Raw genomic sequence first — 115343 nt, forward strand, 5'->3', positions numbered from 1 at the left:
GGGCGGTGGAGAACGACCGCCCGGACGCGGCGATCCAGGTGCACGCCGCGAAGGCGGCGGCGGGCCGGGCGGGGGTCTTCGCCGCCGAACGCTGCATCCAGGTGCACGGCGGGATGGGCATCACCATGGAGGCCGACCCGCACCTGTTCCTGCGCCGGGCCCTCGTGCTGGACGCCCGGTTCGCCGCCGGCTCCTGGCACCGGCGGCGTACCGGTGAACTGCGGATCCGGGATCGCCGGGCGGCATAGGGCCTGACCTGCGGAACTCTTGCAGGCCCGGCAGCAAACCAGTAACATACCGGCTGGTCGGAATAAACAAGGAGAAGCCGTGAAGTTCGGAATCATGAACCTGTTCCCGGTGGCCGACGGCGCATCCGACCACCAGGTGCTGCGGGACACCCTCGACGAGATCCAACTGGCCGACGAACTCGGCTTCGACTCGATCTGGCTGGCCGAGCACCACTTCTCGAAGTACGGCATCCTCGGCAGCCCACTGAACTTCGGCATGGCCGTGGCCGAGCGGACCACCCGGATCACCATCGGCACCGCCGTGCTCGTGCTGCCGCTGCACGACCCGCTGCGCCTGGCCGAGGACATCGCCGCGCTCGACGTGCTCAGCGGCGGCCGGGTCTCCATCGGCGTCGGCCGGGGCTACCAGCCCGCCGAGTTCGCCGGCTTCGGCATCCCGTTGGCCGAGTCCAAGCAGCGCTACCAGGAGACCCTGGAGATCCTGCGGTTGGCGCTGACCCAGGAGAGCTTCTCCTACCACGGCGAGATCTTCCACTACGACGACGTCACCACCTACCCCCGGCCGTTCACCCCCGGTGGCCCGCCGATCCTGCAGGGCACCGTCTCGCCGGACAGCTTCCGGGAACGCGGCGCCCGCGGCGAGTCGATCATCACCTCACCCAACTTCACACCGTTGGGCATCATGCAGAAGAACTTCAGCCTCTACCGGCAGGCCATGCGGGACAACGGCTTCGACCTCTCCGGCTACGACGTGCCGTTCATGCAGCAGGTCTGGTGCGGCGACGGCGAGGAGGGCCTACGGACCGCGGCCCAGGCGGCGATGAACTACTACAAGTCGGTCGGCAAGGTCATCCCCGGCTCGGAGGACGCCATCGCCCAGGAGAAGGCCTACTACGCGGCGGTGGCCAAGAACATCGAACTGCTGACCCTGGAGCAGACGCTCACCCACGGCGGGAACTTCGGCTCGCCGCAGCGGGTCATCGAGACCATCGAGATGCTGCGCGAGCAACTCGGCATCAACCACTACATCGGCTGGCTGCGGATCCCGTCGCTGGACCGCAGGGCCGCCCTGCGGTCGATGGAGGAGTTCGCCGACAAGGTCATCCCGCACTTCCGGGCCCAGGACACCGCCGCCACCGACGCCGGCCGCACCGACGTTCCGGCGGTCGCCACCGAGGCGGTCGTCGGGTGAAGATCAGCTGCTTCCTGAGCGCCCAGTTCGACCCGTCGGCCTCCGCCGTCGAGGGCGTCGACGGGGTCCTGGCCCAGGCCGCCGCCGCCGAGGCCGCCGGCTTCCACGCCGTCTACCTCGGACACCACTTCCTGGCCCGCTCGGCGTTCGTCCAACCGATCCCGCTGGCCGGCTATCTGGCCCGGGCCACCAGCCGGGTCCGCATCGGCTTCGGGGTCCTGCTGGCGCCGCTGCTCAACCCGGTCGCCCTCGCCGAGGATCTGGCCAGCCTCGACGTGCTCTCCGGCGGCCGGCTCACCGTCGGCATCGGCGCCGGCTACCGCCGCCGCGAGACCACCGCCTTCGGCGTGGCCTGGGAGGACCGGCTGCGGCGGCTGCGCGAGTACGTGCCGATGCTGCGGGCGCTGTTCGCCGGCGAGACCATCGACATCGCCGGCAGCTGGGGCGAGGTCCCCGGCGCGTCGCTGGCCCTGCGCCCGGTGCAGCCCGACGGCCCACCGATCTGGATCGGCGCGTTCGCCGAGCCGGCCATCCGCCGCGCCGCCCGCCTGGACGCCCCCTGGCTGATCGGCCCCAAGGGCGACGACACCGAACTCGCCCGGCTGCTCGGCATCTACCGCGCCGACCTGGCCGAGCGCGGCTTCGACCTGACGCGGGAGTACCCGATGAGCCGCGAGGCCTACCTCGGCGACAGCTACCGCGCCGCCGTCGCCGACGTCCGCCCCCACCTGCAACGCCAGTACGCCGGCTACAAGTCGTGGGACGACGCCCAGGGCATCGACCTCGACCGGTACCTGGCGCGGGACTGCCTGGTCGGGTCGGCCGACGAGATCGTCGAGAAGCTCCGGCGCTGGGAGAACGACCTCGGCATCACCGAGGTCTCGCTGCGCCACCAGTTCGTCGGCGTCGGCCAGGCCGAGGCGATGGACCAGCTCGCCCGCTTCGGCGCGGAGGTCATCCCCCGCGTCAGCACCCCGACCACCGCCGGTGAGGTGACCCGGTGAGCGCCGGCAACCTGGCCCGGATCCTGCAGGGCCGGGCGCTGGACCGCCGCGACGTGCCGGGCCTGCACGGCGAGGACGGCCGGTCGTGGACCTTCGAGCAGATCGACCTGCTCGCCGGCGGGGTCGCCGCGGCGCTGCGCGCCGAGGGCGTCGGCCCCGGTGACCGGGTCGCCTACTACCTGACCAACGGCCCCGAGACGGTCTTCTTCCTCTTCGGCGCCTGGAAGATCGGCGCCGTGCCGGTGACCGTCAGCAGCCTCTACAACGCCGCCGAACTCGCCGAGTCGGTGGCCAAGACCGACCCCCGGCTGCTGCTGGTCGACGACCGTCGCCCGGAGGTGGTCGCCGAGGTGCTCGCCGGGGCCCGGATCCCGCTGCGCAGCGTCGGGGAACCGCTGGCCGGCGTACCGTCGCTGCCCTGGCGGCAGGAGGTCGTGGTGCCGCCGGTCGAGGTCGACCCGGCGGCCGAGGCCTGCATCCTGTTCACCGGCGGCACGACCGGGCGGCCGAAGGCCGTCAGCGTCACCCACGGCGGCACCCGGGAGTCGCTGATGCGCCTGGCCCGGGTCAGCACCGGCAGCGACTCCGAGGGCACCGCCGCGCCCGGGGCCAGGCCGAACCTCATCGCGTTGCCGCTGTTCCACAGCGGCGGCCAGCACTCGCTGCTCTTCGCGTTCTTCGTCGGCCGGCCGGCGGTGGTCTGGGAACGCTTCGGCGTGGACCGGCTCGCCGACCTGATGGAGCGGTTCGCCTTCGACAACTTCTTCTTCCTGCCCACCATGGTCTTCGACATCGTGCACGCCGAACGGGACCTGCCCTTCGCCGGGGTGAAGTCGGTCCTGGTGGCCGGCCAGGCCATCTCCTGGCCGGTCCGCCGCGCCTTCGAGCAGCGCTACCGGGTACCCATCCTGGTCAACTACGGCTCCACCGAGGCCGGGCACATCGCCGGCTGGACCGGCCGGGACATGAAGGAGGGCCGGTGGAAGCCCGGCTCGGCCGGTCGGGTCTACCCGGGGGTGGAGCTGGAGATCCGCGACGAGGCCGGCGCCGCCCTACCTACCGACGCCGAGGGCGAGGTGGTGGTGCGCTCCGCGCTGACCCGGGGGTACGTCGACGACGCCGAGGCCTCCCGGGACCTGGTCCGCGACGGCTGGGTGCACACCGGCGACATGGGCTACGTCGACGCCGACGGGGTGCTCTTCCTGGTCGGCCGGAAACGGGACATGATCAAGTGCGGTGGGTTCCAGGTCTGGCCCGAGGAGATCGAGGACGAGTTGCGCGGGCATCCGCTGGTGCGCGACGTACGGGTGCTCGGTCGACCCGACGACCGGCTGGGGGAGATCCCGGTGGCGCTGGTGGTCCGCGCGTCCGACGACACCGTCACCGACGCCGACCTCACCGCACGCCTGGTCGCCTTCGCCCGGGACCGGCTGGCCCACTTCAAGACCCCCCGGCGGATCGAGTTCGTACCCGAACTGGAACGCAGCAGCACCGGTAAGACCAGCCGCGCAGCGGCCCCCCTGCCGGAGGCCGTTGAGCCCAGCCGCGCAGCGGCTGTGTCGGCGGAGACGGGGGGTGGGCGATGAGGTTCGGCATCATGGCCTCGCACCAGTACCCGCACGGTGACGACCTCGGCCGGCACCTGGACGACCTGTTCGGCACCGTCGAACTCGCCGCCGAGCTGGGCTACGACTCGGTGTGGACGATCAACCACTTCCAGTCCAACCTGGCCACCCCGCAGCCGATCTCGATGCTGGCCAGCCTGATCCCCCGCTCCGGCGACATGATGCTGGGCACCGGCATCCTGCTGCTGCCGATGTTCCATCCGGTGCACATCGCCGAGGAGTTCGCCACCCTGGACCACCTCTCCGGAGGTCGGGTCGTCCTCGGCGTCGGCGCGGGCTACCGGGAGAACGAGTTCGCCGCCCTCGGCGTCGACCCGGAGAGCCGGTTCCGGCGTTTCGACGAGAGCCTGCGGCTGATCCGGGCGCTCTGGAGCGGCGAACGGGTCGACCACGACGGCGAGTTCTACCCGCAGACCGACGCCACGATCGGCATCCGGCCGCTGACCCCGGGCGGTCCGCCGATCTGGATCGGCGCCGGCGGCAAGAAGGCGGTCCGCCGGGCGGCCCGGCTCGGTGACGCCTGGTACGCCCCGGGCAACTCGCCGAGCCGCCGGTTCCTCCCCGAGCACCTGGCCGTCTACAACGACGCGCTTGCCGAGTACGGCCGGGACCCGGCATCCGTGCAGCGGCCGGTCGGGGTGGAGCTGTACTGCGCCCCGAGCACCGAGCAGGCAGTCGCCGAGGCGCTGCCGCACGCCCGGGTCGAGTACTCGACCTACGCCGAGTACCCGGCGCTGCGCTGGCAACGGGACCGCTTCGACGACCTGGTCCGCAACACCCTGCTGCTGGGCTCGCCGGAGTTCCTCGTGGAACGGATCTCCGCCCTGCGGGACCTGGGCTTCGACCATCTCATCTTCCGTCCCGGGTGGCTGGGCATGCCCACCGAGAAGCTCCGCGCCTCGCTGCGGCTCTTCGCCACCGAAGTGATCCCCGCCTTCCGTACCCCCTGACCTAAGGAACCGCCGTGAAGAAGACCGAAGCCGAGCTGCTGGAGAACCAGTGGGACGTCGAGAACATGGAGGTCGACCCCGAGGTCCTGGCGAGGTACGTCCGGTACGACGTCGACGAGCAGCGGGCCGTCGCGACCATCACCTTCGACCGCCCCGAGCGGCTCAACGCCATCCCGGTGGCCGCCTTCGAGCGCGTCGGTGACCTGGTGAAGGAGGCCGAGACCGACGACCGGGTCAAGGTCATCGTCTTCAAGGGCGAGGGTGAGCACTTCGGCACCGGCGCGGACGCCGCCGAGTTGGGCCACTACATCGGCTACAAGACCGGCACCGACAAGGCCTCGCGCCGCCGGCCGGCGCAGCGCCAGCGGATCCTGCCCGACCGCAACGTGCTCAGCTCCGGCTTCACCCGCCCGATCATCGAGTCGCTGAAGGCGACCATCTGCCAGGTGCAGGGCTACTGCTACGGCGGCCACTTCCAGATCGCGCTCTCCGCCGACATCGTGATCGCCTCCCCGGACGCCCGCTTCACCCACCCGGCGTTCCGGTACCTGGGCCCCGCGCCGCAGGACATGTACCACTGGATCGAGAAGGTCGGCCTGACCACGATGAAGGACGTCATGCTGACCATGCGGGCCATCGGCGCCGAGGAGGGCGAACGCAAGGGCCTGGTCACCAAGGTCGTCGAGCGCGACGAACTGCAGCGCTGGGTCGACGACTACGCCGACGCGATCGCGGTGATGCCGCTGGACTCGCTGATGATGGGCAAGTCGATGATGCAGGTGGTGATGGAGGCCCGGGGCAAGGGCCTGGGCGCGATGACCGGCTGGGTCGGGCACGGCTGGGCCACCAACGTCAGTTTCGAAGACGGCGACTGGAACTTCCTCAAGGAGCGCCGGGAGAAGGGCATCGGCCAGGCGCTGGCCGACCGGGACCGGCTGGTCGCCCCGTACTTCCGGCTCAGCGACACCCGGTCGCGGGAAGAGTAGGCCCGGCGTGAGGTTCGGCATCCTGCTCGACCACCAGTACGCCCCCGGCGACGACCTGCGGCGACGCCTCGACGAGACCGTCGAGTACGTCCAGCACGTCCGCGACCTGGGCTACGACTCGGTGTTCGGCATCCACCACTACCTGTCCTCGCTGAGTACCCCGCAGCCGTTGCCGCTGCTGAGCCGCCTCGTCGACCACTCCGGGACCATGCAGCTGGGCACCGGCATCCTCATCCTGCCGCTGGGCCACCCGGTGCACTGGGCCGAGGAGATCGCCACCATCGACCAGATGTCCGGCGGCCGGTTCGTGCTCGGCATCGGCTCGGGCTACCGCGACGTCGAGTTCTCGGCCTTCGGCATCGAACGGCGGACCCGGGTCTCCCGGATGACCGAGGCGCTGGAGGTGATGCAGCAGCTGTGGACCGGCGAGCCGGTGCACCACGAGGGCAAGCACTTCACCCTCGACGGGGTGCGGTGCAGCGTGCTGCCGGTGCAGCGACCGCACCCACCGGTCTGGGTGGGCGCGAACGGCCCGACCGGCATCGCCCGCATCGCCCGGCAGGGACTGCCCTGGCTGGCCCCGTCCAACGTCCGCCGCAACTGGGCGGTGGGTAACCTGACCGACTACCGCGAGCAGCGGCGGGCGGCCGGTTTCGACGAGCGGGACGCGGTCTTCCCGATCCACCGGGACCTCTGTGTGGCCGACTCCGCCGACGCCGCGTTCGCCGTCGCCGGTGACGCGGTGAAACGCTCCTACGGCGAGTACGTCCAGTACGGCATGGACTTCTTCGAGTCGCAGTGGGACGCCATCAAGGCCAAGGCGCTCTTCTTCGGCTCACCCGACGACATCGCCGCGAAGATCCAGGACTTCGCCGACGCCGGCTTCAACCACTTCGTGTTCCGCGCCCAGTGGCTCGGCCTGCCGATCGAGCGCTCCGTCGAGATCGTGGAACGGTTCGCCCGCGAGGTCATGCCGAGGTTCCGGCCATGAGGATCGGACACGTGATCGTCCCCGCCGCCGACCTGGACGCCCAGCTCGCCTGCTACACCGCCCTCGGGCTGACCGTGAAGTTCCGCGACGGTGACCGGTACGCCGCGCTCACCGACGGCACCGTCACCATCGGCCTCGCCGACGCCTCCCAGCAACCCGTGGCCGGCCGTACCCTGCTCGGGGTGGCGGTGGACGACCTGGACGCCACCCTCGCGCAGCTGGTGGCGGCCGGCGCCACCGCCGCCGAACCCGTGGTCGGGCCGCACGAGCGGCGCGCCGTGGTGACCGACCCGGGCGGCAACCCGTTCGTGGTCTACCAACGCCTGCCCTGATCCTCCGGCCGGTACGAGAGAAGGAACCCCATGACCATCAGTGACGCGCTGCGCGGCCGGACCGTCGCCGTGCTCGGCGGCACCGGCCCGCAGGGCCGGGGGCTCGCCCGCCGGTTCGCCGCCGCCGGACTCGACGTCGTCCTCGGCTCCCGGGACGCCGACCGGGCGGCGCAGACCGCCGCGGCCCTGCCCGGCCGGGTCCGGGGGGCGGACAACGCCGACGCCGCCGCGGCCGGCGACATCGTCGTGGTGGCCGTCCCCTTCGACGGCCACGCCGACCTGCTCACCGCGCTCGCCCCGACGCTGGCCGGCAAGATCGTGGTCGACTGCGTCAACCCGCTGGGCTTCGACAAGCAGGGCGCCTACCCGTTGACCGTCGCCGAGGGCTCCGCCGCCCAGCAGGCCGCGGCCATCCTCACCGACTCGACGGTGGTCGGGGCGTTCCACCACGTCTCGGCGGTGATCCTGGAGGACCCCGACCTCGACCAGGTCGACACCGACGTCCTCGTGCTCGGTGACGACCGGGCGGCCACCGACCTGGTCCAGGACCTGGCCGCGGTCATCCCCGGCGTGCGGGGCGTCTACGGCGGGCGGCTGCGCAACGCCCACCAGGTCGAGGCGTTCACCGCCAACCTCATCGCGGTCAACCGGCGGTACCGGGCCCACGCGGGCCTGCGCGTCACCAACGTCTGATCTGCCCCCGCAGCAGAAGGAGCACCCCCGATGGACCTCGCCCGTACCGTCGCCATCGTCACCGGCGCCGCCTCCGGCCTCGGCGCGGCCACCGCCGCGGCCCTGGCCGCCCGGGGCGCCACCGTCCACGGCTTCGACCTCGGACCCGCCGTCGCCGCCGCCGAGGCCCCACCCGGCGTGCGGTACGTCGAGGTCGACGTCACCGACGCGGCGGCGGTCCGGGCGGCGGTCGCCGACGCGGCAGCCGGCGACGACCCGCTGCGGACCGTGGTCAACTGCGCCGGGATCGCGCCGTCGCAGCGGATCCTCGGCAAGCGCGGCAGCCACGACCTCGACCTGTACGCCACCGTGGTGCGGGTCAACCTGATCGGCACCTTCACCGTGCTGACCCTGGCGGCCGAGGCGATCGCCCGGACCGCGCCGGACCGGCACGGTCAGCGGGGGGTCATCGTCAACACCGCCTCGGTAGCCGGCTACGAGGGTCAGATCGGCCAGGCCGCGTACGCCTCGTCCAAGGGCGGGGTGCTCGCGCTGACCCTGCCGGCCGCCCGGGACCTCGCCCCGCACGGCATCCGGGTGATGACCGTCGCGCCGGGCATCATGCAGACCCCGATGATGGAGACCGTGTCACAGGAGTACCGGGACGGCCTCGCCGCCGGCGTACCGTTCCCCAGCCGCTTCGGCACCACCGGGGAGTACGCCGACCTGGTGTTGGCCATCATCGGCAACGACTACCTCAACGGCGAGGTCATCCGTCTCGACGGCGCGCTCCGGATGGCACCACGCTGACCGGCCGCCAGGGGTGCACCGGCACCCCCGGCACCTCCACGTCCACCACGAAGAGCGCACCGGCCGCCGGGTCGCCGCCCGGTTCCCGGCCCAACGCGCTGGTGGTGACGAAGAGGGTCCGCCGGTCCGGTCCGCCGAGCGCGACACTTGTCGGCCGGCGTACCGGCAGGGCGATCTCGTCGGTCAGCTCGCCGTCGCGGGACCACCGACGCACCATCGCGCCGTCGAAGAGCGCGACCCAGACGCCGCCGTCGGCGTCCACGCACATCCCGTCGGGGCTGCCCGGCGCGCAGGCGGCCACCTCCCGGGGTGCGGTCCAGCGATCGTCGGCCCCCCGGCGGTACTCGCGCAGCAGCCCGGTGGGGGAGTCGACGAAGAGCACCCGCCGGTCGTCGAGGAACTGCTGGCCGTTGCTGACCGTGGTGCCGGCCAACGCCACCTCGATGCGGCCGTCCGCGCGCAGGACGAACACGTCGCCCCGCCCCGGCGCGGTGTCGTAGGCCATCGTCCCGACGAAGAGGGTGCCGTCCGGGGCACACCCGCCGTCGTTGCTGCGTACCCCGTCGGCCAGCGGCAGCTCCCCGACCCGCTCGGGGTGCCCCGCCCCGACCGTGCCGGTCCCGGTCCCGACCGTGCCGGTCCCGACCGGCCCGGTCCGGTCCGGGTCGGCGCCGGCGGTCAGGTCCACCCGCCAGAGGGTGCGCTCACCGACCACCAGGTGGTCGGCCGCGCCGGCGATCGGCCGGACGAACGCGGCCACCGGATCGGGGACCTCGACCGCGGTGGTCCGGCCGGTCAGGTCGGTGAGCAGCACCCGCCCGGCGAGCATGTCGACCCAGACGAGTCGGTCCAGCCGGTCGTCCCAGATCGGGCCCTCGCCATGGTGCGCCACCGGCTCGGTGAGCATCCGTACGGATCCGGTCACGCTGTCTGGCTCCTTCGTCGGTGGTCGAGCCGGGCCGGGGCGGATGCCCCCTCGGCGGTGAGTAGTTTTCCACTCCACCGTGCGCCGGCTGATCCCGACACCTCCCCGGAGGGGAACCCGCGTGGGCCTGTGGCGGCCCGCACGGGTTCCCGGTCGTCCGGTCAGCGGTAGCTGAGGTCGGCGGAGGAGTAGAGGCAGTTGGTGCCGTCGGCGCCGGTGCCGACCTGGGTGGGCTCGTTGCCGCTGTTGTTGCCGTTGTACTTGCGGCAGATCACCATCGACCGGCTGGCGTCGTTGACGATGGTGATCTGGGAGAACCGGGCGGTGTCGCCGTAGTTCACGTTGATGCCGGCCACGGTGTTGCCCGGGCGGGTCAACGTGATGTTGCGCAGGACGACGTTGCGCCGGTGCTGGGTGGAGCAGTTGCCGCAGGAGCGGTAGAAGGTGCCGAAGTTGGTGGCCTGGAAGTTCTGGACGGTCAACGTACCCGGGCCGTTGTGTTGGAAGACCTTGTCGCTGGCGCTGCGGGCGCCGCCGCCGTCGACCAGGAAGGTGGGTGAGCCGCTGCCCCGGAAGGTGGCGGCGTCCTCGCCCACGTCCTCCCACCACACGTTGCGCAGCGTGCACGGCCCGGCGCAGTGCACGCCGTCACCGGCGGGCGCGCCGATGATGACGTTCTGCAGGGTGGCCCCGGCGGCGAGCCGGAACATCGGGTCCTGGCTCTCCTCCTGACTGCCGTCGCCGATGCAGCAGTAGCGGCGCAGCCCGCCGTCGAGCGTGCCGGAGACCTCGATCGTGCCGTTGACGTTCACCTGACCGGTGGGGGTGGGCCAGGCACCGGTCGACGGCGGGTTGGTCGGCGGTGGGGTGAAGGGCGGAGTGGTCGGTGGCGTGGTGGGCGGTGCGGTCGGGTTGGTGCCGCCGGTGCAGGTCACGCCGTTGACCGCGAAGCTGGTCGGTGCCGGGTTGCTGGTGTTGTTCCAGCTGCCGTTGAAGCCGAACGAGGTCGAGGCGTTGGTGGCGAGGTTGCCGTTGTAGCTCTCGCTGGCGGCCCGGACCGTGCTGCCGCTCTGGGTGACGGTGGCGTTCCAGGCCTGCACGACCGTCTGGCCGGCGGTGAACGACCAGGTGACCGTCCACGAGGTGAGCGGGTCGCCGACGTTGGTGAGGGTGACGTTGGCACCGAAGCCGCCGGACCACTGCGAGGCGACCGTGTAGGTGACCCGGCAGCCGACGGCTGCCTGGGCGGTGCCCGCCGTGGCCACCACGCCGGCGGCGGCCAGGGTGGCTGTTGTCGTGGTGAGGATGAGCAGCGCCCGGTGGCGCCGGCTGTGTCGCATGTTGTTCTCCTGCTGCTGGGAGGGGCCCACGGGCCGTCCCGGCATCCGCTGCCCGACGGACACCGACGCGGCGGGACCTGGACCGTGCCCGGACGCCCGTCGGAGACGGGACCTGCGCCGCCGGCCCGGACAAGCGCTTTCCCAGCGAACAACATATCGATGATCGTTGCAATGGCCCGTCGCGGGATCAGCCGTCGATGCGGGTGATGTTGCGGATCTTGTTCGCCGCGTCCAGGGCCGCCACCTTGTACGCCTCGGCCAGGGTCGGGTAGTTGAAGACCGCGTCGACCAGGTAGTCGATGGTGCCGCCGCAGCCCATCACCGCCTGTCCGATGTGCACGATCTCGGTGGCGCCGGTGCCGAAGACGTGTACGCCGAGCAGCCGGCCGTCGCTGGGCGAGACGAGCAGCTTCAGCAGCCCGTACGAGTCACCGACGATCTGGCCCCGGGCCAGCTCCCGGTAGCGGGCGATGCCCACCTCGAACGGCGTCGAGCTCTCCGTCAGCTGCTCCTCGGTCCGGCCGACGAAGCTGATCTCGGGGATGGTGTAGATGCCGATCGGCTGCAGCTCGTGCATCTCGCGGACCGGCTCGCCGCAGGCGTGCTGGGCGGCCAGCCGGCCCTGCTCCATCGAGGTGGAGGCCAGTGCGGGAAAGCCGATCACGTCGCCGACGGCGTAGATGTTCGCCACACTGGTGCGGTAGTTGGCGTCCACCGTGATCCGGCCGCGCCGGTCGGCCTCCAGGCCGGCCGACTCCAGGGCCAGGTCGTCGGTCTGTCCCTGGCGGCCGGCGGAGTACATCACGGTGTCCGCGACGATCTTCTTGCCGCTCTTGAGCACGCACAGGGCCGCCGTCTGGTGCTTCTCGACCGAGGCGACCTCCTCGCCGAAGCGGAACGTCACGGAGAGGTCGCGCAGGTGGTACTTGAGGGACTCGACGACCTCCTCGTCGCAGAAGTCGAGCATCTTGTCCCGCCGCTCCACCACGGTGACCTTGGTGCCGAGGGCGGCGAACATGGAGGCGTACTCCATCCCGATCACCCCGGCGCCCACCACGACCATGCTGCGCGGCACGGCCTGCAGGTTGATCACGCCGTCGGAGTCGACGATGGTCCGGTCGTCGAAGTCGACGCTGTCCGGGCGGGCCGGGCGGGTGCCGGCGGCGATGATCGCCTTGTCGAAGGTCACCCGGGACTCGCGGCCGGAGTCGCCGTCGACCAGGATGGTGTGGTCGTCGGCGAACCGGCCGGTACCGGTGATCATCGAGACCCGGTTGCGGGCCAACTGGTTCCGGATGACGTCGGTCTGCCGGCTGATCACGTGCTGGGTCCGGGCGGCCAGGTCACCGACGGTGATCTCGTCCTTCACCCGGTAGCTGCTGCCGTACAGGTCGCGTTGGCTCAGGCCGGTCAGGTAGAGCACGGCCTCGCGCAGCGTCTTGGAGGGCACGGTGCCGGTGTTGATGCACACCCCACCGAGCATGTCGCGGCGGTCGACGATGCCGACCCGCCGGCCGAGCTTGGCGGCGGCGATCGCCGCCTTCTGACCACTGGGTCCGGAGCCCAGCACCAACAGGTCGTAGTCATACACGCCCGACAGCCTCGCAAGATGCGGCCACTCGCGCCAGTGGAGCGGTCGGCGTCACACCACGGCACCGGCGGGACAACCACGACATAGGTCGGACAACCAGTCTGTTTCGCTCGCGTTGACCAGGGTAGCGGGTGGGGCAGTGGCCGTAGCCACCAGCAGTGCCCGGCAGCGATCGCATGGAGGTACCCGTCCAGATGGATTCCCGTAAGCCCGCCAAGGTGGTCAAGGACGCCGTGGAGAAGGTCGTCGACGTGCTGACCCCGGACATTCCCGGTGCTCCGGGCAGTGCGCCTCCGACGCTTGAGGAGCCGACGACGCCCCGCGAGCCGTTGCCCCCGAAGAAGGAGCAGGGGTCCCCCGGGACCGTCACCCCGACCGGCGCGCCCACCGGGGTCCCGGCGGTCGCCAAGGGCCAGCAGGGCGCGTACCTCACCACCGCGCAGGGGGCGCGGCTGCGCGACACCGACCACTCGCTGAAGGCCGGGCCACGCGGACCGACGCTGCTCCAGGACCACCACTTCCGCGAGAAGATCACCCACTTCGACCACGAGCGCATCCCGGAGCGGGTCGTGCACGCCCGCGGCGCGGGGGCACACGGCGTGTTCAAGGCGTACGGCACCGCCACGGCGGTCACCCGGGCCGGCTTCCTGGCCAAGGACCACGAGACCGACGTCTTCGTCCGGTTCTCCACCGTCCTGGGCTCGCGAGGCTCGGCCGACACGGTGCGCGACACCCGGGGCTTCGCCACCAAGTTCTACACCGAGGAGGGAACCTTCGACCTGGTCGGCAACAACATGCCGGTCTTCTTCATCCAGGACGCCATCAAGTTCCCCGACATCATCCACGCCGGCAAGCCACACCCGGACCGGGAGATCCCGCAGGCGCAGAGCGCGCACGACACCTTCTGGGACTTCGTCTCCCTGCACACCGAGGCGCAGCACCACACCATGTGGAACATGTCCGACCGGGGCATCCCGCGGTCGTACCGGACGATGGAGGGCTTCGGGGTCCACACCTTCCGCCTGATCAACGCCGCCGGTGAGACGGTGCTTGCCAAGTTCCACTGGAAGCCCCGCCTCGGCGTGCACTCCCTGGACTGGGAGGAGGCGCAGCTGATCAACGGCATCGACCCGGACTTCCACCGGCGGGACCTCTACGACGCCATCGAGGCCGGCGCGTACCCGGAGTGGGAGCTGGGCATCCAGGTCTTCCCGGACACCGAGGAGGAGACCTTCGCCGGCATCGACCTGCTCGACCCGACGAAGATCGTGCCGGAGGAGCTGGCCCCGGTGCAGCCGGTCGGCCGGCTGGTGCTGAACCGTACGCCGACGAACTTCTTCGCCGAGACCGAGCAGGTGGCGTTCCACCTGGGGCACCTGCCGCCGGGCATCGACGTCACCAACGACCCGCTGCTGCAGGGCCGACTCTTCTCCTACGTCGACACGCAGCTGACCCGCCTCGGCGGGCCGAACTTCTCGCAGATCCCGATCAACCGCCCGCACGCGGCGGTCAACGACATGCTGCGCGACGGTTTCCACCAGCACGCCGTGCACGCCGGGGTCGCGCCGTACCGGCCGAACTCGCTCGACGGGGGCAACCCCTTCCCGGCCGGCGACGCCGAACACGCGTTCCTCGACGTGCCGGTGACGGTGGCCCAGGCCCCCAAGGTACGGGCGAACCCGGCCTCCTTCGACGACCACTTCAGCCAGGCCCGCCTGTTCTGGCTGAGCATGTCGCCGGTGGAGCAGGAGCACATCGTCCGCGCCTACACCTTCGAGCTGGCCAAGTGCTACCACCAGGCGATCAAGGAGCGCCAGCTGCAGTGCCTGGCCAACATCGACCCGGTGCTCTGCGCCCAGGTCGCCGCCGGGCTGGGCCTGCCCGCGCCGCAGCCCACCGAGCCGCTGGCCGACGTCGCGCCAAGCCCGGCGTTGTCGCAGGTCGGCCGGGAGTGGCCGGCCGACGGTCGGCTGGTCGGGATCGTCGTCGACGGCGACAGCGACCTCGACGGGGTCAGCGAGGTCCGGCGGGCGGTCTTCGCCGCCGACATGGTGCCGCTGCTGATCGCCCCGCACGGCGGGAAGCTGGGGGAGCTGCCGGTGCAGCGGACCTTCGCCACCGCCCGGTCGGTCGAGTTCGACGTGGTCCTGGTGGCGGCGGCACCGCCACCGGCGCCGGACGCGTTGGCCGCCCGGGACGCCAAGGCGGGCGCGGCCAGCTCGGTCACCGTGGATCCCCGGGTCCTGCTACTGGTCCAGGAGGCCTGGCGGCACGCCAAGGCGATCGGCGCATGGGGGACCGGTGCCGCCGTGCTGGAGCAGGCGGGGCTGACCGGCACGCCCGGCGTCGTCACGGGCGACTCCGCTCCGGAGGTGCTCGCCGAGGTGCAGCAGCTGCTCGCCGCGCACCGGGTGTGGCAGCGGTTCCCCACCTCGCTCGGCTGAGTTCCACCCACCGGGGCCGCCCTCGCGCACCGTCGCGCGGGCGGCCCCGGTGGGGGCGGGCCGCCGACGGGCGCGGGACGGGTCAGGCGAAGCGGCTCGGGTCGCCAGCGCCGACCCGGACGATCTCGGGCTCGCCGTCGGAGAAGTCGATCACCGTGGTCGGCTCGGTGCCACAGTCACCGGAGTCGACCACCGCGTCGACCACATGGTCGAGGCGTTCCTTGATCTCCCAGCCCTGGGTCATCGGCTCGGGGTCGCCGGGCAGCAGCAGGGTGCTCGACAGCAGCGGCTCGCCCAGCTCGGCCAGCAACGCCTGGGCGACGGTGTGCGCGGGGATGCGGACGCCGACGGTCTTCTTCCGCGGGTGCAGCAGCCGACGCGGCACCTCCCGGGTCGCCGGGAGGATGAAGGTGTAGCTGCCCGGGGTGGCCGCCTTCACGGCCCGGAACACCGCGTTGCCCAGGTGCACGAACTGGCCCAGTTGCGCGAAGTCGCGGCACACCAGGGTGAAGTGGTGGCCGCTGTCGAGGTGGCGGATCTCCCGGATCCGGTCCATGCCGTCCTTGTTGCCCACCTGGCAGCCCAGCGCGAAGCACGAGTCGGTCGGGTAGGTGATCAGGCCGTCCCGGCGGATCAGGTCGACCGCCTGACCGATCAGCCGGGGCTGCGGGTTGTCCGGGTGCACGTCGAGGTACTTCGCCATGGTCGGAAGCTTAGGCCGACCCGCGCGGTGTCAACTTCCCGACAGTGCCCGCCCGACGGTGCGGGTAGAAGCCCATCGTTGTCCGCATGGTCGTACGCATCAACCGCCGCTCCGACCCGGGCCTGCTCCAGCATCCCCCGATGCCCGGCACCGTACAGGCCACCGTGCTGATCTTCGCGCTGCTGGCCCTGCTGTTCGCACTCGCGACGGTGCACCGGCTGGTGGCCGAGGACGGCTCACTCGGTGCCGCCGGGTTCTTCGCCGCGATGGCCGGGGCCAGCACACTGGTGACGGTCGCCCTGGCCGGCCGGCGACGATGGGCGGCGTACCCGACGTACGTGGTGACGATCCTGCTGGCGACCGCCTCGCTCGGGCTGTTCGGCGCGATCACGATCGTCGGCCTGGGCCTGCTGGCCTGGGTGGTCTTCGCGCTGAGCACCCGGGCGGCCCGGGACTGGCTCAGCGGTCGCCGCCGCCTGCGCTGACGGTGGCCAGCGGTGCCGCCGGTCGGCGTCGCCCGCACCGGCCGGTGGCCGCCGAGCGAGGGGGTCGCGGCGACCCGGGGCCGTCGGGGTGCCCGCCGCACCGCCGAGGTCGCCGCACGCGGTCCGCGCCGCCCTACTCCGCGCCGGAGTTCTCCGCCGCCGGCTCCGCCTCGGCCGCCCGGGGAGCGGTCACCTCGGCGGTGGGGCCGGTCGCCTCGACGGTGGCCGGGTCGGCGGTCTTCGGGCGTGCCCAGGAGAACTCGATCTCGACCGAGAACTCGTCCTCGTCCTCCTGCTCGATCTCCAGCTCGCAGTGCACCTCGTCGGCCACGGCGATCGTGCCGGCAGCGCCGTAGAAGATCTGACCGGTGCTCTCCAACTGGCTCGCCACCTGACGCAGCCAGGCGGCCAGATCCGCCCGGGACACGGTCCGGGCGTCCTCGTAGATATCCATTCCGGAATGCTCTCATCCCGAGATCATCGGGCCGGTCCCGGGCTGCCGTCGGCACTCACCACCGCGACGTCGCCGCCGTCGGGATTCACCACCGCGACGTCGCCGCCGTCGGGATTCACCGTCGCGCCGGCCACCCCGCCAGGACGGCAGATAACCCCACCCGGTCCCGGGCGGGATCCGGCGCCGGCCGGGGCGTCGCCGTCGGGGTCCGGTCGAACCGGGGCGCCGGGGCGGGCTGGCGGACGCCGCCGACCTCGACGAAGGTGTGTCGGGCGGCGTTGTGCGGGTGCCGGTGCGCCTCGGTGGGCGTGAGCACCGGCGCGACGCAGGCGTCCGAATCGGCGAAGACCCCGGTCCACTCGTCCCGGGTACGCGCGGCGAAGCGCTCGGCGAACCGGCGGCGCAACTCCGGCCAGCCGGCGCGGTCGTACTGGTCGGGCAGGTCGGCGGCGTCGGCCAGGCCGAGCCCGGTGAGCAACGCGGCGTAGAAGGCCGGCTCCAGCGCGCCCACCGCCACGAACCGGTCGTCGGCGGTGCGGTACGTGTCGTAGAAGGGCGCGCCCCCGTCGAGCAGGTTGTGCCCGCGTGGCGCCGACCACTGGCCCGCGTCGACCAGCCCGTGCAGGAACGTGGTGAGCAGCGCCGAACCGTCGACCATCGCGACGTCGACCACCTGCCCCACCCCGGAGCGTTCCCGCTCCAGCAGCGCGGCCAGCACCCCGGTGACCAGCAGCATTCCGCCGCCGGCGAAGTCACCGAGCAGGTTCGCCGGGGCGTACGGGCGGTCGCCGGCCCGCCCCAACGGCTCCAGCGCGCCGGCCACCGCGATGTAGTCGATGTCGTGACCGGCCCGGGTCGCCAGCGGCCCGTCCTGGCCCCAGCCGGTCATCCGGGCGTACACCAGCCGGGGGTTGCGGTCCCGGCAGACCCGCGGGCCGAGGCCGAGCCGTTCGGCGACCCCCGGCCGGTACGCCTCGACCAGCACGTCGGCGCGCTCCACCAGGCGCAGCAGGTCCGCCACGCCGGCCGGGGACTTCAGGTCGAGCACGACGGCACGTCGACCGCGCTGCACCGGTCCGGTGGCCCCGGGGGTCAACCGGCCCACAACCGGGCCACCGGGACGGTCGACCCGGACCACGTCGGCGCCGAGGTCGGCCAGGACCATGCAGCCGAACGGCGCCGGTGCCAGGCTGGCCAACTCCACCACCCGTACCCCGGCCAGCGGGCCGGTCGCCCCCGGACGGGGTGGGGAGCAGTCCCGGTCGTGGCGGTCCGTGGTGCGGTGGTGCCCGGCGTCCGGCGACATGACTCCAGCTTCACCGGCCGCTGCCGGGCTGTCACCTCGGCGCAGTGACCAGGCTCCGCACGGGTGACGACTTTGGTGGGTTTCCTGCCGGACTTCCGCCATCTGACAACACCGGCTGGCCGTAGTGGTATCAGATGGCGTCGATGTATCTCCGTAAGGGTGTCCATCCGCACCGCCACCACCAGCGGAGGCTGCGGACGCCCGACCTCGGGAGGAAAATGTGTCCACACGTCTGACGCGCCGAGCACGTCGCTCCGTGTTCGTCATGCTCACCGGCGCGGCGTTGGCGACGCTGCTGTCGGTCACCTCGGCCGGTGCGGTGCCGGCGCTGCGCCCGGCCGCCGACCGGCCCGGCACCCTCGCCGCCGCCGACCGGCCCGGCACCCTCGCCACCGCCGACGTCTACCTGAAGGACACCCCGGCCGACGTCGGCCTCCAGCCGCACGCCCTGAACCCGTTGTGGGAGAGCGCCGACATCAAGGTCTGCCACACCGCGGTCGAGTGCGCGACCAGCCAGAACCCGATCGTGGGCGTAACGAACTACATCTTCGTCAAACTGCGCAACCCCGGCCCGTACGGCTCGGGTCAGACGGAGGAGGGCACCATCCACGTCTACCGGACCACCCCGGGTGGGGGCGGGGCCTGGCCGGGCGACTGGACGGAGATCGTCTGGACGGCTGTCTCGGTCCCCGCCGGGGTCACCACGGTCGTCCTGCCGTGGGACGACGTGCCGGGGCCGGGCCACTTCTGCCTGGTGGCGCGCTGGGTCTCCGACAACGACCCGATGGTCGCCGAGGGCCCGGACATCGGCGTCAACACCCGCAACAACAACAACGTCACCTGGCGCAACGTCAACTCGGTGGCGCTGGGCGCGGGTGGCACGGCGCAGGTGCGGCCCTTCGCGATCGGCAACACGCTGCCCCGGGCGACCCGCAACAGCCTGGTCTTCAGCGAGGTCGGCGCACCGCTGCGGGTCGCCGGTGGCCGACTGGTGGCCGACCTCGGGCCGACGCTCTTCGAGCGCTGGGTCAAGGGTGGCCGGGCCGGCAAGGGCATCCGTGAGGTGGGACGTAACCAGGTGGAGATCGTCGAACCGGGCCAGGCCAGCCTGGACAACCTGACGCTGGAGCCGAAGGAGCGGATCGCCTTCTCGCTCAGCTTCAGCGCCACCACGGTGACCAAGGAGAAGATCGCCCTACGGGTGACCCAGATCGGTCCGGACACCAGCGGCGCCGAACGGGCCGACCTGGGCGGCGTGCGTTACGACATCACGGTGGGCCAGCGGGCCGGCTAGTCCACGAGGGGGAGGGACGGAGGTCGCGGCCGGGATCCCGCGACCTCCGTCTCCTGCTGTCTCAGCGCAGGCTGACCCAGGAGGTGACCACCGTGTGTCCGCCGGTACGGGCCCGGAACTGCACCGGCCCGGCGGGTAGCGAATCCATCGAGAAGTACCCCATCGAGTCGGTCGGTACGTTCTCGTACCGGCCGGCGGTGGTGCGGGCACTGACCCGGCCCAGACCGATCGGGCTGAGCTGACCGACGATGCCGGTGGCGGTCACCTCGATCTCGATGACCACCTCGCCGCTGCGGAAGGTCAACGTCCGGTCGGTGCCGCCGGAGCGCAACAGACCAGCCGACTCCCGGTCGCAGGCCGAGTCGAAGATGAGCTCGGCCAGCGCCAGCTCGGCGTCGACCGCACGCCAGCTGAACGCCGCCAACGCGGTGTTGAGGAACTCCTCCGAGACCGGCCCGGAGTCCAGCAGCGCCGCACCCAACTCGGCAAGCAGGGCGTCGTCAGCGGCGGGCGGCCACTGCTCCATCGCGTTCACCTCCGGTCGCAGGAGCCCGGCCCGCCACGGCTCGGACGTACTGGGCCAGTGCCGGGCAGTTGCGCAACTTGGCCAGGCACCGGGCCTGGGTGGGCCCGACACTGCCGACCGGCATGTCGAGGCGCTCGCCGATCTCCCGGTAGCTGGCCGGCGGGTCGGCGGCGAGCAGGGCGAGCAGTTCCCGGCACCGGGTAGGCAGTTGGTCGAAGGCGTCCCGGAGCGCCTGCTGCCGTTCGGCGCGCAGCAGGTCCTCGTCCGGGCTGCTCGCGTCGGCCAGCAGGAAGGCGCCGGCCGGGCCCTGCGCCGAGTCGTCGTACGGGTCGAAGGGTTGACTGCGCCGGCCGATCCGGACCTGCCGGTGACACTCCCGGCGGGTGGTGGTCACCAGCCAGGCCGGTAACGCGGCCGGCTCGCGCAGCCGGTCGAGCTGCTCCACCAGGCGCAACCAGACGGTCTGGTTGACGTCGGCGGCATCGGCCCGGTCGAGCCCGTGCGCCCGGATCACCGACAGCACCAGCGGCGTGTACCGGCGTACCAGCTCCGCCCAGGCGCTCTCGTCGCCGGCGGCGGCGGCGGTGACCAGCTCGACGGGCTCACGCACGGGTGGCACCCGGCCGTCGTCGACGGCCCTCAACCGACCAGCACCCCGTAGTCGGGATGCCAGCGCGCTCCGGCGACGAGGGCGGCCCGAGCCGCCTCGGCATCCAGTCCGGTGCTGGTCATCAGGGCGGCGAGCCGGCCGGAGACGTGGGCGGTGGCGAACGACGTACCGGCCCACGCGGCGAAGCCGGCGAACAGCAGGCCCGGCTGACCGGGCAACCGCAGCTCCCCGTCGACGTAGGTGCTGACCCGGTCGCCCACCGCGCAGGCGTCCACCCAGGGGCCGTGGCCGCTGTAGTCGGCGGGCAGCAACCCGTCGGGGCCCTCGGCCACCGCCGCCACGGCCAGCACCCGGGGCGACGCGGCGGGCCAGGCCGGGCGGGCACTGCCGGCGTTGCCCGCCGCCGCCACCACGGCGACCCGGCGGGGCAGCCCGGCGAGGAGGTTGACAAGCGGCAACGGTGGCTGGTCGTCCTGGGTGAAGTAGCCCAGCGACAGGTTGACCACACTCACCTGCGGGTCGAGCCGACCGACGGCGGCCACCAGGCTCTCCTCGTCGCCGACGCCGGTGGCATTTAGCGCGGCCTCCGGGTCGAAGCGGACACCGGGGGCGGCCTGCCGGACCAGGCCGGCCACGAAGGTGCCGTGGCCACCCTGCAACGCCAGCAGTCCGGCGCTGACGTACAGCGGGTCGATGTCGTCGGGTTCCGGCAGGTAGCTGCCGCCCAACCACTGCGGGTGGGCGGTGCCGGCGGAGGCCCAGATGCCGGTGTCGCAGACGCCCACCGTCACCCCGGCGCCCTCACCGAGGCGGGCCGGGTCCGGCGCCGGTAGGGCGGCGGCGGCCCGTGGCGGGGCTCCCGGGTTGCCCATGATGTTGCCGAACCCGACCAGCACGTGGTGCGGCTGCACCTGGGGGACCGGCTGACCGGGCCACTGTTTCGGGTCGCGCAGCTGGCTCACCACCGACGGGATCTCGGTCTCCCGGGCGAAGAGCAACCGGCCGACCCCGGCGAACCCGCTGCCCTCGGTCACCTGGTGTCCCAGGGCGCGCAGCCGGGCCGTCACCCGGGCGAGGTCCTGGCGGGCGACCAGCAGCTGCCGGGGCCGGTAGAGGAACTCCCGCCCGGCCACGGTGTGCCGGCGGACCGTCTTGTCCGCCGCGACGGCCTCGGCGAAGGCCCGCTGGTAGCTCTCCGGCGTCTGGTCGGCGGCGTGCGCCGGGCGCGGCCGGGCGGCCATCCCGAGGGGCAGCGCGGCGGCGGCCAGCGCGGACCACCTGACTACCTGGCGTCGGGAGAGTCGACCCGGCGGATGCGGCACGCCGGAACAGTCAGGCGACACAAGCCCTCCAGGTGGTGGAAGATGCGCGGCCGACGACAGCGGGGGAAGCCACGTTTGCGCTCTCCGCGCAGGGAGGCTATCTCCCGGCGTGACCCTCGGTCAATTGTCGGTCATCAATCGTCATCGGAGTGTCGGGTCACCGACGGATTGACCGGTGGTACGGGGTCGGGGATTCTGCATGGCATGGCCGACCGCAACCGATCCGGCATCGGCCCGGCGCAGTCCGCCCTGGACGCCGTCCAGCGGTACCCCCACGAGGCGCTCACCATCGCCCGCGCGGTGCTCGGGGCCACGTCGGACACCCACGAGCGGTCGACCGCCGAACGCGCCATCGGGCTGGCCCTGCGGGAACTCAACGACCTTCCCGGCGCGCTGCGCCACCTGCGCCGCGCGGTCCGGGCCACCGACGACCCGCGGCTGCGGGCGTTGGCCCGGATGAGCCTGGGGTACGTGCTGGCCAACGCCGGCCGCACCGTCGCCGCCCTGCGCGCGGTCACCCTGGCCCTGCCCATGTTGACCGGCGCCGACGCCGGGCGGGCCCGGATGCAGCGCGGCGTGGTGCTGCACTACCGGGGACACTTCGACGAGGCGCTGCGGGACTACGACGTCGCGGTGGACATCGCCCAGCGCGAGGGCGACCTGCTGCTGGAGGCCCGCGCCCGCAACAACCGTGGCCTGCTCAACGCCCACCGTGGTCCGGGCCGCAGCATCGACGACCTGCACCGGGCCGCCACCGTCTTCGGGCGGCTCGGGTTGGATCTGGCCGCCGCTGACGCCCGGTGGAACAGCGGCATCGCCGCCGGACAACGCGGCGACGTGGCGGGCGCGCTGCGCTGCTTCGCCACCGTCGACGCCGAGTACCGCCGGCTCGCCGTGCCCCGGCCGGCGTTGCTGCTGGACCGCTTCGAGCTGCTGCTGTCGGTGCCGCTGATCGACGAGGCGGTCGAGGTGGCCACCACCGCCGTGGCCGAGCTGCGCCGTCGTGGCATGGCCTCCGATCTCGCCGAGGCGCTGCTGGCCCGGGCCCGCGCGGCGCTGCTGGCCGGGGACCTGGCGACCGCCACCGACGCCGCGGTGGCCGCCCGCACCCGGTTCCGCCGGCAGGGGCGCCGCACCTGGGCGACCTTCGCCCGACACGTCGAACTCCGGGCCGGGTACGCCCAGGGGGTCCGCACGCCGGCGTTGTTCGCCGCGATGGTGCGTACCGCCGGTCTGCTCGACGCGACCGGCTGGCCGGGACCGGCGCTCACCACCCGCATCGAGGCCGCCCGCCTCGCCGCCACGTTGGGCCGGGACCGGCGCGCGGCACACCTGCTGACCGTGGCCGCCACCGCCCGTCGCCGGGGCACTGCGCCGCACCGGGCCCAGGGGTGGTACGCCCTGGCGCTGCGTCGCCGGCTCGACGGCGACGAGCCGGGCGCGGCGCGGGCCCTGCGCCGGGGACTGGCGGTGCTGGACGGGCACCGTGCCTCGCTCGGTGCGACCGAGCTGCGCACCCACAGCGGCGCGTACGGCCGGGAGTTGGCCGCCGAGGGGTTGGACATCGCGGTGCGCAGCGCCGCCCCGGCGCGGGTGCTGGCCTGGGCCGAACGCTGGCGCGCCAACGCCCTGCGGATGCGGCCGGTCTCCCCACCGTCGGATCCGGCGCTGGCCAGCGCCCTGGCCGAGCTGCGGATGGTCAGCACCGCGCTGGAGGACGCGCTGCTCACCGGCCACCCGGTGCAGGCGCTGCGCCGCCGGCAGGCCCGGCTGGAGCAGCGCATCCGGGAACTTGCCCGGAGCGCGGCCGGTGGTGGGCCGCTGGTGACACCACCGGGGGTGCGCGCCCTCGCCACCGCCCTCGGCGACGCCGTCCTGCTGGAGCTGGTCGCGCACGGGCCCCGGCTGCGCGCGGTGCTGGTCCGCGACGGGCGGGCGACGCTGCACGATCTCGGCCCCCTGGCCGAGGCGGTACGGCTGGCCCGGCTGCACCGGTTCGGCCTCCGCCGGCTGGTCACCACCGGGGACCACGCCGACGCCCGGGCCCGGGTCGACCATCTCGCCACCGCCCTGGACCGGCAGCTCTTCGACCCGGTGCGCTCCCGGCTCGCCGACCGTCCGCTGGTGATCGTGCCGATCGGCGACCTGCACGCCGTACCGTGGTCGGGTTTGCCGACCTGCGCGGGCCGGCCGGTGACCGTGGCGCCCTCGGCGACGGCCTGGCTGCGCGCCGCCGGCCGGGTCGCCCCCGCCGGGCCGCCGGTGCTGGTCGCCGGGCCACGCCTGCCCGCCGCCGAGACCGAGGTACGCCAGCTCGGCGCGGTCCTGCCCGGCTCCCGGGCGTTGACCGGCGCGGCGGCCGCGGCGGACGTGGTGACCGACGCGCTGAACGGCGTGGGGCTGGCCCACATCGCCGCGCACGGCCGGTTCCGGGCGGACAACCCGCTCTTCTCCACCCTGGAGGTGGCCGACGGGCCGCTGACCGCCTACGAGCTGGAGCGGCTGACCAGCCCACCCGGCTGCGTGGTGCTCTCGGCGTGTGACTCGGGCCTCGCCGGGGTCCGCCCCGGCGACGAGGTGATGGGGTTCAGCGCGGTGCTGCTGGCCCTGGGCACCCGGAGCCTGATCGCCACCGTCCTGCCGGTGCCGGCCGACCTGACCACCGCGCTGATGCTGGACCTGCACCGCCGGATGCGGGCCGGTGCCGGGCCGGCCCTGGCGCTCGCCGAGGCGCAACGCGCCTTCGACGGGCCGCGCCTGGAGGCCGGGTCGGGTGGGGGAGCGGCGCACGCCACCGCCGCCGCCTTCGTCTGTTTCGGCGCGGGCTGAGAGTAACTCGATCGGCACTCCTCGATGAAATGTGTTAACGTTCACAGGCTGACCCGGGTGGGGTGCCGCCTGGTCGGGCCACTCGGACCCCGGTCTACCACCCTCGCGTACCAGCACCGGGAGGATCCATGTCACGAGCAGGCAGCCGCTGGAGTGTTGCCGCGACCGTCGCGACGGTCGTCGCCGCCGCCCTGGCGTTCGCGATCGGCCCGGCGAACGCCGAGGCGGACACCGGCGTCCGGGTGATGCCCCTTGGCGATTCGATCACCGACGGCTTCAATGTGCCCGGCGGTTACCGGATCGAGCTGTGGCGTCGGCTGGTGGCCGGCGGCCACCAGGTCGACTTCGTCGGCTCGCTCGTCAACGGGCCGAGCAGCCTGGGTGACCGCAACCACGAGGGACACTCGGGGTGGACCATCGCCCAGATCGACGCCAACGTGGTGAACTGGCTGCGCACGACGACCCCCCGCACGGTGCTGCTGCACATCGGCACCAACGACATGTACGGCGACACCTCGGGTGCCCCGGCCCGGCTCTCCGCCCTGATCGACAAGATCACCGCGACCGCGCCCGCCGCCGACGTGTTCGTCGCGACGATCGTCCCCCGCTCCGGCGCGGACAACCAGGTACGGGCGTTCAACGCGGCGATCCCCGGCATCGTGCAGAGCAAGGTCAACGCCGGCCGCAAGGTGCACCTGGTCGACATGTACAACGCGTTGACGCTCGCCGACCTGGCCGACGGCGTGCACCCCAACCTGGGCGGCTACGACAAGATGGCAGCCGTCTGGCACAACGCCCTGCGCGTGGTGCCGGGCAGCATCGGCGGCACCACCCCGCCGACCACCCCACCGCCCACGCCACCCAAGTCCACGCCGCCGCCGACCACGCCGCCGTCGGCCGGTGCCTGCCGGGTCGGGTACACGGTCAACGCCTGGAACAGCGGCCTGACCGCCGAGGTGACCGTCACCAACACCGGCGCCACCGCGGTCAACGGCTGGGCCCTGGCCTTCACCCTGCCGGCCGGGCAGAGCGTCAGCAGCGGCTGGAACGCCACCATCGCCCCGACCAGCGGCGCGGTGACCGCCCGCAACGTGTCCTACAACGCCGCGCTCGCCCCGGGGGCCTCGGTCAGCTTCGGCTTCCAGGCCACCCACACCGGCAACACCGCCCGACCGTCGGCCTTCGCCCTCAACGGCAGCACCTGCACCACCTCCTGAACCCACGCCACCCGAGCGCGCCGCCGGACGACGCACCCGTCCGGCGGCGCGGCCGTCGGCGGGCGTGGGCGTCCGTGGTCGGCGGCGGGCGTCCGTGGTCGTCGGCGGCCTCGATGGCCGCGCGACCGGCCGACCGAAAACCCGAAACCCGCCAGGCGCGCCGCGCGGATCGGCGATGGTGGGTGCGCACCGGTCGGAAAACCGGGAGACCAGGTACGCGGCGAGGAGTGGGCGGTGTCGACGAAGGAGGTCGTGCAGGCGATCGGGGGCCTGCTCGACCTCGCCGGGGTCCTCGTCATCGCCGTCGGCGTGGCCCTGGCCACGGTGGTCTTCGTGGTCGGCTACTGGCGTACCCGGACGTTGACCGAGGTCTACCGCCAGTACCGGCAGGGGGTGGGTCGGGCGATCCTGCTCGGGCTGGAGCTTCTCGTCGGCGGTGACATCATCCGGACCGTGGCCGTCTCGCCGTCCTTTCGCAGCGTGGGAGTGCTGGCCCTGATCGTGCTGGTCCGGACGTTCCTCAGCTTCTCCCTGGAGGTCGAGTTGGAGGGGCGCTGGCCGTGGCAGCCGAGGCGCACCGGGGCAACCGTGTCGGCCAGCTCAGTCCCCGCCGAACCGCCCGGTGGTGGGTGAGCCGCAGTGTGGATCGGGATGTGCCGCTGGGCCAGCGCCGCCTCGGGAGCCCGCCGCCCCCGTGCGATGGGCACCGCCCCGCGTGGGGGTGTGAGTGGGGTGCCCCTCTCGACCGTAATCGTTAAGAAGGGGCCCCTCCTTTCAGACGATCATGCCGGCGGCGATGGTGCGGTTGGTGGACTCGTCGATGATGATGAAGCCGCCGGTGGTGCGGTTGCGGCGGTACTCGTCGGCCAGCAGGGGGACGGTGGTGCGTAGGTGGACCCGGCCGATGTCGTTGAGGCGTAGTTCGGTGGCGGTTTCGTCGCGGTGCAGGGTGTTGATGTCCAGGCGGTAGTTCAACGCCCGGATGATGGTGCGGGCGGTGCGGGTGGTGTGTTTGATGGCGTACTTCCCGCCGACGCGCAGGGGCTGGCTCTCGTCCATCCAGCAGAGCATCGCGTCGATGTCCTGGGTGGGGGTGGGGGCGTTGTGCGGCCGGCAGATCAGGTCGCCGCGGGAGATGTCGATCTCGTTGGCCAGGCGGACGGTGACCGACATGGGTGGGTAGGCCTCCTCGACCGGTCCGTCGGCGGTTTCCACCGCGCTGATGGTGGAGGTGAACCCGGACGGGAGGACCATGACCTCGTCGCCGGGCTTGAGCACCCCGGAGGCCACCTGCCCGGCGTAGCCCCGGTAGTCGGTGACGGTGGTCGACTGCGGCCGGATGACGTACTGCACCGGGAAGCGGACGTCGACGAGGTTGCGGTCGGAGGCGATGTGCACGTGTTCCAGGTGGTGCAGCAGCGCCGGGCCCTCGTACCAGGGCATGTTGGTCGAGCGGGTGGCGATGTTGTCACCGGCCAGGGCGGAGACCGGAACGATCGTCAGGTCGGTGATGTCGAGTTTCGCGGCGAACGCGGTGAACTCGTCGGCGATCGTGTCGAACACGGCCTGGTCGTAGTCGACCAGGTCCATCTTGTTCACACACAACACCAGGTGCGGCACCCGCAGCAGCGAGCAGAGGAACGCGTGCCGCCGCGACTGCTCGACCAGGCCCTTGCGGGCGTCCACCAGGATCAACGCGAGGTCGGCGGTGGACGCGCCGGTGACCATGTTGCGGGTGTACTGGATGTGCCCCGGGGTGTCGGCGATGATGAACTTCCGCCGCGGCGTGGCGAAGTACCGGTACGCCACGTCGATCGTGATGCCCTGCTCCCGCTCGGCCCGCAGCCCGTCGGTCAGCAACGCGAGGTTGGTGTACTCGTCACCCCGCGCCGCCGACACCGCCTCGACCGCTTCCAACTGGTCGGTGAACAGGCTCTTGGTGTCGTACAACAGCCGGCCGATCAACGTCGACTTACCGTCGTCGACACTACCCGCGGTGGCGAACCGCAACAGGTCCATCGGCCGACCGGCCGTCGTCGCCTCGGACGTGGCCACCCCGGCGCCCACAGTGTCGGTGCTCATCAGAAGTAGCCCTCCCGCTTACGGTCCTCCATCGCGGCCTCACTCACCCGGTCATCACCCCGGGTCGCCCCCCGCTCCGTGATCCGCGTCGCCGCCACCTCGGCGACCACCGCCGCCACATCAGCGGCATCAGAGCGCACCGCCGCCGTGCACGAGGCGTCCCCCACCGTCCGATAGCGGACCCGCTCCACGAACGGGACCTCACCGGCACGCGGGCGGATGAACTCGTTCACCGCGTACAACATGCCATCCCGCTCGATGACCTCACGGTCGTGCGCGAAGTAGATCGACGGCAACGGGATCTCCTCCCGACCGATGTAGTGCCACACATCCAACTCGGTCCAGTTCGACAACGGAAACACCCGAATCGACTCACCCGGATGATGCCGACCGTTGTACAACGACCACAACTCCGGCCGCTGGTTCTTCGGATCCCACTGCCCGAACTCGTCCCGGAACGAGAACACCCGCTCCTTCGCCCGCGCCTTCTCCTCATCCCGACGCGCCCCACCAAACAGGGCGTCGAACCGGTGCTTCTCCACCGCCTCCAACAACACAGGCGTCTGCAACCGGTTCCGCATCCCGTCCGCGGACTCCCGCACCAGACCACTGGCCAGGGCCTCCGGCACCGACGCCACCACCAGATGCAGCCCCAACCCCGCCACCCGCGCGTCCCGGTACTCCAGCACCTCGACGAAGTTGTGCCCGGTATCCACGTGCATCACCGGAAACGGCACCGACCCCGGCGCGAACGCCTTCTGCGCCAACCGCAACATCACGATCGAGTCCTTACCACCGGAGAACAACAACACCGGCCGCGCCATCTCCGCCACCACCTCCCGCATCACGAAGATGCTCTCCGCCTCCAGGGCATCGAGATGGGAGACCTGGTACACCGCCGATCCGCTGCTCAACGGAGCTCCTTCCGGGACGAGGGGACGACAGACGCGGCCGTGGCCACCGTGCCGGACAGGTGCCGGCGGTTGGCCACCGTGCCGGACAGGTGCCGGTGGAGGGCCGCCAGCAGCGGCCCGGCGAGATCCGTGCGGCAGACCAGCAGGTCGGGCAGGCGTGGATCGGCCTCGTTGTATTTCAGCGCAGATCCGTCGATCCGGGAAGCGTGCAGCCCGGTGGCCGTCGCCACAGCCACCGGCGCGGCCGAGTCCCACTCGTACTGGCCACCCGCATGGATGTACGCGTCCACCTCACCGGTCACCACCGCCGCGATCTTCGCCCCCGCCGACCCCATCGGCACCAACTCCGCACCCACCTCCGCCGCCAGCTCCGTCAGGAAGGCCGGCGGCCGACTCCGACTGGCCGCCAACCGGACGCGCCGGTCGGAGCGGTCCGGTCGGGCCGGTCGGTCCTGGGTGGTCAGCACCCGCAGCTGCGCGGGCAGCCCCACGGCGGCGGCGACCAGACGGTGCGAGGTCGGGGCGTCGCGCGCCCAGAGCGCCACGTGCACCGCCCAGTCCGACCGGCCCGCCTCGGAGAACTCCCGGGTACCGTCCAACGGATCGATGATCCACACCCGGTCGGCGGTCAACCGGCCGCCCGCTTCGGTGGCCACCGTCCGGGAGTTCACGTCCTCCTCGGACAGGACCGCGTCGGCCGGGCGGCACCTGGCCAGCTCGGTGCGGAGGAAGTCGTGGGCGGCGCGGTCACCGGCGGCCTTCAGCGTCGCCGGATCGTCGTGGCCGTGTGCGGCGCGTACCCAGAGCAGCAGTTCGCCGGCGCGGGCGGCGAGCCGGCGGGCCAGCGCCGGGTCGGATTCGGTGGGGTTCACGGGCTCCTCGGCTTCGGCGACGGGACGGGGGCGGGGGCGGGCGGTCGTCACTGGACCGCCCGACGGATGAAGCAGCGGACGCTGACCCAGGTCAGCGCCACCGCGGTGCCGGTCAGCACGGTCAGGCAGAGCCAGCCCGGCAGGTGCGGCACGTCCGGCAGGAGCGCACCGCGCACCCCCTCCGAGACGTACGTCATGGGGTTGAGGGCGGTGAGGGTCTGGTACCAGGGCACCGACGACAGTCGTGGCCACGGGTAGTGGATGCAGCCGGTCCAGATGATCGGGGTGAGGATCACCGAGAAGGTGACGTTGATCCGCTGCACCGGCAGCGTGGTGGCCAGGCTCATTCCGATCGCCGCGCCGATCCAGGCCCCGAGCAGCGCCGTCAGCAGGGCGGTCGGCAGGCCGGCCGGTCGCCACGGGGCCGAGCCGACCACCAGGGCGCCGAGCGGGTACACCAGGACGGCCGCGAGCAGCCCCCGGATGGTGGCGATCACCAGCTTGCCGATCGCGACCAGGCCGGTGGGCAGCGGGGCCATCAGCCGGTCCTCGATCTCCATGGTGAAGCCGAACTCCTTCACCAGGGGCAGGGCCACGCTCTGCAGCGCGGTGGTGAGGGCGGCCAGGGCGATGATGCCGGGCAGGAAGAGGTCGGCGAAGCCGGGCCCGACGATGCCCTGGGCGCCCAGGATGGTGTCGAAGACGAAGAGCATGAACAGCGGGGTCAGCCCGACCTGCAGCAGGATCACCCAGAGTTCCCGGCCGGTGATCATCAGATCGCGACGGAGCAGGGCGGCGAGGACCCGTGCCGGGTGTGGCCGGGGTCGGGGCTGCCACGCGGTGCGCAGCGGGGTCGGGGTGTCGACAGCGGTCACCGTGGCGCCCTTCCGGTCAGTTCGATGAAGACGTCCTCCAGGCTGGGTTCGCCGACGTCGATGGCGGCGAGCGCCGCCGACCGTCCGGTCAGCACGGTCACCGCCGCACCCAGCAGCGCCGCCGGATCGCCGGCCAGGTGCAGGCGGATGCGGATCCGGCCCCGCCCGTCCGGTGCCGACCGGGCCCCGTTCGCCAGCGCCGCCAGCGGCCCGGCACCGGCCCGGCCCGCCATGCCGCCGCCCCCGCCGGTCGCGGCCAGGCCCCCGCCGGTCGCGGCCAGGCCCGCCTTGCCCCCGCCGGCTGCGGCGCGGGCGGCGAGGGCCGCCCGCACCCCGGGTGGCAGGTTTCCCGGCCGTACGCCCGGTGGCAGGTTCGCGCCGGGCCGGCCGCCGCCCCCGCCGGTGGGCAACGCCAACCGCTCCGACTTGCGTACCCCGTCCAGCGCGGCGAGGGCGGCCTGCAACGAGTCCGGGTCGTCGGCGGCGGCCGGGGTGACGGTGAGGTCGAGGATCGCGTCGCCGGCCAGGCCCCGGACCAGGTTCTGCGGGGTGTCCAGGGTGAGCAGCCGGCCGTGGTCGACGATGCCGACCCGGTCGACCAGCCGGGCCGCCTCGTTCATCGCGTGGGTGGTCAGCACGATCGCCACCCCCCGCTCCCGCAGCTGCCGGATCTGACCCCAGATCAACAGCCGGGTCTGCGGGTCCAGGGCGTTCGTCGGCTCGTCCAGGAAGAGCACCGCCGGCTCGTGGGTGAGCGCGCGGGCGATCATCAACCGCTGCGCCAACCCCCCGGAGTACGCCTCCAGCCGCCGGTCGGCCCGCTCGGTGAGCCCGAAACGTTCCAGCAGCTCCCCGGCGCGGGCCTGGGCCTGCCGGCGGGGGACCCCGTGGTACGTGGCGTGGTGCACCAGGTTCTGCCGGGGGGTCAGCGCCCGGTCCAGGTTGTTGTGCTGGGGCACCACGGCCAGCTGGGCGCGGGCGGTGGCCGGATCCCGGTCGACGTCGACCCCGCCGACGACCACCCGGCCACCGGTGGGCCGCAGCCGGGTGGTCAGGACACCCACGGTGGTGGACTTGCCGGCCCCGTTCGGCCCGAACAACCCGAAGATCTCACCCGGCGCGACGTGGAAGGACAACCCGTCGACGGCGTTGGTGTCACTGCGGGGGTAGCGCTTGACGAGGTCGTCGACCTCGACCACGGCCGGGCCGTCTCTGCTGGGCATCGTGTCTCCTTCGCTGCCGGGGTCTCAGCCGCCCCGACGGTGCCGACGGTCACCCGCCGGCGGGTTTGGGATGGTCGTGGAAGAACCGCCAGATGGTTTCGGTGGCGTTCAGCGCGGTCGAGGGGGGATCGAGGTTGAGCAGCTGCTCCGCCCGGGGCGGGTTCGGCCGGCCGCCGGGCCACTGGTGACCGGCGTCGGCGATGGTGACCAGTTCGACGGCCCGCCCGTCGGGGCAGGTCGCGGTGGTGCGGGTGACCGGCCCGTCGGTGGTGGTCGTCGGCTTCGCGCACCTGTCGACGCCACGCCAGCGGGCTGCCAGCTCCGGGGTGGGTGGCCCGTCGATGCGTACCGGGTTGCGGCCGGTGCCGCCGTTGTCCCGGCGGCCGGGGCCACCGCCGTACGGCATGGTCTTGTCCTGCTGGCCGTGGATGTGCAGCACCGACACCGGTGCCGGGTCCGGGCACTGGCCGGTCAGCGTGGTCGCCACCGCGCCGACCGCGGCGAAGATGCTGGTGTCGCAGGCCAGCCGGTACGCCAGCAGGCCACCGTTGGAGATCCCGGTGACGTAGGTGCGGGCCGGGTCGACCGGCAGTTGGGTGCCGATCCGGTCGACCAGTTCGGTGACGAACCGGACGTCGTCCACGCCCTCGCGGGCCGGTGCGCCGCAGCACCCCGGTCCGGCCGCCCAGGCCCGCTGCACCCCGTCGGGGAAGGCGACCACGAAGCCGTCCCGGTCGGCCTGCCCGGTCCAGCCGTACGCCTGCTCGGCCTGCTCGCCGGTGCCGGCCGCGCCGTGCAGCATCACCACCAGCGGGACCGGGGCGCCCAGGTCGGCCGAGCCGGGCCGGTACAGCCGGTAGGTGCGTTGCCGCTGGTCCACCTCGATGGTGTGCGCCGACGAGCCGACGGGCACCGCCGAGGCGTCCGGGGCCGCCCCGGAGGGTGCCGCCGGTCCGGCGGACCCGGCGCCGGTCGACGAGCCGGCGGCCTCGGGGGCGTCGTCGCGACCCGGGGTGCAGCCGCCGACGGCGGCCAACCCGACCAGCAGAGTGAGCGTCGCGGCGACCCCGGCCGTCCGCGGCCGGCGGGACCGGTGGGCGGCCGACGTGACCGCGCCGGAGGAAAGGACAGTAAAGGGCATCATATGGGCACTTTCCCAGGGCTTTGTTCGAGCCAGGTCAGGACCACGCCAGGGTCGGGCAAGGACCGCCGGCCCGGTGGGTCACGCCACCGGGCCGGCGGGCCCGGTCACCAGAGGGTGCGCAGCCGGATCAGCTCCCAACCCCCCTCGGGTACGTCGTCGTCCGGGTCGGTGCGCAGGTTCATCGGGTTCGCCATGCCCAGGTAGAGGGTGGTGCCGTCGACGACCATGTTGCGCACGCCGTAGTTCAGGTAGTTGCCCACCCCGGCGTCGCTGACCGTGGTGGCCGGCTTGCCGGGCGCCGGGAAGGCGTACAGGTCACCGCCGTACACCGCCGGGGGCACCTGCGGGTCGGTCGAGGTGGCGGCCACCATCGGCGCGGTGGCCATCGCCGCGCCGACCGACGGGGAGAGCCCCTGCTCCTCGGCCGTGGCCTGGCCCAGCTCCTTGGCCAGGTAGCTCCAGTCCATGGTGCCCACGAAGAGCTTGCCGCCGGCCACCGCCATCTTCCAGGTGTAGTTGTTGTACGGGTTGCCGAAGCCGGCCGGCCCGTACTTCGGGGTCAACCCGTTGGACACCACCGACCACGCCCCCGCTCCGCCGTTCGCGGCCGGGTCGTACGCCGGCAGCTCCGAGGCCCCGTAGAGCAGCTCGACCTGCTGCGTCCGGGTGCCGAAGCCCTTGCCCCGGTGGATGCTGATCGCCCGTTGGGTGTTCTGCACGGTGGCCCGGATGCCCGCCTCGTCGGTCGGCGGGTAGATGCTCAGGTGCAGGGTGCTGGCCTTCAGCGGCACGTGCATGCTGCCCCAGTACAGGTAGCCGCCGTAGGAGGCCAGCCCGCCCAGGCCGTAGCTGCGGGCCACCACCGCGTCCGGTTCGTAGCTGGTGACGTTCCAGACCTGCTGCCAGGCGTCGGCGTCCTCCGGGTTCAGCCCCGGCGCGCCGGTGGAGAGCTTCGGGCTCATCCAGACCGAGGCGATGCTCGCCGGCACCGGCGTCGAGGGCGTCGCCGCGGCCAGCTCCTCGGTGCCGCCCGGCCAGGTGGTGACGAAGATCCGCCCCTGGTGGACGGTCAGGTCGGCGGCCTGCGCCGGCAGGGTCGCCACCTCGGCGAAGGCGAACGGGTCGGTCTTGCTGCCCAGCCAGCGCAGCACGTGACCCCGGTTGCCGCCGTTCGCACCCACGCCCACCCCGGCGTAGAGCGCGCCGTCGGCCACGGTGAAGTGCCGGATGTTGCCGTACGCGGGGAAGTTGCGCGATCCCAGGTACGCCCCGGTGTCGGTGTCGAAGGCGAACAGGTTGATGCTCTCGCCCAGCGCCGGGCCGCCGAGCAGGGCCACCCCGCCGTAGTTGCCGGCCGCCCGGATACCGACCGTGGTCTGCAACCGGCTCAGGTCGTCGGAGGAGGCGTTGCGTACCAGGTCGGTCTTCTCGGTGAGCCGGTTCGTCCGGATGTCGTAGCTGAACAGCCGGGGCATCCGGTGGTCACCGAGGGTGATCGGCAGCTGCGGGTTGCGCTTGGCGATCTGGCTCTCGCCGTACTCGCAGACCCAGTCGGCGTTGATCGCCGGCGTGGTGTTGCGCAGGGTCCGTCCGCTGGTGAGGCAGTTGACGTTGGCCCCGGTGCCGAAGAACAGGTTCCGTCCGGCGCGGGTCATCCCCCACAGGTACGCCTGGTTGACCTTGGCCTGTCCGGTGGCGCACGGCGGGCCGGCCGGGTACGGCTGCCCGATGCCGGCGAAACACTCGTCCGGCGCCGCCTTGGCCAGCACCTGCGGGGTGCTCGGTTGGCCGTTGACCGGACCGGCCGAAGCCGGCGCCGCCGGGGGAGCCGCCAGGACGACCCCGAGCACGAGTACGGCGGCCGACAGCCGCCGGGATCGGATCCGAAGTGGAAACACCTATTGCCTTTCGTTCGCAGGAGACAGGTTGCCGCCGGCGGTGGTCCGGAGTCCCGGCACACCGACTGGCGGGTCACACGACGCGGGCGGGTCAGACGGTGACGGGCTGCGCGCGGTCGGCCGGGGCGACGACCCGCCCGGCGACCCGCTGCGCCCACCGGGTCGGCTCGCCGAGTTCCAGGTACGCCCCGAGCCGGGTCAGCTCGCCGACCGGATCGGCGACCAGGTCCTCGTAGCTCATCCGCAGCAGGTGCTCCGGTGGCACGTCGGCCAGCGCCTGCTCGGCCTGGCTGGACATGAAGGCGCAGAGCCCGAGGTAGCGGCGCAGGTTCGCACCCCGTTCGCGCAACGCCTCGGCGGTCAGCCGGTCCGGCAGGTACGCCTCTAGGTCCGCCGGCACCGTCTGGTCGGCAGGCATCGAGAACGGGTCCAGGCCGCAGCGGCCGAGGAACTCCACCCGCAGCTGGATCAGCTGGAACGACGAGTGCCGGCTCATCGACTTCGCGGTGTCCGCCCAGTTGCGGGTCAGGTAGACGATCCGGTAGCCGGGGTAGCTCTTCAGCAGGTGCGGGGCCAGGTGGCTGGAGCCGCCGGAGCGTTCCACCCAGTGCCGCCGCCCGGTCAGGGTGGTGAGCAGGTCGAGGAAGTCGCTGTGGTGCCGGGCCACCGACTGGGTGGGGAAGTCGGGCACCCGCTCGGCGAGCTGGTCGAAGAGCGCGTCCGGGTCGGCGGTGAGCTTCGACAGGGTGATCGCCATGATCCGGGGCAGCTCCGTCATCCGCCCCGCCCACCGGCCGGTGGTCGGATACCGGACCTCCTTCGGCGGCAACCCGATCCGGAACAGGGTGGCCAGCTCCGCCTTCGGGCTGGCCAGCAGCGACCAGTACGCGGCGCCGGTGAGCAGCTCGGCGCTGCGCGCCCAGGGCGTCACCGACATGAAGAACTCCTGGGCCGAGAGGGTCTCGGCGTCCTCGGCGAGAAGGTCGGAGAGCAGCGTCGACCCGCAGCGACCGTTGCTGATGATGATCGACCGACCGATGTTCGGGTTGCCCATCGAGGGACCTCCTGGGTGTCGCGCTGTCATGGGGTGGCGGGGGTGGTGGTGACGAGTCCGCACTGCTCGGTCAGCCAGTCGAAGACGTGCCGGCGGACCGTCTGCGGCACGTCGATCAGGACCGAGTGCTTCTCGTCGGGCAGCACCACGACCCGGGTCTGCGGCAGCAGCTCCCGGACCGGGCCGGCCAACTCGCCCACCGCGGAGCGGCCGCCGTACAGGCAGAGCACCGGACAGTCGATCGCGGCCAGCGCGCCGGTGCTGGGCAGCCGGCTCGCCGGCAGCTCCCGGGCGAGGCTGGTGTCGGCCAGCATCCGGCCGGTGTCGGCGGCCCGCCGGGCGGCGATGGGACCGCGGCGGGCACCGATCTCGGCCAGCGCCGGCTCCTGTGCCAGCCGGGTGGCCACCCGGTCGAACCGTACCGCCACCCGACGCATCCACTCAGGGATCGGCGGGGCGGACTCCACGGCGACGATGCCGACGACCCGCTCCCGGTGGCGGGCGGCGTAGGCGAAGGCGATGGTGCCGCCGAAGGAGTTGCCGAAGAGCAGCAGCGGGCCGGTGACCGCCAGCTCGGCCAGCAGCGCCGCCAGGTCGTCCACCAGGTCGTCCAGGGTGTAGCCGGTGGCCGGGCGGGTGCTGCGGCCGTGCCCGCGCAGGTCGTACAGCACGGTCGGGAAACCGGCCCGGACCAGGGGCTCGGCCATGGTGAAGTACCAGCTGGCCATGGTGTCCGAGGCCATGCCGTGGATCAGCACCACGGTCGGCCTCGGCCCGGCCCGGTCGTCGTCGGGCCCATCGACGGGATCCAGCCGCTGCACGTGCAGCGTGATCCCGTTCGCCGCGACCATGGTCACCGGCTGCCCGCCCCGACCTCGTCGCCGGTCCCGTTGGCCTCGGCCTCGGCCAGTGAGCCGGCGATGTGCTCGACGAGCTGGCCGACCCGCAGCTCGCCCACGGTCTCCAGGTCCAGCTTGGCCACGAAGTGGGCGAAGTTGACCCGGTCGCCGTAGCGGGTCTGCAACCGGCCGGCGAGCGAGACGACGTCGATGCTCTCCATGCCCAGGTCGTCGCGGAAGGTGGTGTCCATCGTGACCGCCTGGTCGGTGGCGAAGTCGCCGAGGACGGCGTTGATCATCTCGGTGAGGTCGGCGAGGATGGTGGCCTGGGCCGCGGGCATGGTGGACGCTCCTTCTGCTGATCCGGTGGACTGACCTGGAGTGCCGCTGGCGCGGCCGGTGACACACGGCGGACCGGTCATGCCCGGGCCACCCCGGGCGGTGTGGCGGGGTCCGGCTCCGGGCCCCAGGTCCAGGCCACCACGTAGCGCCGGGCCGGCAGCTCCGGCGGGTTGGCGACCTCCCGGTGCCCTACCTGGTACGTCCGGCCGTCGACCTCGACGGCCAGGGCGGCCTCGGTGGCCGCGCGTACCTCGAACCGGCGTGGCCGACCGTCCAGGCCGGTGCCCTCGGCCTTGCCGACGGCCTCCTTCGCCGCCCAGAACCGGGTGAACCAGCGCTGTCGCGCCTCGGTGTCGGCATCGGCGAGGGTGGCCAGCAACGCCGCCTCCGCGCCGGTGAGCGCGAACGGGTACGTGCTGTCCGGATGCTCGGTGATCTCGGCGACGTCGATGCCGACGCCGGGTGCGCCGCCGGCCGCGTCGGAGGTCCGCAACCGGGCGATCGCCACCCCCACCTCCGCGCAGTGCGCGATCGAGACGTCGCAGTCGCCCAGGCCCCGGCCGGGTCGACCGCGCACCCACGGCCGGCCGTCCGGGTCGTTGCCGACGGTCAGCTCGATCGGATAGATGTCGGTGTGGCCGTCCTCCCACAACCGGGACCGGACCGCGTCCTTGGCCGCGATCCGGCCGAGCAGCCACTGCTTACGGGCCTTGGCCGGCTGCCGCTCGTACTCGGCGTAACCGGCGCCGCCGAGGATGCCCCGGGCCGCCATGCCCTGGGTGACCAGGTCGGTCCAGCAGTCGAAGGCCATCGTCCAGCCCTGCGGCTGCAGGTGCGACATCGGGTACCGCTCGGGGAAGCGCTCGGCGACCCGGGCCTGCGGGTGGCTGTCGAAACGGCGGTCGACCGCGCCGTCGATCTGCGCCCAGACCCGGCCGGCGAAGCTGAGCTGGGTGTCGGCCACGAGCGTGCCGTCGTCGATGGACCGGACCCGGGCCACGCACTCGAAGGCCCGGCCGGCCGGTGGGGGCGGGCCGAAGAACCGCACGTGGCCGAGCCCCACCGGCAGCGCCACCGTCCGGAACGGCTGGGTGGTGATCAGCCAGTTGCCGATCAGCTGCAGCGCGTTGTCCAGCAGGGCGCCGGGCGGTACCGGGGCGGTGACCACGCCGCGCACGTGCCGGTCGCCGAGCGCGTGCACCTCGGTCACGCCCTGGAACTGCGGGCCGTGGAACATCAGCCGCTCGGCGTACATCTCGGCGGCGCCGAGCGTCGGCGGGCGTTCGGTGGCCGGGTCGTGCGTCCAGACCGCCGGCGGGGCCGGGTACGCCGCGCCTACCTCGATGGTGGCCCGGGCGTACCCGGCGAAGGTGACCGTGTACCGGTTCGCGCCGGCCTCCCGTACCACGATCTCGACGTCGGTCGCCGGCTCGGCGATCAGCCACCGGTTGAACTTGGCGTCGTGCACCGCCACCACCCGGGCGCCGGGCACCACCTGCTCCACCGCGTCCATCATGTGCGCGACCAGGGCGGTCGCCGGCACCACCGGCCACCGGTCCTCCGGGTCCGGCCAGTCGTCGGGTTGCACGAAGAAACAGTGGTCCAGCAGGTACGGCATGGTCTGCAGGGAGACCCGCAGGGTGAGCCGGCCGACCTCCGGTCCGGCCGTGGCGGGCCGGACCGGGCCCGCGCCCGCCCGGGCCGGTGCCACCGGCCGTGCCGAGGCCGGCGGTGGCGCGCTGCGGGCCGGTGCCGGTGCCGCCGGCGGTGCGGCGCCGGCCTGAGCGGGGCGGGCCTGGTGTACGGGGCCGGGTGGTGTCGCCTGGCGGGACGCCGGTGCGGGGCCGGCCGGGCGTGGTGCCGGGCGGGTGGTGCCCGGGTTGCCGTTGGCGGCGGCGAGCACGTCGACCGCGCCCTGCGCGGTGTCGCGCAGCAGCGCCGCGAGTTCGGCGGCGGCGCTGGACTCCCCGGCGAGCTGGTGCAACGCGTTCAGGGCGGCGGCCGGATCACCGGCCGGCGCCGCGCGCCCCGGTGTCCCGGTCCCGCCGGCTGCCGCCGGCACCGCCGTGGTGGCACCGGGTGCCGATCGGTCTGCCGTGGTGGCACCGGGCGTGGCGCGGCCCGCCGCGGTGGCACCCGACACCTGTCGGTCCGCCGCCGCGCCCGGTGCCCGGCGCGGGCCGGACCCGACGGCCGGTGCCGCCGGTGTGCCGACGCCCGGGTCCGGGTCCCTGGTGGCGGCGGTGGTCAGGCCGAGCAGGCCGGCCGCCTCCGGGCCGAGCCGCACCAGCGGGCCACCGAGGTCGAGCCGCATCCGGGGTCCGCGCCGGGTGGTCGCGCCGGTCTTCGTGGTCGGCGCACGGCCGTCACCGGTCGCCCCGGACCCCACCGCCGGGGCCGCGTGCGAAGCCTGCCGGGGCGGGTCCAGGGCCCCGAGGTCGGGGGCGGCACCCTCGACCCAGAGGGCGGTGGCGACCCGACGCAGCTGGTTCAGCCCGCCGCGCAGCGCCGTGTTCACCGGCATCGCCAGGTGGTCCCGGCCCCGCAGGTTGTCGCCGACCAGGGAGGCGAGCTGTCCCGCGCCCACCTGGAGGAAGACCCGGAAGCCGGCGTCGTACATCGCCTCGACGGTCTGCCGGAACCAGACCGGTTCCATCATGTGCCGGACGAAGACCCGGTTGACCTCGTCCTCGTCGGTCGGGAACGGTGCCCGCAGGGTCGCAGACCACACCGGCATCCGGGTCGGGTGCACCTGCCACCGGCCCAACGCCGCGCCGATCGAGGTCAGCCCCTCGGCGAAGGCCGGGGTGTGGAACGCCGACCGGAAGGGCAGCTTCTGGCACAGCACGTTGCGCCCCCGCAGCACCTCGACCAGGCGCTCCACCTGCGGCTCCGGGCCGTTGACCACCGACTGCGCCGGGGCGTTGTCGTGGGAGAGCACCACGCCGGGAAAGTCGGCGAGCAACGGCGTGACCTGGTCCGCGCCCGCGCCGACGGCGGCGAAGACGTACCCGGAGACCTCCACCGAGTCGGCGTTGAACAGCTCCAGGAACTCGTCCATCGCGGCGGTGCTCACCTGGCCGCTGACCGCGGCGGCGGTCCACTCACCGATGCTGTGCCCGGCGACGGCGTCGGGCCGGACGTCGATGCGGGTCAGCGCCTCGTGCAGCAGCTTGCCCACCTCGATCAGGCCGGCACCGTGCCGGCCCAGGTCGGCGGCGGACCACTGCCGGTCGGGCAACCCGAAGTGGGCGGCCAGGTCGGCGGTGCGCGGGGTGAACTCCGCCTCCAGGCCGGGGAAGACGAAGGCGAGCTTGCCCGCGCCGTCGGCGAGCAGCGGTCGGGGGGAGAACCAGATGTCCCGCCCGCCCCGCCACGCCTGCCCCCGGGCGACCGTCTTGCGGGCCACCGCCAGTAGCTTCTCCGTCGGGTTCACGATGCCCAGCCGGGCCCGCCCCGACGCGTCCCGACCGGAGCGGGCGGCCACCTCCGCGCCGAGTCGGCGTACCTCGTGGTCGTCGCGGGCCAGCAGCCCGGCGAGGCCGGCCGGATCCGGCGCGGCCAGCCAGAGCACCTGGTCCGGTTCGTCCACGGTGACCGCCCCGGCGGCCGGCGCGGTCGCCGCCACCTGCGGCGCACCCACCGAGCGGGGGTCCTGCTCGATGATCAGGTGGGCGTTGATCCCACCGAAGCCGAAGGCGTTGATCCCGGCCCGGCGGGGCCCGTCGCCCTCCCACGGCCGGGCGGTGGCGATCGGCGCGAAGCGGGTCGCCGCCATCTCGGCCCGGGGCGACTCGCAGTGCAGGGTGGGCGGCAGGACCCCCCGGTGCACCGCGAGCGCGGCCTTGATCAGACCGGCGATACCGGCCGCCGGCATGGTGTGCCCGATCATCGACTTGACCGAGCCGATCACCGGCCGGGTCCCACCGGTGTACGGCCCGAAGACCTCGGCCACCGAGGTCAGCTCGGCGGCGTCACCGGTCGGGGTGCCGGTGCCGTGCGCCTCCAGCAGCCCCAACGCGTCGGGTGCCCGAGGGTCCAGTCCGGCCGACTCCCAGGCCCGCCGGATCGCCAGCACCTGACCGGAGACCGCCGGGTTGAACATGCTCGCCGAACGGCCGTCGCTGGACACCCCGCTGCCGCGGATGACGGCGTACACCCGGTCGCCGTCGCGCTGGGCGTCGGCGTAGCGCTTCAGCACCACCACGCCGGTGCCCTCGCCGATCAGCAGCCCGTCGGCGGCGGCGTCGAACGGCCGGATCTCGCCCTGCCGGGACATCGCCCGGAGCTGGTTGAACACCGACCAGAAGCTGATGTCGTGCACGTGGTGCACGCCGCCGGCGAGCACCGCGTCCAGCCGGCCGTTGCGCAGTTCGGTGATGCCCTGGTCCACCGCGATCAACGACGAGGCGCAGGCCGCGTCGATGGTGTACGCCGGGCCGCGCAGGTTGAGCCGGTTGGCCACCCGGCTGGCGGCCAGGTTCGGCACCAGGCCGATCGTCCCCTCCGGCTGGTACGGGCCGAGCCGCTCGTCGAACTTCTTACGCAGCAGCTCCAGCCGGGCCGGGTCGACGTCCGGCACCAGCTCCCGCAGGATGCTGATGACCTGACTGGACATCCGTACCCGCTGGGCGTACCGGGCCTGGGCGGGGCTGAGGATGCCGCCCCGGCCGAGGATCACCCCGACCCGTTCGCCCTCGGGCAGCCGGTCCGGTCCACCGGCGTCCTCGATCGCCTGCGCGGCGACCTCCAGGGTGATCAGCTGGTCCGGCTCGATCTCGGCCACCGAGGCGGGCATCACGCCGAACCGCAGCGGCTCGAAGGTGGCGTGCTCGTCGACGAACCCACCGCGCCGGCAGTACATCCGGTCCGCCCGGTGCGCCTGCTCCGGGTCGTAGAACTCCTCGTCCCACCGGTGCGGCGGGACCTCGGTGATCGCGTCCACCCCGTCGACCAGGTTGCGCCAGTAGCTCTCCAGGTCACCGGCGGAGGGCATCAGGGCGGCCATCCCGACGATGGCGATCGGGTCGGTGCTGCTGCTCAAGTCGGTGCCGTTGCTCGGCTCGGTGGTGCCGTTGCTCATCGGTGCCTCCGGCGGACGGTCTGCTCAGGTGCGGTGCGGGACATCGGCGGGCTCACCAGCCGGAGGCGGTGTAGACGACCGAGGTGACCGCCGCGTCGGCCCAGGCCAGCTCGCGCAGCAGGGCGAGAGCACCCTCCTCCGGGTCGATCAGGCCGATGCCGCGTCGGGCGTACTCCCGGCTCAACTCGGCGGTGACCATGCCGCCGTGGCCGGCCCCGGGGGCCCACGGGCCCCAGTGCACGGTCAGGCAGCGCACCCCGGTCCCAGCGGCGTACCGGCCGCCGATCGTGTCGAGGGCGTCGTTGGCCGCGGCGTAGTCGGCCTGTCCCCGGTTGCCGTAGGCCGCGGCGATGCTGCCGAAGAAGACCACGAAACGCGGCGTGCCGGACAACTCGTCGAGCGCGGCCAGCACCGCCCGCGCCCCGTCGACCTTGGTGTCGAAGACCCGGGTGAACGAGGCCGGATCCTTCTCGGCGATGAGCTTGTCCTCGATGATCCCGGCGGCGTAGACCACCCCGTCGATCCGGCCGTGTTCGGCGTGGATGCCGGCCAGCAGCGCCCGGGTGGCCGTCGCGTCCCGGACGTCCAGGGCGTGGTAGCGCACCTCGGCGCCGAGTTCGGTCAGCTCGGCGATGGTCGCGGCCACCTCCCGGGCGGCCAGGATCCGCTGTGCCCGCCGGTCGATCTCGGCCGGCGACCGTAGGCCCTGCCGGGCCAGGGCGGTGACCAGGGCGGCCTTGTCACCGGCGGCGTCCAGAGCGGCCTTCTCCGCTGCCGAGACCGCGCCCGCGTCGGCCGGGTCCTCGGCCAGCGGGGTACGGCCGATCAGCTCGATCCGGCACCGGCTGGCCGAGGCCAGCGCCCGGGCGAACCACGGGGTGATGCCCCGGGCCCCGCCGAAGAGCACCACCACCGAGTCCGAGGTCAGACCGATCGCGGCGGCCTCGGCCACCCCGTCCCCGGCCGGGCCGGCCCCACCGGCGGCCAGTGCCCCCAGCTCCACCGGCACCAGGTCGGCGACGTACCGGCCGTCGCCGCGGTGGGCGACCACCGGTGCGTCGCTGGTGGTGAGCAACTCGTCGAGCAGTTGACGGGCCAGGGCCTCCGGGGCCGTCGCCGGGTCCACCTCGACGAACCTGGCGGTGAGCTGCGGGTACTCCCGGGCGATGGTGCGGAACAGGCCGGGCATGCCGTCGGCGGCGCCGGTGGCACCGCGGGCGCCGGCGGCCAGCAGCCAGCGTGGACCGGCCGCGAGTGCCCGCTGCAGCAGCGGGAAGACGTCCGGCAGCAGCGGCTCGTCGAGGTTGGTGAGCCCGTCGAGGACCAGGACGCCGTCGAAGCCGGCGTCGGCCTGCGCGGTGTCGAGCACCCCGAGCTGTCCGGCGGCGCCGTGCTCACCGAGCAGCTCCGACAGGTACGCCCCGATCGGGCCGCCGCCGGTGATCAGGAACCGGGTACCGGCCAGCACGTCGGCCGGGTCGGCCAGCGCCTCGACCCGGACGCTCTCCTGGGCGACCAGCCGTTTCGGCGCGACACCCACCCCCGCCGGGGCAGGACCCACCCCTTCGGTCACGGCCGGGGCGGGACCCACCCCCTCGGTCACGGCCGGGGCAGGACCCGCAGCCGCGTCCTCCGTCGGGGCGACGCCCGCCTCGAGGGCCGGTGCCGGGGCGGTCAGGGTGCTGGTCGCGGTGAGGGTGGCCGTCGCGGTGACGGTGCCGTTCATCTTGTCGTTGAGCCAGCTGACCATGGCGCGTACGGTGCGGGCCTTGACGAGGTCTTCGAGTTCGGATTCGTCGCCTTCGACGGTGAGCTGGAGGCGGTGGGCGACCTCGCCGGCGACTTCGGCGCGTTTGATGCTGTCGATGCTGAGGTCGGCTTCGAGGTCGAGGTCGGCTTCGATGAGGTCGACGGGGTAGCCGGTGCGTTCGCTGATCACGGTCAGGATGGCGTGCTGGAAGTCGGCCAGGGCCGGCCCGGCGGTGCCGGTGGGCGCGGCGGCGAGCGCCACCGGTGCGGCGGCTACCGGTCCGGTGGTGGAGACCGACACCTCGATGGTCCCGCTCATCCTGTCGTTGAGCCAGCTGACCATGGCGCGTACGGTGCGGGCCTTGACGAGGTCTTCGAGTTCGGATTCGTCGCCTTCGACGGTGAGCTGGAGGCGGTGGGCGACCTCGCCGGCGACTTCGGCGCGTTTGATGCTGTCGATGCTGAGGTCGGCTTCGAGGTCGAGGTCCTCCTCGATGAGGTCGACGGGGTAGCCGGTGCGTTCGCTGATCACGGTCAGGATCGCGTGCTGGAAGTCGGCCAGGCTCGGGCCGGTCACCGGGGCGACGGTGCCCACCGCGGGCGAGACCGGCACGAGCGCCGGCACCTCGGCGGGCGCGACGGTCGCCACCAACGTCGCAGCACCGTTGGTGACCAGCGCCGCACCGCCGTCACTCACCAACCCGGCACTGCCGTTGCCGACCAGCGTGGCGCTGCCGTTGCCGACCAATGCGGCACTGCCGTTGCCGGCCAGCGCCACGCCACCGACCGGGCCGCCGTTGCCGGTCACCGTCGTCGCCGCTGCCGGGGCGGGGTGCCCGTCGGCCGGCCCGGACGTCGCCGCCGGTGGCAGGGCCGTGTACCCGTCGGTGCGGTACGCCTCGGTGGGCTGCCAGACCAGCCGCCCGCCGCCGCCCGATCCGTCGGTCAGGAAGGCGAGCAGTACGTCGCGCTGGGTGGCGATCAGGTCGCGGGTGGTGCGCAGGTACTCGCTGAGCAGTTCGCCCCGCACGTCCCGGGCACCGACGCCCGGATCGGTACCGGTTGGCGCGCCGTTCGTTGGGGTCATCGACAGCTCCTTGATCCGTCGGGGAGGGGTCATGCCACCGGGAAGACAGTTGCCGTGCTGGTCCCGGACGAGCTGCCCGTCGACCGTCCAGACCGGACGACGGGCCGGTGCCGTACCGGCCGGGTCCGGGGTGACCCGGCCGTGGAAGAGCCAGTCGGGGCGGACCGGCGCGCCGGCGCAGGCGATCTCCCCGACCGAGATCAGGAAGCCGCGCAGCCCCTCGGCCGGACCGCGGTCGGTGGCGACCACCCGGTGCGGGCGGTCACCGAGCACCGCCTGCACCAGCCGGGTGAGCACCTGACCGGGGCCGACCTCGACGAAGAGGCGGGCACCGGCGGCGTACATCGCCTCGACCTGTTCGACGAAGCGCACCGGCGCGCCGATCTGCTCGGCGAGGTGGTGCCGCACCCCGTCGGCGTCACCGGAGTACGGTGCGGCGGTCAGGTTGGACCAGACCGGGATGCCTGGCGCGGCGATCCGGTCGGTGGCCAGCACCTCGGCGAAGGTCTCCACCGCGCCGGCGACCACCGGGCTGTGGAAGGCACACGCCACCGGGATGGCCTTGGCCGACAGCCCGGCCTCCTTGAACGCGACCACCGCCGCCTGCACCTTGGCGGTCGGGCCGGAAACCACCTGCTGTTTCGGGGCGTTGCGGTTGGCCAGCACGACCTCGCTGGTCAGTCCGGCGGCGGCGAGGGTCTGGGTCACCTGGTCGACGGTGGCGTTGACCGCCGCCATGGTGCCCGGGTCCGCGCCGCTGGCCTCGAGGATGGCCGCCGCCCGCTGCCGGCTCAGCCGCAACAGGGTGGCCGCGTCGAAGGCGCCGGCGACACAGAGCCCGACCAGCTCGCCGTAGCTGTGCCCGGCGGTCATGTCGGGCCGGACCCCGAGGCGGCGCAGCAGGTGGTCGACGGCGAGCCCGCCGATGCCCAGCACGGGCTGGGCGACGCGGGTGTCGCGTACCCGGTCGTTCTGCTCGCGGCGGGCGTCGGAGTCGAAGGCGGCGGGCGGGAAGAGCAGCTCGGCGGCGGGCCTGTCGAGTTCGAGGTAGTGCCGCAGCTCCGGGAAGGCGACGAAGAGCTCCGCCAGGGCACCGGTGCGTTGGCTGCCCTGCCCGGGGAAGAGGAAGGCGACCGCACCCGGCTCGGCCGGTGCCGCCGGCTGCACCAGGCCGCTGGCCGGGTCGTGTTCGCCGGCGAGGGCGCGGCGCAACAGCGTCGCCAGCTCGGTCAGGTCGCGGGCGACCACGGCGACCCGGGTGGGCCCGGGTCGGCCGACGGACCGGGCGCTGGTCGCCGCGGCCAGCTCGGCGAGGCCCCCGGGCCGGTCCCGGCCGTCGTCGGCGGGCAGGCTCTCCAGCAGGTGCCGGACCGACTGGTGGGCCGCGTCCTGGTCGGCACCGCGGAAGCAGAACAGCTCGGCCGGCCAGATCCGCCGGGCGTGGCGGGGCTCCGGCGCGGCGGCGTACGCGCCGAGCACCACGTGGAAGTTGGTGCCGCCGAAGCCGAACGCGCTCACCCCGGCGATCCGCTCCGCCGCCGGGGCGGGCCAGGGGCGGGCCTCGGTGTAGAAGGCGAACGGGCTGCGCTGCGAGTGCCAGGCCGGGTTGGGCCGTTGCAGGTGCAGGGTGGGTGGCCGGACGCCGTGGTACAGCGCGAGGGTCGCCTTGATCACCCCGGCCAGCCCGGCGGCGCACTTGGTGTGCCCGATCTGGGACTTGACCGAGCCCAGCGCGCATCCGCCCGGTTCGGCGCCGGCCTCGACGAACAGCCGGGTCAGCGTCTCCAGTTCGGTACGGTCGCCGACCACCGTGCCGGTGCCGTGCGCCTCCACCAGGCCGACCTCCCGGGGGGAGACCCCGCTGCGCCGGTACGCCCGGTCCAGGGCCCGGCGCTGCCCGTCGGGGCGGGGCGCGGTCAGTCCGAGGGCACGGCCGTCGCTGGCCCCGCCGAGGCCCTTGACCACCGCGTAGATCCGGTCACCGTCGCGTTCGGCGTCGGCGAGCCGTTTGAGCACCACGCAGGCCACCCCCTCGCCGAGGGCGATGCCGTCGCCGGTGCTGTCGAAGGGCCGGGACCGGCCGGTCGGGGAGAGCGCGTGCGCCGAGGTGAACATCAGGTAGTCGTTGATGCCGTTGTGCAGGTCCGCGCCGCCGCAGATCATCAGGTCGCTGTCGCCGCTGACCAGCTCCTTGCAGGCGGCGTCCAGGGCGGCCAGCGACGAGGCGCAGGCGGCGTCGATCGTGTAGTTGGGTCCACCCAGGTCGAGCCGGTTGGCGACCCGCCCGGCGATCACGTTGGCCAGGACGCCGGGGAAGCTGTCCTCGGTGACGGTGGGCAGCAGGTCGGCCATCTCCTCGGGCACCTCACCGAGGTACGCCGGCAGCATGGTGCGCAGGGTCTGGGCGTGCCCCATGTCGCTGCCGGCCTCGGCGCCGAAGACCACCCCGGTACGGCCGTGGTCCACCCCGGCGGCGTCGGCCGGGTAACCGGCGTCGCGCAGGGCCCGGTCGGAGACCTCCAGGGCGAGCAACTGGGTCGGGTCGATGCTGCTCAGCGCGGCCGGTGGGATGCCGTAGCGGATCGCGTCGAAGGGCACCGGGTCGATGAAGCCGCCCCACTTGGAGACGCTGATCCGGCCGGTCTGCCCCGGGCCGACCTCGGGGGCGTAGTACAGGTCGGTGTCCCACCGCTGGGCCGGCACCTCGCCCACCGCGTCGACGCCGCTGAGCACCGTACGCCAGAAGCTGTCCAGGTCGGGGGAGCCGGGCAGCATACAGGACATCCCGACGATGGCGATGTCCAGCGGGGCGACCGGGTCCTCGACCTGGACCGCCGGCGGGGCCAGCCGCTCGCGCAGCGTCTCCAGCCGGCCGGCGTGGTGCGCGCGGACATCGGTGGTCACCGCGTCGTGCAGGTCGGCGACGGTGGTGGCGGCGTCGCGCAGCACCGCCACCTGACCGGCCATGAAGAGCCCCTCGGCGGCCTGGACCTGCTCGTCGACCGACTCGACGACCTCGCCGGAGCGGCGCAGGCCCTTGCTGGCGATGCGGAGCCGGCCCACGTTGAGCAGCTCCAGGTTCTCCCAGACCTGGCGGTTCTCCACCCCCGCGCCCTCCAACCGGGTACGCAACTGGTGGAAGTCGTCGACGAACGGGGTGTGCAGGCACCGGGTGGCGTGCCCGGGGGCGGTCTCCAGCAGCGCGGTGGCCTCGGCGGCGAGCGCCTCGCGTTGGAACAGCGGCTGGACCGCGCCGTGCGTCACCGCCTCGGCGGTGAACAGGTAGGCGGTGCCCATCAGCACACCGATCTGGGCACCCCGGCCGGCCAGCGGTGCGGCCATCGTGGCGACCATCGCCGCCGACCGGGCATCGTGGACGCCACCGGCGAAGAAGACCTGCAACTGCCCGGCGGCTGCCGGCTCGGCGGCCAGGAACTCGTCGAGCACCAGCAGTTGGGCCTCCCACAGCGGGAAGCTGGCGCGGGGGCCGACGTGTCCGCCGCACTCGGCTCCCTCGAAGATGAACTTGCGGGCTCCGGCGCGCAGGAACTGCCGGAGCAGGCCGGGGGAGGGTACGTGCAGGAAGGTGCTGATCCCCCGGTCTTCCAGGGCGCGGGCCTGGGGCGGCCGACCGCCGGCGATGATCACGCAGGCCGGCTGGACCTCGGCGATGACGTCGAGTTGCGCGGCGCGTAGCTCCTCGGGGGCGAAACCGAGGACCCCGACGCCCCACGGCCGGTCACCGAGGCGCTCGACGGTCTCGGTGAGGATCCGGCGGCACTGGTCCGGCCCGTTGAGGGCCAGGGCGATGAAGGGCAACGCGCCGCCGTCGGCGACCGCCTCGGCGAAGGCGGCCTCGTCGCTGACCCGGGTCATCGGGCCCTGGGCGACCGGCACCCGGACGCCGAGGGTCTCGGCCAGCGGGGAGCCGGGGCGCAGCAGGTCACCGGCGTCCGGGTCGTCGAGCGCGGCGAGCAGCGCCGCGCGCATCCCCCGGACGGCGGCGCCGGTGTCCGCCCAGCGGTCGGCGAAGACCGCGGCCAACCAACCGTCCTGACCGATCGGCAGGAGTTCGGAGTCCGGGTCGTGTGGGCCACCCCGGCGGATGCCCCGGAAACCGTCGCGCAGGACGGTCTCGGAGCCGTCCATCCGGCGGATCGTGGCCTGCACGTCGGCCGGCAGCTCCGACTCGGGCAGCAGGGCGAGCTGGGTGTCCAGGACGATCCCGGTCGCGCCGCCGACCAGGCAGGCGCCGGCGGTGTGCGGCCCGATCCCGCCGGCCACCCAGATCGGCAGGTCGAGGCGGTCGTCGGCGGCGAGCTGCTGGAGCAGGACGAAGGTGCTGAGGTCGCTGACCCGGCCGCCGGCCTCCATGCCCCGGGCGATCAGCCCGTGCGCCCCGGCTGCCGCGGCGGCGCGGGCCTCATCCCGGCCGGTCACCTCCACCACCACCCGGTACCGTCCGACGATCTCGGCCAGTGGCCAGGGGCCGTCCGGGGTGACCAGCACCAGGTCCACGCGGCCGTCGGCGACCCGGTCGACCTCGTCGGGGGTGGCCCGACAGTCGGCGGGGACCCGGACCCCGAACGGCTCGGGTGACCAGGCCGCGGCCCGACTGAGCGCCCGTAGCGCCCAGTCCTGGCCGTCGGCCAGGTCGAGCACCCCCAGAGCGCCGGCGGAGCAGGCGGCGGCCGGGAGGCGGGGACTGGGTTCCAGTGCGCCGGCGGGGTTCACCACCATGATCAGGTCGCGCGTGTGCGGTGCAGTACTCATTTGGCTCCCAGCTGGTGCACGGGGATCGCGGAGGGCGACAGGCCGGGCCGGACGACCGACGGTCGGTGACCGGGGCCGTAATTCGCGGCAGTCAATGTCGCGCTGAGTCATAACGTAGCGGCGATCAGTTACGGTCCGGTTAAATCTGCCCGACATCGTTAAGTCCATGCAGATTTCCTACTTAGGCGACGGGAATTGTCGACGGGCTGGCCAGGAAAAATGCTGCCGGGTGTGGACGGTTGTGGACTTCGAGTGCGGCCGACAGGCGTGGTGGCCGCGAATGTCGCCGACGTGACCAATTAAGAAACTGGATCAAGGTCGACTCGATGGACGATTCCACCCACTTTTGTCCCAGCATGTGGAACGGGTCTTGCCAGATGTTGTTGCCTGAGCCAACGATCCCTGTCCATGCGGGTAGACGCTATTGCCCACCGATTAACTTGGGCATCGCGAAGGTGGGATGCGAATCGCTGAACGATCGTCGAAAGCCCTGGTGGTAGGGCTTGCTGACCGCGTCCGCCGGGCATCGGTGCCCGAGGTGGGCGCTGGCGGACCCGGCGCGGGGATCCGTCGCCCGGTGTCGTCCGGCACCGGGCCTCGCCATGGTGGACATCGATGGTGGCCAGGGGTCGCAGGTGGCGTGGCGCAGGTCACTTAACGAGCGTTTTATCTGGTCTGCCCCAATGGCGTATGCGGCGTTGTCGCCCGACATCGGGAAAACCGGTAACCGCCGGAGGTGACCGGTGCTCCCGCTGCCCGCTCAGACCCAGCGGTCGGTCGGTGGGTGCTACACCATCGACGGCCGTCCGCGCTCCGGCACTGCCCGACTCATTCTCTTTCGGATCGGCGGTAATTGTGCGTAAAATTCTTCTGCTCGCGCTGGTGGGCCTCGGCGCGCAACTGGTCGACGGCAGTCTCGGGATGGCGTACGGCGTGACGTCCACGACGTTGCTGCTGGCCCTGAACACCGGTGCCGCCAGCGCCTCGGCAACCGTCCACCTCGCCGAGATCGGCACCACCCTGGTCTCCGGCACCGCGCACTGGCGGTTCGGCAACGTCGACTGGCGGGTGGTCCGCCGGGTCGGCGTACCGGGTGCCGTCGGCGCCTTCGCCGGGGCGACCTTCCTCTCCGGACTCTCCACCGAGACCGCGGCACCGGTCATGTCGCTGATCCTGCTCGCCCTCGGCCTCTACGTGCTCGTCCGGTTCACCGTCGCCGGCCTGCCCCGCGACCGCGTCGGGCTGCCGCTGCGCAAGCGCTTCCTCGGCCCGCTGGGGCTGGTGGCCGGCTTCGTCGACGCCACCGGTGGCGGCGGATGGGGGCCGATCGGCACCCCCGCGATCCTGGCCAGCGGTCGGCTGGAGCCCCGCCGGGTGATCGGCTCGATCGACACCAGCGAGTTCCTGGTGGCGATCGCGGCCAGCCTGGGGTTCCTGGTCGGCATCGGCGCGGCGAACATCAACTTCACCTGGGTGGCCGCGCTGCTGCTCGGTGGCATGATCGCCGCGCCGGTCGCCGCCTGGCTGGTGCGGATGGTGCCGCCGCGGGTCCTCGGCTCCGCCGTCGGCGGCGTCATCATCCTCACCAACAGCCGGACCCTGCTGCGCAGCGAGTGGATCGACGCCCCGACACCGCTGCGGTACGCCTGCTACCTGGTCGTCGCCCTGGTCTGGGCGGCGGCGGTGTCCTGGTCGCTGCGGCGGCACCTGGCCGAGCGCAGCGTCCCCACGGCTGTGGCCGACCCCGACGGCGGTGAGCACGTGGGCACGGCGCGGTGACCGGCGGCCGGCCGGGTCACCGCCGTCGGTGACCCGGCCACCGGCGGGCTCACTCGGCGCCCCGGAAGTGGCCGGTGAGGCGGCCCAGCTTCATGGCCAGGTGCAGGCAGAGCCGCTCGTTGCCGTCCTTCAGGTCGGTCTGGGCCAACTGCTCGACCCGTTGCAGCCGGTAGTAGAGGGTGGTCCGGTGCAGTCGGAGCCGCTCGGCGGTGGCGTGCGCGTTGCCGGCCAGGTCGAGGTAGGCCTCCAGGGTCTCCAGCAGCACCTGGTACGAGTCGTCGCGCAGCAGCCGCTCCAGCCCCGGGTGCACCCCGGCGATGTCCAGCTGCGGGCCGTCCAACCGGGACAGCACCCGGTAGATGCCCAGGTTGGACCAGGCGACCACCCGGCCAAGCGCGGGCAGCTGCACCGCGACCCGGGCGGCCTGGGCGGCCTCCTGGTACGACTGCACCGCGTCGAGCAGCCGGGGCCGGTGTTCCCCGATCCCGGTGACCGTCCGGTCGATGGTGGCCAGCCCCCGGGTGGCGTGCCGTAGGGCCTCGTCCAGGTGGCCGGCGGCGGCCTCGGGTCCGGGCCGACCGGCGACCCGGCCGCCGAGGGTCAGCAGCACCCCGTGGTCGTGCCAGACCAGGTGCAGGGACTCCCGTACGCCCAGCCACCGGCGGGTGGTCACCAACGCCTGCTCCAGGGCGATCCGGGCGACCTCGTCGGGCTGCGCTCCGTCCCGCGCCACCAGCTGCGCGACCAGCGCGGTGGTGGGCCCGTCGCCGGCCACCCGACCCTCCTCCAGCAGGGCCCGGGCCGCGTGCTCGCGCGCCTGGCGGCTCTCCACCAGCAACGTCCGGGTGGCCTCGGTCTCCCGCTGCGAGGCCAGCTCACCCAGCAGGTTCTCCCGGTACAGGGCGAGCGACAGGTCGGCGAAGGCACTGGTAGCGGTGGCGATGTCGGCGTCGGTCATCGTCTCGTCGACGTCGATGAACCAGACGAAGCCGAGCAGCAGCTCGTCGTGCCAGATCGGCACACAGACCCGGGGCAGCAGGTCGAGGTCGCCGTAGGCCGGGGTACGGACCGGTTCCCGGGCGGTGAGCACCCCCATGTCCCGGAACCAGGCGATCACCTCCGGGGTGGTCTGCCGGCGCAGGATCGACATCCGACGTACCTCGTCCATCGGCCCGTCGTGCTCGCTGTAGACGACCACCCGCTGCCGCCGGTCCTCGATCAGGGCCGGTCGGCCGACCCGGGCGGCGACGGCGTCGACGATGCGTTGCAGCTCACCTTGCATGAACGTGGGTTCTCCCTGGTTGAGCTGCTCGAAGGGGGCGGCAGCCAGCCACTGCCCACCCTCCGGTGCCGGTGGGTCCGGGCGCAAGGTCCACTGCGCAACTACCGACAGAAGAACGCCGCGGTGGGGCCAGAACAAGTGCGTACGAACAGTCCGCGTGCTGCGGGCGGTACGGCGGGCCCCGATTACACGTCTTCGGCCGGTCGCGCCCACTCGATCGAGACGCGCGATTCGGCCGACCCTCGGCCGCCGCGTGTCGCCGACTTCCGCACGGTGATTGAGCCGACGAACGTCGCGACCAGGGTTCGCCGCTCGGCCAGCGACGCGCCGGCCCACCACGACCCCGGCCCGAGCGGGTCCGACCCAGGCTCGCCGAGCCACTCGCCGATAGGGAGAGTGGGCGACGCGGCGTTGTCGATCTCGGCGAGCTGGGCGGTCAGTAGATCGATCCGGCCGGACAGCGACCGTTCGGAGTCCAGGAAACGGCGCTTCCCGATCGTGCCGGAGTATCCGCCCGCCGCCCGGTCGTCATACAGCTCGGTGAGGGTGCGCTCGGCGTCGTCCAGCTCGCCCGCGATGGCCCCGCGCTGGGCGGCTACAGCCGGGTCCGCCGAGGCGACCCCGAACCGGCGCGTTGCCTCGGCGATCGTGTCGAGGGTGTCCGGGGCGTATTCGGCGGTGGCGATCAGGGCGAAGATTCGGCGGGCAATGTAGTCGTCGAGCGCGAGCATGGCGATGGCGCAGCCGCCACTGTGTGTGCCGGGGAGCCGACGGCCGGGGGCGCGGTTGCACAAGTACGTCGACTTGTACTCGACATCATTGATTCGGTGCGACTTCATGAGCGATCCGCACTCGCAGCGCAGCACCCCGAGGGAGCCGAGCAGAGAGGCCACGTCGCGCCGCAACGGGACGACGGGGGACGGCTTGCCGTCGAGTATGGCTTGCACCGTGTACCACTCGTGTGGGTCGACAAGCGCCGGGTGAGTGCGGACTGGCTCGCCGCTCTCGTCGCGTACGAGGCGGTATCCGATCACGTTGGCCCCTTGCCGGCCGTCCTTGCGGGTGGAATAGACCACCTCGGCGGCGTAGCCGGCGATCCGGGGGTCACGCAGGATGCGGTTCACCGTGCGGGGACGCCACGCGCTGTTGGCGGCGAGTTTGCCGGTGGTCTGCCCCCGAGTGGGGACGTTGGCCGCGTTCAGGGCGGCGGCGAGTCCGCCGACGGTCGCGGGCGAGGTCGGAGACAGCATCCAATCGAACATACGGCGGATGATCGCGACCTCGAAGTCATTGCGGATGAGTAGTTGAATCGTGATCGGTCGCCCGTCGGGGCTGCGTCGAACCTCGGGGGTTAGTGCGAAGCCGTACGGGGCCTTGCCGGAGACGTAGCCGCCTAGGTCGCGGGCAAGGGCCTTCGCGGCCTTTACGTTGATACTCTTCGTCTTCGACTCTCCGTGCGCCTGATCGAGCCTCATGATCAGGTGGATTAGATCCACTAGGTTGCCCCGGCGGAACTCGCCTTCGGCCACGCTGACGATGGTCACGCCCCGGTTGAGCAGGTCGGTAACGACGGGGATGGCGTCGAGGGGGTCAAGGCGAGACAGCCGGGAAATGTAATAGACGATGATCATATTGATGCGGCCGGAGTGGCAATCGGCTACCAGCCGATCGAAGCCGGGGCGCTCGGTCCCGCTGAACGCACTGATGCCGAGGTCTTCGTACCAATCGACCCAGGTCGCGCCCATCTGGTCGGATCGGCCCCGCGCGGCGGTCTTCTGGATGACCGTAGACACCTCACCGCCACCCTCGCGCTTCACCGACTGACGGCCGTATCCACCGACCCGATGCTTGAAAGGGGCATTGATCTACTATACCCCTGTTACTAATTACTGACGGCAAGTACGGCGTCGACCTTGCCGAGTTCGGCCGAGCGCTGGTCCGGCGCTGGTGGCGGCGCCCTGCTGCGTGGCTGGCCGGGCGGGATCGACGCGGCCACCCTCGACCGGCACCTGCGGGAGCTGGTGCTGGCCGACACCCCGTGACCGACAGGCGTCGGACCGGGTTGACCGAGGGTGAACTTCTCGTGTCGCAGGGTGGTCGGTGGTTGGCTCCCGGCCGGTTCCGCCTGCTCTTTCGGTGCCCGGCTGCCCGGACGTGCCGGGACGGTTACCTGTCCGGGCCTGGTCAGGGGCGGTGTCGATGATCTAGCGTCCCGTGCGCGGGAGTGTCTGATCAACGACAATCGGCCGACCCGATCCGAGGGAGAACTGTGCGATCTTCTGACCGAGCCGCCACACCGGCCGGCCAACTCGGCCCGGACCCGTCGGAACCGACCGGCCCGGTCGGCCCGGCCCGGCCCAGCGCGGCCGGTCAGGTCGGCCCGGACCCGGTGGGACCGGGTGCGACCGGGGCGCCGGGGCGTCCGCTGCGGGTGGCGATGATCGGCCAGAAGGGGCTGCCGGCCACCTACGGCGGCATCGAGCGGCACGTGGAGGAGATGGCGAGTCGACTGGCCGACTTCGGCCACCAGGTCACGGTCTACTGCCGGGACAGCTACGGCGAGGTCCCCGACCAGCGGTACCGGGGCATCCGACTGCGCCGGGCCGGCACCGTGGCCAGCAAACACCTCGACGCGATCGTGCACTCGGCCACCTCCACCGTGGCGGCCCTGCGGGAACGCCCCGACATCGTGCACTACCACGGGCTCGGCCCGGTGCTGGTGGCGCCGCTGGCCCGGTACGCCTCCCGGTCGAAGGTGGTGCTGACCGTGCACGGCCTGGACAACCAGCGGGGCAAGTGGGGGCGGCTGGCCCGCGCCGTGCTCGGCACCGCGTACCGGCTCAGCGGGTACGTCCCGGACGCCCGGGTGACCGTGTCGCGCGGGCTGGCCGCGCACTACGCGTCCCGGTTCGGCCGGCCCGCCCGCTACATCCCCAACGGGGTCGCCAGCCCCCGGCACCTGCCGCCCCGGGAACTGGACCGGCACGGCCTGCCCCCCGGCGGCTACCTGCTGCTGGTCGGTCGGCTGGTCCCGGAGAAGGCCGCCGACCTGCTGATCCGGACGTTCCGGCGGCTGCCGACCGAGCTGCGGCTCGCCGTGGTCGGCGGGTCGGCCTTCACCGACGAGTACGTCACCCGGCTGCGGCAGGCCGCCGGCGACGACCCCCGCATCGTGTTCACCGGTTTCGCCTACGGCGACGAACTGGCCGAGCTGTACTCGCACGCGGCGGCCTTCGTCCAGCCGTCCCGGTTGGAGGGGCTGCCGCTGACCCTGCTGGAGGCGGCCTCCTACGGGCTGCCCGTGGTGGCCAGTGACATCGAGCCGCACGTGGAGGTGCTGGGCGCCGACGCGCCCGGCCGGCGGCTGTTCCGCGACGGTGACGGCGACGACCTGCTGCGGGCGCTGGAGACGGTCACCGCCGACCTGGCCGCGGAGCGCACCGGCGCCAAGGCGCTGCGTGACCGGGTGCTCGCCGAGTACAGCTGGGACAGCGCCGCCCGCGACCTGGAACGCCTCTACCTCGACCTCGCCGCACGACGGCCGGCCGGCACGGGCCCGCGCACGGGTCCGGTCGACGGTACGGACCCGCGCACGGGTACGGTCGCGGCCGGGACCTCCGTCGTCGACCGCACACCGGTCGACGGGGAGAGCGCCGGTGACGGGCCGGCCGTTACGCCGTCCACGCCCGGCGCAACGGCCCATGTCCCCGCCCGGCGGCAGCCGATAGATTAGGCCGTTCTTCCGGTCCCGCGCCGCGAGCCGCACCTGTGGGTCGGCGGGTGACCGGCCCCGAGGCACCCCTACGAGCGAGTGGTCGGCGATCAGTGGACGGACGGCACGACGGCACGGCGGTGGCTTCCGGCCGGCCGGACGCGGCGGTGGGCTCTGGCCGGCCGGACGCGGCGGTGGGCTCTGGCCGGCCCGGCCGGGCGGTGGGCCGGGATCCGGTGGGGTGGCTGCTGACCGGTGGCGCGGCCGTGCTCTGCGCCGCGGTGGCGGTGCTGGCCGGGCTGGCGACCGGGCAGGGCAACCCGATAGGTGTGCTGCTGCCCCTGGTGGTCGCCACCGGGTTGATCGTCGCGGTGCTCGCGCTTACCCGCTTCGCGGCGTACGTGCTGCTGATGCTCGCGGTGCGCTCCTGCGTCGACCTGTTCAAGGTCAGCGGCCCGACCGCCGGCCGGGCCGACCTGGGCCCGTCGGCCCGCGCATTGGACCTGTCGACCATCCTCGCCGTGCTGTTCCTGCTGGCCGCCGGGCTCTGGCTGGCCGCCCAACTGCGCCAGCGGGGCCGGTTGCGCGGCTCCCCACTCGGCGTGGCCCTGCTCCTGGTCGGGGCGACGTCACTGGTGAGCGCGGTCGGCGCGGCACAGCCGGTGCCCAGCGGCCTGGAGGCGCTGCGGATCGGCACCGTGGTGGTGATGTTCGTCGTGCTGGAGCAGCTGATGCCGGACCTGCCGGCGGTGCGCCGGGTGCTGCTCGCCGCGTACGCCTCGCTGGCGCTGGCGCTGGGCTACACCGTGCTGATGTCGCTGCTGGGCAGCCCGCCGGCCGAGGTCAAGGGCGACTTCACCCGGATCAGCGGCCCGTTCAGCCAGTCCACCACCTTCGGCCGGTACCTGATGTTCATGGTGATCTTCGGGTTCGGGATCCACCGCTACCTGAGCCGCCGGCTGCGGCTCGGCCTCGGCGTGCTGCTCGCCCTGTCGCTGGTGTTCCTGCTGCTGACCAACACCCGCAGCGCCATCCTCGGCGCGGCGCTGGGCCTGCTCGTGGTGGCGGTGTTGCACCGCAGCCGGGCCCTGCTGCTGGCGCTCTGCGTGGTCGCGGTGACCGCCACCGCCCTGCTGCCGACGGTGACGCAGCGGTTCGGGCAGCTCGCCGACAGCACCGCCGTCGGTGGCGGACCCACCGGCAACACCCTGGCCTGGCGGGTCGGCTACTGGTCGGAGATCGTCTCGTTGGCCAACCGCAACCCGGTCACCGGGATCGGGCCCAACATGACCAAGTTCGAGGCCGACGAGGCGAAGAAGCCGCACAACGACTTCCTGCGCGCGTACGTGGAGACCGGGCTGGCCGGTCTGCTGGCCTACCTGGCGATGATGGCGCTCTGCGTACACACCGGGCTGACCGCGCTGCGGCGGGCCCCACCGGGCACCCTCGGCCGGGGCATCGCGGTCGGCTTCGTCGGCTGCGCGGTCGCCTTCGTCGCGGTCAGCGCGGCCTCCAACGTCATCTCGAACGTGGTCACGCTCTGGTACTACGTCGCCTTCGCGGCGGCGGCCAGCGCGATCGCCCGAGGGGTGCACCTGGGCCCGACACCGGCCCCGCCGGTACCGGCCGGACGGATTATCGGATGATCTACCAGACAGTGGGGAGCGCAAGGGTGGAGATCGTCGACTATCTGCGGGTCGCGCGGCGTCGACTCTGGATACTGCTGGGACTGCCGCTGGTCGCCGCGGCGGTGGCGGCGTCGGTCGTGCTGCTCGGCCCCGACCGGTACGCGGGTACCTCCTACGTGGCGGCCCCGGCGCTGGTCGGCGGCAACGCGGCCCAGCAGTACACCGGCACCCAGGCGGCCAACCAGTTCGCGGCGGCCTTCGCCGCGGCCGTGACCTCCCCGCAGGTCCTCGACCAGGTGTCCACCGACACCGGGGTCGACGCGGGGATCCTGCGTGCCGGGCTGAAGGTCGAACAGGTGGGCGCGAGCAGCCAGCTCACCCTCACCTACACCGCCACCGCCCGGGACTCGGTCGCCCCGGTGCTGGCCGCGACCGGCCAGCGGGCGCTGGCGTTCCTCTTCACCAGCCAGGTCGCCATCGCCACCGACGAGGTGAAGGCGGCCACCGACGAGCTGACCACCGCCACCAAGGCGATCAACGAGTGGGAGAAGACCAACAAGGTAAGCCAGCCGGACAAGCTCTACCAGGCGACCCTGCAGGAGATCGCCAGCCTGCGGCAGCAACGGTTGCAGATGGAGGCCGTCGGCAACGGCCGGGGTGCCGCCGCCGCCAGCGAGGCGATCACCGCCGGGCAGAAGCGGCTGGACGGGCTCGGCCCGAAGCTGCCCGACTACCAGGCGCTGCTGGCCCAGCGGGACACCGCCAGCGGTGCGCTGGCCAACGCCCGGCAGGGTCTGCAGCAGGCCCGGGCCCAGTCCCAGGCCGCCGATCCGGCCCAGGTGGTCAGCGCCGGCCAGGTGCAACCGGTCTCCCGGACCCGTGCGGTGACCGGGCTGGTGCTGCCGGTCTCGGGTGCCGGCCTGCTGCTGGCCGTCCTGCTGGTGGCGATGTTGGAGCAGTTGTCCCGCAACCGGTCGACGGCCGCTCGGGCCGCGGTCGCCGACGGCCCCGCGGCTGGCACTCCGGCGGCGATCGGCCCGGCCCCGGCGACCGGACGGGCGGTGCCGTACCCGCGCGGCACCGTGACCGGCCCGGCGGCGGACAACCGCGGCACCGTGACCGGGCCGGCAGCGGATACCCGCGGCACCGTGACCGGGCCGGCAGGGGGCGCCCGGGGTGCCGCGAGTGGGCCGGTGGACGAGGACACCGTCGTGTCGCCGGTGGTGTCGACCCGGCGGGCCGACGACGACACCGTCATCGTGCCGGCGGTCCCGGCCCGACGCTCCGACCAGCAGCGGCGCCGGTAGGTAGCTGGCGTGTCCGACCATTCCGGCTCCGCCGGTGACCAGCACGTCCGGTCGATGGCCCGCGGCGGCGGCCTGAACCTGGTCGGTGCCCTGCTCAGCCAGGTGGCGGTCTTCGTCATCATGCTGTTGCTGGCCCGGGTGCTGGGCATCCGCGAGGTGGGCCGGTACGCCCAGTGCTACGCCGTGCTCTCCCTGGCCGGGCTGCTGTCGCTCTCCGGGTTCCGGGCCGGACTCACCCGGTTCGTGGCGGTGCACCTGGCCGACGCCGATTCGGCGGCGCTGCGCGGCACCATCCGGTTGGGGCTGGCCGTCTCGGTCACCTCCTCGGTGGCGCTGGCGGGCGCGCTGGCCGCCGGCGCGCCCTGGCTGGCCGGCGCGCTCAACGACCCCGAGCTGGTCACCGGGTTACGGCTGGTGGCGTTGACGCTGCCCGCCACCACGATCTGCGAGGCGGCGCTGGCGGCCACCCGGGGGTGGCGGACCCAGCGCCCGTTCACCTTCATCGGGCAGCTCTACGAGCCGGGTACCCGGCTGCTGTTGACCGCCCTGGCCCTGGTCGCCGGCGTGGGCCTGACCGGCGCGTTCTGGGCGCTGGTGGTGGCCGGCTGGTCCGCGGCGGTGCTCGCGCTGCTCGCCCTGGCCCGGCTGGTCCGGCGGGTGCCGGCGGCCCGCCCGGTCTACCGCCCCCGGCAGCTGTTCGGCTTCTCCACCGTCAGCTGGGCCTCCTCACTGTCCTCGACCGGGCTGATCTGGGCCGACACCCTGCTGCTGGGGTTCTTCGCCAACCCCGAGATCGGCGTCTACAACGTGGCGACCCGGCTGGTCACCGTGGCGATCTTCGTGCTCGCGCCGATCAACGCCGCGTTCGGCCCGTACATCGCCTACCTGTACCACCAGGAGCAGCTCACCGAGGTCCGGCGGGTGTACGCGGTGGCCACCGGCTGGGTGGTCCGGCTGTCGTTGCCGGCCTTCGTCGCGCTGCTGGTCCTCCCCGGCGATCTGCTGCGGGTCTTCGGTGGTGAGGTCGCCACCGGTGCGGCGGTGACCGTGATCCTGGCCCTCGGGCACCTGGTCAACGCGGCCACCGGCCCGTGCGGCACGGTGCTGAACATGTCCGGTCGGGTGGCGCTCAACATGGCCGACAACGTGGCCGCGCTGGTGCTCAACATGCTGCTCAACGTCCTGTTCATTCCCGCGTACGGCATCGTCGGCGCGGCCACGGCCTGGAGCGTCTCGCTGATCGTGGTCAACGTCGCCCGGGTGTTCCAGGTGCGCCGGCTGATCGGCGCGCTGCCGTTCACCGTGGGCATGGCCAAGGGGCTGGCCGCCGCCGGCGTGGCGCTGCTGGCCGGGCTGCTGGTGAGCTGGCTGGTGCCGGGCTGGCAGTGGCGGCTCGGCGTCGGGCTGACCACCATCGTCGGGGTCTACCTGGCGGTCGTGGTCGCCCTCGGGCTCAGTCAGGAGGACACCATGGTGCTGCGTACCCTGCTCAGGCGTCGGCGCGGCGGCGGCCCCCGGCCCCCGGCGGCCGGCACCCCGGTGTCGGCGGGGGCCCGGTGAGCGCCGCGCCCCGCCGGGGCGGCGTGGACCGGCTGCGTCGGGCGGTGCGCGGCACCCGCGCCTTCGCCCGTGCCGCCTGGCCCGGCCCGACCGGCGCGCTGCCCGACTTCCTGATCATCGGCGGGCAGCGCTGCGGCACCACCTCGCTGCACCACTACCTGGCCGCCCACCCGGACGTGCGGGCCGCCACCGGCAAGGAACTGCAGTACTTCAGCGTCCACCACGGTCGGGGCGAGCGGTGGTACCGGGCGCACTTCCCGCCACCGGCCGCCGGCCGGCAGACCTTCGAGGCCAGCCCGTACTACCTCTTCCACCCACGGGTACCGGCCCGGGTGGCCGCGTTGCTGCCCCGGGCGCGCTTCGTCGCGCTGCTGCGCGACCCCGTGGAGCGCGCCTACTCGCACTACCTGCACACCCGCTCGTACGGGCTGGAGCCGTTGAGCTTCGCCGACGCCCTCGCCGCCGAGGACGAACGGCTGGCCGGGGCGCTGCGCGACGGCCCGGACACCCCGGCCGCCCACCACGCGCTGCGCAACTTCTCGTACGCCGCCCGGGGCCGCTACGCCGAGCAGCTGGAACGCTGGTACGCCCAGCTGCCCCGGCAGCGGCTGCACGTGATCCGCAGCGAGGACCTGTACGCCGACCCGGCCGCCGCGTACGCCGACGTGCTGCGGTTCCTGGAGCTGTCGCCGTTCACCCCGGACACCTTCGCCCGGCACACCCGCCGCGCCGACGACGGCACCTCCCAGCTCACCCCGCAGCTACGGGCCGACCTGGCGGCCCACTTCGCCCCCCACAACACCCGCCTGGCCACCCTGCTGAACTGGCCGTCGACCTGGTGACCCACCCCCCACCGCGCCGCCCCGGTGGGGCTCGCCGGATCGTGGATCAGGTGGCCTTGCTGGCCTGTCCAGGCCACCACATCCGGGAAGCTGCCGGCCCGGCGGGCGGCGGGTCGGGGGTCAGGGGACTCAGCGGACGCCGGAGAGGATGGTGGCCGGGTCGCCGGTGCCGGCCAGCAGCACCGGGGAGGTGCCGATGCTTACCGCGCCGGAGCGGGCGGAAGCCGCCTCGGTGCCGAGCTTTCCGCTGGTCAGGCCGGGCGCCGCGGGCACCGACACGGCGTCGGCCGAGGCCGACCAGAGCACCAGGGTGCTCTGCTCACCGCGCCGGAAGGCCACCCCGGTCAGGCCCTTGGTGGCGACCGGCTCGACGGTGGCGTCCTTGGCCGCGCCGGCCAACTCGGCCATCATCGTGCCGGCCAGCCGTTCGGTGCCGTCGGGGTCCAGCAGTCCGTAGCGGACCTCGGCGCCGGCCCGGTTGTTCGGGTGGTACGCCAGCGGTAGCCAGAGCACCTGGTTGATGCCGCCGGCGACCAGTTGGCTCACCGTCTTGACCATCTCGTCGCTGCGCGAGGCGGCGTCGCCGTCACCGTCGCGCCAGAACTGGCCGACCTCCCAGGCCTGCGTGGGCACCCCGGCGGGGGTCTCGGCGCGCAGGTACTCCAGCAGGGCCGGCACCGCCGCGAAGTGCTCGTAGTAGTGCAGCTGCCGGATCTGCACCACACCCTCGTCGAGGAGTTCCTCGGTGGCGCTCAGGTAGGCGATGTTGCGCGAGTTCTGGTCGTTGGCCAGGGCCGCGCGCAGCGCCGCCGGGTCGTTGACCTCCGGGATCTTCTGCCCCCGGGTGCCGATCCGGCGCTGGAAGTACGTCCGGTACGCGGTCACCGCCGCGTCGTCCTGCCCGGCCTTGAGCAGCCGGTCGGCGACGCCCATGCCGTAGCCCACCGAGCTGATGCCGGAGTCGACCACCTTGGCCTGCGGGTCGGCGGCGTGGATCGCCTCGGCGGCCGAGGCGACCAGCCGCTTGTAGTCGGCCGGGCTGCCGGCCCAGTACTGCGGTGCGTTCACCTCGTTCTCGATGGCGTACTCGCGGACCCCGTACGGGGCGTACCGCTTCACCACGTCGGTGACGAAACCCTGGTAGGCCGCCATGTCCTGGGGCATCGCCGACTCGGTCTTGTTGGCCTGTCCGCGCAGGAACTGCGGGCTGCCACCGGTGGCCCAGCACATCCCGGTACGGATCTTGATGTGCAGCATGATGCCCAGGTCCCGGCTGCGTTCGGCGATCCGGTCCAGCGCGGTGAAGTTCCGGTTGCCCTCGGTCTTCTCGATCGCGCACCAGCTGATCTCGTGGTACGTCGCCGAGCCGGCCAGCTTCTTCAGGTACGGGGTGAACTGCTCGTAGCGGGCCCAGTCCCAGCGGGCGCCGAACGGGTTGCCCACCACCGGCGCCCCCGACGGGGCCGGGCCGGGGCTGGCCGTCGGCGGCGCGTCCGTCGCGGGTGACGGCGACGGCGCGGGCTCCGGCGCGGGGTCGGCCGAGCAGGCCGTCGCGGTCAGCGCCAGGGCCAGCACCCCGCCGAGCAGCAGGGACCGCGCCCGGCCCGGCCGCCTCACCGGTACCCCAGCTCACGCAGGGTCGAGCCGGAGAAGATTCGGACCAGCACCCGCAGGAACGGGTCCAGCTCCCGCCGGTACGTGCCGACCCGGGACCCGTAGATCGCGGCGTCGGTACGGGCCGCGGCCCGGCGACGGTCGGCCTCCACTGTGTACTTGCCGGCCACGTCGTGCGGCTTGCCCTGGTAGTCCAGCACCCCGGCCTCCCAGGGCTCGCCGAGGAACTCGAACAGCACTCGCATGGCCTTCTCCGGATCGGTGACGGTGTCCTCGTAGCGCAGCTCCAGGTAGCGCTCGGCGGGCAGCCGGGCCCCGGCGGCGCGGGCGGTGTGGATGTAGCGGGGCCACTTGACCACGCACTTCACCGCCGACCAGTAGCCGAACCGCTTGCGGTGCGACACCACCACGTCCCGGCCGTCCCGGATGACGTGCACGAACTGCGCGTCCGGGAAGACCTCGGCCAGGAAGTCGATGGAGAGCGCGTACAGCGGGGTCTTGTCCGCCCAGCGGGTCTTGCCCCGGCTGTGGGCGTAGTCGGCGTGGATGCCGCCGAAGAAGTCGGCGATCCGGCGCAGCCAGTCCTCGCGGGTGAAGCCGAAGCGGGCCAGCCGCTCCCAGTCGGAGCCGACGATGCGTCGCATGTCGGTCAGGAAGCGGGTCTCCGGGCCGCAGCTGACCCGGGAGTGTGAGTCGAGCACCAGGCGCAGCATCGTGGTGCCGGAGCGCTGGCAGCCGACCAGGAAGATCGGCCCGTTCCGGGTCGGCGTCCCCGGCCCGCCACCGGCCCCGCTGCCGGCTCCGGGCTCGGTTCCGCCGCCGAGCTCGGTCCCGCTGTCGGCTCCGGTCCCGCCGGGCTCGGCGTCGGGTCGCCGTTCGAGGTCAGCCATGGTCCACCCCCGCCGCCGGTGCGGTCGTCGCGTCGGATCCCGCCGCCGCGTCCAGGCGGGTGGTCAGGTCGGCACAGAGGACCCGCACGCGCGCGTCGATCGGCAGCGGCGAGCGGCGCGGCGGGCGCGGGGTGACGTGCGCGTGCAGCGCCGGGTCGTACGGCAGGTCGAGGAAGGCACAGAGCCGGCGCAGCTGCCCGGTCGGGTCGGCCAGCAGTGCGTCGTACGAGCAGAGCAGCACGTCGGCCCGGTCGACCAGACCGAGGCGGAAGTAGAGCGAGTTGCGCACGTACCAGAACAGGGCGGCGGCGGTGTGCGGGGTCATCCGGTCGTAGTCGAAGTTGGCGACCAGCTCCCGGGTCGCGTGGTCCAGCCGCTGGCCCTGCCACCGCTGGCCGATGGTGCCGTCGGCGACGGCCCGCAACGCCCGCAGGTTGGCGTCGCCGAACTTGGCCACCTCGGAACGGGCCCGGTCGTCGACGTCCCGGTACGCCCACAGTGCCCGGCCGGCGCGCGGACCCGGAAGGTCCAGCAGCCGGTCCACCCGGTGCGTCTCGCAGAGCGGCTTGACCAGGACGTACCGGTGCCGGCTGCGCCGCAGCACATCGACGAGCACGGCGTCGGAGCGCAACTGGAACCGGTGGAACAGTTGGCGGTCGTTCTCGTTGCGCACCTCGACCGAGGGCGCGGCGTCCAGCCCCCGGGCGAGCATGTTGGTGCCGGAGCGTTGCAGGCCGACCAGGTACACCGGGATCGCCTGGCCGGGCGGCACCGGGTTGGCGCGTCGCCAGCGGCGCTTGGCCCACGCCGTGCGGGCCCGCTCGACCGGGTCGAGCCGGTCCTCGGCCACCAGCCGGCGCACCCCCTCGGTACGGGCCCAGCGCAGGTGCCGCGCGACCCGCCGGGCGGTGTACGCGAGCGCCGAGGGCTCGTCCTGGTGGGGCACCGGGTCCTCCTCGGGCGCGACGGTCGGGCGGAGCACACGCTACCGGCAGACCGTCGTGCCTGGCCACGGGGCCGTGCGGGCAGCCCGAGGTCAGCCGTGTGGCCACTTGGAGATCATGATCTGGACTCATCCGTCCGGTTTGCATACGGTGGGGCACCTGGTCAGCCCCGCTTGCCAGTGCACCCCTCGCCCACCCCCAAGCGGGCCCCAGGCCACCCCCGGAGCAGCTGTCATGCGTGTCCTGCACGTCAACAAGTTCCTGTACCGCCGTGGCGGTGCCGAGGGCTACCTGCTCGACGTCGCCGAGTTGCAGCGGGCCGCCGGCGACGAGGTGGCGTACTTCGGCATGACCCACCCGGAGAACGACGCGCCCACGCCGTACGCGCGGCACTTCCCGCCCCTGGTGGAGTTGGAGCCGGCACCGCGCGGGCTGCGGCCGCGCACGGCGGCGGCGGCGCGGATGATCTGGTCCGGGGCGAGCCGGCGGGGCCTGGCCCGGGTGCTCGACGAGTTCCGGCCCGACGTGGTGCACCTGCACAACATCTACCACCAGCTCTCACCGTCGGTGCTGGCCGCGGCCCGGGTCGCCCGGGTGCCGTGCGTGATGACCCTGCACGACTACAAGCTGGCCTGCCCCAGCTACCAGATGCTCGACCGGGGCGCGGTCTGTGACGCCTGCGTCACCGGTGGCCCGCTGCGGGCGGCCCGGCGGCGCTGCAAGGACGGCTCGCTGGGGGCCAGCTCGCTGCTCGCGGTGGAGTCCTGGCTGCACCGGGCGACCCGGGCGTACGGGCCGGTGCAGGCCTTCGTCAGCCCCAGCCGGTTCCTGGCCGACGTGATGCGCCGCGCCGGGGTCTTCCCGGACCGGATGCACGTGGTACGGCACTTCGTCGACGTGGCGCAGACCGAGGTGAAGTCGACAGCGGGCGGGTCGGTGGTCTTCGCCGGTCGGCTCTCCGCCGAGAAGGGCGTCGACGTGCTGATCGACGCGCTGGCCCAGCTGCCGCCCGAGGTTCACCTGGACGTGGCCGGCGACGGCCCGGCCCGCGACGCGCTCACCGACCTGGCCGGGCGGCGGGCACCGGGCCGGGTACGTTTCCACGGCCGGCTCGACAAGGCCCGGCTGCACGAGCTGATCCGGTCGGCGGCGGTGGCGGCGGTGCCGTCGCGGTGGAACGAGAACCAGCCGATGGCGGTGCTGGAGGCGTTCGCCTGCGGGGTGCCGGTGGTCACCACCGACCTGGGTGGGTTGCCGGAGCTGGTCACCCCGGGCACCGACGGTGAGGTGGTGCCGGCCGACGACCCGGGCGCGCTGGCCGCCGCGCTGCACCGGACCCTGGCCGACCCGCACCGGGCGCACCGGCTCGGGTTGGCCGGCCGGGCCCGGGTGGAGCGGGAGTTCAGTCCGCGGGCGCACCTGGAGCGCCTGCGGGAGGTCTACGCCACCGCCACCCGGCGGGCCGGGGTACCCGCGTGACCAGCGGCGACCAGCACGCCGGCCGGCCCGCTTCTGAGCCCGACGGGCCGGTACGGGTGCTCTACCTGGCCGGCAGCGGACGCAGCGGCAGCACCCTGGTCACCAACGTCCTCGGCCAGTACGCCGGGGTGCTCGCCGCCGGTGAGCTGCGCTACCTGTGGCAACGCGGTGAACTGGACAACCGCCCCTGCGGGTGCGGCCGGCCGTTCCGGGACTGCCCGCTGTGGAGCCGGGTACGCCGCGACGTGCCGGTCGGGCGGGCCGCCGAGATCGCCGCCGGGCTGCGCGGCCGGCTGCGGATGCGGGGCGTGCCCGCGCTGCTGTGGCGGGCCCGCGCCGGTCGGCGGGCCGTCGCGGCGCACCCCGACGACGCGGTGCTGACCGGGCTGTACACCTGCCTGGCCCGGCACGCCGACGCCCGGATCGTGGTCGACTCCTCCAAGCTGCCCCCGTACGGCGCTCTGCTCGACGGGCTGCCCGGCCTGGACGTGCGGGTGCTGCACGTGGTCCGGGACCCGCGCGCCACCGCCTTCTCCTGGCGTCGTCGTCGGGGCCTGGACGGCGAGCGTGACCAGCGGCTGATGAGCCGTCCGCCGGTGTGGAAGGCCGCCCTGCTCTGGTCGGTCTGGAACGCGGTCACGGTCCGGCTCTTCGCCGCGGACCCCGAGCGTTACCTGCGGATCCGGTACGAGGACCTCACCGCCGATCCGGCCGCCGCGCTGGCCCGGATCACCGCCTTCGCCGGCCTCGGTGCGCAGCCCGGCCCGCTGGTCGCACCCGGGGCGGTCGGCGAACCGGCGGCGGTGCGGCTCGCCCCCACCCACTCGGTGGCGGGCAACCCGTCGCGCCACCGCACCGGGGCGGTGCCGATCCGCGCCGACGACCAGTGGCGCACCGACCTGTCCCGCTGGTCGTACGCGGTGGTGACCGCACTGACCTGGCCGGGGCTACGCCGCCTCGGCTACCCGCTGGGCCGTACCGGCCGGACCACGAGTACCGGCCGACGCGGCACACCGGTCGGCGTACCGACCGGCCGACAGGAGGGCTGAGAGAAGATGTTGTCGCTGGTGGTGGGGACCGGCCGGTGTGGTTCGACCCTGGTGCAGGAGCTGCTCTCCCGGCACCGGGAGGTCGGGTTCGTCTCCGGGGTGGACGACAAGCTGTCCCGGCTCAACCTCAAGGGACGGTTCAACGGCCCGCTCTACCGCCGCTCCGCACCCCGGCCGGCCGGGATGACCTCCCTGGCGCACGCCCGCCGGCTGCTGGAGGCCGGGCGGGTCCGGGTCGCCCCGTCGGAGGCGTACCAGCTGCTCGACCGGCACGTGGTGGCCGGCTTCTCCCGCCCCTGCCGGGACCTCACCGCCGAGGACCTGACCCCGTACGTGTCCCACCGGCTGCGCGAGTTCTTCGACACCCGGGCCCGGCGGCAGCGCTGCCGGACGATGGTGCACCACGTCACCGGCTGGCCGCGCACCGGCTTCCTGCGTGCGGCGTACCCGGATCTGCGGGTGGTCAACGTGGTCCGCGACGGCCGGGCGGTGACCAACTCGTGGCTGCAGATGGGCTGGTGGGACGGGTGGCAGGGGCCGGACAACTGGTTCCTCGGGCCGCTGCCCACCGACCTGCGCCAGGAGTGGGAGGAGTACGACCGGTCCTTCCCGGTGCTGGCCGCGCTCGGCTGGAAGCTGCTGATGGACCGGTTCGGGCAGGCCCGGGCGGAGCACCCCGAGCAGCAGTGGCTGGACGTGCGCTACGAGGACCTGGTGGCCGACCCGCGTGCCGAGGTGGCCCGGATGCTGGACTTCCTCGGGCTGGAGTGGGACGCCGCCTTCGAGCGCGGGTTCGGCCGGTACCGGTTCTCCGGTGGTCGGCGCGCGGCGTACCTCGACGAGTTGAGCGCCGGTCAGCTCGCCGACGTGGAGCGGGTGCTGGACAAGCCGCTGCGCGAGTGGGGTTACCGGGGCTGACCGCCCCGGGGCGGGTCGAAGCCGGTCGGGACGTTTTTCCTACACGTGCCGATGGCGGCGGCGGTGCGTGGGCTCGTAGCGTCACCAGCTCAGACCCCCACAAGGAGACAACTGCATGGCTGTGACAGGTAGGCCCTGGCGCGGCGGAATCGCCGTCCTCGCCGCGACGGCCCTCGCGGTCCTCGCCGCGTCGCCCCAGGCCGTGGCGGCCGACGAACCGCCCACGATCGTCGTCTCCGACGGCGTCACCCAACCGGTGTTCGGCTACTCCGACGCCATCCGGGAACGGCTCTTCATCGACTCGACCTTCGACAGCGACAACGACGGGCTGCGCGACATCATCGCGTTCGACGTGATGCGTCCGAAGGCCACCGCCGACGGGCTCAAGGTGCCGGTGGTGATGGACGCCAGCCCGTACTACACCACGCTCTGCCGGGGCAACGACTCCGAGTGCAAGGTGGACCTCGACGGTGACGGCCTGCTGGACAAGTGGCCGCTGTGGTACGACAACTACTTCGTGCCGCGCGGCTACGCGGTGATCCTGCTGGACATGGTGGGCACCGGCAACTCGACCGGCTGCCCGACCACCAACGCCAACCAGGACAACCTCAGCGCCAAGCAGGCGATCAACTGGCTCAACGGCCGGGCCACCGCCCGCAACGCCGCCGGTGAGGTCGTCAAGGCCGACTGGCACAACGGTAAGTCCGGCATGATCGGCAAGTCGTACGACGGCTCGCTGGCCATGGCCACCGCGGTGACCGGGGTGCAGGGCCTGACCACGATCGTGCCGATCGGCGGCCCGAGCGAGTACTACGACTACGTGCGCAGCAACGGCGTGGTGACCCGGGGCAACAGCTACGTGTCGTACCTGGCGAACGTGGTCACCAACCCGGAGCGCCGGGACTACTGCAAGCCGGTGCGCGACGCCCTCGGCGCGGCCGACGGCGACGAGCACGGTGACTACACCGCCTTCTGGAACGAGCGCAGCTACGTCAAGAAGGTGCCGAAGCAGAGCGCCAGCGTGCTGCTGTACCACGGCATCAACGACGACAACGTGCGCGCCGACCACATGAGCAAGTACTGGTACGCGCTGGCCGAGAACGACATCCCGCGCAAGCTGTGGATCTCCCAGGAGGGGCACGTCGACCCGTTCGACTCCCGCCGCGCGGTGTGGGTGGACACCCTGCACCGGTGGTTCGACTTCTGGCTGCAGGGCGTGGCCAACGGCATCATGGACGAGCCCCGGCTGGACATCGAGCGGGCCGCCGACGTGTGGGAGACCCACGCCGACTGGCCGATCCCCGGCAAGGTCGACACCGAGGTCTTCCTGCAGCCCGGCACGACCGGCGCGGGTGGACTCGGCCTGGTCCCGACGGCCAAGCCGGCGACCGGCCGGTTCCAGGACAGCCGCACCCAGAGCCAGAACACGATGATCAACAACCCGGAGGTGGTCCAGCCCCACCGGCTGGCCTTCCTGTCCGAGCCGCTCACCGCCCCACTGCACATCTCCGGTACGCCGACCATGCAGATCCGGGCCTCGGCCGACCAGACCGACACCAACTTCGGGGTCATCCTGGTCGACTACGGCACCGACGAGCGGGTCGCCCACCGGGCCTCCGGCGAGGGCATCATCACCCTGGACACGCAGGACTGCTGGGGGGAGAGCAGCGCCACCGACGACGCCTGCTACCGGCAGACCGTCAAGCGGGTCGCCACCGCCGACACCGAGCTGGTGACCAAGGGCATCATGGACGCCCAGAACCGCCAGTCGATCCGGGTCGCGGTGCCGCTGGTGCCGGGGAAGTCGTACAACTTCAGCTGGCCGCTGCTGCCCGAGGACTACGTCTTCAAGCCCGGTCACCGCATCGGCGTGATCGTGGTGGCCAGCTACCCGCAGTACTCCAGCCAGGCCGACACCACCGCGGCGAACATCGCGGTGAACCTGAAGAGCAGCAAGATCGTCCTGCCCGTGGTCGGTGGCACCGCCGCCGCCCACGCCGCCGGGCTGTAACAACCAGCGGGGGCGCCGGTCGGTGGCCACCGACCGGCGCCCCCGGCCGGTTCAGTGCTGCGGCGCGTGGATGCCGCGCTCGGCCCAGGCGTGCAGCTCCTCGGTGTCGCCGCCGGCGTCCAGGTTGAGCGCGGCCTCGATCAGCGCCAGGTGGGTGAAGGCCTGCGGGTGGTTGCCCAACGCGGTGCCGTCGGCGGCCAGCTGCTCGGAGTACAACCCGAGCGGGCCGGCCAGCTCGGTGAGCCGGTCGAACAGCTGCTGCGCCTCGTCCCGCCGGCCGGCCACGGCCAGCGCGGAGACCAGCTCGAAGGAGCAGAGCAGGAACGCGCCCTCCTCGCCGGGCAGCCCGTCGTCGGCCCGGTAGCGGCGGATCAGGGCGGGGGCGATCGCCAGGTCCTGCCAGACGCGGTCGATGGTGGCCAGCACCCGCGGGTCGTCGGCCGGCAGGAACCCGACCAGCGGGATCCGCAGCAGCGACGCGTCCGGCTCGGTCGAGTCGTACCACATCACGAACCCGCCGCCCTGGTGGTCGTAGCCCCGGGCGAGCACCTCGGCGTGCAGCTCGTCGCGGGCCGCCCGCCAGCGGTCCACCGGCGCGTCGTCGTCGCCGAGCAGGCCGGCGAGCTGGATGCCCCGGTCCAGGCAGACCCAGGTCATCACCTTCGAGTTCACGTGGTGCCGGCGGGGGCCCCGGATCTCCCAGATGCCGTGGTCGGGCTCGTGCCACCGCTGCGCCATGGTGTCCACGTGCCGGCGCAGCAGGGTCCACTGCTGCCCGGTCAGCTCGCCGGTGAGCTGCTGGTAGGCCAGGGCGGCGTCCAGGATGTGACCGTAGGTGTCGAACTGGACCTGCCCGGCGGCCTCGTTGCCGATGCGGACCGGCCGGGAGCCGGCGTACCCGCCCAGGTGGTCCAGCTCCTGCTCCTCGTCGGTGCTGCCGTCGATGCCGATCAGCGGGGCGAGCATCCCCTGGCCGGAGCAGATGTCGAGCAGGAAGCGCAGGTACCGGCGGCCCTCCTCGGCGTGACCGAGGCGGAACAGGGCCAGCAGGAGCAGCGCCGAGTCGCGGTGCCAGGTGTAGCGGTAGTCCCAGTTGCGGACCCCGCCGATCTCCTCCGGCAGGCTGGTGGTGGGCGCGGCGATCAACGCGCCGGTCTCGTCGAACGACAGCCCGCGCAGCACCAGCGCGCTGTGCCGGACCGCCTCGGCGGCGAAACCTGTGTAGTCGCTGCGCGCCGACCAGTCCCGCCAGGTCCGGACGGTCTCGTCGAGCAGCCGGGCGGCGGTGTGCGCCCCGGCCGCGCCCGGATCGGCGTGCGCCTCGGCGGTGGCCGGCTCCGCTGTCGCGTCGGCCGCCGCCGGGGCCTCGCCGTAGCCGAGCAGTAACGTCACCGTCTGACCCTCGGCCAGGTCCGCGTCGGCCCGCAGCTGTCCGCCGTCGGCGGAGGGTGCCGGCGCTCCGTCGCCGGAGGACGGCAGGTCCGCGGTGAACCACAGCGGGGTGTCGGAGGCCCGCCACCGTCCGTCGGTGTGCCGCCACCGCACCGGGTGGGCGCCGTAGCCGTGCCGGGGCGTGAGGCGGATCGCCAGCCGCACCGGGCCACCCTCGGCGGTCACCTGCCGGACCAGGAGCTGGCCGGCCCGGATCGGCTGCTGCGGGTCGCCGGTGCTGACCGCCAGGAAGTCGCGGACCACCGCCGTGCCGTCGGTGCCGGCGAACCGGCTCTCCAGGACCAGGGTGTCCGGCAGGTACTGCCGTCGGGGCGGGCCCGCGCCCTCGACGGTGAGCGAGAAGAACCCGCCCACGTCCCGGTCGAGCAGTCGGGCGAAGACCGCGTCGCCGTCGAACCGGGGCGCACAGAACCACTCGACCGACCCGTCCGGCGCGACCAGCGCCGCCGTGTGGGTGTCCGACAGGAAGGCGTACCCGTCGATCGGTGGGAATCCCTGGTCAGCTCCGGAAACGGTCATATCCTGCTCCCCACACCCTCGACGCGCCACCGGTGCCCGGCGGACTGGACCAGCTACCTTTCCCGGGCGCTGGCCTGCGGAAACAGGCGCGGACGCCACCCACGACGCCTGTGGTCACCGACGGCGACGTCCGGTTGACGCACGGTCCGGGCGGGGTGATGTTCGCCGCCACGGCAGTCGATCATTGGTGGATGGTGGCGGGCGTTGGATAACTTCGAGCCGGCGAGGGGTGGGCGAGGGGTGGAGGCTGGATGACGGACGGCAACGCTGACTACCGGTACGTGAACACGACGGTACTGTCGGTGACAGCCCTGGAGGCGCCGGTCATCGTGCCCTCCGAGCACTTCGACGACGAGCTGGCCGACACCCTCCAGCGGCTGCGGCTGCGCCGGGGCATGATCCAGAACGTCGCCGGTGTCCAGGAGCGACGGTGGTGGCCGGAGGGCTTCAGCTTCGCCGACGCGGCGGCCGAGGCCGGGGCGAAGGCCCTGTCCGAGGCGGGTGTCGACCCGGGCGACGTCGGTCTGCTGATCAACACGTCGGTGTCCCGGGCCAACCTGGAGCCGTCCACCGCCGCCGGGATCCACCACAGCCTGAACCTTCCACCGGCGGCGCTGAACTTCGACATCGCCAACGCCTGTCTCGGTTTCGTCAACGGGATGCAGGTCGCCGCGAACATGATCGACGCCGGGCAGATCCGCTACGCGCTGGTCGTGGCGGGCGAGAGCGCCCGGCAGGCCCAGCAGGCCACGCTGGAGCGGCTACGCCGCCCGGAGGCCACCCGGGCCGACATCAAGGAGCAGTTCGCCACCCTCACCCTCGGCTCCGGCGCGGCGGCGATGGTGCTGGCCGCCGCCGACACCCACCCGCAGGGCCACCGTCTGGTCGGCGGGGTGGGCCGGGCCGCCACCCGCCACCACGAGCTGTGCGTCGGCGACAACACCAGGATGCGCACCGACGCCAAGGGCCTGCTCGACGCCGGCCTGGACCTGGCGGCGGCGACCTGGGCCCGCGCCGGCGACTGGGACTGGCAACACCTGGACCTGTACGCCATGCACCAGGTGTCGGTGGCGCACACCCGGGGCGTGGTGGACCGGCTCGGCCTCGACCCGGCGCGGGTGCCGTCGACCTTCCCGCGGCTGGGCAACATCGGGCCGGCCTCGCTGCCGATCACCCTGGCCCACCACGCCGACCGCCTCAACCCCGGCGACCGGGTGCTCTGCATGGGGGTCGGCTCCGGCCTGAACACCTGCGCCCTGGAGATCGTGTGGTGACCGGCGCACCCGAGACGCTGCCCCACGGGCTGCCCGGCCTCGACCCGGCCTGGTCCCGCCTCGTCACCGCCGCCGACAGCCAGGGCGTCCGCCGTACCTGGCACGTCCTGGACAGCGCCGCCGGGGCCGACCAGCGGCGGTACGCCGGCACCCTGCTCTGCGTGCACGGCAACCCCACCTGGGCGTACCTGTGGCGGCACCTGCTGGCCCGGTTCAGCAGCCCCGACGCCCCACCGTGGCGGGTGGTCGCTGTCGACCACCTCGACATGGGCTTCTCCGAGCGCACCGGCACGGTACGCGGGCTGGCCCAGCGCATCGCCGACCTCGGCACGGTCACCGACGCCCTCGGCCTGACCGGCCCGGTGGTCACCGTCGGGCACGACTGGGGCGGGGCCATCTCGCTGGGCTGGGCGCTGCGCCACCGCGACCAGTTGCGCGGCGTGGTGCTCACCAACACGGCCGTACACCAGCCCGACGGCTCGCCGGCGCCGGCGCTGATCCGGCTGGCCCGCTCACCCGGCGTGCTGCCGGCGGTGACCGTCCGCACTCCGACCTTCCTGCGGGCCACCCTGGCGCTGGCCAACCCCCGGCTGACCACGCCGGTACGCGAGGCGTACCTCGCGCCGTACCGCACGGCGCGGCGCCGCCAGGCCGTCGGCGACTTCGTGGCCGACATCCCGCTGAGCCCCGACCACCCGAGCTGGCCGGCCCTGCAGCAGGTCGCGCAGCGCCTCGGTGACCTGGCCGACGTGCCCACCCTGCTGCTGTGGGGCCCACGCGACCCGGTCTTCGGCGGGGTGCACCTGCGTGACCTGCGGGCCCGGCTGCCGCACGCCCGGCTGCACCGCTTCGAGGGCGCGGGGCACCTGCTCGCCGAGGACGCCGACGTGGCCGGCGCGGTCGCCGCCTGGCTGCCCGAGCTGGACCGACCACCCGCACCGACTGAGGCCGCGGGCCGATCCGGGTCGATCGAGGCTCTGGCCCGGCCCTCCGGGACGGCAGAGGCTCTGGCCCGGCCCTCCGGGACGGCTGAGGTCCCGGCGGCCGGGGCGGACCGGCGTCCGCTCTGGGCGGCGCTGGCCGACCGCGCCGACGACCGGTCGGTCGCCCTGGTCGAGCTGGCCCGGGGCGGTCGACGGGTCAGCTGGTCGCTGCTCTGGCGACGGGTCGGCCAGCTCGCCGCCGGCCTGGTCGCCTCCGGGGTGCGCCCCGGTGACCGGGTGGCCCTGCTGGTGCCTCCCGGCGCCGACCTGACCGCCGCCGTCTACGCCTGCCTGCGGATCGGCGCGGTGATCGTGGTGGCCGACCCGGGCCTGGGGTTGGCCGGCATGAACCGGGCGATCCGCAGCGCCGCCCCGGCGCACCTGATCGCCGTCGGTCCCGGCCTGGCCGTGGCCCGCGCGCTGCGCTGGCCGGTACGCCGCATCGGTGCCGGTCCCGGTGCCGCCGCGCTGGGCGCGACCACCCTGGGCCGGCTGGTCCGGCTCGGGGCCGCCCAGCCGGAGCTGCCCGCGGCTCCCGCGCCGGACGACGACGCGGCGGTGCTGTTCACCTCCGGCTCCACCGGCCCGGCCAAGGGCGCGGTCTACACCCACCGGCAGCTCGCCGCGATGCGCGACGCCCTGGGCGGGCTGGGTCTGCCCACCGACGGCGGGATCGTGGCGGCGTTCGCGCCGTTCGCCCTCTTCGGGCCGGCCCTTGGCCTCGCCTCGGCGATCCCGGACATGCGGGTGACCGCGCCCCGGACGCTGACCGCCGCCGCCCTGGCCGATGCCACGGCCGCGGTCGACGCCTCGGCGGTCTTCGCCTCACCGGCCGCGTTGCGCAACGTGGTCGACTCCGGCGGCACCCTCGACGACCGGCAGCGGGCCGCCCTGGAGGGGGTCACCACGCTGCTCAGCGCGGGCGCGCCGGTGCCCGCCGCGCTGCTGGAGCGGGCCCGGGAGCTGATGCCCAAGGCACAGCCGCACACGCCGTACGGGATGACCGAGGTGTTGCCGGTCACCGACGTCACCCTCGACGAGATCGTCGACGCCGGCCCCGGTGACGGTGTCTGCGTCGGCCGTCCGCTGCCGGGGGTGCGGGTGGCCGTCGCCGCCCTGGACGCCGACGGCATCCCCGCCGACGAGCCCGCCGAGGTCACCGGCGTGACCGGGGAGATCATGGTCCGGGCCGCGCACGTCAAGGACCGCTACGACGCGCTCTGGCTCACCGAACGCGACAGCTCCCGCAACCCGGGCTGGCACCGTACCGGCGATGTCGGCACGCTGGCCGCCGACGGCCGGCTGTGGGTGCAGGGCCGGCTCGCCCACGTGCTGGTCACCGCGGACGGGGTGCTCACCCCGGTCGGCATCGAGCAGCGCGTCGAGTCGGTGCCGCGGATCGCCCGCGCCGCCGTGGTCGGCGTCGGACCGCGCGGCCTGGCCCAGGTCGTGGTGGTCGCCGAGACCCACCCCGGGGTACGCCGTGCCGCGCTGGCCGACGCCGAGCTGACCGACGCGGTACGCGCCGTCGCCGGTCCACCGGTCGCGGCCGTGCTGGTGGTGCCGGCGCTGCCCACCGACATCCGGCACAACTCCAAGATCGATCGGGCCCGGCTGAGCCGGTGGGCCGCCCGGGTCCTCGCGGGCGGGCGGCTCGGCCGATGCTGAGGGTCCTGGTCACCGGGGCCAGCGGGATGCTCGGCGGTGCCGTGGCCACCACCCTGGCCGACCGGGGCGACCGGGTCCGGGTGCTGCAACGCCGCCCCAGCGCCCTGGCCGGCGTCGACGAGCACCGCGGCGACATCGGTGACCCGGCGGCCGTGCGGGCGGCCGTCGACGGCGTCGACGCGGTGGTCCACCTGGCCGCGAAGGTGTCGATGACCGGCCGCTGGCCGGACTTCCAACGCACCAACATCGACGGTACGGCCCACCTGCTCGACGCCGCCCGCGCCGCCGGCGTCACCCGGTTCGTGCAGGTCTCCTCGCCGTCGGTCGCCCACCACGGCACCGGTCTGGTCGGCGTCGGAGCCGACCCGGCCGACCCGGACCGGGCCCGGGGCGACTACGCCCGCAGCAAGGCCGCCGCCGAGCTGCTCGCCCTGGCCGCCGACGCTCCCGACTTCGCCGTGCTGGCGTTGCGCCCGCACCTGGTGTGGGGGCCGGGTGACACCCAGTTGGTCGCCCGGATCGTGCAGCGGGCCCGGGCCGGCCGGCTGGCCCTGGTCGGCGCGGGCACCGCCCTGATCGACACCACCTACGTCAGCAACGCCGCCGAGGCCATCGTGGCCGGGTTGGATCGGGCGGCCGAGCCCGACGTACACGGTCAGGCGTTCGTGGTGACCAACGGCGAGCCCCGCACGGTGGCCGAACTGGTCGGACGGATCTGCGCCGCCGCCGGGGCCCGGCCACCGCGGCTGCGGGTGCCGGTGGCGGCGGCGACGGCCGGCGGCACCGCCGTGCAGCGCCTCTGGCCGGCGCTGGGCCGCGCCGACGAGCCACCGATGACCCGGTTCCTGGCCGAGCAGCTCTCCACCGCGCACTGGTTCGACCAGCGTCGCACCCGCGCGGCGCTGCGCTGGTCACCACGGGTGAGCCTGGCCGAGGGCTTCACCCGGCTGGCCGCCGGCTACCGGTCCTCACCCGAGTGAGCCCTGGTCGCTTTCTGCCGGTGCGGTGACCGGGTCGGGGGCGTCGACCTGATCCGATGATCCGGACGTGATGCCGACGGCCCGGGCACTGGCCTCCCAGAGCCGGGCGGCCAGCGCCGGGTCGGTCGCCGTACGGTGGGCCCGGTGTGGCTGCCGGTTGTGGTGGTAGGCGCCGTTGGTCAGCCGGGCCGGGTCCTGGGTGGCCAGCCAGATCAGCGTCTCCGCGCCCTGCTCCGGGCTGCGCAGTGGCATCAGTCGGCTGTAGATCCCGTGCACCGGGCTGTCCGAGCCGAACCGCGTGCGCACCACCCCGGGGTGGAAGGAGTACGCCGGGACGTCCGGCCAGCGCCGGGCCGCCTCGGCGGCGAAGAGGATGTTGGCCTGCTTGCTGGTGGCGTACGCGCGCATGGAGCGGTACCTGTTCAGCGCGGCGTTGAGGTCGTCCGGGTTCAGGTCGCCACGGTGTACCCGGGAGGCGGTGACCACCATCCGTCCGATCCGGTCGGCCAGCAGGTTGCTGAGCAGGAACGGGGCCAGGTGGTTGGCCTGGATGGTGAGCTCGAAGCCGTCGACGGTGCGCACCGGCCGCAGCGCGATGGCCCCGGCGTTGTTGGCCAGTACGTCGATCCGCTCGTACGCTGCCCGCAGTCGCTCGGCGAGGCCGCGTACGTCGTCGAGGACGGCGAAGTCGGCCTGGAACAGCTCCGGTCGCTCGCCCGCGGCCTCGTGGACCTCTTCTCCGGCGGACCGCAGCCGGTCCGGGTCCCGCCCGACCAACGCCAGCCGGTCACCGCGCCGGGCCAGGGCGACGGCGGCTGCCAGGCCGATACCGGAGCTGGCCCCGGTCACGACCACCATCCGGCGGGTGGATCGGTCCTCTGCTGATTCGTTCGCTTCAGTCACGCCGTGACCCTAGTGCGGCGCCGGTACCTTATTTGATGATCGTTACTGAGCTGTGAGCCAAGATCCTTTCGGGTGGTTCGCCCGGCACGCTGCGTGTCAGCCCCTTTCGTCCATGGTGCAGGCCGGGCTGCCGGACCATCGCGCCGTCAGGTCGTCCGCTTCAACGTCGGCGCGGTGTCGGCGAGGAAAGCCTGCAGGCTCCGCGCCGGTCGTCCGGTGACGCGCTGCACGGTGTCGGTCACGACCGAGAAGCTGCCGGCGTGCACCCGCTCGAAGGTCAGCGCGAAGAGGAACCGGTCGAAGCCCGAACTTCCCTCGACCGCCTCGTCGATGGTCAGGTCCCGGTGGGCCACGGGGTGCCCGGCCGCGGCGGAGATCAGCTCCGCGGTGCGCGGCAACGTGAGGGCCTCCGGACCGGTGAGTTCGTACACCTGGCCGGCGTGCCCGTCGGCGAGCAGCGCCCGCTCGGCCACGGCCGCGATGTCCCGGGCGTCGATCCAGGCAAGCTGGGCGTCAGCGCCGGGAAACGGCAGCTGGCCGGTGTCGGCGATCTGGTCGCGGTAGAAACGCGGGTCGGTGAGGACCTGCATGAACCAGCTCGGCCGCAGCATCGTCCAGGTGCGCCCGCTGTCGCGGACCGCGCGTTCCACCCGGGGCGCCCAGCCGTCGGCCCCCGTGTAGTCCGCGTCCTGCTCGGACAGCAGCACGATCCGGGTCCCGGGGGAGGTCTCGGCCAGCAGCGCGCCGACCAGTTCCGGCGCGTCGGCGCGGTCCGGCCGGACGACGTACACGGCGTCGACTCCGGCGGTCGCCGCGGCCCACCCGGCCGGGTCGTCCCAGGAGAAGGCGGTCGGTCGGACGCCGTCGATGTCCACCGACGACGGGTCGCTGCTACCGCCGCGCACCTCCACACCCGGGTGGGCCAGCAGCAGCTCCGCCAGTGGTACGCCGGTCTTGCCGCGGACTCCGCTCACCAGGACCCGGGTCGGGCCGGCTTCGGTTGAGGTCGAGGGCACGTCGAACCACTCCCTTTTAGTTGAGTGACTAAAGCTTCCTCCCCACCCAAGCATCGATGCATGATGCAGTCAAGTATTCTTCGGTCATGGCCGAGCTGCGCGAGACCCTCGATCAGCAGCTGTGGGACTTCGTGGCCGCCTACGACGCCGCGTACGCCCGCGCGGCCCAGACGGTCGGGCTGAGCGCCGCCCAGGCCTGCCTGCTCGACCACCTGACCGACGGCAGTTGCGCCATGGGGGAGCTCGCCGCCGAGCTGCTCTGCGACGCCTCCAACGTCACCCAGCTCGCCGCCCGGCTCCAGGCCCGCGGCCTGGTGGACCGGGTGCCGGACCCGGCCGACCGGCGGATCAAGCGGGTGTCGATCACCCCGGCGGGGCGGGACGTGCAACGCGCCGTCCGGCGGGCCTTCGCCTTCCCGGCCGACCGGCTCGGGCTGCTCACCGAGCGGGAGCAACGCCAGCTCTCCGAGCTGCTGGCCAAGACGATGGCCCCGGACGCGCCCGCGCCGCCCGCCCACCGGTAGGCGCACCCGGCTCCACGAGCCCGAGGTCGTCCGGCGCCGGATCGCCCAGGCCGACAGCACGAAGAGTCGATAGTCGAGCGGTGCTTGCCCCGGTTCACGAGTCGCTCGGGGGTGGTGACGTCGGGGTGAGGAGTCCGGTGCCGGACCAGTCGATGTACTCGTCGGAGATGGCCTTGTCGGGCTCGCCGTCCTCATCCAGCGTGGTGTAGGCGGCGTAGAAGCGGCCGAAGCCGTATCCGCCGTTGGCGAGGGTGGCCAATGCCCACGGCCGCAGGGCGGCGGGCAGCTTCTCCGGGTACCGCCGGTCCACCGTCACCTGCACGACGCCGAGCAGGTCGTACGCCTGGTCGAAGGTGCCGGCGTCCAGCACCCGGCACAACGAGAACGCGTGCGGAACCTTCTCCTGCTGGTACACCCACCGACCAACGGTCTCCATGACTGCCTCCAATGCGTGACGGTGCCTGTCCGGGATCAGCATCAACCAACAAGATGGTTATATCAACCCTATGGCGTGTCGTGTAATTTCGGCGTAGCGTCTGCGGGCAGTCGCCAGTCAACAACGAAGGAGCCATGATGGGTGCCAAGTCGGCAAGCACGCCTCGGGTGTCGCAGACATCGTTGACCTCGCCCACCGTGCACGCCTGGGAGCTGGGCATCCGGCTCCGGGAACGCCGGGAGGAGCTGGGCATGACCGCCGTCGCCGCCGGCCGGGCGAGCCGGATCACCCAGGCGTACGTCTCCGGCGTCGAGGCCGGTCGGGTCAAGCTGCCGGCGGACCGGCTCGCCCAGCTCATCAAGATCTACGAGATCGATCCGGCCGACGCCACCGAGCTGGAGGAGCTACGGGTCGCCGCGATGCAGCGCGCCTGGTGGCACCAGTACTCCCAGCTCTTCCCCGCCGAGTTCCTCCGCTTCCTCGGCTACGAGGCCGGCGCGGAACACATCCGCAGCTACCACAGCGAGCTGGTGGACGGGCTGTTGCAGACCGAGGAGTACGCCCGCGCGATCATCCGGGGCGGTAACACCTACGTCCGACTGACCGAGATGGAACGGCGGATCAGTGCCCGGATGGCTCGCCAGCAGCGGTTGAACGGCGATCACCCGCTCCGGGTCACCGCCGTCATCGGCGAAGGCGCACTGCGCCAGCAGGTCGGTGGTCCGACGGTGATGCGAGCCCAGCTCGACCACCTGGCCGCCTTGATGATCGAGCGCCCCGATCAGTTCGAGTTCCGGGTCATGCCGTTCACCGCCGGGGCGCACCCGGCGCTGGGTGGGCCGTTCCAGATTCTGTCGTTCCCGTCGCCCCGGCTGCCCGAGCTGGTCTGGCAGGAGGTGCTGACCTCCAGCGACATCATCGACCAGTCCAGCCGGGTCGCCGACTACGTCGTCACCTTCGCCGAGGCTCAGGAGCGGGCGCTAGACTCGACGGAGTCGCTGGCCATGATCCAACGGATCGCCAAGGAGATGACGTGAGCACCCCTTCCCGTGACTGGTTCAAGTCCTCCCGTAGCGCCAACAACGCCGCCTGCGTCGAGGTCCGTTTCGACGGCGATGTGGTGGGCGTACGCGACTCGAAGGACCGTGGCGGTCCGACGCTCGCCTTCGGCGACGGCGCCTGGGGCAGCTTCCTGCGCGCGCTGAAGACCGACACGGTCTGACGGAGTCCACGGCAGAACGTAGGAGGGCCTGGCGGTAAGCCGGGCTCTCCGCGTTACTCCGCTATCCACAACTGTCATCCGGGCGGGCTGGCCAGCTCGGGTGTGCCAGCCAGCCAGCCAGCCAGCCGGTCGGTGGACTCCGGACCGGCTGCGGGTCTGTCGGGGCCTACCGGTCGGCGTTGAGCGCGATGTCGCGGCAGGCGGTGGCGACGAGCAGGCCCAGGCCGACGGCGAGCAGCGGCAGGCCCAGCCCGAACGGCATATCCGCCACCGCGTTCGACGAACTGCGCTCCCCGATGGCCCCGAAGCTCGCCGCCACCACGGCCAGACTGAACACCAGGGTGCCGACGGCAGCGGTAAGCGCGGTCATCGCCGCCCCGAGGATGGTCCGGGCCCAGAAGCTGGCCACGATCGCGGCCAGGATGAAGACGAAGGTCCAGAGGGTCCAGCCGCCGCCGCTGCTCAGGCTGGCGTAGTTCCAGCCCGAGTACGACCACTGGTACCGCGGAGACTGCTTGAACCAGGGGATCAGGTAGCCGAAGAGGGTGAGCAGTGCCCCGGTGAGCATGCTGCCGTCGAAGCCCGGCAGCCGCCGGTCCGGATCCACGTACCTGTCCTGTCCCACAGCCGGCATGCTAACCACCCCTCGCACCCTCTACGGCGAGGCTCCGGACCCCAAAGATCAAGGAAGACTTCGGCCCAGGGGCACATTCCTTCCAAGATCTTCGACGCCCCCAAGCCCCCCAAGCGCAAAAAGGGCAAGTAGGTGCAAGAAGGCCCCGCCCCCCAGCCCGGCCCCACCAACCCCCGCCCCCCGCCCCCGCCGAGGCGGGCCCCCAAGTGAATCTTGGACACTTACCGTCCAAATAGAACGGTAAGTGTCCAAGATCTACACCTCGCCCCGGTACGGAGAGAGCGAGGCGCTTCGGCGACGGAACGGGCGGGAGCCGGGGCCCAACGGCAGCCGGGCCCAACGATGGCCGGCCCAACGATGGCCGGGCCCAACGGCAGCCGGGCCGAACCGAACAGCCGGGCCGAACCGAACAGCCGGGCCGAACCGAACAGCCGGGCCGAACCGAACAGCCGGGCCGAATCGAACAGCCGGGCGGGTTCCGGCAGGCTGCCGGAACCCGCCCGGTCGAGGTCAGCCCACCACGGAACGCAGCGGGATGCCGTCGGACTTCAGGGTGCGGACCAGGTCGCCGAGGAACGGGTGTTCGTCGGAGTGCAGGCCCTGCGGGTTCGGGATGGTCAGGTACGCCGACCCGTTGGCCTGCGCCACCGTGGCGGTGTCGGTGAACCGTTGCACCACCGCGGTGGTACGCCCGAGGTCGCCGGCGGCCACCTCGATGGTGATCGGCCGCCAGCCGCCGCCCTGGTCGTCGGCGACCGGTGCGGCCGCCGCGGCGGCGCGGGCCGGGTCGACGGCGGGGGTGGTCGGGGCGGTACGGGCGGCCGGGGCGCTGCCGTTCGGGGTGAGCAGCGCGTTGGCCACCAGGTGCAGGCCGTTCTCGTTGTACGCCCGGAACAGCGGGTTGAACGCGAACAGCACCGCCCGGCCGGCGCCGGTCGGCTCGTCCACAAGCGCCACGGTGCCCTTGAGCGCGTCGGCGTTGACGGTGTACCCGTTGGCCCAGAAGGTGCCGCCGCTCGGGTAGGTGAGCACGTTGGTGCCGGTGGTGCTCGGGTTGAGGATCGAGTCGTTGTTGTTGAACTCGAAGTCCTCGGCCGGGCGGCCCAGCGAGACCGGGCTGTCGGCGACGTCCACCCGCAGGTGCGAGCCGATCACCGTGTAGCCGGTCGGTTTCGGCTTCTCGGTGGTGGAGGTCAACCCGGCCGCCCGCGCCATCCGGGTGCCCTGGTTGCGCAGCCCGAGGTACGTCTTGCCGGAGGCCACCCAGGCCCGCAGGTTGGCCTGGCCGGTGGCGGTCAGCCCGCCGGTGGCGTTGCTGCCGTCCGGCACGACCAGCACCGTACGCTCGGTGAAGGTGGTGGTGTTGTCGTTGATGTCGGCGGCGGTGACCGGCGTCAGGTCCAGCCCCCACCGCTTGCCGAGCACGTAGCGGGCCTCGCCGTGTGAGCCGGAGGTCAGCGAGATGCCGGTGCCCTGGAAGAGCCCGACGTCGGGCAGGCTGATCGGGGTGCCGACCGCGCCGGTGGTGTACGGGGTCAGGGTCACCCCGAACAGCTTGGCCGACTTGTTCAGCTCCGGGGTGAGCACGCCGGCCGGGAAGCTGGCGGTGCCGGTCTCCAGGTCACGGTAGACCTCGATGCCCTGGCCGAGCAGCGAGAAGGTGAACTCGGCCGCGGCGGCGGAGTCCAGCTCGAAGGTGTAGGAGCCCTTCAGCGGTGGCGCGGCGGTGGTCTTGCCGCCACCGGTGTTGACGATCTTGTCGATCAGGTCGGCGTTGGGCCGGACGTCCGCGCCGGTGTAGACGGCGTTGACGCCCATCAGCAGCGGGTTGCTCCAGGACGACACGTCGTAGAAGTACGGGAACGGCACGTACGGGTCCTCGCCCATGACGGCCTGGATCCAGTGCTTCTGCGGCTGGTTCATCGGGATCCAGTAGGAGCCCTCCGGCACGGTCAGGTTGGTCGCGCTGCGCCCGCCGAAGATCCGGGCGGTGGGCAGCCGCAGCGACTTCTTGACCTGGTACACCTCGACGTCCATCCGGCGCAGCCGCTCCACCAGCTGTCGCACGTCGGCCAGCTGCCGGTCGGGCAGCAGGAAGTACGACCGGACCTGCTCGGCCGGCACCGGGAACTGCACGGAGTTGCCCGGCTGGAGCACCTCGTTGGGCTCCAGGGTGCCCGCCCGGCCCTGGGCGATGGCGTCCTTCCACTGCTGGAAGTAGCTGGTCAGCACCTCCTGCCGGTTGGCGGCGGCCCAGCCCAGCGTCGACCACATGACGTTGAACTGCTGCTGCACCCGGTCCGGCACCGCCGAGGCGCTGCCCTTCTCCAGGGTCATCCCGGCCGCGCCGAAGCCGGCCGCCGGCACGGTGTCGCCGTACCCCATGAAGAACAGGTCGTACGTGGAGTAGTTGAAGTAGCACTCGGTGGTGACGGCCCCGCCGCAGGCGCCGTTGTGCCCGAAGCCGGTCTTGTTGGCGTCACCGATCCGGTTGATCCAGTCGACCACCTGGGGGGAGATCTCGTGGTGGATCGGGTCGGCGTTCGGCGGGAAGAAGTACTGCCGGCCGCCCATCTCGTGGGCGTCGATGAAGACCTGCGGCGGGTACTTCCGCATCAGCTCCAGCTTGCCGTCGGTCTCCTGCTGGGTCCGGGCGAACCAGTCCCGGTTCATGTCGAAGCCGTACTCGTTCTGCCGGCGGCTGGCGTCGTGGCCGTCCGGGTTCTGCGTCGGCACGACGATGGTGATCAGGTTCTCGTTGCGCTCGGCGACGTCGCAGGAGAGCCCGGCGGCCAGCTCGTACAGGGTCTTCAGGGCGGCGTCGGTGCCGCTCTTCTCCCCACCGTGGACGTTGGCGGTCACCCAGACGATCGCCGGTCCGCTGGTGGTGATCTCCTTGGCCCGCTGCGCGGTCATCGTCCGGGGGTCGCGCAGCGCCTTGATGTCCTCGGTGAGCTTGCGCAGGTTGGCCGGGCGGATGTTGGTCTCGTCGGAGACGATCGCGTACGGCAGCGACTGGCCGCGCACGCTGGTGGCCATGACGCCGGTGCGGACCCGCTTGGAGGCCCCGGCGACCGCGGCGAGGTAGTTGCCGGCCTCCTCGCCTGTGACGACCCGCTGCTGGCCGACGCCGAGCGGGAAGCCGAGGAACGACTCCGGGCTCGGCACGGAGGCCAGTCGCGCGGACGGGTCGGTGACACAACTCGACGGGTCGGTCGTGGCGTTCGCCGGGCCGCTCGCCAGCACGGGCGCTGTGCCCGCCAGCAGGATGACCGCGGCGGCGCCCGCCAACCGTCGCGCGGCGGTCCCGCGCGACGGTGACATGGTTGGTCGCATCTGATTCCCTTCCGGGATATTGATCAAGACGCCCAGAGGGTATGAGCTGCGGTTTCACAAGGGAAGAGACGTCCGGTACTTCTGCGCCGTCCAGCCGGGGCCCTCGACCGCAGGTGACCCGTACCGAGCCCGACCGGGCGGTCCGACCTGGCCGGACGGCTCTGGTGCGGCGCGGGGTTCAGTCGACGGCCGGCGACGGGCCCGCCTGACGCGCGGCGGCCAGCTCGGCCCGGCGGACCACCGCGACCAGGCCGGTGCCGGTGGCCAGCAGCAGGCCCGCGACCAGCAACGCCACCGCGCCGTTGACGTGCAGGGTCAGCAGCGCGGCGACCAGCGCGCCGAGGCCCATGGTGACGATCGCGGCGAATCGCCGGGCCCAGGACAGGCCGGTCCCACCGGCGGCGCGGCTGTCGGTGGAGAGGTTCACCATCGTCATCGTGACCACCACCGTGGAGAGGTCCCGGATGCCGATGTGCTTGACCGCGGCGGCCTGGGCGCCGAGCAGCAGGGCCAGCAACCCGGTGGTGACCAGCAGGACCGGCGTGTCCAGGGTGCCCACGGCCAGCCAGAGTCCGGCCAGCACGAGGGTCACCACGGCCCCGGCGACCAGGACGGCCAGACCGGAGCGGGGCAGCTTCGCCGGCCCCGGCGCACCCCGGGTCAGTCGGGCGGCCAGCACCGCACCGAGCATGAAGGCCAGCAGCGCGACCAGGTTGTTGAGCACCGGCAGGCCGGACACCCCGGCCAGGCCGAACCCGATGAACAGCACGTTGCCGGTCATGTTGCCGGTGAAGACCCGGTCCAGGGCGAGGTAGCTGACGCCGTCGATCGCGCCGGTGGCCATGGTCAACACCAGCAGCGGTACGTCGTAGGTCCTGACCATGAGCCTTCCGAAGATCAGCGGTACCGGCCGCGCCCGGCGGCCCGTCCTCCGACGGCCCCTCGGAGAAGGCCCGTGAGCAGGCAGATCGTAACGCGCCGGGGCCCGGCCTCCACGGGGGAGGCCGGGCCGGGTCGGTGTGCCCGACGCGTCGCGGTCAGCTGGTGGGGAAGTTGTCCGGGGTACGGATCCGGTTGCGCATGAAGGCGCCGCTCTCGGTGAGCACCGACGTGCCGGTGAACGAGCTGCCGTTGCAGGTGCCCGGGCGCAGCGCGGCGCTGCCCTCGGCCTTGTCGGAGAAGGTCCAGTTGGCGTAGCTGATCTTCAGCCGGTCCAGCAGGTCCAGCCAGACGGTGCTGCTGGCCAGGTCGGCCGCGCCGTCGCCGGTGTAGTCGACGGTGCCGAACTCGGTGACGAACATCGGCAGCCGGGCGGCGGCCCGCTCCAGCTCGGCCCGGTAGTTGTCCCGGTGCGAGGCGGCGTAGAAGTGGAAGGCGTACATCACGTTGCTGGCGTTGACCGGGTTGTTGATCACCTCGGTGGCGTTGCCGCCCTCGGAGACGCCGAGCGACGACCAGGCGCGGGTGCCGACCACGATCACCGCGTCCGGGTCGTTGGCGCGGATGACCGGGATGACCTGCTCGGCGTAGTTCTTGATGGTCGACCAGCTGACGCCGTTGGGCTCGTTGGTGATCTCGTAGATCACGTTGTCCTTGTTGGCGTGCCGGGCCGAGACGGCCCGGAAGAAGGTCTTGGCCCGCTCCAGGTTGAACGTCGGGTCACCGGGGGTCAGGGTGTGGAAGTCGATCATCGCGTACATGCCCCGGGCGGTGGCCTTCTCGACCAGGTCGTTGACCCGGGCGGTGAAGCCGGCCGGGTCGGTCTCGTAGCCGTCCTCCTGGACGTACATCGCGATCCGGAACAGATCGGAGTTCCAGTCGGTGGCCAGCGCGTCCAGCGCCGGGTCCTGGTAGCACCTGGGGAACCACTGGATGCCGTGGCTGCTCATGCCGCGCAGCTGGATCGGCTTGCCGTACTGGTTGCACAGGTTGGCCCCGCACACCCGCAGCTTGCCGTTGATCGCCGCCGGCGTCTGCGCGGTCGGCGGCGGCGGGGTGGTCGGCGGTGGCGTGGTCGGCGGGGTGGTGGGGCCGGTGGTCGAGCCGGTGCAGGTCACGCCGTTGAGGGTGAACGAGGTCGGGGCCGGGTTGCTGCCGGAGAAGCTGCCGTTGAAGCCGATGTTCGTGGTGGCGCCGGTGGCCAGGGCGCCGTTGTAGCTCAGGCTGCGCGCGGTGACCGCGGCGCCGGACTGCTCGAAGGTCGCCGACCAGCCCTGCACGACCCGCTGGCTCGACTGGCCGAAGCTGAAGCCGAGGGTCCAGCCGTTCACCGCGTCGCCGAGGTTCTTGATGCTGACCGAGGCGGTGAAGCCCCCGTCCCAGCTGTTGGTGGTGTACGTGACGGCGCAGCCGGTGGCGGCCATCGCGTTCGTCGCGGGCAGCAGGGCCGACGCGCCCAGGGTGAGTGCGCAGACGACACCCGTGGCGAGCAGGCCACGTCGGGACGTCCGGGGGATTCTGGTCATGGTGGGACGGTCTCACTTCCGGTGGGGGACTGCCGGTACGGGAGCGCTCCCAGCGCAGCTTAGAGTGGACGTAACGAGCACGCAACATCTGCATGCGTCGAAGTCTTCGCCCCGGAGTGTCGGGCCGGGGCCGACTCGGCTCGGTGTCGATCGAGGGTTATCGGTCGATGATAGCGCTCACACTCAGCGAGGTCACGGTTGGGTCACTGTTGGTCAGGGTGTCCGCGACGGGTCGTCGCGCGGCCCGGGGGCGGCAGTAGCATGCCGGCCGCCGTACGCCCCCGACGGGTTTCCCGAATGTTACGACAGACGTCTTGACGGGTTCCTATGTGAGCGCTAACACTAGTCCGAACGCGTCAGCGGAGGTTGCAGAATGAGCGTCACGGTGGAGCCCGACGACCGGTACGTCGTCGGCGTCGACTACGGCACGCTGTCCGGCCGGGCCCTGGTGGTCCGGGTCGCCGACGGCACCGAGGTCGGCACGGCGGTGCACCCGTACCGCAGCGGGGTGATGGACACCCGGCTGGCGGTCGACGGCCGGCAGTTGCCGGCGGACTGGGCCCTGCAGGACCCGGACGACTACCGGGACGTGCTGCGGCACGCCGTGCCGGCCGCCCTGGCCGACGCCGGCATCGACCCGGCGCTGGTGGTCGGCGTCGGCATCGACTTCACCGCCTGCACGGTGCTGCCCGCACTGGGCGACGGCACCCCGTTGTGCGAGCTGCCCGACCTGCGCAACCGTCCACACGCCTGGGTGAAGCTGTGGAAGCACCACGCCGCCCAGCCGCACGCGGACCGGATCAACGCCCTGGCCCACTCCCGGGGTGAGCCCTGGATCGGCCGGTACGGCGGCAAGATCTCCGCCGAGTGGCAGTACGCCAAGGGCCTGCAGCTGCTGGAGGAGGACCCGGAGGTCTACGCCCGGGCACAGCGCTGGATCGAGGCCGCCGACTGGATCGTCTGGCAGCTCTGCGGCGTCGAGACCCGCAACGTGTGCACCGCCGGCTACAAGGGCATCCGCCAGGACGGACGGTACCCGTCCCGGGAGTACCTGGCCGAGCTGAACCCCGACTTCGCCGACTTCGTCGACAAGATCGACGGCCCGTTGGCGCAGCTCGGTGACCGGGCCGGCCGGTTGACCGCGGAGGCCGCCGGGTGGACCGGGCTGCCCGAGGGGATCGCGGTGGCCGTCGGCAACGTCGACGCCCACGTCACCGCCGCCGCCGCGCAGGCCCTGCCGCCCGGCCGGATGGTCGCCATCATGGGCACCTCGACCTGCCACGTGGTCAACGGCACCGAGCCGGCCGAGGTCGCCGGGATGTGCGGCGCGGTCGACGGCGGGATCAGCGCCGGCAGCTGGGGCTACGAGGCCGGGCAGAGCGGCGTCGGGGACATCTTCGGCTGGTTCGTCGAGCACGCCGCCCCGGCCGGGTACGCCTCCCACGAGGCGCTCACCGCCGCTGCCGCCGCCCAGCCGGTCGGCGCGCACGGGCTGGTGGCCCTGGACTGGTGGAACGGCAACCGGTCGCTGCTGGTCAACCACGACCTGAGCGGCGTCATCGTCGGGCTGACCCTGGCCACCCGGCCCCCGGACGTCTACCGTGCGCTGCTGGAGTCCACCGCCTACGGCACCCGCATGATCATCGAGGCGTTCGCCGAGGCCGGGGTGCCGGTCGACGAGCTGATCGTCGCCGGTGGACTGACCAGCAACACGCTGCTGATGCAGATCTACGCCGACGTGACGCGACGTCCACTGGGCATCATCGGCTCGGCGCAGGGGCCGGCGCTCGGCTCGGCCATCCACGCGGCGGTGGCCGCCGGGGCGTACCCGGACGTGCCGGCCGCCTCGGCGGCGATGGGGCGGGTGGACCGGGACGTCTACCGACCCGACCCCGAGCGGGCCCGGGCCTACGACGAGCTGTACGCCGAGTACCGGCGGCTGCACGACCACTTCGGCCGGGGCGGCGACGACCTGCTGCTGCGCCTGCGCGCCATCCGCAACGCCGCCCGGCGGGCGGCCGACCACACCCCGGCCGACCCGGCCGCGACCCCCCTGGAGGTGGTGGCATGAGCGAGCGAATCACCGTCGTCGGCGGCCCGATCGACGCCGAGCGCAGCGAGGTGGTGGCATGAGCGAGTCTTGCGAGCGAATCGTCGGTGTCGTGGTCCATGGCGACGCCGAGCGCAGCGAGGTGGCGGCATGAGCGGCGAGGTGGACCGGCTGCGGGAGCAGGTCGCCGGCCTGCACGCCGAGCTGGTCCGGTACAACCTGGTGGCCTGGACCGCCGGCAACGTCTCGGCCCGGGTCCCCGGGCGGGACCTGATGGTCATCAAGCCCAGCGGGGTCTCCTACGACGACCTGCGCCCGGACAACATGATCGTCTGCGACCTCGACGGGGTCGTCGTTGACGGCGACCTGTCACCGTCCAGCGACACCGCCGCGCACGCCTACGTCTACCGGGCGATGCCCGACGTCGGCGGGGTCGTGCACACCCACAGCGGGTACGCCACCGCCTGGGCCGCCTGCGGCGAGGCCATCCCGTGTCACCTCACCGCCCAGGCCGACGAGTTCGGCGGGGAGATCCCGGTCGGCCCGTTCGCCCTGATCGGCGGGGACGACATCGGCAAGGGCATCGTGGCCACCCTCGCCGGGCACCGCTCCCCGGCGGTGCTGATGCGCAACCACGGGGTCTTCACCATCGGCCGCGACGCCCGCGCGGCGGTCAAGGCCGCGGTGATGTGCGAGGACGTGGCCCGGACCATGTACCTGGCCCGCACCCTGGGCCGGCCCGTGCCGATCGCGGGCGAGGACGTCGACTCCCTCTACGACCGATACCAGAACGTGTACGGGCAGCCCGGCGCCACGGTCACCGCGACCTGAGGCCGCCTGCCCCGCGACACCACCAGCCGCACACCGGTCGACGGCACCACCACGCCGTCGGCGATCCCCACGTGCCCCCGTCGTCCCCCAACGGCGGACCAGGGCCCGACACCCCTCACCACACCACACCTCGGCAAGGAGTATCCACATGCTCAGGACCGGTACGTACACCCGGCGCGGGTTCGGCGCGATCCTCGCCGCCGGCCTGCTGGCCAGCGGGCTGGCCGGCTGCGGCAACAGCGACACCGGCGGCTCCGGCGGTGAAGCCGGCAGCGACAAGATCGTGCTCGGTTTCTCCCAGGTCGGCGCGGAGAGCGGCTGGCGTACCGCCAACACCACCTCGGTGAAGGAGGCCGCAACCGAGGCCGGCATCGAGCTGAAGTTCGACGACGCCCAGCAGAAGCAGGAGAACCAGATCAAGGCGATCCGCAACTTCATCCAGCAGAAGGTGGACGTGATCGCCTTCTCGCCGGTGGTGGAGTCGGGTTGGGACACCGTGCTCAAGGAGGCCAAGGACGCCGACATCCCGGTGATCCTCACCGACCGGGCGGTCGACTCGGCCGACAAGACCCTCTACAAGACCTTCATCGGCTCCGACTTCGTCAAGGAGGGGCGGCTCTCCGGTGAGTGGCTGGTCGAGGAGAAGAAGGCCGCCACCGGGCCGGTGAACATCGTCGAGCTGCAGGGCACCACCGGCTCGGCGCCGGCCAACGACCGCAAGAAGGGCTTCGCCGAGGCCATCGCCACCAACCCCAACCTGAAGGTCGTCGCCTCGCAGAGCGGTGACTTCACCCGGGCCGGCGGCAAGCAGGTCATGGAGCAGTTCCTCAAGGCCAACCCCAAGATCGACGTGCTCTTCGCGCACAACGACGACATGGGGCTGGGCGCGCTGGAGGCGATCACCGCGGCCGGCAAGGTGCCGGGCAAGGACATCACCATCATCACCATCGACGCGGTCAAGGACGGCATGCAGGCCCTGGCCGACGGCAAGTTCAACTTCATCGCCGAGTGCAGCCCGCTGCTCGGCCCACAGCTGATGGACCTGGTCAAGAAGGTCCACGCCGGCGAGAGCGTGCCGGAGCGGGTGGAGACCGAGGAGACCACGTTCACGCCGGAGCAGGCCAAGGCGGCGCTGCCGACCCGCAAGTACTGACCGGCCGGGGCCGCCGCGCCACGCGCGGCGGCCCCGCCCCGGGCCAGAATCACGAAAGGTCGGTGGGATGTCGCAGCCGCGTCCGGTCCTGACGATGACCGCGATCAGCAAGATCTTCCCGGGAGTACGCGCCCTCGACGGCGTCGACTTCCGGCTCTTCCCCGGTGAGGTGCACGCCCTGATGGGCGAGAACGGCGCCGGCAAGTCCACCCTGATCAAGGTGCTCACCGGGGTGTACGGCACCGACGCCGGCACCATCGCCCTCGACGGCGAGCAGGTCTCGTTCGCCGGTCCGATGCAGGCCACCGCGGCCGGGGTGAGCACCGTCTACCAGGAGGTCAACCTCCTGCCGAACCTCTCCGTGGCGGAGAACATCTTCATCGGCCGCGAGCCGCGCCGGGGCCCGGCGGTGAACTGGCGCGAGATGCGTCGCCGCGCCACCGAGCTGCTGGCCCGCATCGACCTGCGCATCGACGTGACCGAGCTGCTGGGCAGCTACTCGCTGGCGGTGCAGCAGATGGTGGCCATCGCCCGGGCGATCGACGTCCGGGCCCGGGTGCTGATCCTCGACGAGCCCACCTCCAGCCTGGACGCCGACGAGGTCGCGCAGCTGATGCGGATCATGCGTCAACTGCGCGACGACGGCATCGCGATCCTCTTCGTCACCCACTTCCTCGACCAGGTGTACGGCATCGCCGACCGGATCACCGTGCTGCGCAACGGCCGGCTGGTCGGCGAGTGGCCCACCGCGCAGCTGCCCCAGCTCGCCCTGGTCGAGAAGATGATCGGCAAGGAACTCGACGCCCTGGAGAGCATCGACGCCGAGGCCGGGCACGATCCGGCGGCGGTCGCCGCCGGCACGCCCCTGGTGGTGGCCGACGGGCTGGGTCGCACCGGCTCGGTGGCGCCGTTCAGCCTGACCATCCACGCCGGTGAGGTGGTCGGCCTGGCCGGGCTGCTCGGCTCGGGGCGTACCGAGGTGGCCCGGTTGTTCTTCGGCGCCGACCGGGCCGACCGGGGGCAGCTCACCGTGGACGGCAGTCCGACGGCGATCCGCAACCCGGTGGCGGCGATCGAGCGGGACATCGCCTTCTGCTCGGAGAACCGGCGCACCGAGGGCCTGGTCGGTGAGCTGACCGTACGGGAGAACATCATCCTGGCCATGCAGGCCGCCCGGGGTTGGCTGCGGCCGGTGCCCCGCCGCCGGCAGGACGAGCTGGTCCAGCGTTGGATCGGGGCGCTGAGCATCCGGCCGGCCAACCCGGACGTGCCGGTGCGCAACCTCTCCGGGGGCAACCAGCAGAAGGTCCTGCTGGCCCGCTGGCTGATCACCGAACCCCGGTTGCTGATCCTGGACGAACCGACCCGGGGCATCGACATCGGGGCCAAGACGGAGATCCAACGCCTGGTGGTCGAGCTGGCCGACGGCGGCATGGCGGTGCTGTTCATCTCCGCCGAGCTGGAGGAGGTGCTGCGGTTGAGCCACACGGTCGCGGTGATGCGGGACCGGCAACTGGTCGCCACCCTCACCAACGACGACACTCTCGACGCCGAGCGGGTCATGCACGCCATCGCCAGCGGCGACCGGCAGGAAAGCGAGGTCCACCCGTGAGCGCGGTTCGGGACCGGTTCGCCGCGGCCAGCGGCCACCGGCTGTTCTGGCCGTTGGTGGTGCTGGCGCTGCTGATCGTGGCGAACACCGTCTACCGGCCCAGTTTCCTCTCCGTCGAGCTGAAGGACGGCCACCTCTACGGCAGTCTGATCGACATCGTCCGGCTCAGCGCGCCGCTGATCCTGGTGGCGCTGGGCATGTCCCTGGTGATCGCCACCGGCGGCATCGACCTGTCGGTGGGCTCGGTGGCGGCGGTCAGCGGCGCGGTGGCCTGCCTGTACATCAGCAAACAGCCCGACCAGAACAGCCTCGGCGGGGTGTTCACCGCGCTGGCCCTGGCCTTCGGGGTCGCCCTGGTGCTGGGGGTCTGGAACGGCACGCTGGTGGCGGTGATCGGGATCCAGCCGATCATCGCGACGCTGATCCTGATGGTCGCCGGCCGGGGCCTGGCCCAGCTGATCGCCGAGGGGCAGATCATCACCATCAACAGCGAGCCGTACCGGACGATCGGGGTCGGGCACCTGCTCACCCTGCCGTTCGCCATCGTCGTCGCCCTGGTGGTGACCCTGCTGGTGGCGGTGCTGACCCGGCGGACCGCGCTCGGCATGATCATCGAGGCGGTCGGCGGGAACGCCGAGGCCAGCCGGCTGGCCGGCATCCGGTCCCGGCGGATCACCCTGCTGGTGTACGTGGTCAGCGCGGCCTGCGCCGCCGTCGCCGGCTTCATGATGACCGCCAACGTCTCCAGCGCCGACGGCAACGCCGTCGGCCTCTGGGTGGAGCTCGACGCGATCCTGGCCGTCGTCATCGGCGGTACCGCGCTGGCCGGTGGCCGGTTCTACCTGGGCGGCACCATCGTCGGCGCGCTGATCATCCAGACCCTGACCACCTCGGTGTACGCGATGAGCATCGACCCGCAGACCGCGCTGCTGTTCAAGGCGGTCGTGGTGATCGCGGTCTGTCTCATCCAGGCCCCCGCGTTCCGGGCCCGGCTGCGGCGGCGCAGGACACCCCCGCCGCCGCCACCGACCGCCGTCGAGACGCAGAAGGAGCAGGTGCCGGCATGACCACGACCCCCCTGGCGGCCCGCGACGCGAAGGCGTGGTGGCGGGTGCCGCAGCGGCACGTGCCGGTGCTGGCCACCCTGGCCCTGCTGCTGGTCATGTACGGCATCGGCGTCTCTCAGTACACCGCCTTCTCCAACATCCAGGTCATCTTCAACATCCTCATCGACAACGGTTTCCTGCTGATCGTCGCGGTCGGCATGACCTTCGTGATCCTGACCGGCGGGATCGACCTGTCGGTCGGGTCGGTGGTGGCGATGACCGCGATGGTCTCCGCCTCGCTGCTGCGCTCCGGGCTGCCACCGGCGCTGGTGCTGGTGATCGCGTTGCTGATCGGCCCGACCCTGGGCTTCGCGATGGGCTGCGTCATCCACTTCTTCGACATCCAGCCGTTCATCGTGACCCTGGCCGGGATGTTCTTCGCCCGGGGGCTGTGCACCTGGATCAGCGCGTCGTCGATCCCGATCACCGACGGCTTCTGGACCTCGATGGCCCAGGAACGGATCCGGATCGGGGAGAACTTCGTAAGCGTCAGCGTCCTGATCACGCTGGTGGTGGTCCTGGTGGCCGCCTTCGTGCTGGCGTACACCCGGCTGGGTCGCAACGTGTACGCCATCGGCGGCAACCCGCAGTCGGCGTTGCTGATGGGGCTACCGGTGGGCCGTACCAAGATCGCCGTCTACACGATCAGCGGCCTCTGCTCGGCCATCGGTGGCATCGTGCTGTCCTTCTACACCCTCTCCGGGGCGCCGCTGATCGCCGTCGGCATGGAACTGGACGTCATCGCCGCGGTGGTCATCGGGGGCACCCTGCTCACCGGCGGCTCCGGCTACGTGTTCGGCACGGTGCTGGGGGTACTGGTGCTCGGCGTGATCCAGACGTTGATCACCTTCGACGGCAGCCTCAACTCGTGGTGGACCAAGATCGTGATCGGCGCCCTGCTGTTCGCGTTCATCCTGCTCCAACGCCTCGTCGTCCTCCGCAAGAAGTGACCACCCGTCCGTTGATCGGAAGGCAGTATCCATGACCAGCTCATCACCGGCCGAGGTCTGGTTCCTTACCGGGAGCCAGGGCCTCTACGGCCCGGAGACCCTGCGTCAGGTGGCCGAGCAGTCGCGGCAGATCGCCGCGCGGCTCGACGCCGACCCCGCCATCCCCGCCCGGGTGGTCTGGAAGCCGGTGCTCACCTCCAGCACCGAGATCCTGGCCGTCTGCCGCGACGCCGCGGTACAGGGCGCGGTCGGGGTGATCGCCTGGATGCACACCTTCTCCCCGGCGAAGATGTGGATCTCGGGACTGGACGCGCTGCGGACCCCGCTGCTGCACCTGCACACCCAGTCCAACGTCGAGCTGCCCTGGGCCGAGATCGACATGGACTTCATGAACCTCAACCAGGCCGCCCACGGCGACCGGGAGTTCGGGTACGTGCAGTCCCGGCTCGGGGTGGCCCGCAAGACCGTCGCCGGCCACGTCAGCAACCCGCAGGTGGCGGCCCGAATCGGCGCGTGGACCCGGGCTGCGGTCGGGCACGCGGAGCTGCGTACGCTGCGGCTGGCCCGCTTCGGCGACAACATGCGGGACGTGGCCGTCACCGAGGGCGACAAGGTCGAGGCGGAGCTGCGGTTCGGCGTCTCGGTCAACACCTACGGGGTGAACGACCTGGTGGCCGTCGTCGACGCGGTGCCGGCGGCCCGCGTCGACGAGCTGGTCAAGGAGTACGACGACAGCTACCGGCTCGCCGCCGAGCTGCGCAACGGCGGGGACCGGCACGACTCGCTGCGCTACGCGGCCCGGATCGAGGCGGGACTGCGCGACTTCCTCGACGACGGCGGGTTCCGCGCCTTCACCACCAACTTCGAGGACCTGGGTGGGCTGCGGCAACTGCCGGGCATCGCGGTGCAGCGCCTGATGGCCGACGGGTACGGCTTCGGCGGCGAGGGCGACTGGAAGACCTCGGTGCTGGTGCGCACCCTCAAGGCGATGTCGGTCGGCACCGAGGGCGGCACCTCCTTCATGGAGGACTACACCTACGACCTGACCCCCGGCCAGGAGGTGATCCTCGGCGCGCACATGCTGGAGGTCTGCCCGAGCATCGCGGTCGACACCCCGACCGCCGAGATCCACCCGCTGGGCATCGGCGGCCGGGAGGACCCGGTCCGGCTGGTCTTCGACGCCCGTCCCGGTCCCGCCGTGGTGCTCGGCCTGGCCGACATGGGGGAGCGGTTCCGGCTGGTCGCCAACGAGATCGACGTGGTCGACCCGCCGCAGCCGCTGCCGAAGCTGCCGGTGGCCCGCGCGGTGTGGCGGCCCCGACCGAGCCTGGCGACCTCGGCGGAGTCCTGGCTGATCGCCGGCGCGCCGCACCACACCGTGCTCTCCCAGGCCGTCGGGGTGGAGGAGCTGCACGACCTGGCCGAGATGGTCGCCACCGAACTGGTGGTCATCGACGCCGACACGCGCCCCCGCCGGTTCGCCCAGGAACTGCGCTGGAACCAGGCCTACCACCGGTTGGCCCGGGGCTTCTGACGCGGCGGCACCCGGGCACGGGAAGGGGTGGGCAGATGGGGCAGCAGCCGGTGGTACGGGCCGCGGTGATGAACGACGTCGCGCGCCTGGCCGGGGTCTCCCACCAGACCGTGTCCCGGGTGCTCAACAACCACCCCAGTGTCCGACCGGAGACCCGGGAACGGGTGCTGCGGGCCGTGCACCAGCTCAACTACCGGCCCAACGCGTTGGCCCGGGGACTGGCCGGCCGGCGGTCCCGGGTGATCGGCGTGATCAGCTTCGACACCATCCTGTACGGGCCGGCGGCCACCCTGCTCGGCGTCGAGCGGGCCGCCCGCGCGGCCGGGTACGGCATCAACATCGTCACCCTGGAGCAGCTGGACCGGGTCGGGATGACCTCGGCCGTCGACGCGTTGACCGAGCAGTCGGTGGCCGGGATGGTCATCATCGCCCCGATGATGACGGCGGCGATCGCCGTACCCGGGCTGCCCACCGGCGTACCGGCGGTGGTGGTGGAGGCCGGCGGCGCCGCCGGTGAGCTGCCCAGTATCTCGGTCGACCAGGTCACCGGGGCCCGGTTGGCGGTGGAACACCTGCTGGAGTTGGGACACGAGACGGTCTGGCACATCGCCGGCCCCCGGGACTGGTTGGAGGCCCGGGACCGGGTCGACGGGTGGCGGCTGGCGCTGGAGGAGGCCGGCCGGCGGGTGCCGACGGTGGTGCCCGGTGACTGGAGCCCCCGGGCCGGGTACGAGCTGGGCCAGCGGTTGCTCGACCGGCCGGACGTTACCGCCGTCTTCTGCGCCAACGACCACCAGGCGCTCGGCCTGCTGCGCGCCCTGCACCAGCGGGGTTGCCGGGTGCCCGAGGACGTCAGCGTGGTGGGCTTCGACGACATCCCGGAGGCCGAGTACCTCTCACCGCCGTTGACCACCGTCCGGCAGGACTTCGACGAGGTGGGTCACCGGTGCGTGGCCGCCCTGTTGGAGCTGCTCGACGCGGGTGGGTCCGGCGGCCGACCGGTACGGCCCCAGGTCGCACCGGTGCTGATGGTCCGGGACAGCACCGGCCACAGCCGCTGACCTGCGTGGGTCTTGACGGCAGGTGTTTGTGACGTCAACAATTCGATCCTGTTAACGCTCACATCCCCCATCCCCCACTGTCGAGGGAATCCACCGTGCCTCCTGCCGTCCGCCGAACACCACCACCATCCACAGTCGACCCCGCGACCCGGCGTCCTGGCCGGCCGCTGGCCGCCGGTCTGCTGCTGACCCTCCTGGTCGGACTGACCCCGGCCACGGCGTCGGTCGCCGCCCCCACCGCCACCGACGCCCGCACCGACGTCACCGACGGCCTGGTGCTGCGCTACGACCTGACCCAGTCCAGCGGCACCAGCGTCACCGACTCCTCCGGCAACGGCCGACACGGCACCCTCACCGGCGGCGGGACCTGGACCGGCCCCGCCGGGTTGGCCCTCGACGGCATCGACGACCACGTCAGACTGCCCGACGACGTCCTGGCCGGGCTCTCGTCGATCACCGTCTCGGTCGACGTCCTGGTCGCCCCCGACCAGCAGACCCCGTACTTCATCTGGGGCCTGGGCAACCCGGCGACCTCGCAGGCCGGCACCGGCTACCTGTTCACCAGCGGCGACGCGCTGCGCACCGGGATCACCACCGGCAACTGGTCCGGTGAGCGGGTCACCGGCAAGGGCGCCAACCTGGCCCGGGGAGTGTGGAAGTCCGTCACGTACACCCAGACCGGGACCACCGGCACCCTCTACGAGGACGGGGTCCAGGTCGCCCGCAACACCGGCGTCGACATCCTGCCCCGCGCCGTCGGTGGCGGCCGGACCACCCAGAACAACCTGGGCCGGTCCACCTACGCCAGCGACCGCTTCCTGAAGGGCCGGGTGGCGAACTTCCGGATCTACGACCGGGCCCTGACCGCCGCCGAGGTGACCGCGATCGCGCTCACCGACACCACCCGGGCCGAGGCGGCGGCCGCCGCCCTGCGCCTGGTGCACCCCGACGACGTGCGGAGCAACCTCACCCTGCCCACCGTCGGGCTGGGCGGCGCCACCGTCGCCTGGCGGTCGACCCGGCCCGGCACCGTCGCCCCGGACGGGGTGGTGACGCGTCCGGCCCACGGTGCCGGCGACGCGCGGGTCACGGTGACCGCCACGGTCACCGTCGGCACCGCGCGCACCGAACGCGCCTTCGAGTTGACCGTCCGGGAGCTGCCCGAGCCGGCACCCTACGTCGGCTACGCGTTCAGCTACTTCACCGGCAACTCGATCGAGGGCGAGAAGATCTACTTCGCCGCCAGCCAGGGCAACGACGCCCTGCGGTGGACCGAGCTGAACGGCGGACGGCCGAAGCTGGAGTCGACCCTCGGCACCCGGGGCCTGCGGGACCCGTTCCTGATCCGCAGCCCGGAGGGGGACCGGTTCTTCCTCATCGCCACCGACCTGTCGATCGGCCGCAACGGCGACTGGGACGCCGCCCAGCGGCAGGGCAGCCGCTACCTGGAGGTCTGGGAGTCCACCGACCTGGTCACCTGGTCGGAGCAGCGGCACGTCGAGGTCTCCCCGCCGACCGCCGGCAACACCTGGGCTCCCGAGGCGTACTGGGACGACGAGCGCGGCGAGTACCTGGTCTTCTGGGCCTCGAAGCTGTACGCCGAGAACGACCCGGGGCACACCGGCAACACGTACAACCGGATGCTGGCCGCCACCACCCGTGACTTCGTCACCTTCAGCCCGGCCACCGTGTGGCAGGACCGGGGCGAGTCCCGGATCGACTCCACGGTGATCCGGCAGGGGTCGACCTACTACCGGTTCACCAAGGACGAGGGCGGCGGCGGCACCGGCTGCTCCGACATCATCCAGGAGAAGTCGACCTCGCTGACCGCCGTCGACCGGCCGGGCCGGCCCGCCTGGACCTTCCAGGCCGGATGCATCGGTCGGGACGCCGGCACCCGGGCCGTCGAGGGGCCGACGGTGTTCCGGGCCAACCCCGGTGACACCTCCGGGTCGAGGTACTACCTCTTCGTCGACGAGTACGGCGGCCGGGGTTACATCCCGCTGGGCACCGACGACCTGGAGAACCCGGACTGGACGGTGCCGGCCGCCTACGACCTGCCGGCCAGCCCGCGCCACGGCACCGTCATCCCGGTGACCAGGAAGGAACTCGACGCGTTGCACGACGCGCCGCCGCCGGTGCGCGCCACCGCCGAGGGACTCGTCGCGCACTACCCGCTCACCCAGGGCGACGGCACCACGGTCACCGACGCCTCCGGCAACGGCTACCACGCCAGCCTCGCCGGCGACGCCGCCTGGCGCGACGACGCGCTGCGCCTCGGCGGCACCGACGGCCACGTCGACCTGCCCGACGACATCATGGCCGGCCTCGACGAGATCACCGTGTCGATGGACGTGAACATCGCCGCCGACCAGGCCACGCCGTACTTCGTCTGGGGGTTGGGCAACACCTCCGGCGGCGTCGGCAACGGCTACCTCTTCACCACCGGCGACAACTACCGCACCTCCCTGGCCCTGGGGAACTGGACCACCGAGGAGACCGTCACCAGCGGCCGCGCGCTGCCGCGCGGCACCTGGAAGACGGTGACGTACACCCTCGACTCGGCCGGCGTCGCCCGGCTCTACCTCGACGGGGTGCGGGTCGCCGAACGGACCGGGGTGGCACACCGGCCCGGTGACATCGGTGGCGGCCGGACCACCGCCAACTACCTGGGCCGGTCCCAGTACGGCGCCGACCGGTACCTCAAGGGTCAGGTGCGTGACTTCTCGCTGTGGAACCGGGCGCTGGACGAGGCCGAGGTCGCCGGGCTCGGCGCCAACGGCACCAGCGTCGTCGCGGTGCGCTCCGACGCCCTCAAGGTGCCGGCGATGATCGACGCGGCGGCCGGCACCGTCACCCTGCCGGTCCGGCCCGGCACCGACCTGGCCACCCTCGCCCCGACGTACGTGGTCGCCCCGACCTCGACCGTGCGGGTCGCCGCCGACGCCGACTACACCACGCGGGTACGGGTCACCGTCACCAGCGCGGCCGGCGAGCGGCGGACCTGGGTGGTGCGGACCGTGCCGATGCGCTCGCCGGTGCTGCCCGGCTACCACGCCGACCCGAACATCGTCCGGTTCGGCGACACGTACTACATCTACGCCACCACCGACGGCCTCCCGGGCTGGAGCGCCTCGACGTTCACGGTCTGGTCCAGCAAGGACCTGGTCGACTGGACCGCCCACGACACCATCCTGGACCTGGGCCCGGACATCACCTGGGCCGACACGAACGCCTGGGCCCCGGCCGCGGTCGAGAAGAACGGCAGGTACTACTTCTACTTCTCGGCCCAGCAGAACATCGGCGTCGCCGTCGCCGACTCGCCGCTCGGGCCGTTCGTCGACCCGCTCGGCAAGCCGCTGGTCAGCAAGGACGACTACCAGGGCGCGCAGCAGATCGACCCGGCGGTGTTCACCGACGACGACGGCCAGAGCTACCTGTACTGGGGCAACGGCACCCCGTACGTGGTTCCGCTCAACGACGACATGATCTCGTACGACGTCGGCAGCCGGGTCCGGCTGTCCGGCCTGCGGGACTTCCGCGAGGGCCTGTTCCTGCACAAGCGGGCCGGCACGTACTACCTGTCCTGGTCGATCGACGACACCCGCAGCGAGAACTACCGGGTCGGCTACGGTGTCGGGACCAGCCCGCTGGGGCCGTTCACCAGCCGGGGCGAGATCCTCACCAAGGACCCGGGTCAGGGCATCCTCGGTACCGGACACCACTCGATCGTGCAGGTGCCGGGGACCGACGACTGGTACGTCGCGTACCACCGGTTCGCCATCCCGGGTGGGGACGGCACCCACCGGGAGACCACCATCGACCGGCTCTACCACGAGGCGGACGGCTCGATCCGTACCGTGGTGCCGACGCTGGGCAGCGTCGAGCCGCTGCGCTACCGGGGCGGCCAGCCCCGGGCGCGGATCTCCGATCCGGGTGACGACGGCTGGCACGGCGGCAACGCCCGACTCACCCTGGAACACGGAGCCCTCATCCGCAGCGCCGAGTACCAGATCGACGGAGGTGGCTGGGTGCCGTACTCCGATCCGGTCGAGCTGCCCGCCGGCAGGTACGAGATCCGGTACCGGGCCCAGTCGCAGAACCTGCTCTGGAGCAACCCCTGGTCGCTGTCGGTGACGGTGGACCGGACCGCGCCGACGGTGACGGCGACCCTGCTCGACCGGCGGGTGGTGATCGACGCGGCCGACGCCGACTCCGGCCTGGCCCGCGTCGAGTACCGGGTCGACGAGGGCCAGTGGCAGCCGTACCGGGCGCCGTTGCGCGTCGACGACGACCGGCACGTCCTGCGGTACCGGGCGTTCGACGTGGCCGGCAACGTCACCGCCACCGGCCTGCGGATCCCCGCCGTGCGGGACTGACCCGCAACCCGTCCCGGCCGTCCGCTCCGCACGTAACGACCCTGGAACCGCCCGACCCGGAGTATCCCGGTCGGGCGGTTCCGTGCCGACGGCTCGCCCCGGCGACCCGGCGGGGGCCATGGTGGGTGCGGAGGTGACGGCCATGGCTCACGACCATCCGGCCCACGGCGGGCACGACTCCCACGCCGGGCACGACCTGCGGCAGTTCCGCCGCAGGTTCTGGCTGAGCCTGGCGTTGACCCTGCCGATCGTGGCCACCAGCCACCTGGTGACGGACTGGTTCGGGTACCGGCCGGCCGTCGCCGGCGCCGACTGGGTCGGCCCGGTGCTCGGCACGGTGGTCTTCGGCTACGGCGGCTGGCCGTTCCTGGTCGGTGGGGTACGGGAGATCCGGGACCGTACCCCCGGCATGATGCTGCTGGTCTCGATGGCGATCGTGGTCGCCTACCTCGCCTCCCTGGCCACCGCCCTCGGCGCGTTCGACCTGGACTTCTGGTGGGAACTGGCCGCCCTGGTGACCATCATGCTGCTCGGGCACTGGCAGGAGACGAAGGCCATCGGCCAGGCCCGGGGCGCGCTGACCGCCCTGGCGGCGCTGCTGCCCGACGACGCCGAACGGATCGACCCGGACGGCGCGGCGCACCGGGTGCCGCTGAGCGCACTGACCGTCGGCGACACGGTGCTGGTCCGCGCCGGTGCCCGGGTGCCGGCCGACGGCCGGATCATCGACGGCGCCGCCGAGCTGGACGAGTCCATGATCACCGGGGACGCCCGCCCGGTCGCCGAGTCCGTCGCCGCCGAGCTGGGCTTCCGCAGCGGTGTCGACGAGGTCTTCGCCGAGGTGCTGCCGGCCGACAAGGACCGGGTGGTCGCCGACCTCCAGGCCCGGGGGTTGCGGGTGGCGATGGTCGGCGACGGGGTCAACGACGCCCCCGCCCTGGCCCGGGCCGACGTCGGGCTGGCCATCGGCGCCGGCACCGACGTGGCCATCGAGTCCGCCGGGGTGGTCCTGGCCTCCTCCGACCCACGGGGCGTCGGCGCGGTGATCCGGCTGTCCCGGGCCTCGTACCGCAAGATGCGGCAGAACCTGGCCTGGGCGGCCGGCTACAACGTGGTCGCCCTGCCGCTGGCCGCCGGCGCGTTGGCCTGGGCGGGGTTCACCCTCAGCCCGGCCGTCGGGGCGATCCTGATGTCGGCGTCGACAATCGTGGTCGCCCTCAACGCCCAGTTGCTGCGTCGGGTCCGGCTCACCCCGGACTGAACGGTCGTCCGGCATCCCGGGCTCCCGCCGGCCCTCCGGCACTGCCGGCCGGCCTTCCGGCACTGCCGGCCGGCCTTCCGGCACTGCCGGCCGGCCTTCCGGCACTGCCGGCCGGCGCTTCGGCATGCCGGCCGGCAGTTCGGTACCGCCGGCCGGCGCTTCGTGCGGACGGCCGGCATGTCGGCACCGCGGGCCGGCGGGAGCCCGTCAGCGGCCCGGGGTGGTGGCCAGCAACGTGGCGACGGCCGTGCCGGTGGCCGGATGCGCCGCCACCAGCGCCGCGCCGCCGGCCGCGGACGCCGTACCCCCGGCGGTGCCGACCGACGACGGCACCGGCTGCCAGTCGCCGGCACAGCCCAGCAACGCGGCCACCGCGTCGGTCGCCGCCGGATGGCCGGTCAGCAGGGCGGACACCCGCGGCGAGGGCCCGGCCGGGGAACCACCGGCCACCGCACCGGGCGCGGGACCGTGCCACGGCGGCACCCAGACGTCCAGCTCCGCCACGGTCGGCGGGAAGGTGCGCCCGGCCTCCCGGACCAGCAGCGGCACCAGCTCCGGCCCCTGTTCCCGCAGGGTGGTGATCAGCGTGGGCAGCCAGGGCAGCAGCACCGGGTCGGGCAGTCGGGCGAACGCGGTGGAGAGGGTCTCCACCACGAACGGGGCCAGGCCCGGCACCGGTTCCAGGGCGTGTACGAAACCGGCAAGGTACCGGGGGAAGGCCGGCACCACCAGCGGGTTGTCCAGCAACGCGGCACACCGCTGCCGCAACTCGGCCAGGGGCAGGATGCCGAGCTGGTGCCGGGCCGCCCAGAGCAGGGCCACCTTCGCCGGCTCCTCGGGCTTCGACTGGTCGACGGCGATCTCCAGTTGGGACCGGTCGCAGCCCAGCGAGATGGCCACGCTCTCCATGCTGAACAGGAAGCCCAGCATCGCCCCGACCTGTCGGGTGCCGGTCTCCTCGTCGATCACGGTGGTCGGCAGCAGGGTGCAGTAGTGCGCGTACCCGGTGGTCACGAACGCCTCGCACCAGGCCGGCAGGTGCGCCGCGGTGGCCTGGTAGTGGGCCAGTAGCCGCCGGATCCGGCGCAGCACGTCGGGAGCGTCGTCGACGCTGCGTTCGGCGGCCAGCAGCTCGACCGCCCGGGTGCCCAACTCGTCGACCAGCCGTGGGCTGTCGAGCAGGCAGATCGCGTCCTCGACGGCGGCCAGCGCGGTCGCGGCGGTCGCCGACGGGTGGCGCACCGCCCGGCGCAGGCGCAGCTCCAACACCTGCTCGACGGTGACCCCCTCGTACCCCAGCTCGATCAGGGCCCGCTGGTCGCGGCCGAGGGCCAGGTCCCAGCTCTCCTGGATCGACCGGTGACCGAGCCGCCGCTCGCCCATGATCGGGCGGACCGTGGTCGGCGGCAGCAGGTAGCGCAGCATCCACAACAGGTCGGAGCAGGCACCCAGCCCGGGATCGGCCCGCAGGTCCAGCAGGGCCCGGCTGATGGTGCGTTTCTCCAGGTCCAACCCGAGCGGTCGGAGCCGGTCCAGCACGTCGCGGGCCAACGGGGGCAGCGAGTCGTAGCCGACCTGCCCGATCCGGTCCCCGCCGAGCAGGATCTCGCAGAGCCGGCGGACGTCCCGCCGCCCCGGCACCACGTCCTTCTCGATGCAGGTCACCGCCGCGTCGGTGAAGTCGTACACGGTGGGCCGGGCCCGGTTACGCAGGCCGGCGAGCAGGATCGAGTGCTCGAAGACCGCGATCGCGTCGGCGGTGCTGGCCAGGTACCCGTTGCGACGGGCCAGCCGGACGATGTCCACGCACCAGCCGCGCAGCTCCGCGGCGTCGAGCCCGTCCGGCTCGGCGGGCGCGGCGAGGAAACCACTGAGCCGGTCGGTGACCTCGTCCGGGGTGGCGCCGGCGGGGGGCGCCGCCGCGCGGGCACCCCGCCGCCCGCCGCCGGCGCGGGACCGTTCGGTGCGACCGGACAGCCGGTACGGCGTGACCCCGGCCCGGCTGACCGCCTTGGCCCAGGTGGCCGCCGCGATCGACACCGAGCCCGGAGCCAGGCCGAACTGCGCCTCGATGGCCGAGTGGCTGGACGGGATGAGCCCGTACCGCCAGGCGGTGCCGCTGCGTTCGGTGATCTCGAAGGCCGGCGCGGTGGAGTCCAACCCGAACTGCTCGACCCGGCTGGCGGCGTGGAACGCGCCGCAGACGTACAGGCAGTCGGCCGGGTCCGCGCCGGAGGCGGCCAGGTGCTGGCGGATCCGGGTCCACATGTAGCGCTCGCGGTCCTCGTCGGTGCCGGTGCGATTGGCGTCGCTCGGGCGCAGCCGCCGGAACAGACTGCCGATCAACACCATGACCTGCCGGTACGTGTCGTGGTCGGCGTCGACAAGCGGACGTTCGACGTACTGGTCCCACCACTCCGACCAGTGCCGCACCTTGCCGTGGTGCAGCAGGTGCGCCTCCAACTCGGCGAAGCGGGGACGCAGGTCGCCGATCTCCACCCCGACCGCGTCGCCGTGCAGCTCCGCCTCCTCGGCGGCCCCGACGGTGGTCGCCTCGCCGGTCTCCGCGGCGGCGGCCGGCGGTGCTCCGTCGTCCTCGGCGACCTGCGGTGCACCGTCGTCGTCGGCGGCCTGCTGCGCGCGGTGCCGGGGGGACCACTGGAAGACGTGGTCGGTGGAACGGTCCACCAGCACCAGTTCGACCCCGGGGGTCTGCAACGCGTACGCGATCGCCTGGTACTCGGCGGAGGCCTCGGTGATCGGGGCGATGACGCTCAACGGCGCCCAGTCGGTGGGGAAGCCGTCCAGTTCGGAGGCGAACGCCTGCACCGCCACCGGCAGCCGGCAGTTGCGCAGCTCACCGAGGAGCGGCTGGAGATCCTCACAGAGCTCCAGGTAGATCACCTTGGGCTGCTTGACCCGCAGCCGGCGCAGCATCGCCAGCCCGGAGGCCGGCGAGTGGTGGCAGACCGGGAAGATCTCCAACCGCTCGCCCAACGCCCGGTCGACGTCGTCGACGATGCCGGCGAGGATGCCGGCCAGCGCGTCGGGGGAGCCGGCGAAGGCCGCCGCCGCCTCGGTGAGCTGATCGCGCAGCGCACCGAACGGCCCGGACCCGGCGTCGCCGAGGGGGGCCGCCGGCACCGGCCCGGCTTCGAGTACGCCGTGGGGAAGCGGGCCGCTCACGACATGGCCTTGATCGCCTGACGGCCACCGTCGAGGAACTCCGGCCAGTCGCCGCCGTCCTGCTTGGCGCGCGGCTCCACCACGCCGTGCAGGTACTTGTTGAGGATCGCCAGGTCCTCCGGGCTGCGCCGGGCCAGCGACCCCAGCAGCGACGAGGCAAGGGTCTGGGCCCGCAGCGTCCGGTCGCCGAAGAACTGGCTGTGCAGGATGGCGTCCTCCAGCACCCCGATCTGCTCGGCGGTGGAGAGCGCCGACTCCAGCTTCTCGTCGTCACTGGTGGCCGCCGCGGCGGCGGCCCGCAGGTCGGCGAAGCTCTGCAACAGGATGTCCAGCAGGGTGGGCGGCACGTCCAGCTCGATGCGGTGCCGGCGGAGCAGCTCCTCGGTACGGAACCGGACGATCTCCGCCTCGCTGCGCTTGTTGGCCACCATCGGGATCCGGACGAAGTTGAACCGTCGTTTCAACGCCGAGGAGAGGTCGTTGACGCCCCGGTCCCGGCTGTTCGCGGTGGCGATGACGGCGAAGCCGGGCTGGGCGAAGACGATGTTGTCGTCGTTGAGCTCCGGAATGGAGACGTACTTCTCGCTCAGGATCGAGATCAGCGCGTCCTGCACGTCACTGGTGGAGCGGGTCAGCTCCTCGAACCGGCCGATCACCCCCTGCTCCATCGCGGTCATGATCGGGGAGGGGATCATCGAGGCGCGGGACTGTCCCTTGGCGATGACCATGGACACGTTCCAGGAGTACTTGATGTGGTCCTCGGTGGTGCCGGCGGTGCCCTGCACGACCAGGGTGGAGTTGCGGCAGATCGCCGCGGACAGCAGCTCGGCCAGCCAGCTCTTGCCGGTGCCCGGATCGCCGATCAGCAGCAGACCCCGGTCGGAGGCGAGGGTGACGATGCTTCGCTCGACGAGACCGCGGTCGCCGAACCACTTCTGGCCGATCTCCCGGTCCAGGCCGTCGGCCCGTTCGGAGCCGAGGACGAAAAGTCGGACCATGCGGGGGCTCAGCCGCCAGGAGAACGGCTTCGGACCGGTGTCGACCGACTCCAGGTAGTCCAGCTCCTCGGCGTACTTGGTCTCGGCGGGGGCGCGCAACATGTCGGACATGGGGATGGACTCCTAGGTGAGGAAGCTCTTGAGCTCGAAGACGAGTTTGCGGATGTGACCGGAGATGACCGGGGTGCCCAGGTCCTTCAGACGCTGCCGGAACCACGGGTCGACGCTCTGCTGACCGGAGCTGCTGACCGAGCCGACCGGGATGAACCGCACCCCGGAGCGGTGTACCGCCTCGATGCCGTCGAACAGCGCCTGGGACCGGCCGAACTCGTAGAAGTCGGAGATCCAGACCATCACCGTGTTCCGGGGGTCGGCGATCTTCGGCTGGGCCATCGCCATCGCCACCGGCCCGTCGTTGCCACCGCCCAGCTTGGTACGCAGCAGCACCTCGAACGGGTCGTGCACCCACGGGGTCAGGTCCAGCGCCCGGGTGTCGAAGGCGATCAGGTGCACGTCCACCTTGGGCAGCCCGGCGAAGATGGACGCCAGGATGGTGCAGTTGACCATCGAGTCGACCATCGAACCGGACTGGTCGACCACCACGATCAGCCGCGACGGGGTGGTCCGGCGGGCGGTCTGCCGGTAGTAGAGCCGGTCGACGTAGAGCCGCTCGTCGGCCGGACTCCAGTTGGTCAGGTTCTGCCAGATGGTGCGGTCCAGGTCGAGGTTGCGGAACACCCGCTTCGGCGGCACCGACCGGTCGATGGTGCCGACCGTGGTCCGCTCCACCTGGGTACGCAGCACCTCGGCGACCTCGTCGACGAACCGCCGGATCAGCGACTTGGCGTTGGCCAGCGCCACCCCGGAGAGGTTGGCCTTGTCCCGCAGCAGCTGCTCGATCAGCGACATGCTCGGGGTGAGCTGGCGGGCCAGTTTCGGGTCGGCCAGCACCTCCCGCAGGTGCATCCGACGGACCAGGTCGCCCTCCAGCCCGGCGAGGGTGCCGCCGAGCCCGGTACGTTGCCGGCGCAGCTCGCCGACCTCGGCGCCGAGGGCCTGCTCGAACCAGCCGGCGTCGGCCTGCCATCCGGCGAGCTGACCGGCGCTGACCGGCCCGGCTCCGGTGCCGAAGACGTTGAGCAGCAGCTTCGACACCAGCGCGGCCCGCCGTACCTCGTCCGCACCGGGCCGGTACGGCCCGTCGGTCGCGGCCCCGGTCAGGTCCCCGGCGTCGGTGGAGTCCCCGGTGTCGTCGGTGGGGTCCGCAGTGTCGTCGGTGGGCTCCGTGGCGCCGTCGGTGGGGGAGTCGTCCCCGGTGGGGCGCAGCAGGCCGCGCAGCTCGTCGGCGAGCGCCGGGAAGCGTTGCACCACGGAGTCCACCGAGACGCCCGGGTCCAGCAGCGCGGCCGGCAGCCCGAGATCGGCCACCACGTCCATGCTCGCCGTCTCCAGCGCGGGCTGCTCGTTGGCGTCGAACAGCCGGGACAGCAGCCGCCAGTAGAGCACCTGACGGCGGTTGGCGTCGGCGAGGTCGCCGGCCGGTACGTTCTTCGTCGCCGCCTGGGCGACCTGCTCCGACTCGGTCATCGGCGCAGCAACCGTCCCGCGCGTTCGCGCAACACGGCCACGGCGTCGCCCGCCCTGGCCTGGGTCTTCGCGATCTTCGGATCGGTGACGCCGCCGGCCCAGTCGCCGTTGTGCGCCTCGACCGGCTTCTTCCGGACGGTGGCCCGCACCGCCAACGGCTGCACCCACCACCGGCCGTCGTCCCAGCGCAGCAGCCCCAGGCAGGCCGACGAGGCGGCGACCAGGTCGGCGGTGAGCGGGCCGGCGGCGCTGAGCCGGTCGACGGCCACCGGCAGCGACTCGCCGTCGACGTCGAAGACGAGCGTCGCACCGTCGGTACGCGTGGCGTATGCCTCCAGGAGGACGGGCTCGGCGATGCCGGCGGGGTGCCGGTCCAGCGGTGGCGGCGCGGACGCGGTGGCGGTGGCGAGCAGGACCCGGGCGGTGGCGAACGGGTCGGCGGGCTCGCCGAGCTGGGCGCGCGCGTCGTCCCAGTGCAGGTCGCCGCCGCTGAGGGGCAGGTCGGTGACGGTGAGCGCGCGACGCTCGGCCACCGCGGTGAGCAGGGTCGGGCAGGCCCGCAGCAACCGCCACAGCGCCGGTCCGACGATGGTGTCCACCTTCGCCGCGCCGACCGTGGTCCGCACCAGCCGGGGCGGCTGGCCACCGGTCGGTTCGAGGACCGCGTGCAGTTGGACCTGCACGGCCGTGTCGTGCTGGTGCAGGTCCACGCCGAGCGGGAGGAGCCGGCCGGAGACCCGGGTCTGCGGTCGCGACGCGTCGGCGGCGCCCCAGGAGAGCAGGGTGGCGCGGGCCCACAGGTCGGCCCAGCGGCGGGTCGGCGCCTGCGGCAGCGTCGCGACCGGCAGGCTGACCCGCAGTTCGGCGGCGAGACCGTCGAGCAGTACCCCGAGCCGACGCAGGCCGGGCTCGGTGAGCGCCGCCTCGACCGGGGTGGCGGCGGCGGAGAGCAACTCGTGGTCGACGCCGCGCCAGCCGACCACCGCCACCTCCTGCAACCAGGACCGGGCGACCGCGGCGGCCGGCGGCACCGGGCCGGCACCGTCACCGGCCGGGCCATCGCCATCGCCATCGCCCGCACCGTCCCGGGTCCGGCCGAGCGCGGTGTCGAGCTGGGTGAGCAGGGCGTCGTGGGCGGCGCCGAGCAGCGCCGAGCGGGCTCCGGCCAGTGCGGCGAGGTCGGCCTCGGTGACCGGGCCGGCGGACACCGTGCCGGCCGCCTCGGCCACCCGGGCCGCGAGTGGGCTGCCGGCCAGTGCGGCGGCCAGGGCCTGCAGCGCCTCGGCGTCGGCCGGGCCGACCCGGGCGAAGCCGCGCAGCAGCGTGTCGTCGAAGCCGGCGGCGACCTCGAGGGCCTCGGTCAGTCCGGCCGGTGGCTCGTCGCGCACCGTGGCGATCTGGGTGCCCCGCATCAGCGGCCGGCCACGGTGGACGGGAACCAGCACAGCTCGGGCACGGGCGTGCCGACCTCCGGTAGTTCCAGGTACGCCAGGTGGCGCAGGAAGCTGCTGAAGACCGCCGCGGCCGGGGTGGGCTCGTGCCGGGTGTCCAGCCGGGCCAGCAGTTCCGCGCCGGTGGTCACCTCGTCGGTCACCTCGGCCCGCAGGTAACGGGCCACGCGGTCGACCCCGTACTGGACCAGCGCCTCGGTGGCCAGCAGGTGCAGGTGCTTGCAGGGCGCCCCCCGCAGACCGCCGCAGGGCCGGTTGTTGTTGGTGCTGCAGTGGTAGGTGTGCGTGCCCGCCGCGATCGACGAGACGTAGACCCGTTCGATGTCCGAGCCGCTGGAGACCACTCCCTGCAACCGTCCGTCAGCCAGCTCGACGAAGGGCACCTTGGCCAGTTGGCGGGCCCGCGCCGGTGGCACCACCGTCAGCACGCTGCGCCGTGCCCACCCGTCCTGTTCCGCGTCGGTCACTTCCCAACCTCCCCGCCCGCCGTGCTGGCGGCGTCGACAATGCGGCGGCGGTCACCCGGTGCAACCGGGGCCGCCGTGACCACAAGATCATGGAGGACGGGTACGACATCCGCAGCGGATCCCCCGATCAGTCCATCCTCCTAGGACGCTTTACGGGGTGTGCCCCTCCTCGTGGGGAGTGGGCGCTGGCCGGGTCGACCGACGTTCTCGCCGCGCCGGGCCGGATCGACAAGTGGTTGACACGTGTGAATATTTCCTCGTAACGTCTGGGGAAAGCGCTTTCTCAGGCTGTGTCGCCACCACCGGCCATCACCCACTCCATCCCCGGAGGTAAGCCGTCATGCGCCCGTCCCGCCAGCGTCGGCTGGCTCTCGTGCTGACCGCGGTGCTCGCATCCGCGGCCGCCCTTGTGGTCGGCCTGGCCACCACCGCCTCCGCCGCCACCGTCTTCAGCGACGACTTCGCCGACGGCGACATCAGTGACTGGTCCAAGTCGGGCGGGACCTGGGCCGTCGTCTCCGACGGATCCCCGGTCGTCCGCCAGAGCAACTCCGGCAGTGAGAACGCCCGGATCTTCGCCGGCAGCACGAGCTGGACCAGCTACACCGTGCAGGCCCGGGTCAAGCCGCTCAGCCTGGGCGCGGGCGGCCACGCCGGCCTGCTCGCCCGCGCCTCCGGCTCGACGCGGTACTACCGGCTGGCGCTGCTGGCCGGCAACCAGGTGCAACTGCAGGCCGTCAGTGGCAGTTCGGTGACGGTGCTCGGCAGCGCCTCGCGGACGGTCGCCACCGGCACCTGGTACACCCTCGCCATCACCGTCGACGGCAGCACCATCCGGGGCACCGTCGACGGCGCCCCGGTCGGGCAGGCGACCAACTCGCTGTCGAGCGCCGGCCGGATCGGTCTGCAGACCGCGTACGCGTCGGCCTCCTTCGACGACGTACGGGTCGACACCGGCGGCACCGCGCCGACCACCCCGCCGCCGACGACGGTGCCACCGACCACCCCGCCGGTGACCACTGCGCCACCGACGACCGGCACCCTGGTCGTGGCCACCACCGGTGACGACGCCAACCCGGGGACCCTGACCCGGCCGCTGCGGACCATCCAGCGCGCCCACGACCTGGTCCAGCCGGGCGGCACCATCGCGGTACGCGGCGGCACGTACGCGCCGAACGTCACCATCAAGATCCTCAAGGACGGCAGCTCCACCCAGCCGATCACCCTCATCAACTACCAGGACGAGCGCGTGATCATCGACGGGGAAAACATGCCGTACACCCCGGGCGCCGTGGACTCGAGCATCCCGCGTCCGGACCGGGGCGCCCTGCACGTCGAGGGCGACTGGTGGCGGTTCGTCGGTCTGGAGATCATCAACGGCCCGTACGGGATCTTCGGGATGGACACCAACAACGGCCGGTACGAGCGGCTGATCACCCGGAACAACTACGAGTCCGGTCTGCACCTGCAGGGTTCCTCGGCCGGAAACCAGATCATCGACCTGGACAGCTACGGCAACCGTGACCCGCGTAAGAACGGCGAGAGCGCGGACGGTCTGGCCATCAAGGAGGGCTCCGGCGCCGGCAACGTGGTCCGGGGGGCCCGGCTGTGGAACAACGCCGACGACGGCTTCGACGCCTGGCTCTTCCTGAGCCCGATCGTGATCGAGAACAGCGTCGCCTACGGAAACGGCTACAACCGGTGGAACCTGCCCCACTACACAGGTGACGGCAACGGCTTCAAGAACGGTGGCGGCACCGACCCGCGCCCGGCCGTCAACCACCTGACCCGCAACAGCATGGCCTGGGACAACTCGGCCAGCGGCTTCATCGACAACGGCAACCCCGGCACCCTGGTCTGGGAACGCAACACCGCCTGGGACAACGGCAAGGACGGCTTCAACGTCTCCCGGTCCACCTCCAGACTCACCGGCAACCTGTCGGTCGGCAACGGCGGCACCAACGCCTCGCTGGGCAGCTCCACCGGCGCCGGCAACTCCTGGAACCTCGGCGGCAGCTGGACCTTCGTCAGCACCGACCCTTCGACGATCACCGGCCCACGGGCGGCGGACGGGTCCATCCCGACCTCGTCGTTCCTGCGCCCGAGCAACGGCGCGGAGGTGGGTGCCCGGCTCTGAGTCCGGCCGGTCACCGTGCTGCCGGCGGCACCGCGTTGCCGCCGGCAGCCGCCGGCCGGAGCTCCGGCCGCGCCGCGCCGGACGATCCGGACCGGCAGGGTCACCGCCGATGGAACGCTGGTGGTACGTCGGATTAACGACCTTGACCTCCACATTGGAAGCGGTGAATGCTGATCCGATGACCGTCGCTCACCGCCACGCCGCCGACACGCCGAACGGGGATCGGCGATGACCGGCCCGGTCGCCGCGAAGGCCGACCCCGGGCGGCGTACCGACGGGTCCGTGTTGGCCGTGCTCTTGCTGGCCTCGACCCTGACCGTGATGGCCGGTGCGGTCCTGGTGCCGGTGATCGAGCTGATCCGGGCCGACCTGGGCCTGACCTCGGCCGCCGCCGGCCTGATCCTCACCGCCCACGGGTTGTCGTTGGCGCTGGCCGGGCCGCTGGTGGGTCGGGCGATGGACCGCTGGGGGGTACGCGGCCCGCTCGCCGCCGGGCTGGTGCTCTACGGGCTGGCCGGCGCGGTGGGGCTGGTCGTCAGCTCGTACCCGGTGCTGATCGCCAGCCGGTTGGTCTTCGGCGTCGGCGCGGCGGTCGTCTTCACCGGCGCCACGGTGGGCCTGCTCAACCTCTACGAGGGGGCGGCCCGGGACCGGGCGATGGGGTGGCGGTCGACCGCGATCAGTCTCGGCGGCATCTGCTTCCCGATGGTCGGTGGCGCGCTCGGGGCGATCTCCTGGCACGCCCCGTTCGCGGTGTACCTGCTGGGTGTGCCGCTGGGGTTGGCGGTGCTCTGGCTGCTGCCGGCGACCACGGCGGGTCCGCCGGGCGGGGCCGGGGCTGCGCTGGGTCGGCTGTTCAGTTTCCCCCGGCAGGTCCTGGTCCTCTGCGGTCTGCAGTTCGTGGCCAGTGGCCTGCTCTACGGCGTGCTGGTCTTCCTGCCGCTGCGGCTGGCCGAGGTGGGCATCACCAGACCGTTCACGGTGGCCCTGTTCACCGCGACGATGTCGCTGGTGATGAGCCTGGTCGGCCTCGGCTACGCCCGCCTGCGGGCTTGGCTCGGCAACCCCCGGCTGGTGATCGTCTCGTTCGCGACCTGGACGGTGGCGCTGGCCACCCTCGCGGTGACCGACGTGCCGGCGCTGCTGCTGGTGGCACCGGCGGTCTTCGGCATCGGGATGGGGGTGGCGGTGCCGGCGATGACCCTGCTGGTGGCCGAGCACGTGCCGCCGAACCGACGCGGCCAGGCCACCGCGCTGCTGGCCACCGCCACCTTCACCGGCCAGTTCGTCTCTCCGCTGCTGCTCGGGCCGGTGCAGAGCGCCACGTCGGTGCCGGCGACCTTTGCCACCTGCGCCGCGCTG

84 protein-coding genes (2 of these 84 only partly in view) are annotated in these 115343 nt (G+C 72.8%); 45 read left to right on the forward strand and 39 right to left on the reverse strand.

The window, feature by feature from the left end; translation table 11 throughout:
- The 10 genes from ACN28G_RS09885 to ACN28G_RS09930 form a co-directional block, all read left to right on the forward strand.
- Positions 1-248: the final stretch of an acyl-CoA dehydrogenase family protein gene (locus tag ACN28G_RS09885; RefSeq protein ID WP_421478948.1), read on the forward strand. 775 nt of this gene lie to the left of the window's left edge; the window shows 248 of its 1023 coding nt (coding positions 776-1023); its start codon lies beyond the left edge, outside the window; it ends in the stop codon at positions 246-248.
- 79 nt (positions 249-327) lie between these two features.
- Entirely contained in the window at positions 328-1440 is a 1113-nt protein-coding gene (locus ACN28G_RS09890; RefSeq protein ID WP_091437664.1) for an LLM class flavin-dependent oxidoreductase, read from the forward strand.
- Positions 1437-2444, forward strand: a complete 1008-nt coding sequence (locus tag ACN28G_RS09895) for an LLM class flavin-dependent oxidoreductase (protein WP_421478949.1) — start codon at positions 1437-1439, stop codon at positions 2442-2444. Before ACN28G_RS09890 ends, ACN28G_RS09895 begins: the two co-directional genes overlap by 4 nt.
- Positions 2441-4030, forward strand: a complete 1590-nt coding sequence (locus ACN28G_RS09900) for a class I adenylate-forming enzyme family protein (RefSeq protein WP_421478950.1) — start codon at positions 2441-2443, stop codon at positions 4028-4030. The genes ACN28G_RS09895 and ACN28G_RS09900 overlap by 4 nt, the downstream gene beginning before the upstream one ends.
- Positions 4027-5019, forward strand: a complete 993-nt coding sequence (locus tag ACN28G_RS09905; protein WP_091437671.1) for an LLM class flavin-dependent oxidoreductase — start codon at positions 4027-4029, stop codon at positions 5017-5019. The genes ACN28G_RS09900 and ACN28G_RS09905 overlap by 4 nt, the downstream gene beginning before the upstream one ends.
- A 14-nt stretch (positions 5020-5033) precedes the next feature.
- Positions 5034-6005: an enoyl-CoA hydratase/isomerase family protein gene (locus tag ACN28G_RS09910; RefSeq protein WP_091437676.1), complete on the forward strand. Its 972-nt coding sequence runs from the start codon at positions 5034-5036 to the stop codon at positions 6003-6005.
- Between the two features lie 7 nt (positions 6006-6012).
- Positions 6013-6996, forward strand: a complete 984-nt coding sequence (locus tag ACN28G_RS09915) for an LLM class flavin-dependent oxidoreductase (RefSeq protein ID WP_091437679.1) — start codon at positions 6013-6015, stop codon at positions 6994-6996.
- Complete coding sequence (locus tag ACN28G_RS09920) at positions 6993-7328, forward strand: VOC family protein (RefSeq protein ID WP_091437682.1); 336 nt, start codon at positions 6993-6995, stop codon at positions 7326-7328. Before ACN28G_RS09915 ends, ACN28G_RS09920 begins: the two co-directional genes overlap by 4 nt.
- 30 nt (positions 7329-7358) lie before the next feature.
- Positions 7359-8021, forward strand: coding sequence for an NADPH-dependent F420 reductase (npdG, locus tag ACN28G_RS09925; protein WP_421478951.1), 663 nt, complete (start codon positions 7359-7361; stop codon positions 8019-8021).
- A gap of 30 nt (positions 8022-8051) precedes the next feature.
- Positions 8052-8810, forward strand: a complete 759-nt coding sequence (locus ACN28G_RS09930; RefSeq protein ID WP_091437689.1) for an SDR family NAD(P)-dependent oxidoreductase — start codon at positions 8052-8054, stop codon at positions 8808-8810.
- Here ACN28G_RS09930 and ACN28G_RS09935 read toward each other — a convergent pair.
- From ACN28G_RS09935 to sthA, 3 genes are all read right to left on the reverse strand, one after another.
- Complete coding sequence (locus tag ACN28G_RS09935; RefSeq protein WP_091437692.1) at positions 8770-9735, reverse strand: SMP-30/gluconolactonase/LRE family protein; 966 nt, start codon at positions 9733-9735, stop codon at positions 8770-8772. The two genes, ACN28G_RS09930 and ACN28G_RS09935, sit on opposite strands and share 41 nt — an antisense overlap.
- Before the next feature lie 161 nt (positions 9736-9896).
- Entirely contained in the window at positions 9897-11075 is a 1179-nt protein-coding gene (locus ACN28G_RS09940; protein ID WP_139135665.1) for a pectate lyase, read from the reverse strand.
- 187 nt (positions 11076-11262) lie between these two features.
- On the reverse strand, positions 11263-12666 hold the full coding sequence (gene sthA, locus ACN28G_RS09945) for a Si-specific NAD(P)(+) transhydrogenase (RefSeq protein WP_091437699.1): 1404 nt from the start codon (positions 12664-12666) through the stop codon (positions 11263-11265).
- Positions 12667-12860: 194 nt separating this feature from the next.
- Between sthA and ACN28G_RS09950 the strand changes: the two genes are divergently transcribed.
- Positions 12861-15110, forward strand: a complete 2250-nt coding sequence (locus ACN28G_RS09950) for a catalase (protein WP_421478952.1) — start codon at positions 12861-12863, stop codon at positions 15108-15110.
- A gap of 82 nt (positions 15111-15192) precedes the next feature.
- On the opposite strand, the gene ACN28G_RS09955 is transcribed toward ACN28G_RS09950, so the two are convergent.
- The gene (locus ACN28G_RS09955) at positions 15193-15813 is read right to left on the reverse strand and encodes an L-threonylcarbamoyladenylate synthase (protein ID WP_091437701.1); all 621 of its coding nucleotides are present in this window, start codon (positions 15811-15813) and stop codon (positions 15193-15195) included.
- Between the two features lie 86 nt (positions 15814-15899).
- Here ACN28G_RS09955 and ACN28G_RS09960 point away from each other — a divergent pair, with 86 nt between their 5' ends.
- Entirely contained in the window at positions 15900-16298 is a 399-nt protein-coding gene (locus ACN28G_RS09960; protein WP_091437704.1) for a hypothetical protein, read from the forward strand.
- A gap of 133 nt (positions 16299-16431) precedes the next feature.
- Here ACN28G_RS09960 and ACN28G_RS09965 read toward each other — a convergent pair whose 3' ends face one another.
- Positions 16432-16752, reverse strand: a complete 321-nt coding sequence (locus ACN28G_RS09965; protein ID WP_091437708.1) for an amphi-Trp domain-containing protein — start codon at positions 16750-16752, stop codon at positions 16432-16434.
- A gap of 115 nt (positions 16753-16867) precedes the next feature.
- Positions 16868-18058, reverse strand: a complete 1191-nt coding sequence (locus ACN28G_RS09970; protein ID WP_421478953.1) for a CaiB/BaiF CoA transferase family protein — start codon at positions 18056-18058, stop codon at positions 16868-16870.
- 220 nt (positions 18059-18278) lie between these two features.
- Between ACN28G_RS09970 and ACN28G_RS09975 the strand changes: the two genes are divergently transcribed.
- Entirely contained in the window at positions 18279-19352 is a 1074-nt protein-coding gene (locus ACN28G_RS09975) for a hypothetical protein (RefSeq protein WP_421478954.1), read from the forward strand.
- Positions 19353-19413: 61 nt separating this feature from the next.
- On the opposite strand, the gene ACN28G_RS09980 is transcribed toward ACN28G_RS09975, so the two are convergent.
- Genes ACN28G_RS09980 through ACN28G_RS09990 form a run of 3 tightly spaced genes read right to left on the reverse strand, consistent with a single transcriptional unit; the run spans position 19414 to position 21810 of the window.
- Positions 19414-19878: a hypothetical protein gene (locus tag ACN28G_RS09980; protein WP_421478955.1), complete on the reverse strand. Its 465-nt coding sequence runs from the start codon at positions 19876-19878 to the stop codon at positions 19414-19416.
- On the reverse strand, positions 19853-20488 hold the full coding sequence (locus ACN28G_RS09985; protein WP_091437718.1) for an RNA polymerase sigma factor: 636 nt from the start codon (positions 20486-20488) through the stop codon (positions 19853-19855). Before ACN28G_RS09985 ends, ACN28G_RS09980 begins: the two co-directional genes overlap by 26 nt.
- A 29-nt stretch (positions 20489-20517) precedes the next feature.
- Positions 20518-21810, reverse strand: coding sequence for a S8 family peptidase (locus ACN28G_RS09990; protein ID WP_229688632.1), 1293 nt, complete (start codon positions 21808-21810; stop codon positions 20518-20520).
- 204 nt (positions 21811-22014) lie between these two features.
- Here ACN28G_RS09990 and ACN28G_RS09995 point away from each other — a divergent pair, with 204 nt between their 5' ends.
- The 3 genes from ACN28G_RS09995 to ACN28G_RS10005 all read left to right on the forward strand — a co-directional run bounded on the left by ACN28G_RS09995 (position 22015) and on the right by ACN28G_RS10005 (position 26489).
- Entirely contained in the window at positions 22015-24639 is a 2625-nt protein-coding gene (locus ACN28G_RS09995) for a CHAT domain-containing protein (protein ID WP_139135667.1), read from the forward strand.
- A 128-nt stretch (positions 24640-24767) separates the two neighbouring features.
- Complete coding sequence (locus tag ACN28G_RS10000) at positions 24768-25856, forward strand: cellulose binding domain-containing protein (protein ID WP_421478956.1); 1089 nt, start codon at positions 24768-24770, stop codon at positions 25854-25856.
- Positions 25857-26090: 234 nt separating this feature from the next.
- Entirely contained in the window at positions 26091-26489 is a 399-nt protein-coding gene (locus ACN28G_RS10005; protein WP_091437727.1) for a DUF1622 domain-containing protein, read from the forward strand.
- 141 nt (positions 26490-26630) lie between these two features.
- Here the strand turns inward: ACN28G_RS10005 and ACN28G_RS10010 are convergent, their stop codons facing one another.
- The 12 genes from ACN28G_RS10010 to ACN28G_RS10065 all read right to left on the reverse strand — a co-directional run bounded on the left by ACN28G_RS10010 (position 26631) and on the right by ACN28G_RS10065 (position 49791).
- Positions 26631-27938, reverse strand: coding sequence for a sulfate adenylyltransferase subunit 1 (locus ACN28G_RS10010; protein WP_091437730.1), 1308 nt, complete (start codon positions 27936-27938; stop codon positions 26631-26633).
- A complete protein-coding gene (gene cysD / locus ACN28G_RS10015) occupies positions 27938-28852 on the reverse strand; it encodes a sulfate adenylyltransferase subunit CysD (protein ID WP_175440539.1) in 915 nt (304 codons plus the stop codon). The genes ACN28G_RS10010 and cysD overlap by 1 nt, the downstream gene beginning before the upstream one ends.
- Positions 28849-29724 carry a 3'(2'),5'-bisphosphate nucleotidase CysQ gene (locus tag ACN28G_RS10020; RefSeq protein ID WP_229688371.1) on the reverse strand — a complete coding sequence of 292 codons (876 nt, stop codon included), beginning with the start codon at positions 29722-29724 and terminating at the stop codon, positions 28849-28851. The genes cysD and ACN28G_RS10020 overlap by 4 nt, the downstream gene beginning before the upstream one ends.
- 47 nt (positions 29725-29771) lie before the next feature.
- Positions 29772-30599, reverse strand: a complete 828-nt coding sequence (locus tag ACN28G_RS10025; protein WP_091437736.1) for an ABC transporter permease — start codon at positions 30597-30599, stop codon at positions 29772-29774.
- Positions 30596-31822 (reverse strand): ABC transporter ATP-binding protein, encoded by a 1227-nt coding sequence (locus tag ACN28G_RS10030; RefSeq protein WP_421478957.1) that lies wholly within the window; start codon positions 31820-31822, stop codon positions 30596-30598. The genes ACN28G_RS10025 and ACN28G_RS10030 overlap by 4 nt, the downstream gene beginning before the upstream one ends.
- 49 nt (positions 31823-31871) lie before the next feature.
- Complete coding sequence (locus tag ACN28G_RS10035) at positions 31872-32963, reverse strand: alpha/beta hydrolase family esterase (protein WP_421478958.1); 1092 nt, start codon at positions 32961-32963, stop codon at positions 31872-31874.
- A gap of 107 nt (positions 32964-33070) precedes the next feature.
- Positions 33071-34864 carry a hypothetical protein gene (locus ACN28G_RS10040; RefSeq protein ID WP_229688369.1) on the reverse strand — a complete coding sequence of 598 codons (1794 nt, stop codon included), beginning with the start codon at positions 34862-34864 and terminating at the stop codon, positions 33071-33073.
- A gap of 91 nt (positions 34865-34955) precedes the next feature.
- Positions 34956-35918 (reverse strand): sulfotransferase domain-containing protein, encoded by a 963-nt coding sequence (locus tag ACN28G_RS10045; protein WP_421478959.1) that lies wholly within the window; start codon positions 35916-35918, stop codon positions 34956-34958.
- 26 nt (positions 35919-35944) lie between these two features.
- Positions 35945-36769 (reverse strand): alpha/beta fold hydrolase, encoded by an 825-nt coding sequence (locus ACN28G_RS10050; protein WP_421480887.1) that lies wholly within the window; start codon positions 36767-36769, stop codon positions 35945-35947.
- Between the two features lie 2 nt (positions 36770-36771).
- Positions 36772-37098 (reverse strand): acyl carrier protein, encoded by a 327-nt coding sequence (locus ACN28G_RS10055; protein WP_091437747.1) that lies wholly within the window; start codon positions 37096-37098, stop codon positions 36772-36774.
- Positions 37099-37175: 77 nt separating this feature from the next.
- Positions 37176-42182, reverse strand: a complete 5007-nt coding sequence (locus ACN28G_RS10060) for a beta-ketoacyl synthase N-terminal-like domain-containing protein (protein ID WP_421478960.1) — start codon at positions 42180-42182, stop codon at positions 37176-37178.
- Positions 42183-42234: 52 nt separating this feature from the next.
- Positions 42235-49791: an SDR family NAD(P)-dependent oxidoreductase gene (locus ACN28G_RS10065; protein WP_421478961.1), complete on the reverse strand. Its 7557-nt coding sequence runs from the start codon at positions 49789-49791 to the stop codon at positions 42235-42237.
- A gap of 855 nt (positions 49792-50646) precedes the next feature.
- Here ACN28G_RS10065 and ACN28G_RS10070 point away from each other — a divergent pair.
- Positions 50647-51570, forward strand: a complete 924-nt coding sequence (locus ACN28G_RS10070; protein ID WP_421478962.1) for a sulfite exporter TauE/SafE family protein — start codon at positions 50647-50649, stop codon at positions 51568-51570.
- A gap of 49 nt (positions 51571-51619) precedes the next feature.
- On the opposite strand, the gene ACN28G_RS10075 is transcribed toward ACN28G_RS10070, so the two are convergent.
- On the reverse strand, positions 51620-52939 hold the full coding sequence (locus ACN28G_RS10075; RefSeq protein WP_421478963.1) for a PucR family transcriptional regulator: 1320 nt from the start codon (positions 52937-52939) through the stop codon (positions 51620-51622).
- 98 nt (positions 52940-53037) lie between these two features.
- Positions 53038-54717 carry a recombinase family protein gene (locus tag ACN28G_RS10080; RefSeq protein WP_268239696.1) on the reverse strand — a complete coding sequence of 560 codons (1680 nt, stop codon included), beginning with the start codon at positions 54715-54717 and terminating at the stop codon, positions 53038-53040.
- A 48-nt stretch (positions 54718-54765) separates the two neighbouring features.
- On the opposite strand from ACN28G_RS10080, the gene ACN28G_RS10085 reads away from it, so the two are divergent.
- The 6 genes from ACN28G_RS10085 to ACN28G_RS10110 all read left to right on the forward strand — a co-directional run bounded on the left by ACN28G_RS10085 (position 54766) and on the right by ACN28G_RS10110 (position 61901).
- Positions 54766-54894 (forward strand): hypothetical protein, encoded by a 129-nt coding sequence (locus ACN28G_RS10085; RefSeq protein ID WP_268239695.1) that lies wholly within the window; start codon positions 54766-54768, stop codon positions 54892-54894.
- 227 nt (positions 54895-55121) lie between these two features.
- Entirely contained in the window at positions 55122-56585 is a 1464-nt protein-coding gene (locus ACN28G_RS10090) for a glycosyltransferase family 4 protein (RefSeq protein WP_091437761.1), read from the forward strand.
- Positions 56586-56677: 92 nt separating this feature from the next.
- The gene (locus tag ACN28G_RS10095; protein ID WP_091437764.1) at positions 56678-58210 is read left to right on the forward strand and encodes an O-antigen ligase family protein; all 1533 of its coding nucleotides are present in this window, start codon (positions 56678-56680) and stop codon (positions 58208-58210) included.
- Positions 58207-59499, forward strand: coding sequence for a hypothetical protein (locus ACN28G_RS10100; protein WP_091437766.1), 1293 nt, complete (start codon positions 58207-58209; stop codon positions 59497-59499). The genes ACN28G_RS10095 and ACN28G_RS10100 overlap by 4 nt, the downstream gene beginning before the upstream one ends.
- A 9-nt stretch (positions 59500-59508) precedes the next feature.
- Positions 59509-61059, forward strand: coding sequence for a flippase (locus tag ACN28G_RS10105; RefSeq protein WP_091437769.1), 1551 nt, complete (start codon positions 59509-59511; stop codon positions 61057-61059).
- Complete coding sequence (locus ACN28G_RS10110) at positions 61056-61901, forward strand: sulfotransferase family protein (RefSeq protein ID WP_175440540.1); 846 nt, start codon at positions 61056-61058, stop codon at positions 61899-61901. The genes ACN28G_RS10105 and ACN28G_RS10110 overlap by 4 nt, the downstream gene beginning before the upstream one ends.
- A 129-nt stretch (positions 61902-62030) precedes the next feature.
- Here ACN28G_RS10110 and ACN28G_RS10115 read toward each other — a convergent pair whose 3' ends face one another.
- From ACN28G_RS10115 to ACN28G_RS10125, 3 genes are read right to left on the reverse strand one after another with little or no spacing between them, the layout of a single operon-like run.
- Complete coding sequence (locus ACN28G_RS10115; RefSeq protein ID WP_091437777.1) at positions 62031-63518, reverse strand: hypothetical protein; 1488 nt, start codon at positions 63516-63518, stop codon at positions 62031-62033.
- Positions 63515-64405 (reverse strand): sulfotransferase family protein, encoded by an 891-nt coding sequence (locus tag ACN28G_RS10120; protein WP_091437781.1) that lies wholly within the window; start codon positions 64403-64405, stop codon positions 63515-63517. The genes ACN28G_RS10115 and ACN28G_RS10120 overlap by 4 nt, the downstream gene beginning before the upstream one ends.
- Complete coding sequence (locus tag ACN28G_RS10125; RefSeq protein ID WP_175440541.1) at positions 64398-65351, reverse strand: hypothetical protein; 954 nt, start codon at positions 65349-65351, stop codon at positions 64398-64400. Before ACN28G_RS10125 ends, ACN28G_RS10120 begins: the two co-directional genes overlap by 8 nt.
- A 232-nt stretch (positions 65352-65583) precedes the next feature.
- Here ACN28G_RS10125 and ACN28G_RS10130 point away from each other — a divergent pair, with 232 nt between their 5' ends.
- The 4 genes from ACN28G_RS10130 (at position 65584) to ACN28G_RS10145 (ending at position 70806) form a co-directional block, all read left to right on the forward strand.
- Positions 65584-66828, forward strand: a complete 1245-nt coding sequence (locus tag ACN28G_RS10130; protein WP_175440542.1) for a glycosyltransferase — start codon at positions 65584-65586, stop codon at positions 66826-66828.
- Positions 66825-67877 carry a sulfotransferase family protein gene (locus ACN28G_RS10135; protein ID WP_421478964.1) on the forward strand — a complete coding sequence of 351 codons (1053 nt, stop codon included), beginning with the start codon at positions 66825-66827 and terminating at the stop codon, positions 67875-67877. The genes ACN28G_RS10130 and ACN28G_RS10135 overlap by 4 nt, the downstream gene beginning before the upstream one ends.
- 6 nt (positions 67878-67883) lie before the next feature.
- Entirely contained in the window at positions 67884-68795 is a 912-nt protein-coding gene (locus tag ACN28G_RS10140) for a sulfotransferase family protein (protein WP_091437795.1), read from the forward strand.
- A 115-nt stretch (positions 68796-68910) separates the two neighbouring features.
- Positions 68911-70806, forward strand: a complete 1896-nt coding sequence (locus ACN28G_RS10145) for a CocE/NonD family hydrolase (RefSeq protein ID WP_421478965.1) — start codon at positions 68911-68913, stop codon at positions 70804-70806.
- Positions 70807-70857: 51 nt separating this feature from the next.
- On the opposite strand, the gene ACN28G_RS10150 is transcribed toward ACN28G_RS10145, so the two are convergent.
- A complete protein-coding gene (locus tag ACN28G_RS10150) occupies positions 70858-72777 on the reverse strand; it encodes a glycoside hydrolase family 15 protein (protein WP_421478966.1) in 1920 nt (639 codons plus the stop codon).
- Between the two features lie 251 nt (positions 72778-73028).
- Between ACN28G_RS10150 and ACN28G_RS10155 the strand changes: the two genes are divergently transcribed.
- Genes ACN28G_RS10155 through ACN28G_RS10165 form a run of 3 tightly spaced genes read left to right on the forward strand, consistent with a single transcriptional unit; the run spans position 73029 to position 77682 of the window.
- On the forward strand, positions 73029-74051 hold the full coding sequence (locus ACN28G_RS10155; RefSeq protein WP_091437805.1) for a 3-oxoacyl-ACP synthase III: 1023 nt from the start codon (positions 73029-73031) through the stop codon (positions 74049-74051).
- Positions 74048-76702 (forward strand): alpha/beta fold hydrolase, encoded by a 2655-nt coding sequence (locus tag ACN28G_RS10160; protein WP_421478967.1) that lies wholly within the window; start codon positions 74048-74050, stop codon positions 76700-76702. Before ACN28G_RS10155 ends, ACN28G_RS10160 begins: the two co-directional genes overlap by 4 nt.
- Positions 76696-77682: an NAD-dependent epimerase/dehydratase family protein gene (locus ACN28G_RS10165; protein ID WP_421478968.1), complete on the forward strand. Its 987-nt coding sequence runs from the start codon at positions 76696-76698 to the stop codon at positions 77680-77682. The genes ACN28G_RS10160 and ACN28G_RS10165 overlap by 7 nt, the downstream gene beginning before the upstream one ends.
- Here ACN28G_RS10165 and ACN28G_RS10170 read toward each other — a convergent pair.
- Together ACN28G_RS10170 and ACN28G_RS10175 are read right to left on the reverse strand one after the other, a co-directional pair.
- Positions 77671-78540: an SDR family NAD(P)-dependent oxidoreductase gene (locus tag ACN28G_RS10170; RefSeq protein ID WP_421480888.1), complete on the reverse strand. Its 870-nt coding sequence runs from the start codon at positions 78538-78540 to the stop codon at positions 77671-77673. The genes ACN28G_RS10165 and ACN28G_RS10170 overlap by 12 nt on opposite strands.
- Positions 78541-78731: 191 nt before the next feature.
- Positions 78732-79601: an NAD(P)H-binding protein gene (locus ACN28G_RS10175; protein ID WP_421478969.1), complete on the reverse strand. Its 870-nt coding sequence runs from the start codon at positions 79599-79601 to the stop codon at positions 78732-78734.
- Between the two features lie 86 nt (positions 79602-79687).
- Between ACN28G_RS10175 and ACN28G_RS10180 the strand changes: the two genes are divergently transcribed.
- Positions 79688-80125, forward strand: coding sequence for a MarR family winged helix-turn-helix transcriptional regulator (locus ACN28G_RS10180; RefSeq protein WP_421478970.1), 438 nt, complete (start codon positions 79688-79690; stop codon positions 80123-80125).
- 94 nt (positions 80126-80219) lie between these two features.
- On the opposite strand, the gene ACN28G_RS10185 is transcribed toward ACN28G_RS10180, so the two are convergent.
- Positions 80220-80561, reverse strand: a complete 342-nt coding sequence (locus ACN28G_RS10185; RefSeq protein ID WP_091437817.1) for a hypothetical protein — start codon at positions 80559-80561, stop codon at positions 80220-80222.
- 167 nt (positions 80562-80728) lie between these two features.
- Here ACN28G_RS10185 and ACN28G_RS10190 point away from each other — a divergent pair, with 167 nt between their 5' ends.
- Both ACN28G_RS10190 and ACN28G_RS10195 read left to right on the forward strand, forming a co-directional pair.
- Positions 80729-81598: a helix-turn-helix domain-containing protein gene (locus tag ACN28G_RS10190; protein WP_217628815.1), complete on the forward strand. Its 870-nt coding sequence runs from the start codon at positions 80729-80731 to the stop codon at positions 81596-81598.
- Positions 81595-81783, forward strand: a complete 189-nt coding sequence (locus ACN28G_RS10195; RefSeq protein WP_091437820.1) for a DUF397 domain-containing protein — start codon at positions 81595-81597, stop codon at positions 81781-81783. Before ACN28G_RS10190 ends, ACN28G_RS10195 begins: the two co-directional genes overlap by 4 nt.
- Before the next feature lie 166 nt (positions 81784-81949).
- Here ACN28G_RS10195 and ACN28G_RS10200 read toward each other — a convergent pair whose 3' ends face one another.
- From ACN28G_RS10200 to ACN28G_RS10215, 4 genes are all read right to left on the reverse strand, one after another.
- The gene (locus ACN28G_RS10200) at positions 81950-82417 is read right to left on the reverse strand and encodes a hypothetical protein (RefSeq protein WP_139135672.1); all 468 of its coding nucleotides are present in this window, start codon (positions 82415-82417) and stop codon (positions 81950-81952) included.
- 510 nt (positions 82418-82927) lie between these two features.
- The gene (locus tag ACN28G_RS10205; RefSeq protein WP_421478971.1) at positions 82928-85753 is read right to left on the reverse strand and encodes a M14 family zinc carboxypeptidase; all 2826 of its coding nucleotides are present in this window, start codon (positions 85751-85753) and stop codon (positions 82928-82930) included.
- 178 nt (positions 85754-85931) lie between these two features.
- Complete coding sequence (locus ACN28G_RS10210) at positions 85932-86636, reverse strand: YoaK family protein (RefSeq protein WP_421478972.1); 705 nt, start codon at positions 86634-86636, stop codon at positions 85932-85934.
- Positions 86637-86790: 154 nt separating this feature from the next.
- Positions 86791-88218 (reverse strand): cellulase family glycosylhydrolase, encoded by a 1428-nt coding sequence (locus ACN28G_RS10215; RefSeq protein ID WP_421478973.1) that lies wholly within the window; start codon positions 88216-88218, stop codon positions 86791-86793.
- 373 nt (positions 88219-88591) lie between these two features.
- Between ACN28G_RS10215 and araB the strand changes: the two genes are divergently transcribed.
- From araB to ACN28G_RS10265, 10 genes are all read left to right on the forward strand, one after another.
- On the forward strand, positions 88592-90289 hold the full coding sequence (gene araB, locus ACN28G_RS10220) for a ribulokinase (RefSeq protein ID WP_091437837.1): 1698 nt from the start codon (positions 88592-88594) through the stop codon (positions 90287-90289).
- Between the two features lie 129 nt (positions 90290-90418).
- Positions 90419-91099, forward strand: coding sequence for an L-ribulose-5-phosphate 4-epimerase (locus tag ACN28G_RS10225; protein ID WP_091437840.1), 681 nt, complete (start codon positions 90419-90421; stop codon positions 91097-91099).
- A 148-nt stretch (positions 91100-91247) separates the two neighbouring features.
- Positions 91248-92252, forward strand: a complete 1005-nt coding sequence (locus ACN28G_RS10230) for an ABC transporter substrate-binding protein (protein ID WP_091437843.1) — start codon at positions 91248-91250, stop codon at positions 92250-92252.
- A 67-nt stretch (positions 92253-92319) separates the two neighbouring features.
- On the forward strand, positions 92320-93864 hold the full coding sequence (locus ACN28G_RS10235; RefSeq protein ID WP_091437846.1) for a sugar ABC transporter ATP-binding protein: 1545 nt from the start codon (positions 92320-92322) through the stop codon (positions 93862-93864).
- Positions 93861-94931, forward strand: coding sequence for an ABC transporter permease (locus tag ACN28G_RS10240; RefSeq protein ID WP_091437849.1), 1071 nt, complete (start codon positions 93861-93863; stop codon positions 94929-94931). Before ACN28G_RS10235 ends, ACN28G_RS10240 begins: the two co-directional genes overlap by 4 nt.
- A complete protein-coding gene (yjfF, locus tag ACN28G_RS10245) occupies positions 94928-95920 on the forward strand; it encodes a galactofuranose ABC transporter, permease protein YjfF (RefSeq protein WP_091437852.1) in 993 nt (330 codons plus the stop codon). Before ACN28G_RS10240 ends, yjfF begins: the two co-directional genes overlap by 4 nt.
- A 31-nt stretch (positions 95921-95951) precedes the next feature.
- Positions 95952-97454 (forward strand): L-arabinose isomerase, encoded by a 1503-nt coding sequence (gene araA / locus ACN28G_RS10250; RefSeq protein WP_091437855.1) that lies wholly within the window; start codon positions 95952-95954, stop codon positions 97452-97454.
- 35 nt (positions 97455-97489) lie between these two features.
- Entirely contained in the window at positions 97490-98515 is a 1026-nt protein-coding gene (locus ACN28G_RS10255) for a LacI family DNA-binding transcriptional regulator (protein ID WP_091437857.1), read from the forward strand.
- A 95-nt stretch (positions 98516-98610) separates the two neighbouring features.
- A complete protein-coding gene (locus ACN28G_RS10260; RefSeq protein ID WP_421478974.1) occupies positions 98611-102894 on the forward strand; it encodes a family 43 glycosylhydrolase in 4284 nt (1427 codons plus the stop codon).
- Positions 102895-103036: 142 nt separating this feature from the next.
- Entirely contained in the window at positions 103037-104155 is a 1119-nt protein-coding gene (locus ACN28G_RS10265) for an HAD-IC family P-type ATPase (protein WP_421478975.1), read from the forward strand.
- 207 nt (positions 104156-104362) lie between these two features.
- Here ACN28G_RS10265 and ACN28G_RS10270 read toward each other — a convergent pair whose 3' ends face one another.
- Genes ACN28G_RS10270 through ACN28G_RS10290 form a run of 5 tightly spaced genes read right to left on the reverse strand, consistent with a single transcriptional unit; the run spans position 104363 to position 111805 of the window.
- On the reverse strand, positions 104363-107299 hold the full coding sequence (locus ACN28G_RS10270; protein WP_421480889.1) for a hypothetical protein: 2937 nt from the start codon (positions 107297-107299) through the stop codon (positions 104363-104365).
- A 38-nt stretch (positions 107300-107337) separates the two neighbouring features.
- On the reverse strand, positions 107338-108450 hold the full coding sequence (locus tag ACN28G_RS10275) for an ATP-binding protein (protein ID WP_091437860.1): 1113 nt from the start codon (positions 108448-108450) through the stop codon (positions 107338-107340).
- A gap of 12 nt (positions 108451-108462) precedes the next feature.
- Positions 108463-109926, reverse strand: a complete 1464-nt coding sequence (locus tag ACN28G_RS10280; RefSeq protein WP_091437863.1) for a VWA domain-containing protein — start codon at positions 109924-109926, stop codon at positions 108463-108465.
- On the reverse strand, positions 109923-111338 hold the full coding sequence (locus ACN28G_RS10285) for a hypothetical protein (RefSeq protein ID WP_091446432.1): 1416 nt from the start codon (positions 111336-111338) through the stop codon (positions 109923-109925). Before ACN28G_RS10285 ends, ACN28G_RS10280 begins: the two co-directional genes overlap by 4 nt.
- Positions 111338-111805, reverse strand: coding sequence for a hypothetical protein (locus tag ACN28G_RS10290; protein WP_091446430.1), 468 nt, complete (start codon positions 111803-111805; stop codon positions 111338-111340). Before ACN28G_RS10290 ends, ACN28G_RS10285 begins: the two co-directional genes overlap by 1 nt.
- A 379-nt stretch (positions 111806-112184) precedes the next feature.
- Here ACN28G_RS10290 and ACN28G_RS10295 point away from each other — a divergent pair, with 379 nt between their 5' ends.
- Entirely contained in the window at positions 112185-113981 is a 1797-nt protein-coding gene (locus tag ACN28G_RS10295) for a right-handed parallel beta-helix repeat-containing protein (RefSeq protein WP_229688364.1), read from the forward strand.
- Between the two features lie 228 nt (positions 113982-114209).
- Positions 114210-115343 carry the 5' portion of an MFS transporter gene (locus ACN28G_RS10300; RefSeq protein ID WP_091437865.1) on the forward strand. It continues 84 nt past the right edge of the window, so 1134 of the gene's 1218 nt are visible here — the first part of the coding sequence; the start codon lies at positions 114210-114212; its stop codon lies beyond the right edge, outside the window.

The sequence above is a fragment of the Micromonospora sp. WMMA1923 genome, assembly GCF_049179195.1.
GTDB lineage: Bacteria > Actinomycetota > Actinomycetes > Mycobacteriales > Micromonosporaceae > Micromonospora > Micromonospora yangpuensis.

Bases quoted from the DNA above. Each gene is read 5' to 3' on its own strand.
- ACN28G_RS09905 (WP_091437671.1), top strand. From the start codon at position 4,027: ATGAGGTTCGGCATCATGGCCTCGCACCAGTACCCGCACGGTGACGAC.
- ACN28G_RS09920 (WP_091437682.1), top strand. From the start codon at position 6,993: ATGAGGATCGGACACGTGATCGTCCCCGCCGCCGACCTGGACGCCCAG.
- npdG (WP_421478951.1), top strand. From the start codon at position 7,359: ATGACCATCAGTGACGCGCTGCGCGGCCGGACCGTCGCCGTGCTCGGC.
- ACN28G_RS09930 (WP_091437689.1), top strand. From the start codon at position 8,052: ATGGACCTCGCCCGTACCGTCGCCATCGTCACCGGCGCCGCCTCCGGC.
- ACN28G_RS09940 (WP_139135665.1), bottom strand. From the start codon at position 11,075: ATGCGACACAGCCGGCGCCACCGGGCGCTGCTCATCCTCACCACGACA.
- ACN28G_RS09950 (WP_421478952.1), top strand. From the start codon at position 12,861: ATGGATTCCCGTAAGCCCGCCAAGGTGGTCAAGGACGCCGTGGAGAAG.
- ACN28G_RS09955 (WP_091437701.1), bottom strand. From the start codon at position 15,813: ATGGCGAAGTACCTCGACGTGCACCCGGACAACCCGCAGCCCCGGCTG.
- ACN28G_RS09960 (WP_091437704.1), top strand. From the start codon at position 15,900: ATGGTCGTACGCATCAACCGCCGCTCCGACCCGGGCCTGCTCCAGCAT.
- ACN28G_RS09965 (WP_091437708.1), bottom strand. From the start codon at position 16,752: ATGGATATCTACGAGGACGCCCGGACCGTGTCCCGGGCGGATCTGGCC.
- ACN28G_RS09970 (WP_421478953.1), bottom strand. From the start codon at position 18,058: ATGTCGCCGGACGCCGGGCACCACCGCACCACGGACCGCCACGACCGG.
- ACN28G_RS09980 (WP_421478955.1), bottom strand. From the start codon at position 19,878: ATGGAGCAGTGGCCGCCCGCCGCTGACGACGCCCTGCTTGCCGAGTTG.
- ACN28G_RS09995 (WP_139135667.1), top strand. From the start codon at position 22,015: ATGGCCGACCGCAACCGATCCGGCATCGGCCCGGCGCAGTCCGCCCTG.
- ACN28G_RS10000 (WP_421478956.1), top strand. From the start codon at position 24,768: ATGTCACGAGCAGGCAGCCGCTGGAGTGTTGCCGCGACCGTCGCGACG.
- ACN28G_RS10010 (WP_091437730.1), bottom strand. From the start codon at position 27,938: ATGAGCACCGACACTGTGGGCGCCGGGGTGGCCACGTCCGAGGCGACG.
- ACN28G_RS10030 (WP_421478957.1), bottom strand. From the start codon at position 31,822: ATGCCCAGCAGAGACGGCCCGGCCGTGGTCGAGGTCGACGACCTCGTC.
- ACN28G_RS10035 (WP_421478958.1), bottom strand. From the start codon at position 32,963: ATGCCCTTTACTGTCCTTTCCTCCGGCGCGGTCACGTCGGCCGCCCAC.
- ACN28G_RS10045 (WP_421478959.1), bottom strand. From the start codon at position 35,918: ATGGGCAACCCGAACATCGGTCGGTCGATCATCATCAGCAACGGTCGC.
- ACN28G_RS10050 (WP_421480887.1), bottom strand. From the start codon at position 36,769: ATGGTCGCGGCGAACGGGATCACGCTGCACGTGCAGCGGCTGGATCCC.
- ACN28G_RS10055 (WP_091437747.1), bottom strand. From the start codon at position 37,098: ATGCCCGCGGCCCAGGCCACCATCCTCGCCGACCTCACCGAGATGATC.
- ACN28G_RS10060 (WP_421478960.1), bottom strand. From the start codon at position 42,182: ATGAGCAACGGCACCACCGAGCCGAGCAACGGCACCGACTTGAGCAGC.
- ACN28G_RS10065 (WP_421478961.1), bottom strand. From the start codon at position 49,791: ATGAGTACTGCACCGCACACGCGCGACCTGATCATGGTGGTGAACCCC.
- ACN28G_RS10100 (WP_091437766.1), top strand. From the start codon at position 58,207: ATGATCTACCAGACAGTGGGGAGCGCAAGGGTGGAGATCGTCGACTAT.
- ACN28G_RS10120 (WP_091437781.1), bottom strand. From the start codon at position 64,405: ATGGCTGACCTCGAACGGCGACCCGACGCCGAGCCCGGCGGGACCGGA.
- ACN28G_RS10130 (WP_175440542.1), top strand. From the start codon at position 65,584: ATGCGTGTCCTGCACGTCAACAAGTTCCTGTACCGCCGTGGCGGTGCC.
- ACN28G_RS10140 (WP_091437795.1), top strand. From the start codon at position 67,884: ATGTTGTCGCTGGTGGTGGGGACCGGCCGGTGTGGTTCGACCCTGGTG.
- ACN28G_RS10145 (WP_421478965.1), top strand. From the start codon at position 68,911: ATGGCTGTGACAGGTAGGCCCTGGCGCGGCGGAATCGCCGTCCTCGCC.
- ACN28G_RS10150 (WP_421478966.1), bottom strand. From the start codon at position 72,777: ATGACCGTTTCCGGAGCTGACCAGGGATTCCCACCGATCGACGGGTAC.
- ACN28G_RS10155 (WP_091437805.1), top strand. From the start codon at position 73,029: ATGACGGACGGCAACGCTGACTACCGGTACGTGAACACGACGGTACTG.
- ACN28G_RS10165 (WP_421478968.1), top strand. From the start codon at position 76,696: ATGCTGAGGGTCCTGGTCACCGGGGCCAGCGGGATGCTCGGCGGTGCC.
- ACN28G_RS10170 (WP_421480888.1), bottom strand. From the start codon at position 78,540: ATGGTGGTCGTGACCGGGGCCAGCTCCGGTATCGGCCTGGCAGCCGCC.
- ACN28G_RS10180 (WP_421478970.1), top strand. From the start codon at position 79,688: ATGGCCGAGCTGCGCGAGACCCTCGATCAGCAGCTGTGGGACTTCGTG.
- ACN28G_RS10185 (WP_091437817.1), bottom strand. From the start codon at position 80,561: ATGGAGACCGTTGGTCGGTGGGTGTACCAGCAGGAGAAGGTTCCGCAC.
- ACN28G_RS10200 (WP_139135672.1), bottom strand. From the start codon at position 82,417: ATGCCGGCTGTGGGACAGGACAGGTACGTGGATCCGGACCGGCGGCTG.
- ACN28G_RS10205 (WP_421478971.1), bottom strand. From the start codon at position 85,753: ATGCGACCAACCATGTCACCGTCGCGCGGGACCGCCGCGCGACGGTTG.
- ACN28G_RS10210 (WP_421478972.1), bottom strand. From the start codon at position 86,636: ATGGTCAGGACCTACGACGTACCGCTGCTGGTGTTGACCATGGCCACC.
- ACN28G_RS10215 (WP_421478973.1), bottom strand. From the start codon at position 88,218: ATGACCAGAATCCCCCGGACGTCCCGACGTGGCCTGCTCGCCACGGGT.
- araB (WP_091437837.1), top strand. From the start codon at position 88,592: ATGAGCGTCACGGTGGAGCCCGACGACCGGTACGTCGTCGGCGTCGAC.
- ACN28G_RS10225 (WP_091437840.1), top strand. From the start codon at position 90,419: ATGAGCGGCGAGGTGGACCGGCTGCGGGAGCAGGTCGCCGGCCTGCAC.
- ACN28G_RS10230 (WP_091437843.1), top strand. From the start codon at position 91,248: ATGCTCAGGACCGGTACGTACACCCGGCGCGGGTTCGGCGCGATCCTC.
- ACN28G_RS10235 (WP_091437846.1), top strand. From the start codon at position 92,320: ATGTCGCAGCCGCGTCCGGTCCTGACGATGACCGCGATCAGCAAGATC.
- yjfF (WP_091437852.1), top strand. From the start codon at position 94,928: ATGACCACGACCCCCCTGGCGGCCCGCGACGCGAAGGCGTGGTGGCGG.
- araA (WP_091437855.1), top strand. From the start codon at position 95,952: ATGACCAGCTCATCACCGGCCGAGGTCTGGTTCCTTACCGGGAGCCAG.
- ACN28G_RS10255 (WP_091437857.1), top strand. From the start codon at position 97,490: ATGGGGCAGCAGCCGGTGGTACGGGCCGCGGTGATGAACGACGTCGCG.
- ACN28G_RS10265 (WP_421478975.1), top strand. From the start codon at position 103,037: ATGGCTCACGACCATCCGGCCCACGGCGGGCACGACTCCCACGCCGGG.
- ACN28G_RS10275 (WP_091437860.1), bottom strand. From the start codon at position 108,450: ATGTCCGACATGTTGCGCGCCCCCGCCGAGACCAAGTACGCCGAGGAG.
- ACN28G_RS10280 (WP_091437863.1), bottom strand. From the start codon at position 109,926: ATGACCGAGTCGGAGCAGGTCGCCCAGGCGGCGACGAAGAACGTACCG.
- ACN28G_RS10285 (WP_091446432.1), bottom strand. From the start codon at position 111,338: ATGCGGGGCACCCAGATCGCCACGGTGCGCGACGAGCCACCGGCCGGA.
- ACN28G_RS10295 (WP_229688364.1), top strand. From the start codon at position 112,185: ATGCGCCCGTCCCGCCAGCGTCGGCTGGCTCTCGTGCTGACCGCGGTG.